Below are 115,343 nucleotides of genomic sequence, written 5' to 3' on the forward strand. Positions count from 1 at the left end.
AGGCTGGTGCCTGTCGACGCGGAGATGCGCACGGCGAAGGTCGACGGGTTCAGCTCATGATCGCTCAGGAGGACCAATGCCCGGCGCAGATCGTCGCAGCCTTGCGGTTCCTGCGCCCAGGCCCGGCCGAGACGCAGATGTATCGGACCGGTTGCATTCCGGCCAAGCAAAGCGTTCGTCACACCGGACATCAATCTGCCGCCCTCCCGCGCGATTTCTTCGGGCGTGAGCTGCTGCATCGGGGACGCTCCAGTGACCGTTTGCGCCAGAAACTCCAGGGCCCTGCCGATCGGGTCCGGCAGCGTACTTGCAATATCAATCGCGGGACATGCGACCGTTTCAGTGTTCCATAAAAGCGCGGCCATGTCCTCGAGCGTCAGCGTGTTCGCACAATCATCGACCGGCCTACCGCGTAGCCAGAGCATGCCCTCCCGCACCTCCGATATCGCGGTGACCAGCACAGGATCTCCCCAGCGGATCGCCTGCTCTGCGACCTCGGCGCGCGCTCTTGGACGATGGTTCTGTTGCAGCAGTGTCTCGACGTCCGCCCTTGCATAGAGGCTGCGCCGTGCATCCGCGGCATCCGCCTGGGCGCGCACGAGCTTGCGGCTGACATAGGCATAAAGCGTCTGTGGCTTGACCCCGAGCAGGGCGCAGGCAGTGCCAGTGTCGATCCAGTCCGATGAATTCATATTGATTATATTGATCAAGATTTACAGCCGGTCAATCGGGGGATTTCATGCGTGCATCGAGGTATGGAGGTCACAATGGCATACGATTTCGCCCATCAGATCGATGACGCCCTCGGCGGCGATCTGCCCGCTGATGTCACGGTGACGGAAACATCGGCGGGCGAGCTGCCATCGTGTTTCTTGGTTTCGGACCTGGCTGTCGCCGCGTTTCGCGCCGCAGCGGGCGAACTGGCTGCCCTTGAGGGTGCGCTCAATGTCACGATCGATCGTCGCTTGGCTTTGATGTGGTTCGGCATGACCCTGCGGCCATCGGGATGGGAGCTACCGTCGGCTTGGGACCCGATTGCCGGCGATTATCGGGCGGCAGATGGTTGGATCCGGTTGCATACCAATGCGCCGCGTCACCGCGAAGCCGCGATGTCGGTGCTGGACTGCCGGCCGGAGAGGGTTGCGGTCGCAGAAGCCGTTATCGGTTGGCGAAAGGCGGCGCTCGAAGACGCGATCGTGGCAGCCGGCGGTGCGGCGGCGGCGATGCACAGCCTGTCCGCATGGGCCGCCCATCCGCAAGGGCGGGCCGTGGCGGCGGAACCGCTGATCGCGTGGGAGGCGACCGGACAGGGGCGCGCGTCAATTGCCCTGCGCGGATTGCGGGTTCTCGACCTGACCCGGGTGCTGGCTGGGCCGGTCGCGACGCGCTTTCTGGCCGGTTTCGGCGCCGATGTTCTGCGGGTCGATCCGCCCTTGTGGAGCGAGCCCGGTGTCGAACCGGAAGTCACCCTCGGCAAGCGCCGTGCCGGACTCGATCTATGCAAAGCAGAGGATCGCAGGACCTTCGAGGACCTGCTGTCCCACGCCGATGTTCTCGTTCATGGCTACCGCCCCGGCGCACTGGAGGGGCTGGGCTACGGCCGGGAGCAACGGTTGCGGATCGCGCCCAATCTGATCGAAGTGAGCCTCGATGCCTATGGCTGGACCGGCCCCTGGTCCGGGCGGCGAGGGTTTGACAGTCTGGTGCAGATGAGCTGTGGCATTGCCGAGGAAGGTATGGCGCGCTCGGGTTCCGATCGCCCTGTCCCGCTTCCGGTGCAGGCGCTTGATCATGGAACCGGCTATTTGATGGCTGCCGCCGTTTTGCGCGCCGTGCGGCGGCGGCGAATGACGGGTGGCAGTTTTTCGGCCCGGCTGTCGCTCGCCCGTACGGCGGCGATGCTGACCGCGGCCGGTGCGCGCGACTTTCGGGGAGCGGCGCCGGAGGAAACCGAAGCGGACCTCGCACCGGAAATCGAGGCGACTGGCTGGGGGCCTGCGCGGCGGCTGACCTTTCCAGTTCGCATCGACGGTGCGGGTCCGCAATGGCCGTCTCCGGCGGGGGTGTTGCGTATCGATCCGCCACGCTGGAGGGCATCACCATGACTGGCTCAAAGTCACCGAGGCCCTGAGCGCCACCGGGAGCGTCGTGTCGGGATGCAGTTCCAGCATTGTGGCCATCGTCCGCGCGCCTTCTCGCATGGACCTCGGCGGGGGCGCCGGCGGCGATCAGCAGCGTGCTGCGATGAGGCCGGTGTGCACTTGAATTTGCGGACAGGTTGATGGGGCATGAGCCGGAGAACGGCGACACGAAGAAGAGCTTGCGTCGCGGCAGGCATGTCAGCGCGCGGTACGGCTCGCCTATTCTGTCCGCCAACGAGATGGCCTGGATCGACCGCCTGGAGTTCTGACGGCGTTGACCGGTTCGGCATGCCCGGATGACGTATTGCTCGAAGTCTGTCCGGTCAATTTGCCCGGAACCGATACCCTTCCCGGCGCGACTTTGTGGCTTGCCAGGATCTGTTCCACCCCCGGGAGGGCGCAAAAGCGTCGAGTAGCGGGGAATTCCGATGGGCGATCACGTGGTGGATGGTTTGGGTGTTGTGGTCACACGGGAAGAGACGACGGTCGCGCTCTACCGGAAAAGGCTGAAGACGTTGCAGAAGCGCGCTGCCCGGCAATTTGGGAGAACGCCGACCCTGTTCGATACCATCGAGTGCTTTGCGCTGTCCCACGAGGCGTTCGCGCCGGCGACCATCCGCCAGTATGCTGCGGCGCTGGCCTGGGCCATCGAGGAGGCGCTGGAAAGGGGAGGGCTGGATGACGCGGGGGCGGCTGCTTGCCGGGAGCGGCTGGCACAGCGCCCGGTACCCCGCTCGCGTCGTGCACCGCCGCGGACGTCGGCCAGGAAGCGCAAGGCGATTGGGCGGCCGGAGCTTCACACAGTCTGCACGGCTCTTCGGCAGCGCGGACGTCCCGGAGACGTGCTGCTGCTCAGGCTTCTGGTGAACGGTATTACGTTCGGCCTGAGGCCCTGCGAGTTCGGAGGACTTTTGGATCAGACTCTTAGCGGGCCCCCTTGCGGGTCAGCAGCGTCTGGATGGTCCGCAGCGTGATCTCGAGGTCGAGATCGAGCGAGATGTTCTTGAGGTAATAGAGGTCGTAGCCGAGCTTTTCGAGTTCTTCCTCGCTGGTGCCGGCATAGCCATAGGTCACTTGCGCCCAGCCCGTAATGCCGGGCAGGACGAGATACCGGTTTGTGTAGACCGCGGTCAGCCGCTCGCATTCGCGGGCGATTTCGAGTGAGACCGGGCGCGGGCCGATCCAGCTCATTTCGCCGCGCCAGATGTTGATCAATTGCGGCAATTCATCGATCCGGAACCGGCGCAGGAACCGGCACCCGGGCAGGATGCGGTTGTCTTCGCTGTTGGTTGCGCCGCCATGGGTGCCTTTGCGCATGGTGCGGAATTTGAGCATGCGGAAATTCCGTCCGCCATAGCCGCGCCGGGTCTGGACGAAAATGCTCGGGCCGCCATCGATCAGCCGGATATAGAGCCAGACCAGCGCGCCGAGGGGGGCGACGGCGGGCAGGGTCAAAACGATCAGCAACAGATCGAGCAGCCGCTTGGCCTTGGCGTAGTAGATCTGGCTTGGCGCATAGGCGAGATGGGTGAGATCGAAATGTTCGATATTGACGCGGCCCTGCTTTTCTTCAAGCGCGCTGATCCAGGGGCTGACCTCGGCGCCACGCATATAGGCGCGGGTCAGGAACGCCGTCCATTCGGCGCTGTGGTGGGTCGCCCCGTCGATGAGGATGCGGTCGAAATCGGTGATGTCGGCCGCCTTGTCCTTGATTACGCTCACCGTGCCGCCCAATAGCGCGCAAGCTTTTTCAACGCCGGGGAAATCGAGAATAGCAATGCGCTCATGGCGCGCGTGCCGAAGACGGGCGGCGGCGAGGACCATGCCGGTGATCGCGAACGGGGCAGCCAATAGAAGGCCTGTATAGCTCACCGGGATACGGAGTGCGGAAAGCGCGACGACACCGAAATTATAGACGACCAGCGTGATGAAAGCCGAAGCGGTGAACGGGAAATCCTTGCGCCGAAGCATTGCGAGGATGCCCGCAACCACGAACGGCATTGCAAAGAGCATGGCGCAGACGATGGCAAGGTTATGCCAGTCGCTCCGGTTCGCGCGCAGGATGACGCTCGCATAGACCGCGCACTGTACCGCGCCCGAGAGGGCGGCGGGGATCAGCAGGCGCTGAAGGTCGGCAACGAACCGGTGCCGGCGGACGCTCGCGCCGCGCTCGACGACATTGAGCAGGTCAAGCCGGTGGATTTCCGGCCCGTTCTTACGTCGCCCGGCGCTGGCGCGTGCAGGTTTTTGCCGATCGCGCATCGACTGAGCAGAAGGTGCCCCCAGGGGCTTGTGCTCCGGTGTGCTCAACGATCGGCTTCCTTCGCCAAGGTCAATTGTGTGCCGTTCCTGTTCGATAGGCCGGGGAGAATACGAGCGCAAGCTATTTTGCTGCTTCCCAAGCCTTAAGCACGTTTTGCAGTGCCCCTATTACCTTTCAAGGCTTTCGGCAGCTGTCGGTTCCCGCATCTTTGCCGCATGGGAACGTTTTGTGCTGGAGGGCCTTGGAAAGCGCGTCTATCGCAACCCTGGATTCACAATTCCGCGCTCGCCTGGGCTCGATCAGGTCGGCATGGCGTTTAAGCCGGATTTTCGGACGAAATCTGTCGCCGATTCATCCGACGGAAATCTCTATCGTGCCATTGTGTGCAGGTCGGCAATGACGCCGGCGACCAGGCCCGGCGTCCGCATAAGCGGTCGCCACCGGGACAGCCTTCCCGGCAGCGACCTGGCCAATCCAACCCCTGAAGCACCAGAGGTCAGTATGGTTATCTGTGTTCTGGACGCCCACCCGGGCGCCGTCAACGTGTCTCATCATCCCCGCGTGGTTCATGTGGCCGGTTGAGGAGAATATCCCGATGAAAATCCTGAGCTTGATCAAGGACGGCCATGGCCGTCTGCATGCAGAGCTTTGCGCGTCGCCAGACCTCAAGCGAAGAGCGATTGCCGCCGAGACGGGCAGCGCCGTGTTGATCTGGTGCGGCCTTGCCGCGCCGGGGCAGCGGTCTGCAGAGGTGATCTCGGAACTGCGCGCTATCCTCGACGCCAGTCCGCAAGGGGCGGAAGGTCTCGCTGCTGGTGCGCGGCTGGTGATACGCCGTGCGTACTGGTTGACCGTCATGCGTCCTCGCCTTTTTGCGGCGATGAGCAGGGTGCGCCGGTTGCTCCGACGGGCTTTCGGCACGCCTGCCCACAAGGCCAGTTCGGGTCTGCGATCGCAGCCCATGCCATAACGGACACTCGAGCAGGATGGCGTTTCGTTGAATCGCTGTCTTGCTCTATCCTTTGGTGTCGAGGGATTTTTTGCTTTGGCTGGATCTGTTCCAGCCCCCGGGAGGGCGCAAAAGCGTCGAGTAACGGGGAATTTTGACGGGCGAGCGAACGAATGCGTTGGCGATCTCGCCATCGACGACGGCGGTGCAGGGCTCTTGCGTAATGGCATGGCCTGGTCGCGATTATCCCAAAAGCGCATGGCTTGGCCGAAGCGCGAAAAATTCGATAGGCGGTGGCTTGGGCAAGTTTGATTAGGCCCTAAGGAAGTTGCCGTCACCTGATTTGCCTATAAGCGGCGCGTCGTGGTTGTCGTGCGCAACATGCGCCCTGGCATGAGGCTGACGGCGTTATCGGATTCGAATTTTTTGAGAGATAATTGCTTGCGGGTCGGCACCGGGTTCACGCGCGTACGGATTGAAGGAGCAAACAGACTCGCGCCTGTCGGTCTGGTTGTTGCCGCGCTCGGGCTTTGCCTGCTGTCGGCGGATGCGTGGGCGTATCCGGTTCCTGTCCTGGACGACGATTTCAACGTCGTGTTTTCTGACACGCAAGACGCCGTGCCAACGGAAGTGGGAAGGGGACCGGCGCCGCAGCCCCGGAGCGCTCCGGCTGCACCGTCTTGCATTGAGATCAACGCGATTGCCTTGACGGGCGCGGAGATATTTTCCCGCGAGCGGCTGCTGCCGGAGTTCGAGGCGGGCTGCTACGCGCTTGCGGACTTATTCGCATTCGTCGGTGCGATCACCAACGCCTATGTCGAAGCCGGCTACGTGACCTCGAGCGCGTTTCTGCCCGAGCAGGATCTGACGACCGGCACGCTTGAGATCGTCGTTGTCGAAGGCCGTGTCGAGGCGGTGGAGCTCATTGAGAACGGGCAGGTGCGATCGATCGGCCGGACGGTGATGCCCTATGCGATCGGGCATGTCCTCAATCTGCGGACCTTCGAGCAGGGGCTCGATCAGATCAACCGGTTAGCGTCCAAGGATGCGACCATCAGCTTCCGGCCCGGGTCCCGCCCAGGCTGGAGCGTCGTCGAGGTTGCCATCGCATCGAAGCCGGGCTGGACGGTCGGGTCGCACATCTCCAATGCCGGGACCGGGGCGAGCGGCCAGTGGCACAATACGACAACGGTCACATTCGAAGACAGCTTGGGGCTTTTCGAGACGCTCTCATTTGCTCACAAGCGCAACCTCGAGACCGATGGCGGCCGCCAGCGGGCGTTCGAATATGTCGGCGAACTGACCCTGCCGCTGGGGGACTGGACGTTCGGCTGGTCGAGCAAGGCGACGCAGTATCTCTCGTTTCTCGATGCGAACGGGCAGATCCTCACAACCAACGGCGATACGCTGACCCACACGGCCTACCTCGACTGGCTCGTTCATCGCAACCAGACCGCCAAGACCAATATCCGCGCGAGGTTCTCCTCGGAGACAACGGCAAATTACCTCGAGGATGTCCTGATCGGCGTATCGAGCCACACGGTTTCGGTGGGCACGCTGGAGATTTCCCATTCCGACAGCCTGTTTGGAGGCCACGCGTTCGCCAGGGCGGGCGTGCACCGGGGGCTGCCATGGTTCGGGGCCGAAGACAATGGCGGGCCATTCGCCCTTTTCACCAAGCTCGACGGCGAGGTGCAGCATACGCTCCCGCTTACGGAGGGACTGACGTTCAGCACCAGCCTCTCGGGGCAATGGAGCCACGATCAGCTCTATGCCTCTGAGCAATTCAGCATCTCCGACATTCCCGGCTTTTCGACCTTCAACCATGCGGGTCTGAGCGGGGAAAACGGCGCCAGGGTCCGCGGCGAGCTCGCCTATACGCTGCCCTCGGCGGGCGCGGGTGTGGACACGGCTCTGGGCCGGCTGACCGCTTTCGCCGCGTTGGAAAGCGGCTGGACCTTTCCCGGCCCCTCCAACGGCGATTTGACCACCAATATCGGCGGCGCGGCCGTCGGGCTGCGCGTGAGCGGGGGCGCTTTGTCCGGTTCGATGAGCTGGCAGGTTCCTCTGTGGGGTCCGGACGGGTTCGACCGGTCGGGCGATTTCCGGCTCGAGGCCGGCATAACCCTTTCATATTTCTAGCATTTCAAGACGATTTGGATATCGAGATGACAATGACACCATCGCTGATCCCGTCCCGGAGCCATATTGGCAGGCTGTCCCGTGCAACGATTGCGGTGGTGACCTCTGCGAGCTTCGTGTTCCAGTCGGTGGCTCCCGCCTTCGCGCAGGCGCTGACGGTCGCGCCGGGATCGGGCAATGGCACCGAAGTGTCCCAGGCGGCGAATGGCGTCCCGGTCGTCAACATCGCCGGGCCGAACGCCGGCGGCCTGTCGCAGAACGTCTTTTCCGATTTCAACGTCGGATCCTCAGGCCTCGTCCTCAACAACAGCACCGAACTCGGCCAGTCCGTGCTCGGCGGCGTGGTTCTGGGCAATGGCAATTTGGGTGGCACACCCGCGAAAATCATCCTCAACGAGGTGACGAGCACCAATCCCTCGACGCTCGGGGGCGCGATGGAGGTGTTCGGGTCGAGCGCCGCGGTCGTCGTTGCCAATCCCAATGGCATCACCTGCGATGGATGCGGGTTCATCAACACGCCGCGCGCGACGCTGACCACCGGCACGCCGGTCCTTGAGGGGGACCAATTGACGGGCTTTGAAGTCACCGGCGGCACGGTGACCATCGGTGCGGGTGGCGCCGACGCGCGGTCGACCGACTATTTCGATATCGTCAGCCGCGCGGCCGTCCTCAACGGGGCCGTTCATGGCCAGGACGTTGGCGTTTTCGCCGGGCAGAACGATTTCGACTACGCCGCGCGCCAGATCACCGCCGTGCGGCCCTCCGATGGCAGCCCGGCGCCCGCGGTCGCGATCGATTCCTCCGCGTTGGGCGGCATGTATGCCAACCGGATCAGGCTCGAGAGCACCGAAGCGGGCGTCGGCGTCAATGCGCCGGCCGGCCTCGTTGCCGGCATGGGCGGCATGCGCATCAGCGCCGACGGAAGGCTCGTTGTCGGCTCGGCGTCTTCGCAGGGCACCATTAACGCTACATCGCATTCCGATGCGGTGCGCATGACAGGCGTGGTCCATGCGGGCGGCGATCTCGGCGTGCTCGCCGGAGGCGGCATCGACCTCGACGGAAGCGTGCTCGGCGCGTTCGGCGACATCGCGCTGGGCGGGAGCGCCATATCGCTCTCGGACGCGTCCGTCATCTCAGGCGTCGACAGCAGCGGCAAGAGGCATGACGGGGTCGGTCGGATTACCCTCACTGCGGACAGGGCGTTTGCAGCGGACGCCGACAGCACGATCCTGGCGGGAGACGCCGTCACCGTCAACGCCAGCACAATCACACATGACGGGCGAACGGTTGCCGGCGGCGACGTCGCCATGAACGCGCGCTCGGGGTTCACTGGCGGCGATGGCCAGGTCCTGTCCGCCGGTGGCAACGCCGCGCTCAACGCGGGCGGGGCGATGGCCCTCAATGGAACGGTCCGGGCGGACGCCAGGCTCGCCATAGAAGGCGACACAATCGAGAATGACGCCAATCTTTCGGCCAACACCCTGACGCTGTCTTCGGAAGGGCTGATGACCCTGGGCGGCATCAGCCTTGCCGGTTCGACCCTTTCGATGGAAAGCGGAGACGCCCTCACGCTCGCGGGAACGGCGCGCGCCGGGGAGACGGCGACGCTCGCCGCGCAATCGGTGCGCCTCGCGCAGGACGCGCGGCTGAGCGCAGGCGGCGCGGTGACGCTCGAGGCCCAAGGCGCGCTCGACATCGGCACCGGCGCGCTTGCCGCCGCGGGCGTCGCATCGGACGGCACCGTGGGCACCGAGGGCGCGTTGCGGCTCGCCGGAGCGACCATCGCGGCCCGCGACGCCAGACTGATCGCGGCCGGAGACCTGACACTTTCCGCCGCCGACGCGCTCACGCTCCAAGGCGGCGCGGCCACGGCCGGGGGGCGCCTCGACATTGCTGCGGGCGCCCTGACGAACAGTGCCGCGCTCGCGAGCGCGGGCGACCTCGCCATCGCGGCGGACAGCATGGCCAATTCCGGCGCGATCGAGGTGGCGGGCAACCTGTCCGTGTCGAGCCGCGCCGCGCTCGATCAATCCGGTACCCTGCGGGCCAATGGCGATGTCACCCTCGACGCCGGAAGTACGCTCGGCCAGTCCGGCACGATCGAGGCGCTGGGCGATATGTCTCTGACGAGCGGTGCGGCCCTCGCTCACTCCGGCACACTGCGCGGCAATGGCGATATCGCAATCGATGCGGATGGCGCGCTCGGCCAATCCGGTACGATCGAAGCGGCGGGCAATCTTTCCCTGTCGGGCAGCACCGCCGTCACACATTCCGGCACGACGCGTGCCGACGGCAATGTCGCCATAAACGCGGGAGACATGCTCGACACGTCCGGCGCCATCGAAGCGGCGGGGAATCTTTCGCTGTCGAGCCTTGAGGCCATCGCCCAGTCCGGCACGGTGCGGGCCAATGGCAGTGTCACTCTCGATGCCGGCAGCACGCTCGGCCAGTCCGGCACGATCGAGGCGCTGGGCAATGTCGCGCTTTCGAGCGGCGCGGCCCTCGCTCACTCGGGCACGCTGCGCGGCAATGGCGATGTCACGCTCGACACAGACGGCGCGCTCGGCCAATCCGGCACGATCGTGGCGGCGGGCGGCCTTTCCCTGTCCAGCGATGCCGCCATCACCCACTCCGGCACGGCGCGCGCCAACGGCGATGTCGCCATACACGCGGGAGACGCGCTCGACACGTCCGGCGCCATCGAAGCGGCGGGGAACCTGTCCGCGTCGAGCCTTGGAGCCATCACCCAGTCCGGCACAATGCGGGCCAATGGCAATCTCACCCTCGACGCCGGCAGCACGCTCCACCAGTCCGGCGCAGTGGAAGCTTTGGGCAACATCGCCCTTGCGAGCGCCACGCTTACCGACCACTCCGGGACGCTGCGCGGCAATGGCGATGTCGCCATCGATGCGGGCGGCGCGCTCGCTCAATCCGGCGATATCGCGGCAGCCGGAGACCTGTCCTTGTCGAGCAGTGCTGCCATCACGCACTCTGGCACCACGCGCGCTAACGGCAATGTCGCCCTCGACGCCGGCGGCGCGCTCGACCAGTCCGGCGAGATCGCAGCGGCAGGCAATCTTGCCGTGTCGAGCATCGAGGCCATCACTCAGTCCGGCGCGATGCGCGCCAATGGTAATGTCGCCCTCGACGCCGGAGATGCGTTAGACCAGTCTGGTACGATCGAAGCCCTGGGGAATATCTCTCTTTCGAGCGACGCAGCCCTCGATCACTCCGGGACGCTGCGCGGTAATAGCAATGTCGCCATCGATGCCGGTGGCGCGTTTGGCCAATCCGGTACGATCGCGGCGGCCGGAGACCTGTCCTTGTCGAGCAGTGCTGCCATCACGCACTCTGGTACCGCGCGCGCCAACGGCAATGTCGCCCTCGACGCCGGCGGTGCGCTCGACCAGTCCGGCGAGATCGCAGCAGCGGGCAGTCTTTCCGTCTCAAGTGTCGAAACCATCGCCCAGTCCGGCACGATGCGCGCCAATGGTACGGTCGCCGTTGACGCTGAAGGCAGGCTCGACCAGTCCGGCACGATCGAAGCCTTGGGGGATATTTCTCTTTCGAGCGGCGCGGTTCTCGCTCACACCGGCACGACGCGCGGCAATGGGACCATTACCCTCGATGCGGACGGCGCGCTCAGCCAATCCGGCGATATCGAAGCTCTCGGCGACCTGTCCCTCTCGAGCGGTGCCACCATCACCCAATCGGGCGCGATGCATGCCAATGGCGCGGCTACCGTCGCGGCTACCGGTGCGCTCATTCAATCCGGAACGATGGAAGCCCTGGGCGGTCTTTCGCTGTCGAGCGGTGCTGCACTCACCCAGTCCGGCACGCTGCGCGCCAATGGCAATATTGCGCTTGATACCGGTGCCGCGCTCGGCCAATCCGGCACGATCGAAGGCGGAGGGGGCGTCGCGATTACCGCGCTCGGGGGCATGACGAATGCTGCCGGCGCGCGCGTCGTATCGGGCGCCGACCTCACGGTCTCGGCCCAAAGCCTTCAGAACGACGGTGCTTTCGGTGCAGGCCGGGACCTCGGGCTCTCGATTTCCGGGAATATCGGCAATACCGATCTCCTCGTCGCCAAGCGCCATATGGGCATCGCGCTCGATGGCACGCTCAACAATACCGGCACGATCTTCGCCGCGCACGACCTTTCCATTGCGGGTCTTGCCCATGCCCGAGCGGCGGCGGTGATCAATGAGAACGCGCTCATCGAGGCCAATCAGGGCAACCTCTCGATTGCGACGAATTCGCTGGTCAACCGCACGACGGGAATCACGTTCGAGACCAACTACGAGAGTGCGGTCGAGGAAGACAGGGTCAAAGGTACGTGTGGGCGTACGTCCGGTTTCGGTCCTTTGCTGTGTGACGAAACCACCACTACGACCCAAACCGAAACCTGGACCGATGGTACGAGCGGAACGGTCAACGCCGCCAGAATTCTGTCCGGCGGCAACATGGTCCTTTCGGGCGGCGCGATCGAGAACACCTATTCGCTGATTGCCGCCAACGGCAATCTGGCGCTCTCGGGCACAAGCCTCACCAATACCGCGCACGATCTCGTCGAAAAAACGAGGGTCACCACGGACGTTACCGACCTGCGGTGGGTATGCACCAGTTGGTTCTTTGTTTGCACGCACAAGTCGCCAATCGTCACCCATTCCCCCACCGAGGTCACCACCGCAACGGCGACCATCGGCAGTGTGCACGCAACCATCCAGGCTGGAGGCACGCTTTCGGGCAATTTCACCGGGCGGATCGACAACACCACCATCCGCGAGGGCGGGCAGGTTGGGCTTTCCTCGGGCGTAGGCGTCGCCGGGCCGAATGCGGCATCCGGAAGCGGCACCGGTGCAACGGCGGCAACCGGGGTCGGTTCTGCAGCGACGGCGGTAACAGGGACCGGCGCCAGTGCGACGGCGGTAGCCGGGACTGGCTCCAGCGCAACGGCAGTGGAGGGGGCCGGCGCTGGCGCAACGGCGGCAACCGTGAACTTCGGCTCCGGAGTGGGTGGCACGGTTTCTGTGCCCGGCGCGCCGAGTATCGATCTCACCAATGTTCTGGGCGGATCGAGCCTCACCCAGACGACGCCCGACCCCCAGTCGCCCTACCTCGTCGAGACGCGCCCGGAGTTCATCGACGTCTCGAATTTCTACAATTCGGACTATTTCTTCTCTTCGATGCCGGATTACCGGCCCGACCAGTTCCTCAAGCGGCTGGGCGATGCCTATGTCGAAACCCGGCTGATCCAGGACCAGATCTTCGCGCTCACCGGGCGTCGGCTGCTCGACGGGTACGGAGCGGATACCGCCCAGATCGCCGCGCTCTACGATAATGCGCTGGGGGTGGCCACAGAGCTCAACCTTTCGACCGGCGTGACGCTGTCGGCCGAGCAGGTCGCCGCACTCACCGATGACATCGTCTGGCCTGAATGGCGGGAAGTCGATGGGGTGAGGGTGCTCGTCCCGCGCGTCTATCTCGCCTCGGGCAGCCGCAACGCGCGCGGCGGCGCGGCGATCGTGGGCGGCAATGTGCTCCTCGCCAGCTCCAGCCTTGCCAATAGCGGCGTCATCGCAAGCGAGGGGCTGACCGGGCTTGTCGTGGCGGACGGCCTCGACAATATCGGCGGGCTGATCGGCGGCACTGTGGTCGATCTTAACGTCGGCGGCACGCTGGCCAATCTCTCGGGCGAGATCGCCGGCACCAATGTGACCATCGACGCGGGCGCGCTCGTCAACCAGACCTTGGTCACCCGCGATGAATTTGCCGGCGGCTTTGTCGACCGGGCGAACGCGCAAGCGGCGATCACGGCGCTCGGCAATCTCGATATCGGGGTTGCAGGCGACGTGGCCGTGCTCGGGGGCACCCTGAAGGCGGGCGGGGACCTGTCGCTCGATGCGGGCGGCGATGTGACGGTTGCGGCCAACCAGCTGGAAAGCTCATCCGCGACGCGTTTTGCGGGCGGCTCGGCGTCCTCCTATACGCTGACCAACCAGCTTGCCGGCATAAGCGCCGGTGGCGATCTCGCGGTGTCCTCCGGCGGTGACATGGCGTTCGAAGGCGCCGAACTCACCGCGGGCGGGGACGCGGCCCTCACCGCAACGGGCGATCTCACCATTGCCTCGGTGCAGGATGTCGCGCAGAGCCAGATGGAGGCCTCGTTCGGTTCGGCGGGCCTCTTCAACACACGTATCGAGATGAGCGAAAGTGCCCGGACTGAAACCAGTGTCGGCTCAAACCTCGATGCCTTTGGCGACCTGTCCGTCACCGCCGGTGGCGATATGGCGGTCACCGGCTCTACGCTGGCCGCCGGCGACACCCTGGCCGTCACGACCGGCGGCGATCTGACGGTTGCAGGCCAGCTCGACAGCGACGAGTCCAGCCAATCGAGCGGGAGCAGCGGGTTCCTTTATTCAGAGTCCAGCGCTCAAAGCACACTCGATCAGACCTATAACGGATCGCTGCTGATCGCCGGTCGCGATGCCCGCCTCGATATCGGCGGCGACGCGGCGATCAACGGTTCCACCGTCACGACCGGCAATGATCTCGACATTACTGCCACCAACGTCACATTGGGCACGGGCCAGACTTTCGATAGCCAAAGCGCATCGAGTGCGTCGAGCGGCCTGTTCTTCGAACTGGGCAATGGCGGCTTCGGCTTTGGCTTCCGGGACAACGAGGATACCGTCAACCAGTCGGCAACGACGAGCATTGCGTCGGCGCTGAGCGCCGGTGGCGATCTCTCGGTTGCCGCCGATGAGAACGTGACCTCCGAGGGCGCCTATCTTGGGGCTCGCGACGATCTGCGGCTCTTAGCGGGAGAGGACATCTCTCTTGAGGCGATCACCGATACCTGGCAAAGCGACGAGAGCCACCGGCAGACCGAATTCGGGATCCGCATCGGCGCGTCCGAAACGGTCTCGGGGAACATCACCACCCTCGCCCAGCTTCCGCAAAACCTCAATGCCGGGCAGGGTAGCGGGCTCAACAAGGCCGTGACTGCCGCGTCCGCGGCGCTCGAAGCCATCGATGCGGCCAATGCGTTGCAGAACGGCAATCTGGCGTCGGTCGAGGCCAGCATCGGCTTCAGCCATGAGGCATCCAGTTCCAGCCAGTCCATCAGCGTCGCCAATGGCGGCACGCTCTCGGCGGGCGGCAATATCACGCTCGATGCCGGGCATGACATCACCACCGAGGGCACCCGGATCGAGGCGGGAGAGGATATCAACCTCCATGCCGGCAACGACATCACGCTGGGCGCGGCGCAGAACACGGCCAGTTCCAGCACCAGCACCAGCTCTGCCGGGTTCGGGCTCTCCGCTTCGGTGGGCATGGGTCTTCATGGCCCGTCGGCCAGCATCGGCGTCAACGCCTCCGCGCAAGGCAGCAACGGCGCCGACCAGAGCCTGAGCCACACCAATACCCAGATTGTGGCCGGGGGCGGGGTGAGCATCGTTTCGGGCAACGACACCACGCTCTCCGGAGCGCAGGTCGCAGGCGAGACCGTCACCGCCGATATTGGCGGCGACCTCACCATCGAAAGCCTGCAGGACACCTCCAGCAGCAATTCGAGCGCGTCGGGCGGGTCCATCGGCCTCACGCTCGACCCGCTCTCGGGCGGCGTCGGCGGTTCGCTCTCGCTCAATGGCAGCACCGGCAACGGCACATCGGCCTGGGTTGCCGAGCAATCGGGCATCTTTGCCGGGGATGCCGTCGATATCACCGTGGGCGGCAATACCGATCTCGTTGGCGGTGCCATCGTGTCGGAAAGCGACGCCCTCACACTCGACACCGGCACGCTGACGGTCTCGGACCTGTCCGATCACGATACGGCGGAAAGCGTCGAGGGTGGGCTCAGTCTCAGCGGGGGGCTCAACCAGCCCGGCACGCCGGGATGGAGCGTTGAGGGTTCGGCGTCGGGCCACGACAAGGAGCAGGAAACCCGCGCCACCATCGGCGAAGGCGAGATCGTCATCCGCGATACGGACGCCCAGGAGGCGCTGGAGGACGCGGGTGTCACGGAAACCGTCGCCAACATCAACCGCGATCCCGACCTTGCCCAGGAGATCACAAAGGACGAGGAGAGCTATATCGGCCTCTATGCCAGCGATACCAGCGTGGCGGCGGCGGTCGAGGCGGGTGGCGCGGTTGTCGAGGCCATCGAACAGCACTTCGCGCAATACGCAGCCGACAACCAGCTCTCGCCGGACGAGCAGACGGCAATGCTGGCGCTGGCGGAATATTACGACGATCCGTCGGTTCTCAATCAGCTTGGCGCGTGCGTTGCGGGCCAGCAGGCGCATTCCGGGTTCGATCCGTTCGCCCTGATCGTGCCTCGGGCCTATGCGGCCAGCGTGTGTACCGTATCCCTGCCCTCGGGCGATGTGATCGCCTTGAGTTCGGAGCTTGTGGTTACCTGCCAGCAGACGTTCGACGATGTAGGGGTGTTCGTAAAGGGCACGCTCTCCAGGGCGGCGGGCCCTCTTGCCGGGGTCGTGGCGTACTTCGCCTCGACTGAGCCGCTCGGCGGGGCCGGGCAGGATACGACCTACCAACTTCCCGACGGGACGACGCTCCATGTGAGCGGCTACGCCAACGATCTTTCGCTCGGGGTGACCATCACCGACCCGGACGGCGTTGCGGTTCGGGTGCACATGATGGAGAGTGGGGATGGCTATGTGCTCACCGGCGCCTCGATCCAGGGCCAGCCGGTCTCCACGGCTTTCCTGCCGGCGTTCTCGGCCGATCTTGGCAGGCTGACGGGGAAACCCGTGGTCGTAAGCCAGAATGCCAATGGCAATAACAACCTGCCGACCCACCCGCAACAAGATCAGGATCAGAACCGACAGGGGGGAAACGATCCCGAAGGTGGTGGGCCGGATCCGTGGCGCGCGCTGGAACTACTTGAGCTGTTGAACGGTCAGGGAGGGCAGTCAGATGGTCATGGTAACATCGGCGGCGGTAACGTATCCCCTGACCAGGCACTGGACGCAGCAGAGCGATGGCTTGGTGCTGACTATCGAGAAATTGCTCCGGGTGTGTATCGATCAGCCGATGGAACCCGACAGTTTAGAATGACATCGGGAGATTTGACTGATTTGCGACAAGGGGCGCATGTTCATTTTGAGTCGATAGGAGCCGATGGGCGGTTAATCGTGGAAAATTCACATGTGGGGATAATCAGTCCATGAGTTCGCGGAAGATTTTAGTTTCCAAAATTGATTCGGAATTGATTCCTGATGAATTTGGTTCACCAAATAGATCGGGCATCATCGGAGTGTGGGTCGAAGAGGAGGGTGGCGGATATCTATTGTATAGATTATCTATGGAAGGATTGGTGGCAGGAGATACTTGGCACGGAAGTTTGGATGAGGTTGAGGAACAAATTCAGTATGAACTTGGAATTTCACGCTTGAATTGGATCGAGGTGAATGAGGACCCCGTGACTTACTGCATGAATTACTTTCGGTAGTTTTACTTAGGGTCCAAACCCAATTAAGCTATTGAATAGGTGCTGCAAATCAGAGTCGCTGGCCTGATCTGAAGCTGCAGGACACCTCCAGCCAATCCTCGTCCTCTCTGGGCGGCTCGGTTGGGCTGAGTTTTGGTGCGGGCGGCGTCGGCGGTTCGCTTTCGCTCAATGGCAGCACCGGCAACGGCACATCGGCCTGGGTTGCCGAGCAATCGGGCATCTTTGCCGGGGATGCCGTCGATATCACCGTGGGCGGCAATACCGATCTCGTTGGCGGTGCCATCGTGTCGGAAAGCGACGACCTCACACTCGACACCGGCACGCTGACGGTCTCGGACCTGTCCGATCACGATACGGCGGAAAGCGTCGAGGGTGGGCTCAGTCTCAGCGGGGGGCTCAACCAGCCCGGCACGCCGGGATGGAGCGTTGAGGGTTCGGCGTCGGGCCACGACAAGGAGCAGGAAACCCGCGCCACCATCGGCGAAGGCGAGATCGTCATCCGCGATACGGACGCCCAGGAGGCGCTCGAGGACGCGGGTGTTACCGAAACCGTCGCCAACATCAACCGCGATCCCGACCTCGCCCAGGAGATCACAAAGGACGAGGAGAGCTATATCGGCCTCTATGCCAGCGATACCAGCGTGGCGGCGGCGGTCGAGGCGGGTGGCGCGGTTGTCGAGGCCATCGAACAGCACTTCGCGCAATACGCCGCCGACAACCAGCTCTCGCCGGACGAGCAGACGGCAATGCTGGCGCTGGCGGAATATTACGACGATCCGTCGGTTCTCAATCAGCTTGGCGCGTGCGTTGCGGGCCAGCAGGCGCATTCCGGGTTCGATCCGTTCGCCCTGATCGTGCCGCGGGCCTATGCGGCAAGCGTTTGCACTGTCTCCCTGCCTTCGGGGGATGTGATCGCCCTGAGTTCGGAGCTTGTGGTCACCTGCCAGCAGACGTTCGACGTTGTTGGGGCGTTCGTGAAGGGCACGCTCTCCAAGGCGGCGGGCCCTCTTGCCGGGATCGTGAGCTATTTCGCCGAGACCCAGCCGGCTGGCGGGATCGGGCACGATACGACCTATCAATTACCCGACGGGACGACGCTCCATGTGAGCGGCTATTCCGACGATCTTTCGCTCGGGGTCACCATCACCGATCCGGACGGCGTTGCGGTTCGGGTGCACATGATGGAGAGTGGGGATGGCTATGTGCTCACCGGCGCTTCGATCCAGGGCCAGCCGGTCTCCACGGCTTTCCTGCCGGCGTTCTCGGCTGATCTCGAACAGCTGACGGGGAAACCCGTGGTCGTGAGCCAGAATGCGCATGATGATGGTGGGGCGGATGACGGGCACAACGCCGAATCTGAGAGCGCACGGCCGTCCAACGATGGCCCGCCAGTACCCGACGCAACACCTGGACGTGAAACTAGGCTCAGGACTCGTTAATCAGAGCCAGAAGATGACGGTTGCGGCGATGCAGATGGCTGAAAAGAAGGTGTGAGCGCATCGATCGTAGCGGGTAGCGATGCGCCGCCAGTCCTTGAGCTTGCCGAACATGTTCTCAATTCTATGGCGCTGGCGATAGAGCGCTTTGTCGTAGTCGATCGGCTGCTTGCGGCTTTTGGTCGGCGGAATGCATGGCTCGATGCCCCTGTCAGCGAGAGCTTGGCGGAACCAATTGCTGTCGTAACCCTTGTCGCCAAGCAGGCTGTCGGCGGACGGCAGCACGTCGAGCAAGAGCCTGGCGCCCTTGTGGTCGCTCATCTGGCCTTCGCTCAAAAGCAGTATCAGCGGCCGGCCCTCGGCGTCGCAAACGGCGTGCAGCTTGGAGTTCAGCCCGCCTTTCGTCCGCCCGATACGACGGGGAACATCCCCTTTTTAAGAAGGCTCGCCGCGGTGCGGTGGGCCTTCAGATGCGTGGCGTCGATCATGATGCGCTCGGGTTGCGGCCCTTCGCCGGCCAGCGCTGCAAAGATCCTGTCGAACACGCCCAGCCGGCTCCAGCGAATGAAGCGATTGTAGAGCGTCTTGTGCGGGCCATACCCGCTTGGTGCGTCCTTCCACTGCAGGCCGTTCCTGATCACGTAGATGATGCCGCTAACCACCCGCCGGTCGTCAACCCGCGGAATGCCGTGGGAAAGCGGGAAATACGGTGATATCCGCGCCATCTGGCGCTCGCTCAACAGAAACAAATCACTCATCAGGACCTCCTTCATCGGAGACCCTGAATCACATCTCACATCAAATTAATAGGTCCTGAGCCTAAGGGCCGAACTGCGCAATGGGAGAAGCCTGGGGGGATGAACGAAGCTAACGAAGATTTCGATAACTTGAACCCCGAGAACGTTCGTATTCTTCCTAATGGTGGACGAGTTGGAACACTACCTGACGGTCGCACGGTCGTTGTTCGACCAAATAGCACAGATGGCCGACCAACGGTAGAAATTCAGAATGGAAGAAACAAAATAAAGATAAGATACGGATAAATGAAAAAATACATACCTACGCTACAGAATCATACGAAGGGAGGCGTGTTTTCCCTGGAGTGCATTATTGACAGAATTGTAATGCTTGATATACATCTGATTGATTCTTTTAAAAATAAAAAGTGTATTTCATTCGATTCATATATATCATACAGGAAAATTGATGAAGGGGATGCAATGATGATTTTGGATGAAATATCAAAAACATCACGAATTGGTTGTTCTTTTTATATTGTTGATAACTCAGATTATATCGATTGGATAGTAAATCAGAGTTATGGTGTTCGGGATCCTGCGTCTATGGTGCACTATTTGATATCAACTTATGATGATATAATTGAAGTTGTTACAGTGAATCCGCCATTAATTTCCGGATGATAGAATAATTTATATTTAAACTACAATTCTGGGCGAATGAAGAAATTCGTTTATCACTCTCCCGGCAAGAGGTCACGGTTCTGTACGTTCGGAGCTTGCGGTCGCTGCCGACAGGCCTTCGACGATATCTGGGCACTCGTGAAGGGCATGTTCTCCAAGGCGACGGGTCCTCTTGCAGCAGCAGTGGCCTATTTCGCCGAGACTCAGCCTGCCGCGGGCACGATACGACCTATAATTTGCCCGATGGAACGACGATCCATGCAGCGGCTATGCCGCTGGGAGATTATGAGCGTGATGTTCTGATTCATTGGGCTGCCGAAAAAGGGGGCTTGGTATACCAGTTGATCGATGCACCTACTAACCCGGAGGCGGTCACCGAGCTTAGGCGTCGCATCCGTGAGGGGCGCTCAAGCAGTTGATGTGAAGGTATCGCGGACTGCATGCGTCCGCCTCCTTCTTTGTCTCTCCTGATCAAGGCCAGCGTGGTTTTTTCCGGCGCGGGTGTTTTTGAATCCGCATGGCAGTGCCGGCATCAGCCCGCTCTCGGGCGGCGTCGGCGGTTCGCTTTCGGTCAATGGCAGCACCGGCAACGGCACATCGGCCTGGGTTGCCGAGCAGTCGGGCATCTTTGCCGGGGATGCCGTCGATATCACCGTGGGCGGCAATACCGATCTCGATGGCGGTGCCATCGTGTCGGAAAGCGACGACCTCACACTCGACACCGGCACGCTGACCTTCTCGGACCTGTCCGATCACGATACGGCGGAAAGCGTCGAGGGTGGGCTCAGTCTCAGCGGGGGGCTCAACCAGCCCGGCACACCGGGCTGGAGCGTCGACGGTTCGGCGTCGGGCCACGACAAGGAGCAGGAAACCCGCGCCACCATCGGCGAAGGCGAGATCGTCATCCGCGATACGGACGCCCAGGAGGCGCTCGAGGACGCGGGTGTCACGGAAGCCGTCGCCAACATCAACCGCGATCCCGACCTTGCCCAGGAGATCACAAAGGACGAGGAGAGCTATATCGGCCTCTATGCCAGCGATACCAGCGTGGCGGCGGCGGTCGAGGCGGGTGGCGCGGTTGTCGAGGCCATCGAACAGCACTTCGCGCAATACGCCGCCGACAACCAGCTCTCGCCGGACGAGCAGACGGCAATGCTGGCGCTGGCGGAATATTACGACGATCCGTCGGTTCTCGATCAGCTTGAAGCGTGTTCCGGGGGCCAGCAGGCGCATTCCGGGTTCGATCTGTTTTCGCTGATTGTGCCTCGGGCCTATGCGGCAAGCGTTTGCACTGTCTCCCTGCCTTCGGGGGATGTGATCGCCCTGAGTTCGGAGCTTGTGGTCACCTGCCAGCAGACGTTCGACGTTGTTGGGGCGTTCGTAAAGGGCACGCTCTCCAAGGCGGCGGGCCCTCTTGCCGGGGTCGTGGCGTACTTCGCCTCGACTGAGCCGCTCGGCGGGGCCGGGCAGGATACGACCTACCAACTTCCCGACGGGACGACGCTCCATGTCAGCGGCTATTCCGACGATCTTTCGCTCGGGGTGACCATCACCGACCCGGACGGCGTTGCGGTTCGGGTGCACATGATGGAGAGTGGGGATGGCTATGTGCTCACCGGCGCTTCGATCCAAGGGCAACCGGTCTCCACGGCTTTCCTGCCTTCGTTCTCGGCTGATCTTGGCAGGCTGACGGGGAAACCCGTGGTCGTAAGCCAGAATGCCAACGCGGTTCTGAACGAAAGTGGGGAGGATTCAGAGGCTGACGGCGCATCCGGTGGGGTGCAGATTGCAGATACCGCAGGAACGCCGGATGGACCGGATTGGGAGCCGGATGAGCCAGTTGGACAAAACGATGCTACTTTCGGACGCAATCCGAACCAAGAGCACCACACATGGCGTCATGTTGACGAGCTTGGTTTGGACCGGGCTAGCGTAAGAAATGCTATCACAAATGATCTTCCGAACGACCTTCCTGCAGGTAATAACATTCGTTTTGTGACGGTAAACGGAGTTCGGTTGCAGTATAATGTATTCAGATTCTCTGATGGATCGCTTAACGTTGGAAGAATTAATGCGATACGATGAAATTAGACGACTAAATGAAACTGAAATAATGATATTATCATCATTTAATAAAGTTCCAATGTGCAATTTTTCATATGATACAGATCAACTTATTTCTTTAATAAACAGTGATATGGGGTCGATACGTTCATTGCATTTGCGTGATGATGATTTAGTGTATGCGTTCGCGCAGTGCCAGTTTCATGACGAAGACCGTATGGCGGTCGTGGTGACGTTGCTTTTGGATAAGAATGGGCGGTTCGGGGAATTGGATTTCTGGAGGGTGGATGATAATCCCGTGCGAAAGTTTCCCTCCTCGCCAACGGATCTGGCGGATTTCAAGTTGATATCCAACAACCAATAATACACGCTATGCAACGCTGATGCGGGCGATTCAGGACGCTATGGTGAGCCTCAAAAGGCTGGGCACAAGTAAAAGAGGGGTACAGGAGCACGGATTCGAGGCCCGGGCTATGCAGCCTTCCAACGTGCGGCTCAGAACACGGCCAGTTCCAGCACCAGCACCAGCTCTGCCGGGTTCGGGCTCTCCGCTTCGGTGGGCATGGGTCTTCATGGCCCGTCGGCCAGCATCGGCGTCAACGCCTCCGCGCAAGGCAGCAGCGGCGCCGACCAGAGCCTGAGCCACACCAATACCCAGATTGTGGCCGGGGGCGGGGTGAGCATCGTCTCGGGCAACGACACCACGCTCTCCGGAGCGCAGGTCGCAGGCGAGACCGTCACCGCCGATATTGGCGGCGACCTCACCATCGAAAGCCTGCAGGACACCTCCAGCAGCAATTCGAGCTCATCGGGCGGGTCCATCGGCCTCACGCTCGACCCGCTCTCGGGCGGCGTCGGCGGTTCGCTCTCGCTCAATGGCAGCACCGGCAACGGCACATCGGCCTGGGTTGCCGAGCAATCGGGCATCTTTGCCGGGGATGCCGTCGATATCACCGTGGGCGGCAATACCGATCTCGTTGGCGGTGCCATCGTGTCGGAAAGCGACGCCCTCACACTCGACACCGGCACGCTGACGGTCTCGGACCTGTCCGATCACGATACGGCGGAAAGCGTCGAGGGTGGGCTCAGTCTCAGCGGGGGGCTCAACCAGCCCGGCACGCCGGGATGGAGCGTTGAGGGTTCGGCGTCGGGCCACGACAAGGAGCAGGAAACCCGCGCCACCATCGGCGAAGGCGAGATCGTCATCCGCGATACGGACGCCCAGGAGGCGCTCGAGGACGCGGGTGTTACGGAAACCGTCGCCAACATCAACCGCGATCCCGACCTCGCCCAGGAGATCACAAAGGACGAGGAGAGCTATATCGGCCTCTATGCCAGCGATACCAGCGTGGCGGCGGCCGGCGAAATTGCCAATGCGGCAATCACATATATTGACGAACTTGTTGCGGCTGGCGGGCTTGCCGATGAACAAGGCGCGCGGGTCAACGCGGTTCTGTCTCGCCTTGAGGAGATCGACCCGGATTCCCTGGCGCTTTGCAGCACCTCGGTTGCACAGGGCTTCAACCTCTTTCATCTGTTCATCGCGCCCGCCTACGCTCTTGACGGCTGCGAAGTGCGCTTCAGAGACAGCCTGAGCGCTGACCTCAGCGTTGAGGAATATGCGGCAGCGCGGGCAGCCATCGTTGCAGGCGCCAAAGAGGCTATCGAGACCACTTTACCCCGCATCCAACATCTTGCGGATCTCGAAGCGTCCGGGGACTTGACCTACGCCCAGGAAATAGAGCTCGCCGAAAAGCGCGGATATCTCCAGCAGCAGATGGCGTATTTTGAGCTGTGCAACGATGCGCCTGGTGCCTTGCGGGCATCGGGACTGGTTCCGGATACGCAGGAGTTTGCAAGTTACATTGCGGCTGCCGAGGCCTATCGGCAGGGCGGAGATGCGCTTGCCGCTCACTTCGAAATGTTCGGACCGGATCAACAGCAGGCCATGGATGCGGTTCGCAGGGACAACCCCGAACTGTTCTATGCACTCTATCACATGCAGTTCGGTGCGCCGGAAACCCTCGACGCCATGTTCATGCTCAACGGTGTTGGGCAGGCCGATAATCTGAGTCAGGCCGAGCGAGATCATGCGCTCACGACAGCGGCAACCCTGCTTTCAGAAGAACTGTTTCAGACCGGCCTTGCAGGGCTCAACGGCGTTGGCGGGGGCAAGGCCGGGCAGATTCTCGCGGCCTTCAACCTCGCGAGCAAAGACCTTTCCGACGCGGATCGGCTCGTCATCGCGGGCGAGATGGCGGCTTACGCCAACGCGCATGCTGACAACGTCGAGGCTTCGGTTTCGACGGCGCGTATTGTCGTCGGTGCCATCTTTGGCGCGGCAGTCGCGGCGGAGGCGGCGCCTGCCGTTCTGGCCTGCTTTGCCGATCTGGTGTGCGCTAACGAAGCGGCCATCACCATCGGTGAAATCGCGGCAGGCGATGCGCTCGGGACGACGACGCTGGCAATTGTACCCGCAGCGGGAACGCTCACTCTCCGTAAGGGCGACGAGATCATCGGGTTTATGGATCAGTTTACGGGGCAGGCAAAAAGCCTCAACGAGGTTATCCTTGAGCTTCCGAAGGGGCAACGTCCCGATCCTGCGAGTTACATGACGCAGGCGCAGATTGACGAGCATCTGGCGTTGTTCGAGGATGGGGCGGTAAGGTTTTTCATACCACGTCCGGACGGGACGATTGGACCGGAAGATGCGTTTGTGTTTCCCAAATCTTATTTGGACAAGCTGTACAAGGAAACAGGGGGCAATATGCGCACGGTAGAAGAAAACCTTGGGCTACCGATCGGCTATCTGGATGGTGCTCAATCCGCGATCATTGATAATCCATTTGTTCAAATGCCTTCTGGAAGAGAGCCCGGAGCAAGTGAATTGTGGATTCCTGGAGGGTATACATCAGGGGGCGTTCCAGAAGCTGTGCTTCCGGGAAGATTTGTGGAAACAGATGTTGCCGTGATGACGCCGGGGGAGATGTTTGATGAACTATGATTTGCCGGAAGGATTTTTCTTAGAAAAAAAAGTAAACCGTCATTTTCATGTTAGGTATTGGGTTCACCAGCATTTTGATGCCGAATTTAAGATAATATTGCCTGGGAACTTGATGGGCAGATTTTGCAGAGATGTCGAGTTTAGACAAAAAACTATAAAAAAATATGGCATAGCGGTCAATTTCGGGTGGCCGGAAAAAAACACGCCTGCTCCTGGCGTCGATATATCGAAAGCAATCGTTCCTGATAATTGGGAGTGATGCGGGCTTGCAATCGTTCCCGCAGCGGGAACGCTCACTCTCCGTAAGGGCGACGAGATCATCGGGTTTATGGATCAGTTTACGGGGCAGGCAAAAAGCCTCAACGAGGTTATCCTTGAGCTTCCGAAGGGGCAACGCCCCGATCCTGCGAGTTACATGACGCAGGCGCAGATTGACGAGCATCTGGCGTTGTTCGAGGATGGTGTAACAAAAATCAAAGGTAGTGCACCCACAGGCACAGAGGGGCCACCGGGCGGAACGTTTGTAATGCCAAAAGCCGAAGCTGACAGAATCATTCGAGAGTCTGGAGGAGATGTTCACAGGCTTGAAGATCTTCTGGGTTTGGAGCACGGAACTTTAGGGGCGGGCCCTGTCCGCGTTGATATTGCAAATCCGTCAGGTCTACGAGTGCCGTCCGGGAACGAGCTGGGAGCAAATTCTCAGTGGATTCCTGGAGGGCGTACATCGGGTGGAATACCGGAGGCTGCGATTAGTCCTGTCCCACCGGGGCAATATCAAGTGGTCCCGATCTACGACTGAGGTGTTTCAAATGATAAAGAAGGTATTCGAAGGGTATGGTTGCGAGATCGTTCAGAGGGGTAGTTCACTGTTTATCCGCTATGATTCAGGCGAAAGCGCAGGCAGTAGAATAGTCGAGCACGAAATCGATTCTGATGAAGCAACCAAAGCAATGAAAAGCGAGCAAGATGCCTATGACGTGATACTGTCTGCGCAAAACAGAGCACGGCATCGTCCAAAATAATTCCTTGCACTCGTTCATGAATTAAACCGACAAGCATAAACGTAAGCGACGCGGATCGACTCGTTATCGCGGGCGAGATGGCGGCTTACGCCAACGCGCATGCTGACAACGTCGAGGCTTCGGTTTCGACGGCGCGTATTGTCGTCGGTGCCATCTTTGGCGCGGCAGTCGCGGCGGAGGCGGCGCCTGCCGTTCTGGCCTGCTTTGCCGATCTGGTGTGCGCTAACGAAGCGGCCATCACCATCGGTGAAATCGCGGCAGGCGATGCGCTCGGGACGACGACGCTGGCAATTGTACCCGCAGCGGGAACGCTCACTCTCCGTAAGGGCGACGAGATCATCGGGTTTATGGATCAGTTTACGGGGCAGGCAAAAAGCCGAGGATGGGGCAGTAAGGTTCACTTCTCGGAGTGTGGTCGACACGCATGGAACAGCTGGGAATTCGGAAGCCTTCGTTATGCCGAAGTCGGAGTTTGATCGCATAGTAGCAGAGGCGGACGGCAATCTTCGGGTTGTTGAGCAACGTTTGGGGCTTGATGCCGGTTATCTCAGCAGTGGCGATACGATGGCTGTACATATTCAGCGTCAGCATATGCCGGACCTTCATGTGCCATCAGGTAATGAAGGGGGAGCGAATAGCCAGTGGTTACCTGGAGGTCACACATCTGGTGGTGTTCCTGAGGCCGTTGTTGATCTTACCAAAGCTCCGTTCACTGAAATCCAGTATTGAGGGTTCGCATGACTAAAAAACCATACTCAAAAGTCGGGGACACGTATTATCCTAATTATCACGAGCAGTACGTTTCCGGCAAAGAAGTAAAGGGGCGAGCATGGGCGGAAAATAAAAAATTCTACTATGAGTACGACGCGGGGCATTTTGCCACAAAAATTAGAACCGTGGAAATTTCGAGAGAGGATTTTGAGGCACTTAAGGAGGGTAGGTTGTCGGATAAAGACCTAACGTTGAAATACGGGTGAGCAATTAGGGATGTCGCGGCAGGCGATGCGTCGGGACGACGACGCCGGCAATTGTACCCGCAGCGGGAACGCTCACTCTTCGCAAGGGCGACCAGATCATTGGATTTATGGATCAGACCGAATTCGGGATCCGCATCGGCGCGTCCGAAACGGTCTCGGGGAACATCACCACCCTCGCCCAGCTTCCGCAAAACCTCAATGCCGGGCAGGGTAGCGGGCTCAACAAGGCCGTGACTGCCGCGTCCGCGGCGCTCGAAGCCATCGATGCGGCCAATGCGTTGCAGAACGGCAATCTGGCGTCGGTCGAGGCCAGCATCGGCTTCAGCCATGAGGCATCCAGTTCCAGCCAGTCCATCAGCGTCGCCAATGGCGGCACGCTCTCGGCGGGCGGCAATATCACGCTCGATGCCGGGCATGACATCACCACCGAGGGCACCCGGATCGAGGCGGGAGAGGATATCAACCTCCATGCCGGCAACGACATCACGCTGGGCGCGGCGCAGAACACGGCCAGTTCCAGCACCAGCACCAGCTCTGCCGGGTTCGGGCTCTCCGCTTCGGTGGGCATGGGTCTTCATGGCCCGTCGGCCAGCATCGGCGTCAACGCCTCCGCGCAAGGCAGCAACGGCGCCGACCAGAGCCTGAGCCACACCAATACCCAGATTGTGGCCGGGGGCGGGGTGAGCATCGTTTCGTGCCTCGCCGCAGGACTGGAGGTGTTGGCATTGCCCGACATCGCCCGGCGGGATCTCCGGTCACCGAGGCGGTGGAGCGGATGCGCAATCTTATCAGAAACCGTCCGGACGCGTTTGCGTAAACCAGCCCGCATTTCGTTGGCGCGGCCCTTCGGGTCTCACACGCCTTGCGCCCTGCGTTGGTTTTGTGGCTTGCCAGGATCTGTTCCAGAACCCCCGGGGAGGACGCAAAAGCGTCGAGTAGCGGGGAATTCCGATGGGCGATCACGTGGTGGATGGTTTGGGTGTTGTGGTCACACGGGAAGAGACGACGGTCGCGCTCTACCGGAAAAGGCTGAAGACGTTGCAGAAGCGCGCTGCCCGGCAATTTGGGAGAACGCCGACCCTGTTCGATACCATCGAGTGCTTTGCGCTGTCCCACGAGGCGTTCGCGCCGGCGACCATCCGCCAGTATGCTGCCGCACTGGCCTGGGCCATCGAGGAGGCGCTGGAAAGGGGAGGGCTGGATGACGAGGGGGCGGCTGCTTGCCGGGAGCGGCTGGCACAGCGCCCGGCACCCCGCTCGCGTCGTGCGCCGCCGCGGACGTCGGCCAGGAAGCGCAAGGCGATTGGGCGGCCGGAGCTTCACACAGTCTGCACGGCTCTTCGGCAGCGCGGACGTCCCGGAGACGTGCTGCTGCTCAGGCTTCTGGTGAACGGTATTACGTTCGGCCTGAGGCCCTGTGAGTTCGGGAAGTCCGACATTCAGAGCCAGTTGCTGATTGTCTGGAATGCCAAAGCCACCAACGGCCGTGCGTTATCGGAAACGCGCGAGTTCGACCTCGAGGGTCTGGCCGATGGCCAGGTCGATAGCTTGCGCACGTTGATCGCCGACCTGGAAGTTGCCGCCCGAGGCGATATTCCCCGGCTCATCGACCGTCTCGGCGCTCGCCTGAGGCGCATCTGCAAGCGCCTCGGGGTTGCGCCGTTTTCGCTTTACGCCGTCCGGCATCAAGCCATCGCGAATGCCAAAGCCAGTGGCTCGGCGGAGGAGGTCGCCGCGTTCGCCGGGCACGCATCGGTCCACACGGCCCGGAAATTTTACGCCCCCAAAGGAAAGGCCTGGGCCATATCCAAGACGGCTAAGCCAACGCCGGACATGGTGGCGCGGGTGCGTGTACCTTGCGCTGCGGGCGAAGTCCCTCGGCTCAAGATCTGATGGTTGTGGCCTGCCCGTGGTCGTCTCGATTTATACAGATCCAGAGCCTGTGTTTCCTCTGTAGCTACCTCTTTTGTCCTGCTCATGGCGGCGGGCAACGACGGATCGGGCAAAAGCGTCTTGACCATCAATCTCGCCTTGACGGTGCACATGATGCGATGCCGCACGGCCACTTTCGACACCGACAGGCACGCAATCGGGCGTTAGCGGGCCCCCTTGCGGGTCAGAAGCGTCTGGATGGTCCGCAGCGTAATCTCGAGGTCGAGATCGAGCGAGATGTTCTTGAGGTAGTAGAGGTCGTAGCCGAGCTTTTCGAGTTCTTCCTCGCTGGTGCCGGCATACCCATAAGTCACTTGCGCCCAGCCCGTGATGCCAGGCAGGACGAGGTAGCGGTTTGTGTAGACCGCGGTCAAGGTTATGCCAGTCGCTCCGGTTCGCGCGCAGGATGACGCTCGCATAGACCGCGCACTGAACCGCGCCCGAAAGGGCGGCTGGGATCAGCAGGCGCTGAAGGTCGGTGAGGAACCGGTGCCGGCGGATGCTGGCGCCGCGTTCGACGACATTGAGAAGGTCAAGCCGGTGGATTTCCGGCCCGTTCTTGCGTCGCCCGGCGCTGGCGCGTGCAGGTTTTTGCCGATCGGGCATCGACTGAGCAGAAGGCACCCCAGGGGCTCGCGCTCCGGTGTGCTCAACGATCGGCTTCCTTCGCCAAGGTCAATTGTGTGCCGTTCCTGTTCGAAAGGCCGGGGAGGACGAGGGCGCAAGCTATTTTGCTGCTTCCCGGGCCTTTGGCACGTTTTGCAGTGCCCCTGTTACCTTTCAAGGCTTTCGGCAGCTGTCGGGTCCCGTATCTTTGCCACATGGGAACGTTTTGTGCTGGAGGACCTTGGAAAGCGCGTCTATGGCAACCCTGGATTCACAGTTCCGCGCTTACCTGGACAAGATCAGGGCGGTATGCCGGTTGGCGGCGTATTTCAGCCGGGTTCTCGGACGAAATCTGTCGCCGATTCATCCGACGGAAATCTCTGCTGTGCCATTGTGTGCAGGTCGGCAATGACGCCGGCGACCAGGCCCGGCGTCCGCAGAAGCGGTCGCCACCGGGACAGCCTTCCCGGCAGCGACCTGGCCAATCCAACCCCTGAAGCACCAGAGGTCAGAATGGTTATCTGTGTTCTGGACGCCCACCCGGGCGCCGTCAACGTGTCTCGTCATCACCGCGTCGTTCATGTGGCAGGTTGAGGAGAATATCCCAATGAAAATCCTGAGCTTGATCAAGGACGGCCATGGCCGTCTGCATGCAGAGCATTGCGCGTCGCCAGACCTCAAGCGAAGAGCGATTGCCGCCGAGACGGGCAGCGCCGTGTTGATCTGGTGCGGCCTTGCCGCGCCGGGGCAGCGGTCTGCAGAGGTGATCTCGGAACTGCGCGCTATCCTCGACGCCAGTCCGCAAGGGGCGGAAGGTCTCGCTGCTGGTGCGCGGCTGGTGATACGCCGTGCGTACTGGTTGACCGTCATGCGTCCTCGCCTTTTTGCGGCGATGAGCAGGGTGCGCCGGTTGCTCCGACGGGCTTTCGGCACGCCTGCCCACAAGGCCAGTTCGGGTCTGCGATCGCAGCCCATGCCATAACGGACACTCGAGCAGGATGGCGTTTCGTTGAATCGCTGTCTTGCTCTATCCTTTGGTGTCGAGGGATTTTTTGCTTTGGCTGGATCTGTTCCAGCTCCCAGGAGGGCGCAAAAGCGTCGAGTAACGGGGCAATCTGACGAGTGCGCGCGGATGCGTTGGATGTAGTGGTCACACGGGAAGAGACAAAGGTCACACTGTACCGGAACCGGCAGACGACGCCATATGCGCGGGCACGGCAGCCGGTCCATCATCTTTGAGGTCCGGTGGTCCCTCACATGCGCGGTTATCATGCCGCCACGACACATGGAAATCTCCGTTACCCGGGCGCTGCACTATAGGATGCGCCTTTGCGTCGCCGCGGGAATATGGCAAACGCAAAGCTGGAAATACGCTTCTCTAACCGGGGCGCGGAAATGAGCAGTTGGCTGTGAGGTTCAAACCGGTGAAGATCCTGCACGTTTACAAGACCTATGTGCCCGAGGACTTCACCGGCGTTCCCCGCGTTATTCATGCAATCGCCGAAGGTTTGGCGGACCATGGCGTTGAGAGCCGCGTTCTGGCCCTTTACGGTGAACGCCCGTCGGACGGGCCGTTCCAGGTTGGCCGGCACAGTGTCTACCCGGTGCGTCGTGATTTTGAAATTGCGTCATCGGGGTTTTCAATCAGTGCATTCGGCGAATTCCGGCGACTATCGTCCGATGCTGATATCGTGCACTACCATTTTCCATGGCCTATGGGGGACATGCTCTATTTGACCCTCGGGCGGCATCGCCCGGCGCTCATAACGTATCACTCCGACATCGTGAAACAGCGGCGGTTGTTGAGGATCTACGAACCGATGATGCATAGATTCCTCGGGGGAGCGGATGCGATTGTGGCGACGTCTCCCAACTATCTTTCATCAAGTGCGGTGCTGGATCGGTACAAGGACAAAGTTCATGTCATTCCGATCGGGTTGCCCAAGCGGGCTCGTCTCGACGAGGATTTGGTTAAGCATTGGCGCCAGCGAGTTGGAGAAGGCTTCTATCTCTTCGTTGGCGCGCTTCGATACTACAAAGGCATTGGCACACTGATCGAGGCGGCTCGCCAGTCCGGGCTTCCTGTCGTTGTTGCAGGCAGCAACGACAGGGAGGAGCTTGACATCGGGCAACTGCCAAAGAATGTCGCCTATGTCGGGGAAGTGTCGGAGGCCGATAAAGAGGCTTTGCTGGACCTCTGCGCCGCGTTCGTATTTCCTTCGCACCTGCGATCTGAGGCGTTTGGCGTTGCTTTGCTTGAGGCCGCGCGAGCGGGAAAGCCTATGATATCGTGCGAATTGGGAACCGGCACGAGCTTTGTGAACGCGTCAGGTGAAACCGGTATTGTCATCGCGCCAGCGGATTCGGGGCAGCTGTCGCACGCGATGGTTCAACTCGATGCCGATAAGGACCTGAGGGATGCTATGGGCAGAGAGGCGAGGCTGCGGTTTGAACGGTTGTTTCGCGCCGACACCATGAGCCAAGGATATCTCAAGCTATATCATGCACTGGCATCGCTTCCTCGATGACCGCTTTCATGCCTGCAATGAAGCGGTCCCGCGAAAAGAGTTGGGCACGTTCTTCGCATGCCATACGCATGGAAGCAGCCTTTTCCGGAGTCATGTCCTTGATGGCTTTGACAAGGTCAGCCGTGGTGAATGCCGGATCCAGAAGCACGCCTGTTTGGTCAGGGATGATCGTTTCAAGCAATCCACCTTCCGCAACACCGATCACCGGCTTGCCGGCTGCCATGGATTCAACGGGCGACATGCCGAAGTCTTCGTCGCGCGGTAGATACACGGTGGCGATAGCATTGCCGACAAGGTTGAGAAGCTCCTTGTCGGTGACCCAACCAAGGAAGGTGATGTTGGGCGCATCGGCGGCCATCTTTTGCAGTTTTCCGAGGTCCTCTCCGCCCGAGGCGATTATGAGGCGTTTGTCGGGCATCTCTTTGAACGATTCGACAATGCGCTCGACGCGCTTTAAGGGCGTGAGGCGGGCCGTTGAAAGGTAGTAGTCACCTTGCCCGCGCCATGTGAAGTGGTCGGTATCGACCGGTGGCGGCACAACGATACTGTCCCTCCCCAGATAATGGCGGATGCGCGTCCGTGTATTCTCTGAATTGGTGAGGATAAGATCCATGCGCGAGATAGCCTCGAGATATTGCGGTTCGAACCACAGCATCAGCGCGCGCGCGGCCACACGTTTTGGCCAGCCGTGCCGGCCCAGAAAATGTTCGCGCTGATCGTAAAGAAAACGCGGGGGCGTGTGGCAATAGAAGATGTTGACGCCCTCCCCCTTTGGGGCCGCAAGCGGTGCGGCGACACCGGAAAAGATACGAGTGGCAAAACGTCTAGCAAATCGTCGATTGCGTTGAAAAAGTAGAGACAACGCTGGAAGACGCAGCCCAAAACCGCGAAGCACGGATGCGAGATCGAGCGAAACGGTCTTTGGGGGGAAAGCTTCGAAGGCGTATGAATCAGCGGACCGGTAGCCGAGAACAAGCGTCGATCCATCAAGAGCCTCGGCGAGCGTTAAAATAAGGCGCTCGCCACCACCGCGAATTGCGAAATAATCGTGGTAAAGCACAACGTTGCTAAACAATTTTCGATCCCGGAAAGCTCTTCAGAACAGAAAGGCGAAACAGTTCCCAAATTTCAACCATGCAGCGGCGCACTACCAATAAGGTCATTTACGCGCGTTGCCGGTACCCGGTTTGAGAGCCCACTAGAATGCTTGCGCATCAGGGCAGTCAGCATTCCCTCCAACCTGTGCCCAAGGCGAGAGTAGCGGTGCTGGGCGCGCCAATTCTCCGCCTGCTGAATGATTTCCCGATAGGATGTGGAATCGCTTGAAATCTGCTGTTTCAGGTTTTCCAGCCCGTTGGCAATATCCTCGGCAGAGCACCCCGGAAGATGGAATACAGCCGGTGATACATCGTCAAAAATGGGTAGTGGCGTTACAGCAATTGGTTTACCGGTGGCGAGGCCGTAGCGAACCGCACCGCTAGCGGATTCCCCTGTCGTTTGATAGGGAAAAACGATGACGTCTGATTCAGCCAAACGGGCCAAGCTTTCTTCGTCCTTGAGGAAAGACGTTTCCAGTTCAACTATGTCCTGCAGCCGTTTCCGGGCGACCAGCGCCTTTGCCTGATCGATTAGATGACGTGATGCAGGATCAGGATACTCCGCATTGACCAGCTTTAGTTTTACATGGTGCTGCCGATCACGGAGAAGCGATACAGCTTCAATTAGCTCGATGAGACCTTTATTGGGCAAGAAAAAGCCGTAGGATCCAATTATGAATTCTCTTTCATTGCTTGTTTTGTCCGACGTCTCGACCAGCTCATGATCCAGAATGCCATGCGGGAAGAGGGTGACGTTTTCAACCAACCCTAATGCTTTGAGCCGATTCAAATCAGGAATGGTATGAACGAGAATACGCGCGCAGCGCGACAATGGTTCGCGTAGCAGTTCAAGCCGCCTTCTTCTGTTCCAATCAGAGTCGCCTACGGGATCAGCTGTAGCATGTAAGGTGACAACAACGATACGCCCCTCACGGGTCAGCGTGTCCAGAAGATCCCCAAGTTGCACAAAATCAAAAAAACTATAGTTTACCTGTATGACCGTAACGTCCGAGCCGAGACGCTGTATCTCTGAACGTAGGTGCCCCAATTCATTTTCACCGCCAACTGACCAGCAGCGATTTACATTATCCCGATCGACGCCAGTTACCTCCTGGTTATCAGGCGCCAAGATGTCGACGACCAAAGATGTGTTGCTTATCAGATGTTCCGAATAGGTAGCAATTCCGCAACGCGTGTTCCAGGTTGTGACCCAGCCCACTTTCGGTGGTACGGCTGTCGGCTCGGTGGCGCAATCGCGAGCGAAAGCAACGCTACGTTCGGCTACGTCCCGCCAACGGAATTGTTCCAGAAGACTTTGGCGACCAGCACGGGACCGCTTCTTACGCTCGGACACTCCGACTTCAAAGACTTCTCGCATCTTGGCTGCAAGATCCTCAACGCGCGGGCGCGCCCATGCCGAGGAAAAGACGCCGAAATGAGATTCCGCGCGTTCAAAATCGTAGTCCACCAGCCATGCAGTCTGCTGGTTGCAGAAATCCAGTTGCCCACTCCAGTTGGTCGTAACAACGGCCAGCCCAGAAAGCATGGCTTCGGCCAAAGGCAAGCCGAAGCCTTCCGCCTTGCTTGGTGCAACCAAAGCTTGGCTTTGCAGATAAAGCGCTTTCAATTGTGCATCAGAAAGGTCGTCTTCGATGATGACGACTTCGGGATAGTCCTCTCTGTCCGCCCTAGCCGCAGTCAGCCATTTCTGGACCTCGTTATGGGGATTGGGAAATGTCTTGATCACCAGTGCCACATCGTCATTAGCGGTGAAGGCACGGCCATAAGCCTCAAGCATTTCCTGTACGCCTTTTCTTGGGAAACAAGAAGAGACGTGTAGGAATCGAAAGACACCATTCGTCGATAGTTGGAATGCCGGGTCGGGGCTTACGCTTTCCCAATGATCGACGCCAAGAGATGCAACACCGAGGCGGCAAGTCACGCCATGGTCGATCATGACCTTTTCGACATGGCGGGACATGCAGGTCATACCGTCCAGATAGGCGCTGAAACTGTCTGCCCAGTCCTGAGGGAAACCCGATTCCTCCCATCCGTAGCTGTGAAGCAGCGCAGTGGTGCCTGCAATATCGGCAACGCGGGGTGGATAGAGGTTCCGACTGACCACATGCGCCATATCGGGCGCTATCGAGTTGGAAGCGTCGTGAAGCCTTGCCAGATCCGGATTGGCGTCAAGAAAAGCAGGATTGGGCGGAAAATCTCCCGGCCCTTCCGTGGAATGAAGCGCAACATTGTGTCCAAGGCCGTCGAGCGCACGGGCAAATTCCCTGTTCAGCAGCGCCAGGCTGTAGCTGCTGTCGAAAGGCCCCTCGATCCGCCACTTGAGCGTGGACGGCAGAGCATTGGTGCGCGGCCGACGGCGCACTTCTGCTTCGTTCGCGGCGATTGCATCCGCTAGCGCCAGAACGTCCTTCTCTGAAGGCCCTGACTTGTCACGCGGCAAAGCCGCAACTTCGTCAATGAGCGCTGCCGTCAGGGCTTGGGGTCTGGGAGGCGGGGCAGATACCGCTTCCGCATGGAGACGCTCCATCGCCCGAAGGGCAATTTCCGCACTCATTTCCCAGGTGAAGCCGCGAGCGCGCTTCGGACCCCATTGTGCCAGATCAGCACGAAGCGCTTCGTCCGTGAGGACGGCCTCCATCTTCTCCATGATCGCGTTTACGTTATAAGGATCGAACAGGATATCCTGCCGTTCTATGACCTCTCGGAGGCTGGTTTCTCCAGAGGAGATCACGGGTGCGCCGCAGGCCATAGCCTCAAGTGGTGGAAATCCGAAACCTTCGAACCAGGACGGGAAAACGAACGCCGAGCATGAGGTATAGAGCCCGATTAGTTCCCGGTCGGTCATGTGACCGAGGGGCACAACTGATCCACGCGGCAAGCCGTTCTCTGAACGCCATTTATCGCCAACAGCCCATATATGATGATCATCCAAGCACCCGAGAACGGCAACCTGATAGGTCTCTCGCATTGGCGACGGCAACCTGGAGAAAGCCTCGATTAGACGCTCCACATTCTTCCGGGGCTCCGCACCGCCGGCGGTCAGGATAAACGGCCGGACAAGTCCGAACTTGGCGCGGAGTGCCGCTTCCGCTTCGGAGCCAATCGCATGGGGACGGAACTTGGGGTCTATACCAGCAAGTATGGATACAACCCGCTTCTCATTAAACTGTAGCCGCTCGATCCCGTCTTTCCGGGTATGCTCAGAAATAGCGAGTAACAAATCGGCTCTTTGGAGGCGCTCAACGCTCGTTCTATACCATTCTTCAGCAAGGACGTTCGACAGGTATTGCTTCGGAAAAGCAAGTGGGATCAAATCATATAATATCGCAGCTGTTGGAGGCGAGTACTGCGAAGTTTTTAGGTTGATAGCCACGTCCTCGCTAAACCCCTCGATGGCACTCGGCACCAGCAAGACATCAGGATTTAGTCCAGCCAGAAAGGTTTCCCGCACCGCCTCGCTTGCAGATCGCCTCCACCGGTTAGCCGAATTCTCCCACGCGGTGGGGCCTATCCCGCGCCACACGACAACATCGTCAGAAGGAACATGGCTTGTAAGCTCCTGGCGCAGGGAATCGATTGTGTGGGCTTGGAGATTGCTGACGGCGAGGATTATCTCATGTTGGCCCTTTTTTGCCAAAAACCCCTTGAGGAGTCCCATCGTATACCGGCCAATTCCACGCTTGGCGCTGCCCGTTTGTGCAGCTTGCATATCAATGACGATGCGCATCAGTGGGTCTGTCCTCCTTTCGCCAACGCTCCTTTTAGGTTTGCATGGATCTGTCGAGCGCGTGGCGAAAGGCTTGGCAATACTTGTTCCCCTTCTTGCTGGTTGACGGTTGTGGGGATAGGCGGGAAAACTATGCGACGCAGCCGCATCTCAACAGGTGCCGGTAAGCGGCGTACTAGCCACTTGGCTCCTGCCTTGAGTGATGGATGAGCCCAGACGAAACGTCCACATTTCGATATGCATGCTTTCGCAATCCTACGCGGCCGCGACCCTGGTTTCAGCGTTATCCAAGCCCACGCGCCGCGGATAGCCCAATGTGGCCAGTCCAGGGCGCGAGAGGCGATGCGCAGTGGGGCGGTAAGGCGCCAAGACTTGCTGGCTCTGAGCGCTGCAATTTCCGCCGCGCGAGCCTCTGCCAGCTGCCAGTGGTGATGGTTGGACTGATGAACTTCATGCAGTTCTCTGCGGGAAGCCTCCAAAGCGGCTTCAGCCGTAATTCTGGCGCGTCGTTCGCGGGCAAGCTGAGTCTCGCTCGCAGCCCTCCGGTCGTGCTCCTTGGTGAGACGTGCATCCAAAGCAGCACGTTCCTCTTCGATATGGTTGCTCATTTCGTTGATGCGTCGATTGAGCGTATTAATGGTATAGGCTTCTTGTCTTTCCACCCGCAGCACAAGATCGCCTCGCCGCTGTATCTCATCCAGCAGGCGCTTATTGTACTTGCTGCGTTTGGGCCGATCGGGTTCGGCGGCCCAGCGGCGCTCAAGAACGCGCTCTACTGCATCAGGATCGCAACCGCCCGCCTTCAACCATTCGATGACTTGTTCTTCAAGCGGAGTAAAAAAATCCCTGTCCGTATCGCCGAAAGGCGCCTGCGGCGATGCACAATCGGAAACATCGATCCCATTGATCCCTTGTGCCTCAAGATTTTCGACCGTCTGCCTCGCGTATGAGGGGTCCGTCGACAGTTGATCGATATTGATCTCGATATCGGCTGCCGTCTCGGCCTCGATCATGGCGAGCATGAACAGCATGAAATCGATGAGGTAGCTGTGCTCGGGTTGGAGCCGGCGCGCTTTGTAGAACTCAAACTGCGCGCTAAGATCGCTCTCAGGACAGGGAATAAAGCCAATATGCGCCTTGAGAAATTCAACCGGTTCCGGCGGGAGCACAGCATTTAGTATCATTTGCTGCGCAGTTGCAAAATATTCGGTCACCTTCAGTGACCACCACTGATCCCACGGATTGCGCCAAAGGTGGATATGCACGCCTCCAAGGCGCCCCTTCAGAGCGGCAATCCGTAACGGCGTGCGGCATTCCTGAATGACCGTTCGCCGGGACGTCGCTTCGATCAAGGCCTGAAGATAGGCGGCAGTCTTGTCAATTGCGCTTCTACCAAAATAATCTGCATAAACTACGTCAGATTCAAGTATATCTTTCCATACGTTATGAATATCATATAATTCTTTAAAATAGCCACAACCTATTTCTGGGTGCCTATTCACCTTCATTGAATCATTAGAGACTAGTAAAAAATCGTTCAGCGACTCGGGATTATCCTTCGCCGAGAAAGCGATTTCATGGATTGGCTCCTGAAAGCATGTGTAGGGCGCTTCGCCATTGATCCTTGCGCGACGAAAAACATGAAAGAGGTAGGTGCTGCCGCTCCTATGCAGCGAATGAATAAAAATTGGCTCTGGTCTCGTCATGAGACCACCTCAAGGTCAAAAGCAGCATCGAGATGCGTCGTGCCGATGAACTGCGGGTAATCTGCATTGATGACATCGAAAACGATTTTATTGTCGGCTTTGTGATAGCAACCAGCCAGATGCGTGTCGTCGCGATGTACGCCGTAGGAAATCGCATAGGAGCCGTCGCCAAGTGAGCAGGTGAAACGCAGTCGCGATACAATGACCTGTCCCTTGCTTGCGTGCTCTATGACCTGACCAGTGCGCCAAAGATTGCTCCCCCAGATGATATGTCCCGTTCGATCAGTAATTCGGTGACCAAGTACGAGCTGTTCGAGATTGTCCAAAGCGCGGATGACAGTGCGGATTTCGACCACTTCTCCGGTTTTTACCATCTGAATCGGCGTTTCCTCGCCGGGTCGATAGAGATCGATTGACTCCACTCTGGCTCGAAAATCTCCGAACTCGGTGTAGCTCCAACCGTTTTTTTGGCGCCGTTGTTCTATGGAAAGCTTTGCGTTCTCCTTTTCGGCGATCAGCGCGTTGTAATAGTCCACGACTTCGTCGGGGGGGCCGTCGCGCAGAACCTTTCCTTGGTCGAGGAGGATGACCCGTTCGCACAGGGCGCGCACGTCTCCCATGCTGTGGGTGACGAAGAGGATCGCCGTGCCCTCCTCCTTGAACTGGCGGATGCGGTCGAAGCTCTTATGCTGGAAATAACTGTCGCCGACGGACAGAACCTCGTCGACGATGAGCACCTCCGGCCGCACGGCGGTCGCCAGCGAGAAGGCGAGGCGAGCCTGCATGCCGGAGGAATAGACGCGCAGGGGCTCGTCGAAATATTCGTCAAGCTCGGCGAAGTCCTCGATCTCGGGCATGAGGCGGGTGAGTTCCTCCTGGGAGAACCCCATCAGGCCGCCCGCCTGGTAGACGTTTTGCCGGCCAGTGAATTCGGGGTTGAAGCCGAGCCCCAGCTCCAGGATGGCGCTGATGCGCCCGGCGACCGAGATGCGGCCGGTCGTCGGGCGCACCGTGCCGGTGATCAGCTTGAGCAGCGTGCTCTTGCCAGCGCCGTTCTGCCCGATGAGCGCCAGCGCCTCGCCGCGGTTCAGGGTGAAACCGATGTCGCGCACGGCCCATGCTTCGCTGACCGGACGCACTTTGGCGCCGAACCAGGAGGCAAAGCGGGCCATATTGGACGAATAGGCCGCATAGCACTTGCCGACACCCTCAACATGAAGCACGATCGGTTTCATAGCGCATCCACTAGTTCCGGGCTCGCCCGCTTGAAAACCATGAAGGACAGGACAAGCAGCACGGCCGACAGGGCCACTGGGACGACCAGAGGCGCAAGATCCGGCCAGCGATCAAACACCATCGCCTCGTGATAGATCTCCACCAGTGGAATCATGGGATTGAGGCTGAGCACCCAGCGCAGATGATCCGGCACAACCGAGACTGGATAGACGATCGGCGTAAGCCAGAACCAAAGTTGTAGGACGACACCCACCGCCTGGCCGATGTCGCGTACGAAAACATTGAAGATTCCTAGCAGCATGCCGAGGCCGAAGGCGAAGACGGAGACCAACAGGATGCCGAGCGGTAGCGCGAACCAAGCCATACCCGGCACCTTGCCCAGAAACAGGAAGACCACGGCGATCGCCACGAGTAGCAGCGCATGGTTGAGCAGAGCGCTTCCCCACACGATCACCGGAAGACAAATTCTCGGGAAGGCGATCTTCTTGAGCGTCGCGGAATATTCGATGAAGACCGTCATGCTGCGGCTCACGATCTCGCTGAACAGCGTCCAGGCGGCCATTCCCGCCAAGAGGTACATCGGATAAGCCGCCTTGTCGTCGATACCGCCGAGCTTGGCCCCCAGAACTTCTGCCAGGATCAGGGCAAAGATTGCGGCCTGGGCGAGGGGATGCAGGATCGACCAGAACAGACCAAGCTTAGATCGCGCATAGCGACCGCGAAGCTCTCCAACAATCGAAGCAAGTATGAAATGTCGAAAGCGCCAAAGCGCACTAAGCATGGCAGTCAAACTCCGGTCAGTGTTTTTTCACGCGTTCCCGGCAGTCTGCCAGGAGATCAGCCAGCGTTTGTTCGAACTCGTACTGAGGTGACCATCCCAGCAAATTTTGTGCCTTTTGTGCGTTACCAACCAAGCGTGGTACATCACTCGGTCGCAAGCGCGCAGGATCTTGGGCTACCTGAATTTCGGTCGAGCTGATAGACAGGAGTATATCAAGTACCTCGGAAATTCGGCGAGCCTTTCCTGAAGCAACATTTAGAATCGTACCCGGAGGAATGATGTCTGAATGCAACACCGCTAGTGCGTAGGCAGAGGCAACATCACGGACGTCTAGAAAGTCACGCTCGGCATTGAGATCGCCAACATTTAAGGTGGGGTCCACAAGGCCTGCCTCTATCCTTGCAATTTGCGCCGCAAAGGCTGGCGCGACGAAATCTTCCGATTGTTCCGGACCAACGTGGTTGAATGGGCGCATGCGAATGCATTTGAGACCGCGATGTGTTAGTGCGCCAAGTGCGATGTCTGCAGCGGCTTTGGTTGCACCGTAGGCGTCCATAGGAGCCAGGACGCAGTTTTCATCAAGTGCTTGGCCCGTTTTAGCGCTCTCGCCATAGACGAGACCAGACCCCGCGTTGACGAGGCAGCAATCGGGAGCAATGGCAAGAATCGCATGAGCGACGTTGAGCGTGCCTTGCAGATTAACTATCCAAGCTATTTCCGGATCACTGGCGGCGATCGACGGTGCCGCGATGCCTGCAAGGTGCAAAACGTGGGTCGGGCGATGGCGCCTTATAATGCGATCAACTTGATTGCGGTTGGTGACGTCAAGTGTCACGTCGGACGCCGTGCCCGCTTTTGACGTAAGAACAAGTTCGATGCCGGGCCCGTGCACAAGTCGCATAGCCTTCGCCACATGTGAACCCACAAGTCCCTTTGCGCCCGTTACAAGCACTCGCATTTGCTTTACCACGCCTACAGGTGCGTAAGGTGTTTTAATCGTTGCAGGTCGGCTTCCACCATTTCGGCAACCATCTCCTCGAGCGAGGTTTCCGGAGCCCAGTCAAGCTCTTGGCGCGCCTTTTCGGGATTTCCCAAAAGAACGTCGACCTCAGCTGGACGCATGTATCGCTCGTCTACGGCAACATAATCTTCAAAATTCAGCCCAACATGGCCAAACGCAATCGCGCAGAAATCCCGGACGGAAGTTGTTCGCCCCGTCGCGATAACAAAATCGTCGGGAGTGTCCTGCTGTAACATTAGCCACATGGCTTTAACGTAGTCGCGAGCATGTCCCCAATCCCGCTTGGCGTCGAGATTGCCGAGAGCAAGTTTGTTCTGCATCCCGAGCTTAATTCTGGCAACGCCGTCCGTGATCTTACGGGTAACGAATTCGATGCCTCGTAAAGGCGATTCGTGATTGAACAAGATGCCGCTAGACGCGTGCATGCCGAAGCTCTCGCGATAGTTTACAGTCATCCAATGAGCATAGAGCTTGGCCGCGGCATAAGGCGAACGCGGATAGAAAGGCGTTTTTTCCGACTGAATGGGCTCCTGAATCAGCCCGAACATTTCGGATGAGGAAGCTTGGTAGAAGCGGGCTTCTGGGCATACCAGACGCACCGTTTCCAGCATGTTGGCCGCGCCAAGCCCTGTGACTGACCCGGTGAGCAAAGGCTGCTGCCACGAGGACCTGACGAAAGACTGGGCGGCAAGGTTGTAGACCTCATCCGGCTCGACTTCTCTCACGATTCGAATGAGGCCTGACAGGTCTGTAAGGTTGCCGTCGTGCAGACTAATTTTGCCGTCGATATCAAGCCACTTCAGACGGGCGTCGACAACATCGGCAGAGGCGCTGCGGCGCAACAGGCCATGCACCTCATAGCCCTTATTCAGCAGCAACTGCGATAGATAGGCCCCGTCCTGTCCCGTCACACCGGTGATCAGGGCAACCTTTTTCGTCATGCGAATTGTCCTATAGCTATTTATGCTCGTCCGTAGACATCGTCGAAACGGACGATATCGTCTTCACCCAGATACTCGCCGCTCTGCACCTCGATGAGCACGAGTGGTAGGATACCCGGGTTTTCCATACGGTGTTTATGTCCGCAAGGTATATATGTGGATTGATTTACCGACAGCAGGATCTCTTCGCTACCATTCACGACCTTTGCTGTTCCGGAAACGACGACCCAGTGCTCCGCCCGGTGGTGATGCGCCTGAAGAGATAAGCGCGCACCTGGTTTGACCTCGATGCGCTTGATCTTGAAGCGGTCACCTTCTTCGAGCACCGTGTATGTGCCCCATGGGCGATGTGCTGTCCGATGGAGCTTTGCTGCTTCATGGCCCTCCGATTTGAGGCGGTTGTAGACAGCCTTGACCTGCTGTGCCTGGTTTCGATGAGTGACCAGCAATGCGTCCGGCGTGTCGACGACGAGGAGATCGTCCACCCCTACCAAGGCAACCATGCGATCCTCTGCATGCACGAAACAGTCGCGTACACCCTCAAGAATTACTTCTCCCGTAGCACGGTTCCCCGATTCGTCGGCACTGACCAGATCCGCCACGGCCGCCCAAGAGCCAATATCCGACCAACCGCATGAAAGAGGCACAAATGCGACGCTTTCGGCCTTCTCCATCACTGCATAGTCGATGGACGTGGCAGGCGTCTGCGCAAAAATGTTGCGGTCGACCTCCAAAGTTTCGCTCTCACCATTCGTGCCCCGCTTTGCGGCGCCGAGTGCGCCGCGCGCGCCTTCGACGATTTCGGGGCAGTGTTTTTCCATCGCCTTGATCATGGCGCCGGCGGAAAATACGAACATGCCCGAGTTCCAGAAATGTCTGCCGCTCGCGAGATAGGACTCGGCGACTGCCCGATCCGGCTTCTCGACGAACCGCTGCACTTTGTTGCCTTCCGCCTCGATGTAGCCGAAGCCCGTCTCCGGACGGTCGGGCGCAATGCCGAAAGTGACGATATCTTCCGCTCCGGCCAGTTCGCGCGCTTTTAAAACGGCATCTGTGAAAGCCGCTTCGTCCGCGATCAGATGGTCAGCCGGCAGGATGAGGAGGATCGCCTTCTCTCCATGAACGTCCGCAACATGAAGAGCGGCCAATGCCACGGCCGCAGCCGTATCGCGTCCTTCCGGTTCCAACAGAAATGTACTTCGGCACGCAGGTGCGCTGGCCTCTTCATAAGCGTCGCGTGTTAAAAACAGGAACTCGCGGTTGGTGACGGTAACGATGTCTTTGACATCGTCCAGGTTGGCTGCGCGTGCATAAGTCTTGCCGATCAGCGTGCCGCCACTGGGCAACTCCAGGAATGGCTTGGGATGGGCTTCACGCGACAGCGGCCATAGCCGCGAACCTGCCCCGCCGCTGATAATTACTGGAACGAATGTCATACCCTCTCCGTCTTTCCCGTCTCGTGTACGGCCAGGTTCATGCCCCAAGTGAGTAGGTCGCCGGCACGCGCCTCGGTTTCCGCTTCGACATAGCAGCGCAATTCCGGCGCGTTTCCCGAAGCGCGATAGTGGACAACATCGCCTGTCCTTAAGTGAACGCGTACACCATCGGTCGAATCAACGCTGCTAACGTCGCCGATTTCAGCGAAGGCTGCGCGGAGTGCACTGTCTCCGTCAAGCAAACGCTTGAGAAAGAGACCGCTTCGTTCGCCTGGCACATTCTGCAACCGGTCCGCTAGAGCGATGCGGAAGCGGAAGTCCGCAGCAATAGCGGAAAGGGGCCTACCTTTGGTCGCGATTTCGCAAAGGCATGCCAGAATGGGCAGAAAACTGTCGCGCGTCGGCAAAGCGCTGAGATGGCGGCCATCGCGTTCAAAATCAGTGCCCAGCATCACGCCACCATTGGCCTCGAAGCCGACGACCCGCCGGGCACTCTTGCGGCGCATGTCCTCCATCCCCCCTATGACGTGAGGAGAACCCACTTTTGTGCGTAAGACGTTTTGGAAGTGTCCACACGTTTCCAACGCAGAATTGGCCGTTACCGGAGCGACGATTGTGTCGGCGCCCAACCAAGCCGCAGCGATTGCACCGACAAGATCGCCACGTACAAACCGTCCGCGCTCGTCTGCAACAAGTGGACGGTCGGCGTCGCCATCAGTCGAGACTATGGCGTCAAATCTTTCCTCGGAGCTCCATTGCTTGAGGAGCGCGATGTCTTCTTCCCGTAGTGCCTCGGTGTCGACGGGTATAAAGCTTTCGGAACGTCCCAGAGCCACAGCTTCTGCCCCCAGCGCCTCCAGCACCTCGACGATGAGGTCGCGCGCCACCGACGAGTGCTGATATACGCCGACTCTCAGCCCCGAAAGGACGTTCGGCGGCAGAAAGCCGAGATAGCGCTCCTTAAACGCCGTCGATACAGTCAAGTCCGGTTCGCTCAAACTGATGGTTTCGGGCGCAGATAACCTGCGAGATAGGTCGGCATGCGCCGCTACAATCGCGGCTTCGTCCCGTTTGTCGATTTCACCGTCGGCCCGATAGAACTTGAGGCCGTTCCGGTCATCGGGAATATGGCTTCCTGTCACCATAATCGCCGGCGCGTTTTGTGCCATCGCAAATGCGGCAAGCGCAGGGGTTGGCAAGGCGCCACAATCGACCGGCTTCAATCCGCTATCGGCAATTGCCGCATAGCAGAGCGCTGCGATATCCGGGCTTGATCGTCTCAGATCCTGGCCAATGAGTACCGGCTTACCCGTTTCGATGTCGCCCCTGGTCGCCAGCACATCAAGGAATGCTCGTGACCAGGCGTATGCCGGCAAGCCATTCAGTTCCTCGGCCAGCCCTCGCAGGCCGCTGGTCCCAAATTTTAACGATGAGCTTGCCATGAGACCTTGTCGTTTTCGAATATCGCAATTTGGAGCGTTTTGTCCGGATAAAGCATGCGGCTGACAATGCCAAGACAAAGATCATGGCGTGTGGAACATTGGACATGGTTTCTGACCGTCGCTGGCAAGAAGCCGGTTCGGTCAATCGTGAAATGGCCAGGGCCCGGTGAATGTGACTATCGGCATCTATAGCGGGAACGCCTGAATGCAGCCAGGGGCGGTAGGTGGCAATGATTGCGAGACGATCGTCAATGACTGCAAGAGAGGTTTCGAGGACGGCGAAGCCATTCGCTGACAGCGCGCCGCGGTGGGCACCTTCGAGCAGGGTATCGAGGCCAATTACAAAATCGACGCTTTTGAGCACGGCTTGGGGGTTTCCGAATATATGCCCGGCGCAATCGGCGACCGCGAAATGCGTCGACTGCTGGCTGCCGTTTTGGCAGAAACCAGGAGGCAGAGAGGGGTGTGATGAGCAAGCCATCAAACCAATATGGAGAGGGCGCGCAGTCCGGAGAAAGGCCTGCGCGATGGAATGTGCGAGAGACGCGCCTCCGGCTCCCGCGGGCGGTTGTTCAGGAGCTTAAGCGCGTTGCCGACGCCAGGGACATGACGATGAATGCCCTGGTTGCGACTTACATTGACGCGGGGTTGAAGGCGGATGGCCGCCGCGGCGTCCACGAGTTGGCGGACTGGTTTGCCGACTATCTCCGTCGCAAGGGCGGTTCCGGTGGCGCGTCCCATTCAGTTGGGTCCGACGAAGACTTTACTTGACCGAGGAGCCTCGGCGTTTGGCGATTTAGGCTTCCGTTGCGACGAGACGAAGCTCCTTGATCAAGATCGTGTCCGGCATTTACGTCAGACTACCCGTCGTTGCCCTGATCCCCCTTCGGCGTTTTGTTGGCGCTGGTGCGTTTGCGGGTGCGCGTTTTGCCGGTCCTGCGCTGCACGGTGTCGATGAGGGTCCGGACATGGCTGGCGAGAGTGTTGGAGAGGCGGGTGTTGCCCGGGCCGTGGGCCTGGGTGGCGTTTCCGCGCCACAGGAGCGCGGTCGCCAGCGAGGCGCCGGTCGCGTCGCGGAGGGAATAGAGCCCGTCATATTCGCCGCGGGTGCGGTATCCGGGGACGTGGTCGTAGTGCCCGTCCGCGAGGCAATTGTGCATGGCGGCGCCCTCGGCGCGGATGGCGGCGACGGTGTCGAGGCGGTGCCAGGTGAGGGGGCCGATGGTGCAGATGACGGTGGTGCCGTCAGAGCCCGCCAGGACGGGATGGCGGCGCTGGACGCGTTCGTGCCAGCGGCGCGCGTGGTCGACGGCCTGGGGCCAGGGGATCCGGTCGAGTTTGCGCAGCAGACGCGGGTCGTCCTCGGGGAGGGCGGCGAGCCAGCGGTGGATGGCGTGCGCGGCCCGCTCGTCGGCGAACCAGACGGCCTCATGGAGAGGCAGATTGCGCCGCCGCGCCATGGCGACGGCGTTGCGGGACGCGGCAATTTGCGGGGCGTAGAGTGCGTCCCAGATCTCCTCGGTGCCGGCGGGCGGCGCGATGTCCTCGGCGATCGCGCGCGCGATCCGGCCGGGGTCGGTGATGCGGATAGAGGTGAAGAGCGCATAGGCGCCGATGGCGCGCTTGGCCCACCAGGCGCGGGTGCGCGGATCGGTGAGCCCGACGCCGTCGGCGGCGATGGCGCGGAACAGAAAAGCGCGGTTGATGTAGATCATCTTTTTTTGGGACTCGGCATGGCTGCGCCGGTGCCGTTCCCCGGAATGGCCGGGGCGCGGCATGGCGGGGGATCGACAGGGGTGGAGCGGACAGGAACCGCAAGCGGTCCCTTCCGCGTGTGTCAGTGGCGGGTCGGAGCGGTCCGGTCCGGCGGGGTGGACACGGTCACGCCGCGGCGTTCGGCTGTGGCGATGATCTCAACGACGACCTGCCGATGGAGCACCTTGCGCTCCGCGAGCTGCGCCGCCAGCGCCGCGATGACATGACGATCCGCGATCACCATGGCCCGGACCGCGTCCATGAGCCGCCCAAGCTGCGCTTCGACCCAGGCGTAGAGGGGAAGCGCACCGTCGTGCGGCAGCATGGCGGCCGCTTGCGGCGTCACGGCAAGCTGATCGTAGAGCCCCCATTGGGTCCGCGCCTTGACGAGGAGTTCGGTCGCCGTAGCCAGGTCGCTGGCCGCGCCGGCGGTCGGGCCGTCGCCGAGCAGGGCGTCGGTGGCGCGGCCGGCAAGCGCGATTTTGACCATGGTCTCGACGGTCTCGACCGCCAGGCCGCCTTCGGGCAGTTCGGTCTGGGTGGTGCCGGCGCTCATGCCCTCGGCGATCACCGAGACCGCGGTCACGGGCGTTCCCAGCCGATGCGCGATGACGGCGTGGCCGGCCTCGTGCAGGGCGACGGTCCTGAGGCTGGGGGTGCCTTGGGCCGGGCCCGGCGCCAGCGCGGCGGCGAGATCGCCGGCCGCGAGGGCGCGTCCGGCCTTGCGGGCCCGGGCCTCTGCCGAGCGCACCGCGGCCTCGATCGCGGCGGGCGATTGGCCGATGGCCAATGCCGCGATGGCGGTGATCGCGTCCCCGGAGAGGCGGGCGCCGAGATAATAGCGCAGCACCGCAATTGCCTCTTCTGTGGTCGCAGGGGGCAGGACGGAGATACGGGTTTCCAGCCGGCCGGGGCGGACGAGGGCGGCGTCGAGCAGAGAAAAATGGTTGCATGCGCCCAGCAGCAGAATGCGTTTGCCCGAACGCCTGACGCGGTCGATCTGCATCAGCACGCCGTCGACCACGGGGATCCACCATTCGCGGGCCCGCTGGGAGAGGGTGGCGCGGTCGGGCAGCGACTGCAGCTCGTCGATGAAGCCGATGGCGCAGTCCTCGGCCAGAAGGCCGTCGAAGAACTGCACGCAGGCCTGGGTGACATCGCCGAGATGGCCCTCGCGGCTGGCAAGCCAGTCGGCCATGGAGGTGCGGACAAGACGCCAGCCTGTGGTTCTGGCGAGCGAGGAGGCGAGCAGGGTTTTCCCGGTCCCCGGCGGGCCTTCGAGGACGGCGAAGCGCAGGGCGGAGGCGGCAATCGTACCGGCATCGCAGCGGGCGATCTCGGCGGCAAGATCGTCGGCCCATGCCCGCACCGGGCCGGTCAGGGGCAGGGTATCGAGGGGCGGGATATCTGCGAGGTCCACTGGAACGGCCTGCCGGTTCTCCTGCAGGCGGCGGATGCGCATTACGCAATCTGGGCCCGACGATTTTTTGCGGATGGCGGCCATGACCTCAGGTAGGCCGAGACCCACGAGATGGGTCTGCGCCAGCCCGCGCGCGCGATCCCCGGTGACCGCGGCGATGGTGTTGCGCACCAGCTTGACGTCCAGTTCCTCAATGGTGACGCGATGATCGACCGCCGCGCGAAACCCGTCCCCCACCAGCGCGTCCGGATCGGCGGAAATGGCGATGGCCGTTTGCCCTTTGGCAAGACCATCGAGCAGGCTGGCGCTCTTGTCCCGGATCTTGCGGGTGGAGCCGCTTTCGGGTGCAAAGCTCTCAATCGCCACATGCCGGAAGTCCTGTTCGAGCGCCTGCTCGAGGATTGCGCACCATGCGGGGGCGGGAACGTGGATGAGCACGGCAATGGCCGGGGTGGCGGGATCGGACAGCTGTGCCATCACATCCTTGCCGAGCGCGGTCTTGACGATGAGCTTGGGCAGCACGGCGGCGGCGTGCGGACGCTCGGCATCGGGATCGGCGGGGGGAACCAGAAGTTCGGACATAGAGAATCTCCTCGCTGCCCCGGTGCAGGGCAGCGCTTGAACTGACGAAAAGGAAAATGAACCGGGTGCCGGGGCACCCGGGGGCTTCAGCGCAGGGGCAGACGGGCCGGCGGGCTCGAGGCGGCCTCGAGGTCGTCGCACACCAGGCGGTCGAGCCAGGCGAGCACCATGGCGCAGGCGGGCTCGCCGGCATCGGCGTGGCGGCGCAACCCATCGCGGACGGGCGCCGGAACGCCCTCGCGGCGGACGCGGCCCATGACCCCGAAGCGGATCGCGAGCGCGATCAGCGGCGCGGGGTCGGCAAGAAGTGCATCCTCGGGATACTGGGCGGGATTGTCGGCCTGCGCGGGGCGGGAAACCCCGGCATGGATGGCAAAAGGCGTCGTGCTGATGTCCATTGTCATCGCCTCCCGCCTATGCCCGCGCCGCGCGCTGCGCGGTCTTGCGCGCGAACCGGATCGCCACCGGCGTCTCCGCAAGGGACGGGGTCTCCGGATACGCGTCCGGCTCCGCCGCGATCGCGTCCGGCCCGCACGGCTTCCGTTCGTCTTGTCCGCCGGGCCTGTGACCGGCCTCGACCAGATCGGCGAAGGCGGCCTGCACGTGTGCGGAAAAGCGGTGCCGCAGATACGCCATGCCCTGCGCGGCGCCCGCGCAGCCGAGCAGGCCGTCGATCTCGCCAAGGCCGATGACGAGATCGCGGGTGTCGGAGCCGTCGCAATCGACGAGCGCGACATTGACCGCCCGGACCAGCACTTGCCGGCGGTCGGCATGCAGCACATCGCGCAGGACCAGGCCGGCAGCGACGAGCTTGTCCTCGACCCGGCCCAGCAGCGCCTTGCCGTAGCTCAGGGTCGTGCGCTTGAGTTCGAGCACATGGGCGGTTCCGGAGTCGTGCACCGCGATAATATCCGGCTTGTAGTGCTCGGGCGCATAGGCGCGCGGGTCGATGCGGATGGCGGAGAGGCGGTCGCGGTTGTTGCTGCGCGCGGCGGCAAGCGCCGCCTCGACCAGCGGCAGGCGGAAGTCCGCCGGCATCAGCGTGAAGGCGCCGTCGGCTTCGAGCACGGCGCGCAGGCCCGCTTCGAGCAGCGCGCCTTCGACCGTGACCGCGGCGCGGGCGAACCCGGCGAGCGCGCCGAAGCGCCCGAAGGTGGGGTCGATCCGGGCGGGATCCACCGTGATCCCGGCAACGGCCTCACGGGCGAGGGTATCGAGCGTGCCGCCGAGACCGGCAAAGCGCTCGGGCAGGGACGGACATGAAGACATAGTCAAAACGTTGGACATGCGGAATGCCTTTCAAAAAAGCGGCATGCCAGGGAAGGGCGCGACGATCCGGAACGGACGTGACCGATCCGGCCCAGTGGCGCCGGAGCGCTACGGCGGGAGAAAGACCGCAAAGCCGCGGGCCGTCACCGCCGGTGGGACCGGACGATACGGCAGAGTCGTCCCGTGTGACCGTTCGCTTTCCCTGGCGAGCCTAAAGGAAAAAGACGGTCAGAAGCGGTGCGATGCCACCGGAACGGCGCGTACGAAACCGCCGCCCGTCACGGCGTGACGGTTGGGGATAGGCAGGGCGCATGTCGTAAAGGGGGATTCCCGCAAGGCGCGGGGCTTGGTAAGGCTGTTCATAGCCGTAGTCCTCTCGCACAGGAGTACGGTCAGGTCCTCGTCGGTGTTCCACCACCTTCGGGGACCGCCCCAAAAACATCTCGGGACGGCTTTGACCGGCCCGCGGGTGATTCCGCGGTGCCGACTGGAGGTAGGGCCGGACCCCGCCGCCGGCAAGGGCGGGGATAGTGCAAACGCTGCAAATGGTTAATGGGGTGCTGTGGCGGTGCCGGCTTGCCAGCCGCCTGACGTGTAGCCCACCGAAAGGGGCTGGGCTGACCGGGCGGAGGAAGCACCGGTTTCCCCATGCGCAGCAGACGAAGCCCCACTTGACATCTTCAGATGCGGAGCCTCCCCATCCGTGGACCCGTGGACCCGTGGACCCGTGGACCCGTGGACCCGTGGACCCGTGGACTACGCTGAGGTTTCCGCCGTTTGATCCTTCAAAAGGCGCCACGCCGGGACGCCGAGGGCCTTGGCCAATCGCGAGATGTTGTCGATCGAGACGTTCCGCACCCCGCGCTCGATATCGCTCACATAGGTCCGGTTGAGCCCGGATTCGAAGGCGAGGGTTTCCTGGCTCATGGAGTTCTGTGCCCGCAACAGCCGGATGTTGCGGGCCAGGATGTCTCTCAATGCGTCGGGATGATTGCGCTTCACGCGGCGCATTGAGCCGCAATGTCGCATTTAAGACGACCGGATTTAAGTTACATTAATCCGACGACTTTAAGTTACCTCGCGCGACGGGGGCGGCGATCGGGCTGACCTCGTCGGGACGCAAACCAAGCGAGGAAAGACAGACCCCATGACCACGGATCTCCAGACCCAAACCGATCCCCTGGCCGCCATCGTGGCCGACCGGAGATCGCTGCTGCGTCTACCGGGCGTTGTTGCGGGCGCCGCCGGCGCGGTGTTGCCGATCTTGAGCGCGACCGCCTTCGGCATGACGGAAAGCTCCACCCTGATGCAGGCCGCCGTGCTGCCGGTCGTGGCGGGGCTGGCGCTTCTGGCGCCCGGTATCGGGCCTTTGCGTCCCTATGCGCGTCTGATCGACGTTCTGGCCGTCGTCACGGGCGTGTTGCTCATGGTCTATGTCGGATATCTCTACGCCGACGCGCACAGCCAGATCGCCAATATGCCGGGGGCGGGCGCTTTGGGGCAGACGATTGCGATCACGCCCGCGTCCGGTATCGCGGCCCTTGCGATCGCGACGGTCCTGATGGCGGCCGCCGCCTTCGCCGGGCGGAAGCGCTGACCATGGCGACGATATCGGGAGGGTTTGCGATGCGGTGTTTGTCCGTAGCCTTTGCCGCCGCCGCCATGCTGTGCGGTGTGTCCGGTCCCGCCACCGCCGGTGATCTGTTCGTCCCGGCGGTGAGCTTTCCCGCGTCCAGGACCAGTGTTCCGGACCGGGCCATCGATGTCCTCGGGTTGGTGCCGGGCCTGTCGGTCGAAGAGGCGCGGGCCGCGCTTGCGGCGATCCATGACCCCGGCGCCATCACCGAACACACCACGGCCTTCACCATCGGTGCCCGCGGTGTCTCGGTGCAGACCGAAGAGTTCCTCGGCACCATGGAAGCCGGCAGGTCAGACGACCGGATCGAAATCTTCTTTGCCGGCCCCGCCGCCGAAAACCAGAGTTTTGCCGTCGAACGCGTGGTCCGCTATCCCCAGGTGCTGACCGCGCCGACCGTCGCGGCCATCGCCGAGGCGCTTATCGCCAAATACGGCACCCCGTCCTACAACTCCCGCGACTTCCGCGAGACGGTCTCTCCGGAGATGGTCTGGAGCTTTGCCGGCGAGGCGCAGATATCGTGCATGGGCTTTGGCGGATATGGCAGCGGCCAAGGTTGCCCCGTCGCCTGGACCCTGCTCGAATACGCGCCGCACCGGCTCGACGCGATCGCCAGGGAGCCGCTCGGCTTCGATCTCGTGATCGTCGCAAAGCTCGAAACCCATCGGGAGGACCGGACCAAGGTCGCCGGCTTCACGGTCACGGTCTCCGATCTCTTGCGACGCAAGCGGGCCGCCGCGGCCGACACCGCGGCGATGGTCGCCGAGCTCGAGCGTGTGCACGCAGAGGCCTCCAACCCGGTGTCGGCGCCCGCGCTGTAGCAGATCGGCGTGTTTTGCGGGTAGGCTCGGCGCCGCGCGCACCATGGCCTGCGATCCGGCGGCATCGATACGGTCGGGCGACCGCGCGGATATGATCGGGGCGGGATGAAAGGACAGATGCGGAGGTGTTGAACGGTGCCGAGGCCATGTCTTCCGCTTTGATGCGGGCGCTGAACCGGGTGCCCGCGTTTATGGCGCCTGCCGAAGAGGACTGGTGGATATTCGGAAGCGCAGCGGCGGCGCTCCATGGCGTGGTGATCGGTCCCGTCCGCGATATCGATATCCTGGTGTCGGAGGCCGATGCCGTGCGGATGATGGAACGGCATGCGCTCGTCAACCTGGCCGACGGCGGCACCATGCGCTTCAGCTCCGACATCATCCTGCGTCCCGGCTTTGGCGATATGCCGGTGGAGGTTCTTTCCGGATTCAGCGTGAAAGGGTCACCCGTGTGCTGGACGCCGGTCCAACCGGCGATCCGTGTGGACATCGGTCTCGACACCGGTTCGGTGTTCGTGCCGTCCCGCGCAGAGCTTGCGCAGATCGCAAGGCTCTGTGGACGGCCAAGAGATCTCCAGAGGGCGGAAGTGCTGGAGAGATAGCACAGCCTTGCTGATCCGCCATAAAGCGACGGGACGCGTTGAGGGGCGCATGCCGTTTCCTGCGGTAGGCGTGCTCGTTGCCGAATCTCAGGCTAAGAGCGATTGCCGCCGAGACGGGCAGTTCCGGTTGATCTGGTGCGGCCTTGGCGCAACGGGGCGGCGGCGTGCCGGTGTGATCGCGGAGTTGCGTGATATCCTCGACGCCAGCCTGTAACGGGCGAAAGGCTCCGCCCTTGGTCGGCGTGCAGTCCCACGCCGTGATTACTGGCTGACCGTCATGCATACTCGCCTTGTGGCGGCGACAGCGTACGTCTTGCAGGGTGATCAGGTGAGTTAATGCGTGACATTTCGTGTGAATGCTAAATCTGGGCGTTCCCAATTGATTCGATTGTAAGGTTGTGATGACGTCAGCGCGTGCGGCAGCAATTCTTTAGATCGTTGTTTTTCTTGATTATTTTACGGATTTGGGCGATCCGCTCCAACAAGCCAAGGTGATCTATCCGCTGGAAGAGATACTGCTTTTGTCCCTGCTTGCGGTGGTGGCCGGGGCCAAGACCTTCACCGGTATCGCCGAGTTCGGCAAAACAAGCTCGATCTGTTGCGGCGCCTGCGACCCTTCAAACACGGAACGCCCGGTCATGACCGGTTGGGCGAGCTGTTCGCCGCAACGACTGGGATCCCAGCCGATGTGATCGCCATCGACGGCAAGACCATGTACTCGAGTTCCGATGAATGAATGCCAGCGATGCTCTACTTGCCGACGTGCCGGTGACGCGATACTGTCACAGCTGACTGTCACAGTGCGCATCGAAGCGACAATAATGATAGATGGGTCAATGGTTTATCGGGAAAACGGGTTCGAATCCCTCCTCCCGGCCCGTGCACGGCGAGGTCCATGCCCCATTTGGGCAGGTCGCTGGCATGCGCCTTGGTCTCCGCCTGAGATGTCCGGGGTTTCCTTTGCGGCATGGGCATGCGAGTCTGGCGCATGCGCACGGGAATATCGTTCATCGTTTCGCTGATCGATCGGTCCCGCCTGACGGCGCTGATCAGGGATCGCAACACCCCGTAAAAGCATGTCTGATGCGCCGAGTTTTGCTTCTGTCCGCCGACGGCATGGGCGCCGTCGAGATCATGCGCCGAACCGGCAAGTCGAAGACCTGCGTGTGGTGCTGGCAGGTGCGCTTCGCTGCGGAGGGCTGTGACAGGTTGCTGCGCGACAAGACGCGGACCTCGCGCATTGCGCCGCTCGGACCCGAAGTCGCCGAGCGCGTGCTGGCGCTCACCCTTGCCGATCTGCCGGGCGAGACGATGCACTGGACGGCCGACGGGATGGCCGCGTCGCCGGCGTCAGCGCGGTGCGGTGCGTCTGGAAGTCGCATGGCCTCGCTCCCCGCCGCTGGCGGCAGTTCAAACTCTCCAGCGATCCGAAATTCGCCGGCAAACTGCGCGACGCCGTCGGCCTATACGTTGATCCACCGGCCCACGCCATCGTGCTGTCGCTCGACGAGAAGAGCCAGATCCAGGCGCTCGACCGCACCCGGCCCGGCCTGCCGATGAAGAAGGGCAGGCTCGGCACCGCGACGCACGGATTACAAGCGCCACGGCACCACTACCCTGTTTGCAGCCCCAAACATCCTCGATGGCACCGCCATCGGCCGAAACATGCTGCGCTATCGCCATCAGGAGTTCATCCGCTTTCTCGATGCCATCAACGCCGAGGTTCCCGCCGGCAAGGCCGTCCACGTCATCCTCAACAAGTATGCCGGCCACCCGTGCCGGGTCGCCCCGTCCAGGTCGGCGCGGGTTCTCAGTCTTTGTACACGCAGGATTGCGAACGCCTATCCGGCTAACGTCATTCTCCCAATGTCTGGAGCCAGAGTGGCAAGCACCGATGCAAGCGACAAGCGGTTCTTTGCCCTCATGCAATAAGCGAAAACCCACTTCCGGAATTTTAAAAGCGGGAGTTGACCTCCTTCCCGATTTTCCCGAGCGGCGCCGGTGCAGCGCCTTTTGGATGAGGCAAGATACGTAGCGGAAGCGATTTTGCTTTTCCGGACGTTTGGCACCAATGTCGGTTCCAGAGCGACCATTGTGGGCACCCGAACCGATCTCGCGCGAATAGGACGGGCCCAGCGTAGTGGGTTAGCTCAAGGTAACATCGGCGCCAAGATCGGGGGCCAGCGTGTCGCGGCGATCGGCGTGCCGGTAGCGGAGAAAACGTCGCCACCCGACGCGAAGGTCATCGTGCCCTCGGGGTACGTCGCCGAACGTATGCCGCCAGCCGATATCGCTGCGGAGCGGAAAAAGGTTCACAGGGAACGCACCAGCGATCGTCATGACATGTTTCAATAAATGGAAGTGAAACTACGTATTCGCAAAATTGCCTTATTCGATCTGGAAAATATGTATTTCTGTGTCGCATAATTAGGGACTTTTTTATTAAAAGGTAAAGCAGATGCGTGTTTACATAACCGATGCCGTTTCGGGTCGAACGGATACTGTGGATACGGCAGGCAATTGGATTGTCGATGTCAGTGCTGCCTCGCGCATTACCATGCATTCACCGGCTGACGATGTGGTGCGCTACGAGCGCGTGGGCGACGACCTCAGGCTTGTTCTCGAGAACGGCGAGGTGATCCTTCTTAAGAATTATTTCCGCGATGACGCCGATGGCTGGCCAGCGCTTGAGTTTGAAGAAGGCAGCATGGCTGGCCATTTCCTCGATCAGGTCGCATTCGAAAATGCCGGGGAGGGCGCTTCAGGGCCGGCTGTTGCAGGCGGCCTCGGACTCTTGGCGTTGGGTGGCGTGGCCATGACGCGGTCGAGCGCTGGAACGATAGCGGGCAGCGCGTCGGGCGCAGGCTCGGTCGGCGGTACTCCCGTGCCACAGCCGGAGACGGTGTCCCCTGAAACGCCAAAACCGGAGACGACGCCCCCGGACGAGCCGATGCCTGAGACCGCGCTGCCTGATGCGCCCAGGAACGCTGCACTCAGTCCGGCCTCGGATTCCGGGGTGAGCAATGCCGATGCCGTAACCAACGTGACCACCCCGAGGATTATCGGTCCGGCCGGCTCCGTGGCGCCCGGCGCAACAGTAACGCTTTATGATGCGGACGGGACGGTACTCGGGGTTGCCGAGGCGGCGCCCGACGGCAGTTGGTCGATTGTTACGTCCGCGTTGGCTGACGGTGTTCATGACCTGACGGTGACGGCAACCATTGATGGGCGGGTATCCATGCCGTCCCCGTCGTTGAGCGTGACCATCGATACGACGGCGCCAGATGCGCCCTCGATGGCTGACGGCGGGCTTGCAGGAAACGCCGAAGCCGGATCGACGGTGCAGATCCTTGCCATAAACCCCGATGGGACAAGCGGCTCTCTCATTGCGACCGCGCTGGCGAATGGTACGGGAAATGCCGAAGGCGAAAGCGCGTGGAGCGCCACCGCGAAAATGCCCCTGCCTTTCGGCACCCAGATACGGATAATTGCGACGGATGCCGCCGGTAATGAATCGGCGCCGACGGACAGTTTCGTGGCCTTTGAAGACAACGCCACGGCGCTCAGCATGACCCTCGAGCCCAATGGCGAAGCGCATATCTATGGAGAAAACTATCGCACATCGCTTTCACCTGCATCGTTCCGCGACGTGCCGACTGGGATTTTTGTCGAGAAAGGCGATGTCTTAAAAATATACCTATCGGAAGGGCAGGACGTTAAGGCTATAATTGGTTCTGTATCCGCATATAAAAATAATGCGAATATAAATACGTCGGTTACCAGTCTTGGTCCGGGTTTAAATGAAATTCTCGTTCAGGATGATGGGCTTTTATACTTAAGTAACGACTCGATGGACAAGGAGGCGCATGTAACCATTTCGGTGCCAAATAATACCGAGCGCGCCATCGCATTCACTCTTGGTACGGACACCTACGCCGACTGGGTCGAGATGCTCGCGGCACATCCGGATGCGCGCGCCGTCGAACTCAGGAGCGAGCACGCGCTGATGACCGTGACGTACGAGCAGGCAAAGCTCCACATCGACAATCCGGTCAAGACACTTCAGACGATCGACCGAATCATTGAACTGGAAAATTCGCTTGCCGGGATTTCCGATACGGGAAGCGGTATCACCGACGGTTCCGGGGTTGTCCATCAATTTGTCGAATCCCAGCATGGTGACTGGATGTATGCTACGAATGGCTATACCGGCTATGTCACGAACGCGATTAAAGCGCTTTTGAACGATCAAAAGCTGGCGCATGAAGGGTGGGGGCCGTGGCATGAACTGGGACATCAGCATCAGCAGTCCGCATGGATGACGAGCAACGCCGTCGAGGTTACCGTCAATATTTACAGCACGTATGTTGAGTATATGATGGGGAATAAAGCAAGGCTGGGGAAAACGGCGACAGATGTTTACGGAAATTCTGATGATACAAATAAAACATGGGATGATATAGGGGTTTTTGATAAAGTAGAACTTTATAATCAGCTTCACTGGGCGTTTGGAACGGATTTTTACCGCCTGCTGCATCACGAATACCGTTTACTCTCGGCCGACCAAGCTCCATCTACGGATTCAGAGAAGAAATCTCTCTTTATTTTGACTGCGAGCAAGATATCGGGATACGATCTTATCCCGTTTTTCGAAGCTTGGCGCTTCATGGAAATAGACGATGGTTTGCGCCAAGACATCAGCGCCCTCGGCCTGAAAACGGTCCCGTTCGATCTTTCGGAGTTTCGATACGTCGACGGCGATCAGGTTTTCAAGGCAATGGGAAACCTTGCGGGTCTTGAGGGAACCTATGCGCCCCCGCAGGCCACTGCGCATCACGGCTTCATTGTCCGTCAGGATGAACCCGTCGATGTGCGGAAACTGGTCTCCTTCGACGAAAACGTCATAAAATCCGCAACGCTCCTCGACAATAGCGCCGATGGTGAACCCGGTGAAACCACGATCAAGGTCCTAATAGAAGATTTGCACGGCAACAAGAATATCATTCCGGTATACGGTGTTGTCGTTCCGTCCGACTATGAATCGGCGGCCCCGGAAAGCATCGTCGCCAGGGCGCAAGACTATATGAGTGGCACGGAGCGTGACATCGATACGCTTTCACTTCACATGAAATTGCTTGGCGCCATTCTCGACGACGATCACGATTTCGCCGGGATGGCGGCGTTCCGTGCGATTCAAGACGGCTATATCAGCATTATCGACAACATCGACGACGGGCTCGACGCGCTCGGAACCGGCGATATGGCGGCGAGCGACGGGCGGGTTTCCTTATCGATCGACCGCGATTTATTCGATGAAGCCGTTGATTCTGGGTCGTTTCTGGTCAAAACTTACATTAATAATAAATATCAAGGGGAAGTTCTGGTTCGGCAGGGCGGGGATGATGTCATCCAATACTATGATGGCCGGATTGATCAAGGCTCAGATTCTGCCATTTTCTATGTAGAGCGCAATACATCGCCTGCAGACAATGTGAAATTCGTGGTTGTCAGGACAATAGATGGAGACAACCGAACATTTGAAATTTCCGGTTCGGTCGCGGAGTTCGGGTCGGATACCGCACTTTCCCTTCATGCGGACACATATACGACCGATGATGTCGCCAGCAGCTACGGCGCGATAGAGGGCTTGTTTAGCAATGCGTCACAGGAACCGCCAAAGGGTGGTGACGAGCCCCCTTTGGATGCTTTCGCCCTCGAATATGCTTATGCGCTTCCAGAGAGCATGAAATGGGGGCTCGATATGGGTGTGGACGCGATGCGCGCGGCGATCGATTAAAGTCTGTTCCGGCTGTTTTTGGGTCAGGCGTTTGGGATTGAAGAGGCACGCCGGGTGCGTTGTCGCACGTCATGGATTGCTTCTTCACAGGCGATCGCATGAAAGAGCGCCATGCTTTCGGTATGGCGCTCTTTCATGTCGTTTGACTGTCAATCGGTGATCGGCAATCGTCTGAATCGGGAGGAAATTACATCGCTCCCCAGATCTTGGCGTATGCTTCGCGGTAACCGCTGTCAGGATCGAAATTGTTGCTCTCGCCCATGGCTTCCAGGCCCTCGCGTGTCACAACGGCGGGCGCTGTAATGTAGCCCGAACAGGCTTCCCCCGAGATTGCACGGTTTAGTTCATCGACCAACTGCCAGCCTTGAAGGTTTAGAGGCTCGGCGACCGTAATCGATTGGTACTGGCCGGTGCGGATGCGCTGGAAAGCCGATTCCGAACCATCTCCGGCAGCGACTGCTTTCGGCGATCCGTCGCCGGGCACACCGGCCGCGGCAAGCGCGGGCCCCATGAAGTCGAAATAGATGTCATTGATCGCCAAGCTGTGGGTCCACGCATCGCCGTATTTCTGGAGCAGTGTTGTGGTCAGCGGCCCCATACGGTTAGACGTATCCGCGATCGGGGTGTCGACATATTCGAGAACCGTGCCGCCCATGGCCTCGATGGTTTCCTTGATGCGGTCGGCCTTGTCGATTGCGATCTGGTAGGTGGAATCGGTGAAGATCACCACGCCGGGCGTCCCATTTGCATCGGCGACAGCCCACTTGGCCGCCTCTTCGGACACAGCCATTGGATCTGTCGAGACGTTGGCGAAAATACCGCCGGGCGCATCGCAGCCGATCTTGGGACCCGAATGCCACGATACCATCGGGATTTCGGCACTCACCACGGCCTCGAGAGCCGCCTGCTGCTCGACCGCGTCGAAACCATTGATGACGATGCCATCGGGGTTGAGTGCCACGGCTTGGCCGAGAGCGGCTGTGCGCCCTTGAATTGAACCGGCGCCGTCAAGAACGCGAACGGTCCATCCAATCGTGTCCGCAGCTTCCTCGACGCCATTGGTGACACCGAGAATGCCGCCGTTTTTGAGATCGCCGGCGACAACGACAATGGTTTTGCCTTCCGCCGCCGCTGGCCCGGTCGTCGGACCATCCCAAGCTGTTTGCGCCCCGGCCGGTAGTCCCAATCCCGCGAGCATGGTTCCCGCAAGCAAGGTTTTCATAAACGTACGCTTCAGCATGGTTTCCTCCCTAAGTGCTGATGTTTTCTTATCTTTTCGCTGAGCCTTTGCGACGCTGCGCATAGCCTGCAATGCCGATGGCGATGAGCAGCGTTACGCCATTGAACATCGGCTCGACCCAGAACGAGCCGCCGAATTGCTGGATTCCGGATATGCCGACAGCAAGGATCGTCACGCCGACGATCGTGCCCCATACATTGACGCGGCCCGGCTTGATCGTGGTTGAACCAAGGAAGGCGCCAACCAGTGCCGGCAGGAGAAATTCGAGGCCTACGCTTGCCTGGCCGATCCGCAGCTTGGAGGCGAGCAGAACGCCGGCCAGCGCCGTCAGCAGACCTGAGGAGACGAAGGCGCCGACAACGAACTTGCGGGTCGGAATACCATTCAGGGCTGCTGCCGTCTGGTTGGCGCCGATGGCGTAGAGGTAGCGCCCAATCGGCGTGTATTCGAGGATGAGCCAAAGCGCGATGGTAATGCCGAGCAGATAGAACCCGGTAATCGGCAATCCGAAAAGGAACGTGCCGTTGAGCGCGTAGAAGCCGTCCGGCAGAACGCCCACCACCTGGCGTCCGCCCGTATGCCAGAGCGCCAGCGCATAGAGCACCGTTCCGGTGCCCAGGGTCGCGATAAAGGCGTCGATCTTGGCGATTTCGACCAGGATTCCATTGAGAAACCCAACGAACCCGCCGAGGACAAGGACGATGAGCACCGCCACGGGCCACGGCAGCCCGTACCAGACCTGCAACGATATCGCGAGGATATGCCAAAGCACGATCCCGTATCCCACCGTGAGATCGATCCGGCCGGCGACCATGGGGATCATCGCAGCCAGCGACAGAAGCGCGATAATGGACTTGTCCGAAATGACGGCGCGCAAATTCAGGGCCGTGGGAAAGGTTGTCGGCAGCAGGACCGAAAACAGGGCGATCAATGCGAACATCAGGATCAGAAGTCCGTAAACCGGCGCCAGACGGATCAGTCGTGCGCCCAATCCCAGATTGGCGAGTTCGTCCTTGGTGGGTTCAAGCGCGTTGGAATCGACCGAATTCATGAGATGTATCCTCGATTATGCAGCTTCACCGGCCGAAGCGGCCTGGATCAGGGATTCTGTTGACAGCATGACGCCGGAAAGTTCAGCCACCACCTGGCCCCGGCTGAAGACGATCGCCCGGTGGCAAATGTTGGCGATTTCCTCGAAGTCGGTCGATACGACCAGCACGCCCATGCCAGAGGCCATGGCCTCATAGAGCAGATGATAAATCTCGGCCTTGGCACCGACATCGACACCGGCGGTCGGGTCTTCGGCGATCAAAAACGCACGGTTGGTATCCAGCCAGCGGCCGACGACCACTTTTTGCTGATTGCCGCCAGAAAGGGCCTCGACGGGCAATGTCGGATCGTTCGGTGAGAGGCCGACACGTTTGCCCAGTGCGCGCGCGCGTTTGTCCTCCGAAGCGGCGGACGTGAACGAGAGCAGACTGCGGCCGGTCACTTCCGGATTGATGAATGCGTTTTCCCGGATACTGAGGGAGGGGGCTATCGATTCTACAACGCGATCGCCGGCGATGAAGCCGATGCCCGATTGCATTGCGCCGCGCGGCGAACCGAGATCGGGTTGCCTTCCGTTCAGCGATACCTCGCCCTCGGAGGACGTCAGGCCATAAAGGCTGCGGCCGATCTCTTCGTGACCCGCGCCGCGCAAGCCCACGAGCCCGACCATTTCGCCGCGCTGAACGGCGAAATCGACCGGTCCGGCGGTTTCGGTGCGGAGCCCGCGAACGGACAAAACCTCGGGGCCTTCATGCGCGTCGGGACGCTCGATCGCGCGGGTCTTGCGCCCCACAATCAGGCTGACCAGATCCTCCGAGCTGGTATGGCCGATATCGCGCATACCCACCATCTTCCCATCGCGCAGCACCGCGACCCTGTCGGCGATGCGGAAAATTTCGTCGAGACGGTGCGAGACATAGATCATGCCGACGCCCTTTTCGCGCAGCGGGCGCAGGGCGGCGAACAGTCGTTCGACCTCGTCAGCGGGAAGACTGGCCGTCGGTTCGTCAAGAACGAGAAAGTCGCATTCGACGATCAGGGCCCGTGCGATTGCTACCAATGACTTTTCGGTGCGCGACAGATGGGAAACACGGGTCGTGGGCGCGAAATCGGCATCAACCAGCGCCAAGGCCCGGCGCGCAACGTCTTCGCATGCGCGCCAGTCGATGCGGCTGCCCTTACGGGCGTATCCAACCGCCAGTGCGATATTCTCGGCAACGCTCATCCATTCGATCAGACCGAGATCCTGGTGAATGAACGCGACGGCCTGCTTCTCGTTCACATTGCCGGGCACATGCCGGTAGGGAACGCCATCCACGGTGACCTGGCCGCTATCGGGAGTATGGATACCACCCAGCACCTTGATCAGTGTCGACTTGCCGGCGCCGTTTTCGCCAAGCAGGGCGACGATCTCGCCGCGTCCGACTTTCAGCGAAACGCCGGACAGGGCATGCGTGCCGCCAAAGCCTTTGACGATGCTGTCGAAGAATAGCCCTTCGGCTGGTTTCATGCCGTTTCCTCCCGATGTTGCCGGATGCATGAGTTACCGGTAACGTTTGGATAATCAATCGGGACCAGTTTTGAGTCAAGAAAAAAGTTATCGATAACATTTTGGGTTATCGGCGGAAGCGTAACCTCATGGAAGTGCGGGACAATGGGCCGATCGACGAAGACAGGACTTGAGGATATCGCCCGGGCCGTGGGCGTTTCCAAAATGACGGTCAGCCGCGTGCTACGCGGATCATCCGGCTTCTCGGAAGAAACGCGTGAGCGCGTTCTCTCCGAGGTCGAGAAACGGGGCTATCTTCCAAACCGGATTGCGGCGGCGTTCGGGGCTGGCGCGACATCGACGCTTGTGGGGGTCTGCGTGCCGCGCTTTGCCTCGTCGCTATTCGGCTCCACGCTGGAATCGATCAATGCGACCCTGACGCGGCTCGGCTACCAGACAATGATCGGCAGTCACGATCAGATGCCCGAGGAGGAGGAAGTGTGGCTGAAAGGGCTGGCGTCGTGGCGCCCTGCGGGCGTTATTCTTGTCGGGCGCCGGCATACCTCGGACACATTGTCCCTGCTGCGCGACCTGACGGTACCGATTGTCGAAATGTGGGATTTGAATACGCAGCCCATCGATGTCTCGATAGGCTTCTCCCATTTCGATGACGGGTACAGGATGGGGAAGTACCTCTTATCGAGGGGCCGCGAGAAATTCGGCTATGTGGGCGCGATGGCCAACCGGACGACCATGGGGCGCAATCGGTGTGAGGGATTCGAAGCGGCCCTGCAGGATGCCGGCACGGCTCTTGCGGCAAGGGAAATCCTGGAAGATCACCCTGGGTTCTACGCCGGCTATTACGGCACGGAGACGCTGTTAAGCCGCGAGCAGAAGCTTGACTCCATTTATTACCATGACGATGAGATGGCCATCGGTGGCATGGCCTGGCTCGCCTCACAAGGCGTGCGCGTGCCCGACGATATCGGCGTTGCCGGATGGGGAGGCATGGAGGCGGCTTCGATCCAGCCGCGCCGCCTGACCACCATAACGGTGCCGACGACCCTGATCGGAAAGACCGCAGCTGAATTGCTCGTCGGGCGGATGCGCGGCGAGCCGGTTCGCGATGTCACGGTGATCCCCACACATCTGGTTCCAGGCGAAACCGGATAGTCGCTAGCCCGCATTTCTCACACTCCTTGTGCCCTGCGCCGCTTCAAAATGGCGAGAGGGCAGGAAGAAAGCGCAGTGCGATGCGGGACATCGTGCAAGCTTTCTGACGCACCCTGTCGCCATTTTCAAGCGGCCCTCCGGGTCGGATTTTGGCGGCCACCTCCGGGCACGGCACGGAAAACCGTATGGACATACGCTTTCCCGCTCCGCGCCCGTATCCGACTCGCCAAAACCCGACGCAGGGCGCAAGGAGTGTGAGAAATGCGGGCTAATTCACGGAGCCTGCACGCCCCTCCGGTTCAAGGTGATCATATAAACGCTTGTCGTTGCCGTGATAAACAGCTGGTGTTTGGCTCGGCCGCCAAAGCAGACATTGGAGACCAGCTCCGGCACAAGAATCCTGCCCAGCCTTTCGCCCTCTGGCGAAATGCAATGAACGCCATCGGCCGCGGAGGACCAGAGGTTGCCGTCGCTATCCATGCGGAACCCATCCGAGCAGCCTTTGTCGATCTTGTGGAAGGCGCGCCCATTGGAAAGCTTTCCCCCGGCGTCGCAATCGTAGACCCGGATATACTGTTCGTCGCTCGAAAACATACGCCCGGTGTCGGCGACGTAGAGCCTGGACTCATCCGGGGAGAACGCAAGCCCGTTGGGGCAGTTCATATCGTCGATCACCATGTCAATGGCGCCGGTTTCCGGCGTCACACGATAGACGGCGCACGGATTTTCCTGGCTTGCGCGATAGCCCTCATAGTCGGTCACGATCCCGTAATGCGGATCGCTGAACCAGATGGTCCCGTCGGATTTCACCACGACGTCGTTGGGTGAATTCAGCGGCTTTCCGCCATAGCTGTCGGCGAGAACCGTGATCGAGCCGTCATACTCTGTCCGCGTTACGCGCCGCGTGCCGTGCTCGCAGCTGATCAGCCGGCCTTGACGGTCCCGCGTGTGGCCATTGGCGTAGTTCGAGGGCTGCCGAAAGACCGAAACGCCCTCGCCCGGTATCCAGCGCATGATCCGGTTGTTCGGGATGTCTGAGAATAGCAGGCAATTCGCATCTCCGAACCAGACCGGTCCCTCGACCCAGTCGAACCCGGTCGCAATCTGCTTAACCGGAGCGTTTCCGAGAACGAATTGGTTGAATGCCGGGTCAGTAGCCTCAAACCAGGACATTGCTTCTCCCTTTTCCAAAGGCATCGAATATGTTATCGATACCATTAATTGTGATCAACGGACCGGTCAATAGAACAGGCGTGTAACTATGCACTACAAGATCGAAACAGCCGAGCTCACTCATGCCGGCGCGATGGCGATGCTAAACGCAGCCATTGAAATGGCAACTCGGCTTGGTCAACCACAATGCATTGTTATCGTCGACGCCAGCGGAGAGGTGCGGGCGGAATTGCGGATGACCGGCGCGAAATTCCTGTCGCGCAAATCGGCCCGGGCCAAGGCGATGACGGCTGCCTCAAACGGCCTGCCGTCAGCGGATGTCCCCGAGCAGGTCGGCGTTGCGATCGGACTGGCGACGTCCGGGGACGTTACAGGTCTTCCCGGTGGACTTCCCATCTGGGTCGACGGTCAGCTGCTTGGCGGCATCGGTGTCGGGTCGGGGACCGGCGAACAGGATATTGCGGTTGCGAAAGCGGCGCTTGCGGTCATTGGAGCTGACCGTTGAAAATCACCCTGCTCGGCACCGGCCTCATGGGCGCGCCAATGGCGCGGCGTCTGGCGTCCGCCGGTCACGAACTGACCGTCTGGAACCGCAACCAACAGCGCGCAGAGGCTCTTGCCGATATCGCAACGGTTGCCAGCACACCCGTGGCAGCCGCGAACGGGGCCGAAATCGTCATCGCGATGCTCATCGATGGACCTGTAACAAAGGATATATTGCTGAAATCCGGCGTGATTGAAACAACATCGCCCGGAGCATTGGTTATCGATATGGGGTCGGTGGACCCCGATTGCGATCGGGAAATCGCGGCGCATGTTCGCGCGGCGGGGCGAGGTTTTCTCGACGCTCCGGTCTCCGGTGGCGTGACGGGCGCGGAGAAGGGTACGCTGGCGATCCTCGTCGGGGGGAATACGGAGGATTTCGAGACCGCACAGCCCGTATTCGCCGCCTTGGGGCGTGCCACGCTTCTCGGGCCCGTCGGGACAGGGCAGGTCGCAAAGCTTGCCAACCAGCTGATTGTGGCGACCACGATTGGTGCTGTGGCCGAAGCCTTCCGGCTCGCCCAGGCTGCCGGGTGCGATTTGGTCAACCTGCGCGATGCATTGCGGGGCGGTTTTGCCGATAGCCGCATCCTCGAGTTGCATGGCCTGCGCATGGTTGAGGGCAATTTTACGCCCGGAGGACGGAGCGTCGCCCAGCTGAAGGATTTGCGTAACGTATTGAGCGTTGCAGAGCAGCTCAGCCAAGATTTGCCCCTCGCACGCTGCGCTACCGAAGGCTTTGCCGACCTTGTAGACAATTACGACGGAGGAGAATTGGATCACGCCGCATATTTTCTCTGGCTGCAAATGCGACAAGAGCAATAAGAGCCCGTCTTGAAAGTCGGTCGGGTCGGTCCGGCGGGTCTCGTTTGTTCAGGAAAGGTAGAAAATCGGAGCCAATATGGCTGATATTGTCCCCGATTTTCTACCTTTCCTGAACAAAAATCCCTCGCCGGCCCTCAGCCGCCGACTTTCAAGACGGGCTCTAAGCGCGTATCCCTTCGATCCTCAAGTAAAAGCGATCTGCACCTTCATCGCCTGCGTACGGTCGTTGGCGAGTTCGAACCCGCCAACCGCATCGCCAAGTCCGACGGTCCGGGTGATCAGCGGTTTGGCGTCGATCAGGCCCTTTTGCATCAGGCTGACCCCGGTTGCGAACTCCGCATGAAAGCGGAACGAGCCCCTGAGCGTCAGTTCCTTGGCAGTGATGGCCATCATCGGCAGGCTCATATCGCCGCCTAATCCCAACTGGACGATTGTTCCGCCAGGCCGCATGGCGGCAATCCCGGCGGTGAGCGCAGGAGCCGCGCCCGAACATTCATAAAGAATGTCGAACGTGCCCTTGTCGGAGGCGAAAAGGTTCAAGCCGTCGGCGCTCTTGCTCATATTCACGGTTTCGTCGGCACCCGCTGCCCGGGCAAACTCCAATGTGAAATCGCTCAAATCGGTTGCGACAATCCTGTCCGCGCCAGCCCGCCGCGCCGCAAGGATCGACAATACGCCGATCGGGCCGCAACCCGTAACCAGAACCGATTTGCCGAGCAGGGATCCCGCCTGCCGGGTGGCATGGAGCGTAACCGCCAGCGGTTCCGCCATTGCGGCCTCACACGGTGTGAGACCGTCGGCTGGAACGCATTGGTCCGCACCGGCAACCAGCACCTGGCGGAACGCGCCCTGAATATGCGGGAACGGCATGGCGGAACCGTAAAAGCGCATGTTCAGACACTGGTTGTGCATGCCCTCACGGCAGAAGCGGCAATTATGGCAGGGCCGCGAAGGCGATACGGCCACCAACTGGCCTTCGCGCAAATGGGTGACTCCCTCACCGAGCTTGGTGATATGCCCTGCGACTTCGTGACCGAGGATCATGGGTTCGCGCAGGCGCACCGTGCCGAAGCCACCATGGTTGTAATAATGCAGGTCGGACCCGCAAATGCCACCGGTGGCAAGGGCGATCTGCACTTCATTTCGGCCGGGTTCGCTTACATCGCGCTCTTCGATCCGCAGATCCTTTTGCGCGTGAATAACGATCGCCTTCATCCTAAGCCTCACAGAACAGGGGTAAGAAGCGGTTTGCCGGCGAAATGCGCTGTCAGGTTATCGCGCACCAACTGACCCATCGCCTTGCGCGTCTCGAATGTCCCCGAGGCATGGTGTGGCTGCAAGAGGACATTGTCCAGTTCCAGGAAACGGGGGTTTAACGCGGGCTCGCCCTCGAACACGTCGAGCGCGGCCGATCCCAGCGCGCGACTTTCCAGTGCATCGAGCAGCGCATTTTCGTCGATGTTCGAGGCGCGCGATATATTGACGATCATGCCGCCGGGGCCGACCGCTTCGATCACCTCGCGCGAGACGATGTGCCGCGTGGCAGCCGATGCGGCAAGCGTGACGAAGAAGAAATCGGCATGGCGCGCCAGGTCCACGGGATCGGCGATATAGGTCCATCCGTCCGCTGCGTAGTCCTTGGGGGCGATGTCGGAATAAGCGATCTCGAGATCAAAACCCGAAAGCCGCTTGGCCACCTCGAAGCCGATCCTGCCGAGTCCCAGAACGCCAGCCTTCTTGCCCCAGACGCGGCTCCGCAGCGGATAGAGCCCCTTGTTCGCCCACGAGCCGTCCCGCACCCAGGATTCGGCGCCGATCATGCCGCGCGACTGCGCCAACATCATCGCAACCCCGAGATCGGCCACGTCATTGGTGAGAACGTCGGGCGTGTTGGTGACGCGGATGCCGCGTTCGCGGCAGGCGTCGAGATCGACCGCATCGAAGCCCACGCCATAAACGGAGATCACCTCGAGATTGGGGCACGCTTCGATCATCGCGCGGTTGGCTCCGAGTTCCCCGCGCGTAGCGATGCCCCGAACCCGCGCGCCGACACCGGCCAGAAAGGCCGGCTTGTCTGCCGCTTCGAAATAGCGGTGTACGCTGAATGCGGCATCAAGGGGAATCTGGTCCCATTCGGGGTAGGGGCCGATCTGGAGAATATCGGGTTTCTGCATTTCGAGGCGTGCCTATTGACAATAATTGTTATCGATAACATAAACACACTCAAGTGCGGATGTCGAGACGGAAAAGGGCGGGATTATGAGTACGAAACTGTTCGATCTGACCGGTAAGCGGGCGCTGATCACCGGATCCTCGCAAGGGATCGGTTTCGCGTTGGCGCGCGGCCTGGCGGCGGCGGGAGCCAAGATCGTCATCAATGGTCGTGACGCCACGAAGATGGAAGCCGCCGCCAAAGTGCTGCGCGGGGAGAACGGCGTGGTTCACACTCTTGGTTTCGATGTCACCGATCACGATGCGGTCCGTTCCGCGATCGACGGGTTCGAGGTGGAAAACGGCGCGATCGATATCCTCGTCAACAATGCCGGCATGCAGCACCGGGCGCCGCTCGAGGATTTTCCCGCCGATGCCTTCGAACGCCTTTTGCAGACCAACATCGCCAGCGTGTTCCATGTCGGGCAGGCCGTGGCGCGGCACATGATCGGGCGGGGCGCCGGCAAGATCGTTAATATCTGCTCTGTGCAGACGGCGCTCGCGCGGCCAGGCATTGCGCCTTATACGGCAACCAAGGGCGCGGTCGCCAACCTGACCAAGGGAATGGCGACCGACTGGGCCAAACATGGCCTCCAATGCAACGGCCTCGCGCCGGGCTATTTCGACACGCCGCTCAATGCGGCGCTCGTCAACGATCCCGAATTCAGCGCCTGGCTTTCGAAAAGGACGCCAGCGGGACGTTGGGGCAAGGTCGAGGAACTCGTCGGCGCCTGTATCTTTCTGTCCTCGGAAGCCTCGTCCTTTATCAACGGGACGACGATTTTCGTGGATGGCGGCATTACGGCGTCGCTCTAGCGGGATTCGAAAAAGTGGACACCGGTTTTTCGATAAAATCCCGCGAAAACAAAAGACCAGCAGCGCGCTATGTCGTCATGGGTGTTTCGGGCTGCGGCAAGACCTCGATTGGCACCGCCTTTGCCGGCGAAATAGGCGCCCCATTCATTGATGGCGACGACCTGCATCCGGCGGCAAACGTGGCGAAGATGGCGCGCGGCGAAGCGCTCGACGATAGCGACCGTTATCCCTGGCTCGCCCGGGTCGCGGACACATTGCGGGCCGCCGAGGGGCCGGTCGTGATCGGTTGCTCGGCGCTGAAACGCCGGTATCGCGACTGGATCAGGGAGGGCGCGGGCGCGCCGGTCACATTTCTGCACTTGACCGGCTCGCGCGAGGTCATTGCCGAACGCATGGCGGCGCGGCAGGGTCACTTCATGCCGGTAACGCTTCTTGACAGCCAGTTCTCGGACCTGGAGCCTCCTGGCCCGGACGAGGCAGCGGTGACGGTGGACATCGAGCAGCCGTTCGAACGAATCGTGGCGGAACTGCTGACGAGAGCGTGTCCAAAAAAAGTGGATACCACTTTTTCGGTTCGGATACGCGACAAAACAAAGATTTGAGGGTGTCGGGCTGAATAGCATTCAGCCCGACACCCTCAAGGACAGGAAAGGACAGGACGTGAGCGAACGGGTGGCGCTGATTGGCGCGGGAGCGATGGGCGGTGCCATCGGAACCCGCCTGGTCGAAACGGGAAATATTCTGAGTGTCTTCGACCTGGACAGCGAGAAGGTTGCCGCGCTGGTAGCCAAGGGCGCGCTTGCTGCCGAATCCGCCGCTGCGGCGGCCGCAGCCTCGGACTTCGTGATCACCAGTCTGAACGCGCCGAAAATCGTCGAGATTGCGGTCTTTGGGGACCACGGAGCGGCGGAAGGTGCGAAGCCGGGAACGCTCATCATCGATATGTCCTCCATCGATCCCGATGCAACCAGGGCTCTTGCCGCAAAGGCCGCCGCAAAGGGGTTGCGTTGGGTCGACAGCCCCCTCTCCGGCGGGGCGCCGAAGGCCCTCGTCGGCGAACTCACGCTGATGGCGGGCGGCACGCCCGAAGCCGTCGCCGATGCGCACAAGGTGCTCAGGCATGTCGCATCCAATTACACACATATGGGGCCGTCCGGGGCGGGGCAGACGACGAAGCTGATCAACCAGGTCCTCTGCGGACTTGGCTTTCTCGCGGTCGCTGAAGCGACGCAGCTTGCATTGGATGCGGGCGTCGATGTGGAGAAGGTTCCGCAGGCGCTGCGGGGCGGACGCGCGGACAGCGCAATCTTGCAAGAATATATGCCGCGCTTTGCGGCAAAGGATTATCGCCGCACCGGCCGTATCGACAACATGGTCAAGGATCTGAACGGCGCGCAGGATCTGGCTCGGCGGACCAATACCGCCATGCCGCTGACTGCCGTATGCGCCGAAGTCCACAGAATGCTGACCGCCGCCGGTCTGGGTGGCGAAGACCAAGCCGCCTTGATGGAATTTTTCAAGGGACCAGGGGCCTGTTAACACTTATGGATAGGGGTTTGATTTTGCATAAATCGTTCAATGTCAAGGGTTTCCCCGCAGCCAAGGGGCGCCCCTTCGCAAGGGGAAACGCGCCGGCAGTGGACGATTTATGCAAAACCCTGCGGGCGGGTCATAGTCCGGCCCCTTGTCGCGAAAAATCCCGCTCGTGGACATTTGTCCACCACGCGCAATTTTCCACGAAAGGTGCTCGGACTATGGCCCGTCAAACCCCTATCCATAAGTGTTAACAGGTCCCAGGGAGCCCCTCAAATGATCACCCGATTTGCCCTCTTTGAAGGACGCGTTCGCGACGGCCGCACGGACGCTTTTCGCGCCGCGGTGCTGGAGCGGCTTGTACCGCTATGGACCGGGTTCCCGGGCAACACCGATGTCGCTGTGACCTTCAGCGATGAGTGCGACGACGGGGCGCCGGAATTCCCCCTGATCCTGGCGATTTCCTACCCCGACAGAGCAACGATGGACGCCGCGCTTATGAGCCCGGTTCGGGCCAAGTCAAAAGCGGAAACCGAGGCAATCTGCGCCGAATTGTTCGATGGGCGTATTCACCATCACGTCACCCAGGCGAACCGTTATCCCGCATAGGAAACGGTTCCAACGGTTTCCTATGACTGATGTTCACTGTGAAACTCCGTGATTGCATTTGCGACCAGATTTGCCAATATTGACTGATATCGATAACACACGAGCTTCAGGATATGGTGCGCACCCCGAGAATGAAAGACGTGGCCGAAGCGGCGGGGGTTTCTCCCATGACGGTTTCACGCGCCTTCAAAAGGGATGCGAGCGTCAGCGCCGAAACCAGAGAAAAGATCCTTAAGGCCGCGGATGAGCTTGGCTATGTCTTCGATGCGACGGCTTCGAACCTGCGTTCGCAACGCACCGGTTTTGTCGCCGCCATCATCCCGTCGATCAACAATGCCAATTTCGCCGATACCGTAAGGGCGTTGTCCGCTTGCCTTTCGGAACATGATCTCCAGATCTTGCTGGGCTATACGGACTATCAGATCGAAGAAGAGGAGCGCCTGATCAGCCAGATGCTCCGCCGGCGCCCCGAGGCCATCGTCCTGACAGGCGGGAAGCACACCGAAAGGGCGCGCGATCTGCTGAGTAATGCCGGTATCCCGGTCATTGAGACCTGGGATCTGCCCGAGCGGCCCATCGGGCATGTGGTGGGCTTTTCCAACGCCGCCGCGATGAAGGATATGGTCGACCGGCTGGTTGCCGATGGCTATCGCCGCATCGGCTTTATCGGCGGGGACGATAAAGGAGATACACGCGGGGCGGATCGCCGGCGCGGCGTGGTCAGCGCGCTTGGTGCGCACGGGCTCGATACCACGCGGCTGATCGCTGCCGGCGCCCCTCCTATTTCCATGCGCGAAGGCGCACGGGCGATGGCCAGAATGCTGGAACATTATCCCGACACAGAAGTCGTGATCTGTGTTTCGGACCTGTCGGCCTATGGCGCCTTGACCGAATGTCAGCGGCGCGGCCTCCGGGTGCCCGATGACATCGCCATAGTGGGCTTCGGGAACTATGAGATTTCCGATGTGTCGGTGCCAACAATCTCTACCATTGATGCATGTTCAGCCGAAATTGGTCGCGTGACGGCGGAACTGATCGCCGAGCTCGTGGACGGAGCCAAGCCTGCAGGGAAGGCTCGCGTCATCCCGGTCCACCCGAAACTGCTGCTTCGGGAGTCGAGCGCAAGGCGGTAATGGGTGATCAGCGCCGATGCATAATACCGCGTGTTTCCCTTGCCGGTTTGTCGCACGGAACACGTCTGTATTGCTCTTCACACGCAGGTGCCCGTGCCGCTAAAAGGTGGTAACCCGGGCACAGAGGACAGACGATGTACAAAGCACCCGACGATCTTTTTCAAATGCTTGCCGATTTGAACATCGAGGTGGAAACGACCTCCCATCCGCCGCTTTTTACCGTCGAAGAGTCCCAGAAGCTCCGAGGGCAGATCGCCGGGGGGCATACCAAGAACCTCTTCGTCAAGGACAAGAAAGATCGCTATTTCCTTCTCACGCTCGAGGAAACGGCGACTGTCGATCTTAAGCAGGTCCATCATGTCATTGGCGCGGCCTCGCGTGTTTCTTTCGGCAAGCCGGAAAAGCTTCTCGAATATCTTGGCGTTACGCCGGGCGCGGTGACGGTGTTTGGGGCGATCAACGATACCGAGGGCAAAGTGAGTGTGGTTGTGGACAAGGCGCTGCTTGAGCACGATGTCATCAACGCTCATCCGCTGACGAACGCGGCGACGACGTCCATCCGGCGGGACGACCTTTTGACGTTCCTCGACGCCGTGGGTCATTCGCCGGCTATTCTCGACCTGTCCTCGCAAGCTGCAGAGTGACACTGGCCGAGGACCCAGTTTCAACGGGCAAGGCAGGGCTCTGAGGCGATATCAAATTGCCGCTACATGTTCATATAGACCGGGCCCTCGCCGCCTTGGGGCGGCACCCAGTTTATGTTCTGGTTCGGGTCCTTGATGTCGCAGGTCTTGCAGTGGACGCAGTTCTGGGCGTTGATCACGTAGCGCGGCTCGCCTTCCTCTTCGACCCATTCGTAAACGCCGGCCGGGCAATACCGGGCCGAGGGGCCGTCATAGACGTCGTGCTCGGAGGATTGCTGCAGCGCAGGATCGGACACGTGCAGATGAACCGGCTGATCCTCGTCGTGATTGGTATTCGATAGATAGACGGACGACAGCCTGTCGAAGGTCAGAACGCCGTCCGGCTTGGGGTATTCGATCTTGCTGTGCCCGGATGCCGGTTCGAGGGCAGCCGCGTCGGTTTTGCCGTGTTTGAGCGTGCCGAAAAGCGAAACGCCGAAAAGCTGGTTTGTCCACATGTCGAGCCCGCCCAGGCCGACCCCCAGTATGGTACCGAATCGACTCCAGAGCGGCTTAACGTTGCGGACCTTCCTTAAGTCCGCCCCGATCGGGCCGTCGCGCCAGCCCTCTTCGATCGTGGCCGGTTCGTCGTTTGCCCGGCCATCGGCGATGGCTTCGGCGATCTTTTCGGCCGCCAGCATGCCAGAGAGGATGGCGTTATGACTGCCCTTGATGCGTGGCACGTTGACCAAGCCCGCCGAACAGCCGATCAGCGCGCCGCCGGGGAAAGAGAGCTTGGGCACCGACTGGTAGCCGCCTTCGCTGATGGCGCGCGCGCCATAGGAGAGGCGCTTTCCGCCCTCGAAGGTCTTCCGGATGGCCGGGTGCGTCTTGAACCGCTGGAATTCTTCGAATGGGAAGAGGTAGGGGTTTTTGTAATTGAGATGGACGACGAAGCCCACGGCGACGGTGTTGTCGTCCAGATGATAGAGGAACGAGCCGCCGCCGGTCTTCATGTCAAGCGGCCAGCCGAAGGAGTGCTGCACGAGACCGGGTTTGTGGTGCTCGGGTTGCACCTCCCAGATTTCCTTGAACCCGATTCCGAACTTTTGCGGTTCGCGATCCTTGTCGAGACCGAAACGGGCGATGAGCTGCTTGGCGAGCGAACCGCGCACGCCTTCCCCGATAAGCACATATTTGCCTAAGAGCGCCATGCCGCGGGTATAGCCCGGCCCGGGCTGCCCGTCCTTGCCGACACCCATGTCTCCGGTTGCGACCCCGATCACCGCGCCGGCGTCGTTATAAAGCACTTCGCTTGCTGCGAAGCCGGGATAAATCTCGACGCCGAGTTCTTCGGCCTTTGTGGCCAGCCAGCGGCAGACATTGCCGAGCGAGACGATGTAGTTGCCCGCGTTGTTCATAAGCGGCGGCATCAGAAAATGCGGAACCCGGAAGGATGCCGACTTGCCGAGAACAAGGAACTGATCGTCGGTGACCGGCACTTTGAAGGGGTGATCGTCCTCGTCCCGCCATCCGGGCAGGAGCCGGTCGATCCCGACCGGATCCATGACGGCGCCCGAGACGATATGCGCACCGACTTCCGCGCCTTTTTCAAGAACGACGACCGAGAGCCCGGGATCGACCTGTTTGAGCCGGATCGCCGCAGACAAGCCCGCCGGCCCGGCCCCGACGATCACAACGTCGAACTCCATGCTTTCGCGTTCGGGCAGATCCATTTCGTCTCCATCGTGAGTGCGTAGTTAAGGGGTTAGACCTTAGAGAATTTCTGCTTTTGCCGAAAATACTCTAGCGAGGCGCTTCACGTTAATCGACAGCTCATCATGAGAAACGCCCCACTCGTTTTTGGCCGTGGCCCCTTTACCTTCGTCCAAATCGCCAGGCTGACGCCTGTCAATCTGGACGAAGCGGGGCACTAGGGCCTGACCCTAGGCTTCGACCTCGACTTTGCCCAACGGCGTCGAACAACAGGCAAGGATGTATCCATCCTCAATTTCCTCATCGAGAATCCCCCCGTTGTGGTTCATCTCGACCTCACCCGACAGCTTGAGCGTCTTGCAGGTGCCGCATAGGCCGGACTCGCAGGCTGCCGGAATGCGCACACCTGCCGCGCGGGCCGCTTGCAATACTGTCTGCCCGGCCAGACACTCGCCCTCGACTTCCGAGAGTGCGAAGGTGATCGGATATGTCTCGCCTTCGGTCTTCTCGCTTTCCTCCACGATCGCGAGCCGCGCCTCTTCGGCGTCCGAGGGCACTTCGTCCGGTACCTTGCCGAAACTCTCCTGATGGTAATAGGTCATGTCGAAGCCGGCGTCGCGCAGCAGGTCGCGCACAAGCTTCATGAACGGCTCCGGGCCGCAGCAGAACACTTCGCGTTCGTGCACGTCCGGAACCAGAAGATTGAGGCGCGCCGCATCGATACGGCCCATATGGCCGGACCAGTTCCTGTTCCGCGACCGCTCCTGCACGATGAAGTTCAGTTGCAGGCCCGGCATGTAGTAGCTGAGCAGTTCGAGTTCCTGACGGAAGATCAGGTCCTCGGGGGTCCGGGCGCAGTTGATGAAGGCGATGTCGGTATTGGGCGCGCAGTCGCAGAACCAGCGCGTCATGGACATCATCGGCGTGATGCCGGACCCTGCCGAAATGAAGAGGTATTTGGAGGCGGGGTGCTCGTAGTGGGTAAAGTTCCCCGCCGGCCCGTACGCCCTGATCAGGCTGCCGGGCTCGAGGTTTTCGAACATCCAGCGCGTGCCGATGCTGTCCGGCTGCGCTTTCACCGTCACGGACATCAGGAACGGGCGCGAGGGGGAGGACGATATGGTATAGGTGCGAAGGAGCGGTTCATCCTCGCAGGGAAGTTCCAGCGTAATGAACTGGCCCGGCTTGTACCGGAACCAGGTTTGCGCGTCGGACCGGAACGTAAAAGTCTTTACCTCCGGCGCCTCGTCGGAAATTCTGACCACCTCCAGAACCTGAAGGCGATCGCTCCACGGCTCCATCTCATCGAGATGCCGGTACAGACCTGTATCGGTCGTTGTATTCAAACCGTCCACTTTAAGCGATTTCCTTCAGATGTACGCTTGAGCTTTTGCCCGACAGACGCGGCTCCATGAATGCCGCGTACCATTCGACGAACTGCATGACGCCGCCCTCATGAACCTCCGAATAGGGTCCGGGCTCGTATGCCGGCGAAAGAATGCCCCGGGCGTTCTCTTCGACGATCTGGCGGTCCTGATCGTTGGTGTGGTTCCAGACGTGGGTCAGGTTTTCGACGTCGTAATCGACCCCTTCGACAGCGTTCTTGTGCACCAGCCACTTGGTCGTGACCGCGGTCTCGGTGGCGCTGATCGGGGTCACCCGGAAGGTCACCGCATGATCCTTGAGGACATGGTTCCAGGTCGAGGGGTAGTTGAAGAGCATCAAGGCGCCGATGCGGTCGGTATCGATGTCGGTGAGGTTGCGCCGGACGGCAGGCTGCCCGTTCATCGTATAGCTTACCGCGTTGTGCAGGAGCGGTGCCCGGATTGCCCGGAACTGTCCGCTCTCGTGCATATGGAAACGGGCGGGTAGCCCGGCAGCCTCGCACTTCTCCCAATGCGCGGTCATTTCCGGATCATCGGCCCCGCCGCTCACGCCGGTGACGTTGGGCGCCTCGGGATAGGTCTTGCAGAGCTCGGGATGATTGGCGGCGCAATGATAGCATTCGCGGTTGTTCTCCCATACGAGCTTCCAGTTACCCTGCTCGATGATGGTCGCCTCATGGGCCACTTTGGCATCACTAAGATTGTGCGGAGCGAAATAGGGCTCCATCAGGTCCCGGAATGCCTGGAAGTCGGCGGGTTCGTTCGAAAGACAGATGAAGATGTATCCGGCGACATTCTCGCAAGCGACGGGCTTGAGCGAATGGGCGGCGGGATCGAAATCGTCGGCCATCTGGCGCGCAAACACCAGTTTTCCGTCCAGATCGTATGTCCATTGGTGGTATGGGCAGACCAGCTTGGCGGACGTGCCCTTGGCTTGCGTGCACACGCGGCTGCCACGGTGGCGGCAGGAATTGTGAAACGCCCTGATCTCACCGCTGCGGTCGCGGACGATGACGACAGGGTATGCTCCGATCTGCACGGTGAAATAGTTGCCGGGCCTCGGGATTTCACAATTATGGCCCACGAACAGCCATTCGCGGTACCACACCAGTTCCATATCGATCTTGAAGAAGTCAGGATCGGTATAGAACGGTTGCGGCAGAGAGTACCCGTACTTTCGTGTACGGATCAGATCGAGCATTTCGCTACGAGCATCCATGTTCTGTCCCCTCCGTGGACGTGCAAAAGAATGCGCCATCATCCATTTGTCGTGCCGCTCCCACGACATTTGTCATGGGTCGTCCGTGACCACAACCGATTAGGCTTTTATCCAAAGGCCGATCCTTCCCCGACACCGCCGCTTGACTCCATGGACACTCAAAACGCTTGTGTTCACAAAGACCTATCAGCTTCTGCAAACGCGCGCTTGCTCCGGGATGCGCGGAAATTCTTCCCTTTGAACACGGCAATATTAGCAGCACCGAAAGCGACACGATTACATTTTTGCGACATCAGCGTGGAGTAAAACGCCAATTGTTTTCGCCGCGCGAACGGACGGTCCCGGCGGGGCGAAAAACGTCAGGCCGGCACGGTCTCGCGACCGTCGTTGACCATCAGGTTCATAGGGCTACCGGCCAGCCTCACGACTGGTATGCGACCGCCGTTTCGCTCAGGCGGTAGAGGTCGCTGCCAAGCGCGATTTCCGCGTTTGGAAAAAGTGTACGGTTGACCTTGCGGACTTCGTGCGGGGAGCAGCCATAGGCGTCGCGATACGCCTTGGAGAAATGCGACGCCGAGGAAAATCCGCTCGCAAACGCGACCTCCACGATGGGCGTCGAGGTCTGCTGCAGAAGAAGGCGCGCGCGCTCGAGCCGCAATTTCATATAATAACGCGCCGGCGAGTTGCGCAGCGCATTGCGGAACAACCTTTCGACCTGCCGGCGCGTGAGCCCCAGATCGGCCATCAGTTCGTCAACCGAGACCGGTTCGGCGAGGGTTTCCTGCATCCGTTCGATCAGCTTGGTCAGAGCCGGGTGATGTTCCTCGACCCGCGGCGAGAACGGAAGCCGCTGGCGGTCGTCCGAATTGCGCATGCGGTCGACAATAGCCCGCTCGCAAACGCCGGTGACAACGTCCTCTCCGAAATCCCGGCGGATGATATGCAGCATCATGTCGAAAGCGGCGGCACCCCCCGCGCAGGTGTGGATATTGCCGTCGATGGCGAACAGCCCCGTCCGCACCGAAGTGCTTCCAAACCGCTCGACGAAGCTGGGGACGTTCTCCCAATGGATGACGCATTTCTTGTCGTTGAGAAGCCTGGCCTGCGCCAGCACATGCGCCCCGGTACACAGGCCGGCAATCGCAATTTTGTTCTGCCGGCATTCGCGCAGCCACGATTCAAGCGTCTTGCTGGAATGGTTCTGGATATTGAGCCCCCCGCAGACGACAACCATTGAGGGCCGGCCCTGGCGCGAGGCGGCTTGACGTTCGGCGGCGACAGAGCTTTCGGTCCGGATCGGAACGCCGGAGCTTGCGCAGACTTCGCCTCCATCGTGCGAGGCCAGCCGCCACCTATAGGCCTCAAAGCCGAGGACCATGTTCGCCAGACGGAGCGCTTCAATAGCGGAGGAAAACGCCAAAAGCGTAAATTCCGGCAGCAGGTAAAAAACAAACAATTGCTTTTTGGAGGCCACGGAGTCCATTTGAGCTACCACTTGTGAGGTTGCCGACAGCTACTGCAGTGCCCAGTCAATTGCTGGATCGTAAAGGCGTACTCCTGGGCAGTAGATGTCAAATAGGAGGAATGCGACATAGGGGCGGACTTTTCGAGACAGCGCCTTGCCGGGTCGCAGATATGTCTGGCCCCGCATTTCGTTGGCACGGCCCTTCGGGTCTCGCACTCCTCGCGCCCTGCGCCGCTTCAAAATGGCGATCAGGACACAGGGAGTGTGAGACCCGAAGGGCCGTGCCAACGAAATGCGTCTAGAGTAAGACGACGTTTCGTTCAATCGCCATCTTGCTCTAAGCTTTGTTGTCGCGGGATTAGGCCTCCGTCCCTGCTGGAACGGAGGCCCTGAAGGCCGTTTTATCGGAAATCAGCTTCTGGGCTTGAGGTTCTCGGGGTCGTAGAGCGGTTTATAGCCTACGCCCGCGACTTCGACCGGATAGGTCTCCCCGAAGTATTCGACAGTGAGTTTTCGCCCTTCCTGGCAATAGGACCAGGGAAGGTACGCCAAGGCGATGTTCTTGCCGATCGTTGGCCCGTAGACCACCGAAGTGGTGTAGGAGCGCCGGCCCAACTCATCGACAAGGGTTTCACCCGTCTCGGGATCGAGCACCGGCATGATGCCGACCGGATAGCGTGCGACACCGTTGCTATCGATGTTGTCGGTCATCACGAGCGTGCAGAGCATGGCAGGCTGATGGTCGCGCGCGCGATATTCGAGGTGCTTGGCCTTGCCCCGGAAGTCGGCCTCTTTGACCTTCGGGCGCGCCAGATCCGCTTCGAGCAGGTTGTAATGGGTGAGCAGATCGGCGTTCTGCAGCCTCAGGCTCTTTTCCAGACGGCGCGAGTTTGCATAGGTTTCGACGCCGACCGCGATCACGCCCGTCGAGCGCAATGCATCCCAGACGGCAAGGCCGTCTTCATAGGCCATGTGTAATTCCCAGCCCTGTTCGCCCACATAGGAAATGCGGAAGGCCGTGACGTCCTTGCCCGCAATCTTGACGGGCCGGATGGCCGCGAAGGGGAAGTTTTCGACCGACAGCATGTCGGGATCCTCGACGACCTTTTGCAGGTTGATCCGCGCGTTCGGCCCCCAGATGCCGATGGTGACGTATTTCTCGGCAACGTCGGTGATGGTGACGTCGAAGCCCTTGTCCTGGGCGACGCGGCGCATGTAGTTGAGGTCGCGCGGGCCGGCATCCGCCCCGTTGACGAGGCGGCAGCGATCGGCCATGCGGATCACGGTAAAGTCGGCCCGCACATTGCCCTCATCGTCGAGGAAGTGGGTGTAAATCCCCTTGCCGATATTGGCGTCCCCACCAATTTTCGCGGCGCAGAGCCATTCAAGCAGCGCCACGTGATCGGGGCCTTCGATATCGGTAATGTGGAAGTGCGAGAGATTGATGATGCCGCAATTCTCGCTCAGTTCCAGGTGCTCGGCGTTGGAGACGCGCCAGAAATGGCGGTTGTCCCATTCGTTCTCCCGCACCGGTATGCGGTCGCCGAACTTTTCAAGAAGGTGCTCGTTGGCGGCATAGCCATGGGCGCGCTCCCAGCCGCCCAGCTCCATGAAATAGCCGCCAAGCTCTTTCTCGCGTTCATAGAAAGGCGACTTGCGGATGCCCCGGCCGCCGGCGAAAGGCTCGCGCGGGTGGACCGGCGGATTGTAGATCTTGGACGCCGTTTCGATGCAGCGCTCCTCGATATAATTTGCCTCGAGCTGGAACGGATTGAACCGGGCGTAGTCGATGCTGGCGTGGTCGATTGCGGTGCGGCCGTCCGTCATCCAATCGGCCACGAGCTTGCCCATGCCCGGGCCGTCCTTGACCCAGATGCCTACGGCGTACCACAAGCCTCGCACCTTCTGGCTTTCGCCGATGGAGGGGCCGCCGTCGGTGGTCGTCTGCAAGAGGCCATTGAAGGAATGGCCTTCGTTGTAGCCCAACTCGCCCAGGATCGGGGTCAATTCGATGGCCCGCTCCAGGGGGTCGAGGACCTGTTCCATTTCAAGATCGCGCTGGGAGGGGGAAAGGCGGGCCTGTTCCTTCTCGAGCAGGTCGCGCGGGTGCACGAGGCGCGGGTTGTGCTCCTCGTAATAGCCCCATTCGATCTGACCGCCTTCGGTGGTCTTGGGGTCGCCGGTGTCGCGCATATAGGCGGAGTTGCCCTGGTCGCGCAGCAGCGGCCAGCCGATGTCCTTGCCGGTGCCCTCGAATTCGTTGTACGGCCCGAAGAAGGTCAGCGGATGATCGACCGGGAAGACAGGAAGGTCCTCGCCCGCCATTTCGGCGATGAGGCGCCCCCAGAGGCCGGTGCAGACAACGACATAGTCGGCCATAATTGTGCCGCGGGAGGTCTCAACGCCCGCAATGCGCCCGTCCTCGATAATCAGCTTTGTCGCGGAGGTGTTGGCGAAGACCTGCAGCTTGCCATCGGCGACGCCCTGATCGACGAGCTTGCCGGCCACGGTCTGCGAACGCGGAATGACGAGGCCGGCATCGGGGTCCCAAAGCCCGCCCTGAACCAGACTTTCCTCGATCAGCGGGAATTTTTCCTTGATCTCGGCCGGGTCCATCAGCCGCGCCCGGCTGCCGAAGGCCTTGCCCGAAGCGACCTTGCGTTTGAGTTCGTCCATGCGCGCGTCGTCATCCACCCGCGCGACCTCGATACCGCCGATGCGCGAGTAGTGGCCCATCTTTTCGAAGAAATCGATGGAATAGAGCGTGGTCCACGTCGTCAGGTAGTCGTGGCTGGTCGCATAGCAGAAATCCGAGGCGTGCGCCGTCGATCCGATGTCGGTCGGAATGCCGGACTTGTCGATGCCGACGATATTGTCCCAGCCGCGCGCGATCAGGTGGTGGGCGACGGACGCCCCCACGATACCGCCGAGCCCGACGATGACGACCCTCGCCTTATCCGGAAACGCAGACATTGTTATTCCTCCTGGTGTCAGTGGCGAGATCATAGTGGAAGGCATCCGCGGCACGCTTGCATGCCTGCGACATGCGGGTCGCAAAGATGTCCGAATGCGGCGCGCGGCGCGGCGCCGCATTTGCCGCAACGCAGGCGCCGGAAGGCGAGGTCCAAAGCAGGGAGGCGCTCATAGCCGCCCCTACCACAGCGCCGGCGCAGGGAACCCCTTGCGCTGGTACGCCGCGACCAGTGCATTGTGCATCAGGCTCATGATGGTCATGGGCCCCACGCCACCGGGCACGGGTGTTATCGCTCCGGCCTGTTTCGCGGCGCGGTCGAATTCGACGTCGCCCACAAGCGTCTTCTTGCCGTCGCGCAGCAATCGGCTTGTGCCGACATCGATAACGGTCGCGCCGGGTTTGACCCAGTCGCCCTTGATCATCTCGGCCTGCCCGACGGCGGCCACGACAATGTCGGCCTGCCGGACCCTGGAGGCGAGGTCGCGCGTGCGCGAATGGGCAATCGTCACGGTGGCGTTTTCGGCGAGCAGCAATTGCGCCATGGGTTTGCCCACAAGAATGGAGCGGCCGACGACGATGGCTTCGGCGCCGGAAAGCGTTTCACGCGCCGATTTGATGAGCATGAGGCATCCCAGCGGCGTGCAGGATACCAGCCCTGGCAATCCGGAGGCCAGGAGGCCCGCATTTATGGGGTGCAACCCATCCACATCCTTGGCGGGTTCGATCGCCGAGATGACCGAAGACGCGTCCAGATGCCCCGGAAGAGGAAGTTGCACGAGGATGCCGTCCACCGCTTCATCCGCATTGAGATCGGCAATGAGCCCAAGAAGCTCCTCCTGGGTTGCCGTTTCCGGGAGCACGTGCTCGAAGCTCTCCATGCCCAGCTGTTTGGCCATTTTTGCCTTGGAGCGTACATAAACCTCGCTCGCCGGGTCGGCGCCGACCAGAACGACGGCAAGGCCGGGCCGCCGTCCCGTTTTCTCGACGAAAGGTGCTAGAGCGCCGGTGATCCGCTCACCCAGGCTTGCCGCATAGGCCTTGCCGTCGATGATCCTTGCACTCATCGGTCTGTCTCCTGAACGCGCGACGTTTCTGTCACGTGGGGATTTTGGGGCAGGGATGATCCGCGGAGCTAGGGCGTGAACACCACGGTGCGGTGCTTGTTAAGCATGACGCGGCCTTCGAGGTGATACTTCACGGCCCGGGCCAGCACGCGCGACTCGATATCCCGGCCGCTCGCCACGAAATCCTCCGAGGTGTAGGCGTGGCTGACGCGCTCGGTTTCCTGCTCGATGATCGGCCCCTCATCGAGGTCGGGCGTGACGTAGTGCGCCGTCGCCCCGATCAGCTTCACCCCGCGTTCATGCGCTTGATGATAGGGCTTGGCGCCCTTGAAGCTCGGCAGGAACGAATGGTGGATGTTGATCACCATGCCGAAGAGGCGGCTGGACAAGTCGTTGGAAAGCACTTGCATGTAACGGGCCAGGACGACCAGTTCCGCGCCGGTGTCACGGACCAGATCGAGCAGCCTCGCTTCCTGCTCGGGCTTGTTCTCCTTGGTGACTTTCCAGTGGTAGTATGGAATGGCTTCATGATCGGCGATGGAGCGGGCGTCTTCGTGGTTCGAGACGATCGCGACGACCTCCGCGTTCAGCCAGCCGGCTTTGATCTGGTAGAGAAGATGCAGCATGGCATGGTCGAACTTCGAGACCATGATGATGATCTTGGGCCGCCGGGACAAGTCCTCGACCTTGACCTTCATATCGAAGCGGTCGACGGACGGCTTGAGGGCGAGCTCCAGCGTGTCCCGGCTCACCTCGCTTGGCGTGCTGAACGAGATGCGCAAAAAGAACTGGTTGGTCTGGCGGTCCCAGAACTGGTTCGATTCCACGATGTTCGCCCCCCGCGAGGCCAGTGCCGTGGTGACCGCCGCGACGATACCCGGCTGGTCGTCGCAGGCCAGTTTCAGGATGTAAGAATTCTCGCTCATAGGTCGCCCCCATTCCCTCTCGTGACGTGTGCCGATCAAAGCTGGCGTTCCAACTCGGGGAGCAGCTCGAAGATGTCTCCGACCAGTCCGTAATCGGCGAGCTGGAAGATCGGCGCTTCGGCATCCTTGTTGATCGCGACGATCACCTTGGCATCCTTCATGCCAGCCACATGCTGGATGGCGCCGGAAATGCCGCAGGCGATGTAGAGATCGGGTGCAACGATCTTGCCGGTCTGTCCGACCTGCCAATCGTTGGGCGCATAGCCCGCATCGACCGCCGCGCGGGATGCGCCAACGGCGGCGCCCAATTTGTCGGCGAGGGGCAGGATGATTTCGCGGAATTTTTCTTCCGACCCCAGCGCCCGGCCGCCGGAGATGACGATGCGTGCCGAACTCAATTCGGGGCGTTCACTGACCGAGAACCTGTTTTCGACAAAGCGTGACAGTCCGGAATCTGCGGCTTGAGCGACCTCCTCGATCGCGGCGCCGGCATCCTGGCTGGCCGCAGGAGCGAAGCCGGCGGTCCGTACCGTAATCACCTTCGTCGTATCCGTCGTTTGGACGGTCTGGACGGCATTGCCCGCGTAAATGGGCCGCTTGAAGGTATCGGGGGCGACGACCTCGATGATCTCGGAGATCTGCATCACGTCGAGCAAGGCAGCGACGCGCGGCAGGACGTTCTTTCCGGTGGTGGTCGCCGGTGCGATGATGGTGTCGTAGTTTCCGGCGAGCGACACCAACAGGTCGGCCGTGGGTTCGGCGAGCCGGTGCGTAAGCGCTTCGCTTTCAGCGAGCAGCACCTTGCGCACGCCGGCAAGCCGGGCAGCCGCTTCTGCCACACCCTTGGCAGCGTTACCCGCGACGAGGATATCGATCTCCGCGCCGATCTTGGCCGCAGCGGTCAGGGTGCGAGCGGTCTGATCGGAGAGTGCAGTGTTGTCGTGTTCAGCGAAAAGAAGAATGGCCATGACTTGGATCTCCAACCAATATTAAAGGACGCCCGCCTCGTTTCGGAGCTTGTCGACGAGTTCGCCGACGCTGCCCACCGTGATGCCGCCTTTGCGGGCGGCGGGTTCCTCGGTGCCGAGCACCTTGAGCCTTGGCGCCACCTCGACGCCGTAATCGCTGGGGCTCTTTTCCTCGAGCGGCTTTTTCTTGGCTTTCATGATGTTGGGAAGGGAAGCGAAGCGCGGCGTGTTGAGGCGCAGATCGACGGTGACCACCGTGGGCAATCTCACCTCGACGACCTCAAGCCCGCCATCGACCTCGCGGGTAACTTTTGCGCTGCCGTTCTCGATTTCGACGTTGGAGGCGAATGTCGCCTGTGACCAGCCCAAGAGCGCCGAAAGCATCTGGCCGGTCTGGTTACAATCGTCATCGATCGCCTGCTTGCCCAGAAAGACCAGTTGCGGCGCCTCGGCTTCGACCACGCCTTTAAGGAGCTTTGCGACCGCCAACGGCTCAACGGCGCCATCAACCGCGATCAGGATGGCGCGGTCGGCGCCCATTGCGAGAGCGGTTCGCAGTACGTCTTGCGCCTGCGCCGGCCCAATGGTGACGACGACGATTTCCTCAGCCTTGCCGGCTTCCTTGAGGCGGATCGCCTCTTCCACGGCGATTTCGTCGAAGGGGTTCATCGACATCTTGACGTTTGCAAGATCGACGCCCGATCCGTCTGGTTTGACACGGATTTTGACGTTGAAATCGACAACGCGTTTTACTGGCACCAAGACTTTCATCTTCCACTCCTTTTCAGCATCGACCGGTGTCGCAACCGGTCGATGTGCCGGACTCCCAAGACCATCAGAAGTACGATGCAACGCCGCAGCCTCGCCCCCGACGCGCTCCCTAACCCCAGTAAGAAAACTGGGTCTCCCGCGGATGACCGGAAATATTGCGACAGTTTAGCGGGGTGAAAAGAACGATTGCGTCAAACGCAGATTATCGCTACGACATTTTCATAAGAGAAGTCGTCATCGGGAGAAGGGCGATGGAAATCTCTCGGGGTGATGCGTCTTCACGTTCGCAAGCGAACCTGGCAGGCGGATCGAAATCGCGGTCGCAAGAACCGCGGCTTTCGGTCGGGTTTATACTGGCCAAGCGCTTTACCTTGTGCGCCTTCGCCAATTTTGTCGACGTGCTGCGGCTGGCCGCGGACGAGGGCGATAGAAGCCGACAGATCATGTGCCGCTGGACGGTTCTCTCGGACACCATGAACGCCGTGCCGTCGAGTTGCGGGGTCACCGTGCAGCCGAACGAAAGGCTGGGCGATCCCACCAAGTTCGACTACATCGTCGTCATCGGTGGCCTCGTCGACGAAATCGACAATTTCAGCCCGGCATATACGCAGTATCTTCGCAATGCCGCTGCTGCAGGTGTGCCACTGGTCGGGGTTTGTACCGGCGTCTTCAATCTGCACACAGCCGGTCTGCTCGATGGATACAAATGCTGCGTGAGCTGGTTCCATCACCATGATTTTCTGGAACAGTTCGACGGTCTCGATCCGGTTTCCGATCAGATATTCGTTGTAGATCGGAACCGCCTCACCTGCTCGGGGGGCGCGAGTTCGGCCCACCTTGCGGCCTATCTGGTCGAAAAGCACGTCGGGCGCTCGCAGGCGAGCAAGAGCCTGCACATCATGATCATCGACGACGCCCTGCGCGCCGAAAAGCCGCAGCCTGGCGTGCCGATCGATCTCAGGACCAAGGACCCCATGGTACAACGGGCGCTGCTCATCATGCAGCAGAACATCGATACCCCGCTATCGGTGGCTGCCATTGCAAGCAGGATGGGCAAGAGCAAGCGCCAGCTGGAGCGGCATTTCCGGTCGGCGCTCAACACCTCCCCACAGGCCGCTTTTCTCGACGTCAGGCTGACGCTAGCGCGGCATCTGGTCGAGGCCAGCGAGAAATCCATAGCCACCATCGCGGTGGATTGCGGCTTTTGCGACTCGTCTCACCTGAGCCGCATGTTCCGGCGCCGGTTCGGCTGCACGCCGCATGAGATCCGGGTCGCCGCCGGCAAAAAGCTCGACGCCCTCGAGGTACTTCCCGGTTCCATTCACGTTCTTCCGACGCCGGAATTGCGGTACGCCTGACACAGCATTCGAGCGAATATTCCCGCTCCGGCCTCTCCTGCGCACCTGAACGCATCCCGCGATTCCCGTCCGGATGGCGGTGTCGTTCCGCTGCGACGCCTTTGACGCAAATATCCTGTCCAGTGAGCGGCATCGTCGCGATGATGCCGGCAATCCATAAGATAAGGGGGGAAAGCGATGTCTCGCTTCTCTTTTGCGTCGCTGCTCGCCAATTCACTCACCGGGCACAAGAACTGGAAGCCGCAATGGCCGGATGCCGAGCCGAAGGCGGAGTACGACGCGATCATCGTCGGCGCCGGCGCTCACGGCCTGGGCGCGGCGTATTACCTGGCGAAGGAACACGGCATCCGCAACGTCGCGGTGATCGAGAAGGGCTGGCTGGGCGGCGGTAATACTGGCCGTAACACGACGATCATCCGGTCCAACTATCTCTATGACGAGAGCGCCAGGCTCTACGACCACGCTGTCAAGCTCTGGGAGGAGATGTCCCAGGAGCTCAACTACAACGTCATGTTCTCCCAGCGTGGCGTGATGATGCTGGCGCATAACGTTCATGACGTGCAGAGCTTCAAGCGCCACATCCACGCCAACCGCCTCAACGGCGTCGACAACGAATGGCTGACGCCCGAAGAGGCCAAGGAAATCTGCCCGCCGCTCAATATTGCGCCCGATGCGCGCTATCCGGTGATGGGCGCGGCCCTGCAGCGGCGCGGCGGCACGGCCCGGCACGACGCGGTGGCCTGGGGGTACGCCCGTGCCGCGGCGGCGCTTGGCGTGGATATCATCCAGAACTGCCCCGTCATCGCAATCCGCCGCGACACTTCGGGTAAGGTCATCGGGGTCGATACCGGCAAGGGCTTCATCAAGGCAAAGAAAGTTGCGGTTTCGGCTGCGGGCAGCACGTCGGTGGTGATGGATACGGCGGGCGTGCGCCTGCCGCTCGAGAGCTATCCGCTGCAGGCACTGGTCTCCGAGCCGGTCAAGCCGATCTTCCCTTGCGTTGTTATGTCGAACACGGTGCACGCCTACATTTCGCAGTCGGACAAGGGCGAACTCGTCATCGGCTCGGGCACCGACCAGTACGTCTCCTACAGCCAGCGTGGCGGGTTGCCGCTCATCGAGCACACGGTTGCGGCGATCTGCGAAGTGTTCCCGATCTTCACGCGCATGCGCATGCTGCGCAAATGGGGTGGCATCGTCGATGTAACGCCCGACCGCTCGGCGATCATCGGCAAGACGCCGGTGCCCGGGCTTTATGTCAACTGCGGCTGGGGCACGGGCGGCTTCAAGGCCACGCCAGGGGCGGCGCATGTCTTTGCCTACACCATCGCGCGCGACGAACCGCATCCGATCAACGCTCCGTTCACGCTCGAACGGTTCAAGACCGGCCGGCTGATCGACGAAGCGGCGGCCGCCGCCGTCGCGCATTAGGGAGGATTACACGCCATGCTTTTGATCCATTGCCCCCATTGCGGCGGCGAATATCCCGAGGTCGAGTTCATGTATGCCGGCGAGGCGCACATTGCGCGTCCGGAGGATCCCTCGCAGCTCACCGACGACGAGTGGCGCGATTACCTCTACATCCGTTCGAACCCGCGCGGCCTGCATTTCGAGCGCTGGCGGCACATCCACGGCTGCGCGCGCTTTTTCAACGCCGCGCGCGATACCGTCACCGACAAATTCAAAATGACCTACAAGATCGGGCAACCGCGCCCGAGTGAGGCAGAACTCGAGGACGCCCGGTCATGAGCACGTATCGTCTATCCGGGAAGGGCCGCGTCGATTACGACAAGCCCGTCCGCTTCACCTTCAACGGCACCAGCTACACGGGCTATGAGGGCGACACGCTGGCCTCGGCGCTTCTGGCCAACGGCGTTCACCTCGTTGGCCGGTCGTTCAAATACCACCGGCCGCGCGGCTTCCTGTCGGCTGGCTCGGAAGAGCCGAATGCGCTGGTGGGGGTCGAGCACGGCCCTGCCCGCTGCGAACCCAACACGCGCGCCACGGTTCTCGAGATCTATGACGGGCTCAAAACGACCAGCCAGAACCACTGGCCATCGCTCGAGCGCGATATCGGCGCGATCAACGACGCGCTCTACATGGCGTTCCCGGCAGGGTTCTACTACAAGACTTTCATGTGGCCGAAGTCCTTCTGGAACAAGGTCTACGAGCCATTTATCCGTGGGGCCGCAGGCCTGGGCGTGTCGCCTAAGGAACCGGATCCGGACACCTATGCCAGCCGTTTCGCCCATTGCGACGTCCTGATCGTTGGCGCCGGTCCGACCGGTTTGGCGGCGGCGTTGGCAGCCGGCCGCAGTGGGGCAAAGGTCATCATCGTCGATGAGCATTGCGAGCTTGGCGGTTCGCTGCTTTCGGAAACCGATGCCGGCATAGACGGTCAGTCCGGATGGAACTGGCTTGAAGCGACCGTTGAGGCGTTGCAGGCACTCGATAACGTGACGTTGCTGCCGCGCACGACCGCTATCGGTTACTATCACCAGAATTTCGTCGGCCTTTGCCAGCGGCTGACCGACCACCTTGCCGACGTCCCCGAAGGCGCGCCGCGCGAGCGGATGTGGAAGGTGCGGGCGAAACAGGTTGTTCTCGCCCAGGGCGCCATCGAAAAGCCGCTGGTCTTCGACGGCAACGACCGTCCGGGCGTGATGCTTGCCGGCGCGGCGCGAACCTATCTCAACCGCTATGGCGTCAAGGTCGGCGACCGTCCGGTGGTCGTTACCTCTCACGACAGCGCCTGGCTGACGGCTTTCGACCTCGCGCAGGCGGGCGTCAAGGTGGCGGCGATCATCGATATTCGACACAGCGTGTCCGAGCACTTGCTCTCGCAGGCGCAGTCGTTGGGCATCGAGACCCTCACTGGCTGGTCCGTGGCCGGCACCAAGGGTCGCCTCCGCGTCAATTCCGTCCGGGCTATACCGATCGGCGGTAGCAGCGGGTCTGCCCGCGAGATTGCGTGCGATGCCCTATTGATGTGTGGCGGCTGGAATCCGAGCGTTCATCTGTTTTCCCACACAAAGGGTAAGCTCGAGTGGAACGAGAGTGAGCAGACGTTTCTTCCGGGCGAGCACACTGAAAACGCCCGCTGCGCGGGTGCGGGCAATGGGGCCTTTGGGCTCGGCAATGCGCTTGCGCAAGGGGCGCAGGCGGGCGCCGAGGCTGCGGGAGATGCCGGTTTCGAGGCGGTTGCAGAGAGCTACGAGGTTACGGGCGAGTTCGATTTGACTGGCATTAGCAGCCGCGAGTTGCCCACCGACAGGAACCCTGGAAAAGCCAAGGCTTTCGTCGATTTCCAGAACGACGTGACCGCCAAGGATATCCGCCTCGCCGTCCGCGAGGGCTTCAAGTCGATCGAGCACGTCAAGCGCTATACGACCACAGGCATGGCGACCGATCAGGGCAAGACCTCCAACATCAACGGGCTTGCCATCGCAGCGGATGCAGTCAAGCGTCCGGCTCCGGCTGTCGGCCTCACCACGTTCCGTCCGCCTTATACGCCGACGACGTTCGGCACGTTCGCCGGTTACAGCCGGGGGCGGTTGTTCGAAGTGACGCGCAAGACTTCGATCGATAGCTGGGCCGAGGAGCAGGGCGCGGCCTTCGAGCCGGTGTCGCTCTGGCGCCGGGCGTGGTATTTCCCGAAGGCTGGCGAGGATATGCACGCCGCTGTCGCACGCGAATGCGCGGCGGTGCGCAAGTCGCTCGGCATCTTCGATGCGTCGACGCTGGGCAAGATTGAAATCGTCGGCCCGGACGCCGCCGAGTTCATGAACCGCATGTACACCAATCCCTGGACCAAGCTGGCGCCGGGCCGCTGCCGCTATGGCTTGCTGCTCGGGGAAGACGGGTTCATCCGCGACGATGGTGTCATCGGACGGCTCTCGCAGGACCGCTTCCACGTCACCACGACGACCGGTGGCGCGGCGCGTGTGCTCCAGATGATGGAGGACTATCTCCAGACCGAATGGCCCGACCTCAAGGTCTGGCTGACGTCGACGACGGAGCAGTGGGCTGTGATCGCGCTCAACGGTCCCAACGCCCGCAGGCTGATCGAACCTCTCGTGGAGGGGATCGACCTGTCCGAGGAGGCCTTCCCGCATATGTCGGTGGCCGAGGGACGCATTTGCGGTGTGCCGACACGGCTCTTCCGGATGAGTTTTACCGGGGAGCGCGGCTACGAAATCAACGTGCCGGCACGCTATGGCCGGGCGGTTTGGGAAAAGCTCTTTGCGGACGGTCAGGCCTACGACATCACGCCGTATGGCACCGAGACGATGCACGTTTTGCGCGCCGAGAAGGGCTACATCATTGTCGGGCAGGATACCGACGGCACGCTGACGCCTCAGGATGCGGGGCTGAGCTGGGCCATTGGCAAGAAGAAGCCCGATTTCGTGGGCAAACGCTCGCTCACGCGTCCCGATATGCTCAAGACGGACCGCAAGCAGCTCGTCGGGCTCCTGACCGAAGATCCCAAAGTGGTTCTCGAGGAAGGGGCGCAGATCGTCTTCGATCCCAACCAAAGCCTGCCGATGACGATGGTCGGGCATGTCACGTCCTCGTACTGGAGCGCAAGCCTTGGCCGGTCGATCGCTCTCGCCGTTGTCGAGGGTGGGCAGGCGCGCATGGGCGAGACCGTCCATATCCCGATGCCGGACAGTACGCTGCGGGCGACGATCACCGGAACGGTGTTCTACGACCCCGAGAACGCGCGCCTGAGCGCATAGGAGAAGCGATCATGCATTACCACCACCCTCTGGAGGGGCAGGAGCTTACGGTCCTGAAGGCGTCTCCATTCACGATCCGCCCTGTGCCCGATTGCGCGCGGTTCAGCCTGCGGATCGACCCGGATCGGCGCGATGCGGCCTCGGCGGTGTTCGGATTGGAACTGCCAGGCGCCATTGGCGGGCTGACCTCTTCGGGCGAAAAGACGGCAATCTGCCTGGGGCCTGACGAATGGTATCTCCTGGCGCCGGCGGCCGAAAAGGAGGTCGTCGAGAAGAGTTTCGGCGATCTCTATGGGCGTGAGATTCATAGCCTCACCGACATCAGTCACCGCGAGGTCGGCATTGCGGTCGAGGGTCGCGAGGCGGCGCTTGCCTTGCAATCGGCGATCGCGTTCGACGTGGAAGCCATGCCGGTTGGCAGCGGCCGGCGGACGCTTTTCGACAAGGCCCAGATCGTCCTGCTGCGCGAGGCGGAGGACCGCTTCCGTATCGAGGTCTGGCACTCGTTTTCCGAGCACGTCTGGCACCTGTTGCAAGCCGCCGGCCGCGAGATCGAACTGGGCATCTGACTCGAGCGGTTTCAGGAAAAGCGGGCACCACTTTTCCGGTTCGAAAGCGCGACAAACAAATGAGTTTTGGGAGGAGACCATCGTGACATTGAGCCAGTCCCATATGGCATTGACGGATTCGGTCATAGCCGCGGCAATCGCGCGCGAGCTTGGCCGTCAAAAGGACCAGATCGAACTGATCGCTTCGGAAAACATCGTTTCCGAAGACGTGCTGCGGGCGCAAGGGTCGGTGCTGACCAACAAATACGCCGAGGGGTATCCGGGACGGCGGTATTACGGCGGTTGCGAATTCGTCGATGAGGTCGAAACCGTCGCCATCGCGCGCGCCAAGGAACTCTTCGGTGCTGCCTATGCCAATGTGCAGCCCCATTCGGGAGCGCAAGCCAACCAGGCCGTCTTCTTCAGCCTGCTCCAGCCCGGCGACCGTATCATGGGCATGTCGCTGGCCCATGGCGGCCATCTCACGCACGGTTCGCCCGTCACCATGTCGGGCAAGTGGTTCGAGGTGGTGAGCTATAGCGTTCGTGAAAGCGATCAGCTGATCGACTACGACGCGCTGCGTGCGCAAGCGCTGGAAACGCGGCCCAAGCTCATTATCGCCGGTGCCTCGGCCTATCCGCGCGAGATCGACTTTGCAGCCTTCCGCAAGGTCGCCGACGAGGTGGGGGCCTATCTCATGGTCGATATGGCCCATTATGCCGGGCTGATCGCGGCGGGTGTCTATCCCGATCCGATTCCGCACGCGCATGTCGTCACCACGACGACGCACAAGACGTTGCGCGGGCCGCGCGGCGGCATGATCCTCACCAATGACGAGGCGCTGGCCAAGAAGATCAACTCGGCCGTGTTCCCGGGCAATCAGGGCGGCCCCCTGATGCACGTGATCGCCGCCAAGGCCGTCGCCTTCGGCGAAGCGCTCCGGCCCGACTTCAAGACCTACGCCCGGAACGTTCTCGCCAATGCGCGTGCGCTCAGCGACACGCTGATTGCGGGGGGTTTGGACATCGTATCGGGCGGAACGGACAGCCATATGGTGCTCGTCGACCTGCGGCCGAAAGGGGTCACGGGGCGCGATGCAGAGCACGCTTTGGAACGCGCGGGGCTGACCTGCAACAAGAACGCCATTCCCTTCGACCCGGAAAAACCCGCCGTAACCTCCGGCGTGCGCCTCGGGACCTCCGCAGGAACCACGCGCGGCTTTGGCGAAGCCGAATTCCGCCGCGTCGGGGAATTGATCCTGCGGGTCATCGATGCGCTGGCGGACAGCGGAGGGGAGGGCAATCCGGTTGTCGAGAGCGAAGTGCTCGCCGAAGTTCAGAAACTTTGTCGCACATTTCCGATCTATAGTTGATCGGGTCCTAAGCAGGCATTCATGGGTTACCCCACGAATGCCTGCTTGGTTTTTCTTTAGTTTGTCGCAGGTTCTTGTCGCAAAACCGCTACGCACTTTTGCGGAACCTGCTTAGGGCGCAGGCGCACATGGGGTGCGCCCACCGGTTAGGCTTCCGCGACGGGGCATGCCATGTTCCTCAGTGTATTCGACGTTTTCAAGATCGGCATCGGACCGTCCTCGTCCCACACCATGGGGCCGATGACGGCGGCAACGCTCTTTCTCGATGTGCTGCGCCAATCGCCGGCCAGCCAGAATGCCGTTCGCCTGCGTGCGACGCTCTACGGCTCCCTCGCGTTCACTGGCAAGGGGCATGGAACCGACCGCGCGGTGGCGCTCGGGTTGCTCGGCTGGCAGCCTGCGGAACTCGACATGGATGTGGCCGAACGTCAGCTCGAGCAATTGCACGAAACCCATACGTTGCATCCCGACGGTTTGCCGCAGCTCGCCTTCGACCCTGCCGAAGATATTGTTTTCGACTACGGCCCGCCTCTCCCCGGGCATGCGAACGGGCTGGTCTATGCGGCTCTGGATGCGCTTGGCGCGGTGCTGGTCTCGGAAACCTATTATTCGATTGGCGGCGGTTTCGTCGTGACCGCCCAGGAGCGCGAACAGCTCAAGGCCGCCGCCGCGCCGGACGTCACCGAATGGCCGTACCCGTTCAATAATGCCGCGGAAATGCTGCGTATGGCGCGCGAGAGCGGCCTCACCATTGCCGCGATGAAGCGCGCGAACGAAGCGATGTTGCGCGCGCCGGAAGAGGTGGAAGCCGGTGTCGCGCGGCTCTGGTCCGTCATGGATGGCTGTATCGAGCGCGGCCTCGCACAGGAAGGCGAGCTCCCTGGTGGCCTTCACGTCCGGCGGCGGGCGAAAAGCATTCACAATGCGCTGGTGGCCGAACGGCACACCAATTCGAGCCAGCCGCACGCCGCTTCGGACTGGCTGAGCGTTTACGCCATGGCGGTTAACGAGGAAAACGCGGCCGGGGGCAAGGTCGTAACCTCGCCCACCAACGGCGCCGCCGGCGTGGTCCCCGCCGTGCTGCGCTATTATCTCGATCACTGCCATGGCGCCGACCCCGAGAAAGTCTCCGACTTCCTTTTGACCGCTGCGGCGATTGGCGGGTTGATCAAACACAACGCCTCGATTTCCGGCGCGGAAGCGGGATGTCAGGGTGAGGTCGGGTCTGCCGCGGCTATGGCGGCTGCCGGGCTCTGCGCGGTCCTCGGCGGGACGCCCGCGCAAATCGAGAACGCTGCCGAAATCGCTCTTGAGCACCATCTGGGAATGACCTGCGATCCGGTCGCGGGGCTGGTGCAGGTGCCGTGCATCGAACGGAACGGTATCGGCGCCACCAAGGCGGTTGCCGCGGCGTCTTTGTCGCTGCGCGGCGACGGCTCGCACTTCATGCCGCTGGACAATTGCATCGAGGCGATGCGGCAGACCGGGGAAGACATGAACACCAAATTCAAGGAAACGAGCCAGGGCGGGCTGGCCGTCAATCTGCCCGAATGCTGAATGGCATTTTTGCGACGCACAAATTCGCGCACATGTTGGCGCCTCTAACCTCGGTTGTGCTTTGCTCGAACTATTGACTGCTAGACTGGAACAGGTGTGTCCCGGGCAATTGGCGGCAAAACAGGAGGAGAAGCGATGAGCAAGAACCGTGGTGTTGTCTATCTTGGGCCGGGCAAGGTCGAAGTTCAGGACATTGACGATCCCAAATTCGAAGCGCCCGATGGCCGGCGCATCGAGCACGCAGTCATTCTCAAGGTCATTTCGACCAATATCTGCGGATCGGACCAGCACATGGTGCGGGGCCGCACCACCGCGCCGGAAGGGCTTGTGCTTGGCCACGAGATCACTGGCGAAGTGGTCGAAAAGGGTGCCGATGTCGAGATGCTCGATATCGGTGATGTGGTTTCCGTCCCCTTCAACGTCGCGTGCGGGCGCTGCCGTACCTGCCGCGAGCAAGACACGGGCGTATGCTTGACGGTCAATCCCTCCCGCGCCGGCGGCGCGTACGGATATGTGGACATGGGTGGCTGGATCGGTGGGCAGGCGCGCTACGTCACGGTGCCCTACGCCGACTTCAACCTCTTGAAATTCCCCGATCGCGACAGGGCGCTCTCCAAGATTCGCGACCTGACTATGCTTTCGGACATCCTGCCCACCGGCTTTCACGGTGCGGTCAAGGCGGGGGTCGGGGTCGGATCGGTCGTCTATGTGGCCGGAGCCGGTCCCGTCGGGCTCGCCGCCGCGGCCTCCGCGCGCATCCTTGGCGCTGCCGTGGTCATGATTGGCGATTTCAACAAGGACAGGCTGGCGCATGCCGCCAAGGTCGGGTTCGAGCCCATCGATCTGTCCAGGAGCGATAGGCTCGGCGACCTGATCGCCGATGTCGTGGGCACGAACGAGGTCGACAGCGCCATCGACGCGGTGGGTTTCGAGGCTGTGGGCCATTCCGGCGGCGAGCAGCCGGCGGTCGTGCTCAACCAGATGATGGAGATCACGCGCGCGGCAGGTTCGGTTGGCATTCCGGGTCTCTATGTGACCGAGGATCCCGGCGCGGTCGACAACGCCGCCAAGCAAGGCAGCCTGTCGCTGCGTTTCGGGTTGGGGTGGGCGAAGGCCCAGTCGTTCCATACGGGACAGACGCCGGTGTTGAAATACAACCGGCAGCTGATGCAGGCCATTCTGCACGACCGGCTACCCATCGCGGACATCGTCAACGCCCGGATCATCTCGCTCGAAGACGCCGTGCAAGGCTATGAGACCTTCGATCAGGGCGCTGCGGTCAAGTTCGTCCTCGACCCTCACGGTGATCTCGCCGCATAAGGGTCTCGTGAACTGATGTAAGGACACTCGCCACAATAACTGCGTCGCCTCGCTTGGTCTTTTTGTCCCTGGCGGCGTCGCGACCGAGCCGGAAATGTCTCGATATTCCCGGCTCATCGCTCCTGGCCAGGACCAAAAATCCCGGCGCGATCCGACGCACTTATTGTTGCTCGTGCCCTAACGCGGTTCACCCAGTTTCGGACAGGGGGTTGGCTCATCGAGCCAGCCCCCTTTTTGCGTGCGAAGCCGCGCGGCGTCGGTCCCGGTCGAAACTGAAATAAATTTCAAGTTACGGAATAAATATCATTTTTGTTGACTCCGCTTTTGGCGTCGGTTAGGTGTGTGAATGCAATAAATACTGAATGCTGAAATTTCTTGCATAATGGGCCGATTGGAGTGAGGATCGGCCCCAAGGGCAAGGCCCAAAAGGAGGAGTATTATGAAAAGGTTCGTGTTACCCGGGGTCGCGGCCTCGGTGGTTGTCGCCGTGTCATTGGGCACGGCAGGGAGCGCCTCGGCGCAGAGCGCATTTCAGTGCGAGCCGGGCGAGACCTACATCATGAACGTGATGGTGTCCGGGCATCCCTACTGGGTGCCGGTCTATCAAGGCTTCAAGCAAGCTGCGGAGGCTATGGGCTGCGAGACGGTGTTCTCCGGGACGCCCGACTATGACATCACCAAGCAGATCGCGTCGTTCGAGCAGGATCTGGTGAAGGCGCCGGCGGGTATTCTGCTGCACCCCATGCAGTCCGATCCGTTCATCGAGCCGATCAACCGCGCCATCGAAAACGGCGTCGAGATCGTGACTTTCGCTGCCGACTCTCCGAAGTCGAACCGTACGGCCTATATCACTTCGGACAATGTGGCTGAGGCCACATTCGCCGCCGAGGAGATCGTTGCCCAGGTGGGGGAAAGCGGGCAGTACGCCGTGCTCGAAAATCCCGGCCAGAGCAATCACGATCTGCGCGTCACGGCCCTGATCGATTACATGGAAGCGAACTATCCGGATATGGAGCTGGTCGGCCGTCAGGCAACCAACCAGGACAGTAATGCCGCCTATCGGGCAACGGCCTCCATCCTTCAGGCCAATCCCGAGCTCGACGCCTTGTGGATTCCCGAGGCCGGTTCGGCCGAAGGCGCCGTCGCCGCCGTTCTTGAAGCGGATGCGGATGTCCTGATCATGCATGCGGACGTTACGCCCACCACGCTCGAGCATATCAAGGCGGGCAATATCCATATGGCGCTCAACCCCAATCAGGGCATGCAGGGCTTTATGGGCTTCATGACGGCTTTCCTCGCCGCGCATCCGGACATGATCGATCCGTTCAACGACTATCAGATCTCCGGCTACAACCCGATGCAGATCCCGTTCATCGACAACGGCTTTGCGGTCATTACGCAGGAAAACGCCGACGCCTTCGATCTGAACGCGTACATGGAAGGCCGCGACCCGAGCTAAGGGCCGCACTTTCAAACAACGCTGTCCGCGCGCTCCAGTCTTTGTGCGCGGGCAGTTCTCCCCCAAACCGAAGGCAAGGCAGCGGGCACGGCCATGGAAACCGACCTGATCCTGAAAATTTCCAAGCTCAGCAAGTCCTTCGGGCCCATCCGGGCGCTCGACGCAGTCGATTTCGAGCTGCGCAAGGGGGAGATCCACGCCATCGCTGGCGAGAACGGTGCTGGCAAGTCCACGCTGATGAACATCATCGACGGCATCCTGCAGCCCGACAGCGGCGAGATCCATTTCGACGGGCAGAAGGTCTCCATCGCTTCCCCTGCCACGGCACAGCGGCTGGGCATAGGCTTCGTGCATCAGGAGATCGCCCTGTGCCCGGATGTCTCGGTGGCCGAAAACATCTTCATGGCCGCAACCAATCTGAGCAAAACCCTATTGATGGACTACGGAGATCTCGAGGCGCGCGCCGGAACCGTGCTGCGTACCCTCGGCGATATCCCGCCCACCCGTCTCGTGCGCGATCTTTCGATCTCCCAGCAACAGCTCGTCGAGATCGCCAAGGCGCTCACGCTCGATTGCCGCGTCCTGATCCTTGATGAGCCCACCGCGGCGCTGACCGAGAAGGAAGCGCAAATTCTCTTCGGCATCATGCGCGATCTGGCCGATAAGGGCATTTCCATCATCTACATCTCCCACCGTATGGTGGAGATCTTCGACAATTGCGACCGCGTGTCGGTCTTTCGCGACGGCCGCTACATCACCACGCGTGACGTTATGGACATCACGCCCGAAGACGTGGTCGCGGCCATGGTCGGGCGCGTTATCGAAAACCTCTATCCCGAAAAGCAGCAGGCCCACGAGAAATCCGACGCGGTCATCCTCGAGGTCGAAAACCTCACCGAGGCCACGCGCTTCCGCAACGTCTCGTTCGCGCTCAGGCGTGGCGAGATTCTCGGTCTCGCTGGGCTCATCGGGGCGGGCCGAAGCGAGATCGTCAAGGGGATCTGCCGGCTGGAAGGCCAGGTGACCGGCGAGGTCCGGCTCAACGGGCAGGCGCTTGAGCTCAGGCATTATCAGGACAGCATCGACAATGGCATCGTCTACCTCTCCGAGGACCGTAAAGGCGAGGGCGTGTTTCTCGACATGTCGATTGCGGCAAATGTCTCGGCGCTCGATGTGAGCCAGGTTGCCTCGCGGCTGGGGGTGATCAATGAACATCGCGAGGCCGAACAGGCCATGAGGCTGGGGCGTGAGCTCAATCTCAAATGCGGCCATGTCGGGCAACCGGCTTCGGCGCTGTCGGGAGGCAATCAGCAGAAGGTCGCGCTCGCAAAGATGCTTTCGGTCGCGCCCAAGGTGATCTTCCTCGACGAACCCACCCGCGGCGTCGATGTGGGCGCCAAGGCGGAGATCCATCGCATCCTGCGCAATCTCGCCCGAGAGGGTGTCGGCATTCTGGTGATCTCTTCGGAACTGCCCGAACTCATCGGGGTATGCGACCGCGTGCTCGTGGTGCGCGAAGGCGAAATCGCCGGCGAAGTCAGCGGCGCCGATATGACGGAGGAGAACATCATGTATCTGGCGTCCATCGAACAAGAACAAGCCAAGACGGCATGAGGGTCGAAATGGGAGCAGAAAACGCACTTAGCCCGGCAGGCGCACAGCCCGAGCCCGGAAACATCGGACGATTGATCAGAAAGGTCCTCAAGATGCGGGAGACCGGGCTGATCGCGATCATCCTGGCCTTGTTCATCGTGATGTCCTTCGCGTCGCCCTATTTTCTGACCTGGGTGAACATTCGCGCCATGACTATGGCGTTCGCCGTGGAGGGGATCGTGGTGGTCGGCATGACCATCCTGCTGATTTCGGGTGGCATCGACCTTTCAGTGGGCTCGGTAACCGCGCTCGCCATGGTGATCGCGGGCCTGTTGTTCCTTTCGGGCATGGACCCCTGGAGCGCGTCGGCCATTTCCATCCTGGCGTGCACTGGTATCGGCGCGGCGATGGGGTTTTTCGTCACCAAGGTGGGCCTGCATCACTTCATCGTCTCGCTGGCGGTCATGGTGATTGCGCGCGGGGCCTGCCTCCTGGGCACGGGCGGGCGTCCGCTCGGGCTCTTCACGCTGCCCCCGGAATTCAAGTTCATCGGCCAGGGGGCCATTGGCGTGATCCCTGTGGTCATCGTCATCTTCTTTGTGGTGGTTATCGCCTTCGACTTCATGCTTCGGCGCACCACGCTCTTTCGCAAGGTGTTCTATACCGGCAGCAACGAGAAGGCCGCGGCCTATTCGGGCATCCGGACCAAGAAGGTTGTCTTCCTCACCACCACGCTATGCTCGGCACTGTGCGGCGTCGCCGGTGTCATCTATATGGCCCGGTTCGGTTCGGCCCAGCCGACTTTCGGCATCGGTATGGAACTCAACGTCATCGCCGCGGCGGTGATCGGTGGCGCCAGCCTTTCGGGCGGTTCGGGCACCATTTTCGGTGCTATTCTGGGCGCGGTCCTGCTGTCTGTCGTATCCTCCTCGCTCGCCCTTCTGGACGTGTCGGTCTATTGGCAAGATATCATTCGCGGCTCCATTCTGCTCGCGGCGGTTTCCATAGACCATTACATCAACAAGCGGCGCGGCTGAGCATTTCCTCTGAACACTGGTGAAACGAAGATGGCTGTACGAAGAGACGATTTCGAGCTGATCCGGCAAATCCACACGGTTCTGGTCCTGCATTTCATCGAAGGCAGGAAGCAATCGGAGATCGCCGAAACGCTCAATCTCTCCACCTCGAAGGTGAACCGCCTGATTACCCAGGGGCGCAGTCTCGGGATGGTCAAAATCGCCATCGAAAGCCCGTATCAGGGACTGGTCGATCTCGAGAACGCGCTGATTCAATCCAGCGGGCTCGGCAGCGCCATTGTCGCCCCCACGGTTTCGGGCAATCCGGACACAACCCTTCAGCAGGTCGGCCGCGCTGCGGCCAATCATCTCCTCGAAACCATCCGGGATGGGGACGTGATCGCGATCACGGGCGGCAAGGCCGTCAGCGCGGTTGCCGAGCATCTTGAGCCGGAGCGCGGGTTCGACGTAACCGTCGTGCCTCTGACCGGCGGCGTTCAGGGCAAGTTCTATACAGACGTCAACCATCTCGCCACGCGCATCGCCGAGCGCCTTGGTGGCAAGGCCATGCTTTTGCATGCGCCGCTATTTGCCGAGAGCCGCGAGCAGCGCGACATGCTCATGCAGATGGGATCGATCAAAGAGGTGTTCGATCTGGCGCGCAGCGCGGCGGTCGCGCTGGTGGGTGTGGGGTCCATCACCGCGCCCGGTTCGAGCTATTACGACCTGCATCCCGCGCCCAATCCCGGACGCGAGCACTTGGTGAAAAGCGGCGTAGCTGCGGAATTCCTGGCCCACCTCGTCAAGCGGGACGGGACGCTGGCCGACTACCCGCTCAATTCCCGCCTTGTTGCGCTCGATCCGTCCGAACTCTGCACCTGCCCCCGCGTCATCGGTGTCGCCGCGGGCGCAGAGAAGGTGGAGCCCATCGAGGCCGTACTCAACGGCCGCAGGCTCAATTCGCTCATCGTCGACGAACAGACCGCCACGGCGGTTCTTAAAAAGATTGGAAGCTCTCAACATGTTGCATGAAATGCTCACCCGTCCCATTGGCGCCTCCGGTATCACCGCTTCCGCCGTCGGCCTGGGGACATGGGCTATCGGCGGCTGGATGTGGGGCGGCACCGACGAGGCGCAGTCCATCGACGCGATCAAGGCTTCGCTCGACGAGGGCGTCTCGCTCATCGACACCGCGCCTGCCTACGGCCAGGGTGTTGCCGAGGAGATCGTGGGCAAAGCGATAAAAGGACAGCGCGACCGGGTGGTGCTCGCCACCAAATGCGGGCTCGTCTGGCATACGCAGAAGGGCAATCATTTCTTCGATGTGGGCGACATGCCGGTGCATCGTTACCTCGGCAAGGATGCGATCATTTATGAGGTCGAACAGAGCCTTAAACGGCTGGGGACGGACTATATCGATCTCTACATCACGCACTGGCAGGACCCCACCACCCCGATCGCCGAAACGATGGAGACGCTTGAGCGGTTGAAGGCGGATGGGAAAATCCGCGCCATCGGCGCCAGCAATATCTCGCGCGACGATCTCGATGCGTATCTGGCTGCCGGTCAGCTGGATGCGATCCAGGAGGAGTATTCGATGGTCGTCCGTGGTCTCGAGGAGACGCTTCTGCCCCAATGCATGGCGCATGAGGTCTCGGTCCTCAGCTACTCGTCTTTGGCCCTGGGACTGCTGTCGGGCAAGATCGGTCCGGACCGCGTGTTCACCGGCGACGATCTGCGCAAGGACAATCCCCGCTTCTCCATCGCCAACCGCGAGAAGGTCGCGTGCCTGATGCAGGCGATCGATCCTGTGGCCGAGGCCCACGGTGCCACGCGGGCGCAAATCGTGATCGCCTGGACCCTGCAGCAGCCGGGCATCACGTTCTCGCTTTGCGGCGCACGAAACGCCACGCAGGCCAAGGAAAATGCCGGGGCGGGACGCATCCGCCTCACCGAACCGGAAATCAACGCCATCAGCGAGGCCGCCAAGACGCATCTGACCGATCTCGACGCCTGAGCCCAATCGAAAACGAACCTGAGGACCACGGACGCCGCACACATTGGCGGTGAACGGTAGAGCTATGCCTGAATCTAGGGACGACATTGTAGAGAGTGCCCGCCGGACCGGCGACTTCGACGTGATCGTCGTCGGCGGCGGGATTAACGGTATAGGGGTCTTCCGTGATCTCGCGCTGCAGGGGCTTCGCGTCCTTCTGGTCGAGCGGAACGATTTCTGCTCGGGCTGCAGCGCCGCGCCGTCCCGCATGATCCACGGCGGCTTGCGCTATCTCGAAAATGGCGAGTTCGGGCTGGTCCGGGAGTCCCTGCGCGAGCGCGATGCGCTCTTGCTCAACGCGCCTCATATGGTGCGGCCGCTGCCCACCACGATTCCGATTGCGTCGCGATTCTCCGGATTGCTCAATGCCGCGGTCAGCTTTTTCGGCGGCAAGAGCCGTCCCGCGCAGCGCGGCGCGCTGCCCGTCAAGATCGGTCTGGCGCTTTATGATTGGGTCACACGCAAACGCAGGCTCATGCCAACGCACGAATTTCGCGGTGCGGAGGCAACCTTTGCCAGATGGCCGGGTCTCACACCGCATTTACGCTTTTCGGCAACCTACTACGATGCCTGGATCAGTCATCCGGAGCGGCTAGGCCTTGAACTTGTTCTCGACGCCGCGCGCGAGAACCGTTCGGCGGTTGCGCTCAATTACGCCGAGATTGCCCGCGTGGGCGACGGGTTCGAGATCACCGATACGATCTCCGGCGAGCGCTTTGCGGCCACGGCGCGGATCGTCGTCAACGCCACGGGGGCCTGGATCGACGATACCGGCCGCGCGCTCTCCGGCGCGGAGCTGCCCGAACGGTTGGTTTCGGGGACCAAAGGCTCGCACCTTATCCTCGACAATCCCGTGCTCCATGATGCGCTGGGCGGTCATATGATCTTTTTCGAGAATGCGGATGGCCGCGTCTGCATCGTCTTTCCCTATCTGGGAAAGGTGTTGGCCGGCTCGACCGATATCCGGGTCGATGCGCCGACGCGGGTCCGGTGCGAGGACGACGAATGCGACTATATCCTGACCTCGCTCGGGCGGATCTTCCCCGGTATTCCGCTCGATCCGGGGCAGGTGGTCTTCAGCTATAGCGGCATCCGCCCGCTACCCATGAGCGATCACGACTTCACTGGCCGTATCTCACGGGGGCACTCCACCGTGCGGGTCGAAGGCACGCCGCCGCAGCTTTGCATGGTGGGCGGAAAGTGGACGACCTTCCGGGCGTTTGCCGAGCAAACCGCCGACGCGGTGCTTGCCGAACTGGGCGTGGCGCGAGTGCACGACACGCTGGCGCTGCCAATCGGCGGTGGAGGGGGCATGCCGGAGGATCCGGGGGTTCTGGAACGCGACCTTGCCGGGACGTTCGGCATTTCGGCGGTGCGGGCCGCCCATCTCGTCAATGCCTACGGGACCCGCGCGCGCGCCGTGCTGGCCTTTTGCATACCGCGCCCGGACGACGTTTCTCTCGACGGGGCGACCGAGATCACGGCGGCGGAGATCGCTTTTTTGGTCCAGCACGAGCGCGCGTTGCGGCTCGGCGACCTGGTGCTGCGCCGCACGGATCTCGCGATCACCGGCGTCCTCAACGCCAATCACATTACGCGGATTGGCGAGGTTGCGGCAGCCGAACTCGGCTGGACTGGCGACCGCCTGGCGCGCGAGGTGGCCGATCTCACAGCCGAGCTCGAAACCTATTACGGCGTCAGCCCGGCAATGCTCGAAGACCGAACCCATTCAAGGAGTACCGAATGCGCATAAGCACCAAGGCCCGTATGAACCGGATGTTCAACAATGGCGGCTGCCTCGATGTCGCCATCGACCATGGCGTCTGCAACGAACCGAGCTTTCTTGTCGGGCTCGAAGACATGGCGGGCGTCGTGGATACACTGATCGGGGCGCGACCGGATGCCATCCAGATGGCCTACGGTCAGGCTGACCTTCTGCAAAGCCGCCCGGAGCGGGACAAGCCGGCGCTGGTCATGCGGATCGATATGGGCAATCCCTATAACGACCGCCGCCACCGGGTGATGTGGTCCTTACTCCAGAATGCCGATGAACCGATCATCGGGGCGCTGGAAATGGATGCCGCATGTGTGGTGGTCAACCTTTTCATGCTGCCCGACGAGCCGGACCTGTTCCGGCAGTGTGTCGCGAACATCAGCCGCGTGCGCGCCGCCTGCCATAAATACGGCATGCCGCTGATGATCGAGCCGCTCGTCATGCTCCCCAACGAGGTGCGCGGTGGCTATCAGGTCGATGGCGACGCCGACAAGATCGTGACGCTCGTGCGGCTCGCGAGCGAAATGGGCGCCGACATCATCAAGGCCGACCCCACCGACGATCCCGACGACTTCCATCGCGTGATCGAGGCGGCGCGGGTACCCGTTCTGGTACGCGGCGGCGGCAAGGAGGATCTCAAGGTGGTCCTGGCAAAATCCGCCAAACTCATGGGACAGGGCGCAAAAGGCATGGTCTATGGCCGCAATATCTATCAGCATGACAACCCCAAAGCCGTGGTCAACGCATTGATGGCGATCATCCATCAGGGCGCCGGCGGCGAAGAAGCCTGGGACGTATACAATCGTGGCTGACAACAAGACCTATCTATTGGGGCTCGATGCGGGCAATACCGTCATCAAGGCGGTGCTGTTCGACCTCGAAGGACGGCAATGCGCCATGCATGCGCTCGACGGGCAGTCCTCGACGCCCGAGCCGGGTCATGTGGAGCGCGATCTGGGGGAGCTGTGGGCGAACGCCCGACAGGCGATCCGCGGTTGCATCGAAAGCGCGGGAATCGACGCGCGCCAGATCGCCGGGATCGGCTGTGCCGGTCATGGCAACGGGCTTTATCTCGTCGACAGGTCGGGTGACCCGCTGCTTGGCATCCAATCCCTCGACAGCCGGGCCGCGGCGCTGGCGGCGCAGATGAAGCGCGAGAACGGCCAGCGTTTCCACGCCATCTGCCGGCAAATGCCGTGGCTATCGCAGACGCCGACGCTTCTGGCATGGGTCAAGCGTTATGCGCCCGAACTCTATGCGCAGACCGGCACCGTATTGCTGTGCAAGGATTTCATCACCTTCAAGCTTACCGGCGAACGGGTCAGCGACATTTCGGACATGTCGGGGTGCGGCCTGTTGCAGTTGCCTGAAGCCCGATACGACGAGGAATTGCTCGCCCTTTATGGTCTTGAGGACGCGCGGGCGCTTCTGCCGCGTCTTGTCGACCCCAGCGAGATCGTCGGCGCGGTCACGCCCGAAGCCGCCGAAGCCACCGGCCTGGCCGTGGGCACGCCGGTGATCGGGGGATATTTCGACGTGATCGCCAGCGCGATGGGGTCCGGTGTCGTGGCCGCTGGAGACGCATCGATCATCGCGGGCACGTGGTCGATCAACCAGGTCTTCTCCGGGGTGCCGGTCAACGATCCGGATGTGTTTATGGTTTCTGCATTCGGGCCGGGCCGCTTTGTCAATATCGAATCGAGTGCCACGTCAGCGGCCAATCTCGAATGGTATGTCCGCGAATTCGTCGAACGCGGCGGGCATACGGACGATCCGTTCGGGTTCTGCAACGACCGCATCGCGGCGATATCGCCGCGTGCGGACGATCCGCTCTTTCACCCCTATCTTTACGGTTCGGGCGAGGGGGCGGAATACCGCGCGGGCTTTTATGGTCTTGCCGGCTGGCATGGCGAAGGCCACGTGCTGCGCGCCCTGTTCGAAGGCGTGATGTTCGAACACCGGCGCCATCTCGAGGTTTTGGCCGGTGCCGGATTGCCGGTGACGAAAGCGGTCATGTCGGGTGGAGGCGCGCGCAGCGCGCACTGGCCGCAAATCTTTGCGGACGGGCTGGGCCTTCCGGTCGCGACCGCCCAGGCGCGCGAAACCGGCGCGCTGGGGGCAGCCATCGGCGCGGGCGTCGGTACAGGACAGTTCGGCGACTACGAAACCGCGATAGCGGCAATGACACGTCCGCGCGACCATTTCGATCCCGATCCGGCCATGCGTGCCCATTACGACCGACGCTATGGGCTTTACCGCAAGCTCTGCGAGCGGATGGGGGACATCTGGTCCGAACTTTCCGCAAACGCCTGAGAGGGACTGTATGGAACAGGCTCACCATCTCGAAGGGGATTACGATTACATCATAGTCGGCGCCGGAACGGCCGGTTGCGTGCTCGCCAACCGGTTGACCGAGGACCCACAGAAGCGCGTGTTGCTGCTTGAGGCGGGTGGCAGCGACAACTACCACTGGGTTCATATCCCGGTGGGGTATCTCTATTGCATCGGCAATCCGCGCACCGACTGGATGATGAAGACGGCGAGCGAACCCGGTCTCAATGGCCGGTCGCTCGTTTATCCGCGTGGCAAGGTTCTGGGCGGCTGCACTTCGGTCAACGGCATGATCTACATGCGCGGACAAGCCGCCGACTACGATCATTGGCGCCAGCTCGGCAACGCCGGCTGGGGTTGGGACGACGTTCTGCCCTATTTCCTCAAATCCGAAGACCATCACGCAGGCGAGGGTGCCTGGCATCGCAAGGGCGGCGAATGGAAGGTGCAACGGCAGCGCCTCTCCTGGGATATTCTCAAGGCGGTCCAGCAGGGCGCCATGGAATTCGGCGTCATGCCGCGCGACGATTTCAACGACGGCAATAATGAGGGGTCCGGCTTTTTCGAGGTCAACCAGAACGGTGGTGTGCGTTGGAACACGGCGAAGGCGTTTCTGCGTCCTGCCATGCGGCGCCCTAATCTGCGTGTCATCACCCATGCTCTGACCGATCGGCTTACGTTCGATGGCAAACGCGTTACCGGGGTCCGTTTCCGGCACAAAGGGCAGGTGGTCGAGGCGCGGGCGAGGGGCGACGTCCTGCTCGCCGCAGGAGCGATCAATTCGCCGAAGATTCTCGAGCTCTCCGGCGTTGGCCGGCCTGAAGTTCTCGCCGGTCTCGGCGTTCCCGTCGTCCACGAGAGCCCCGGTGTAGGGGAAAATCTGCAGGACCATCTGCAGATCCGGACAGTCTACAAGGTGGGTAACGCCAAAACGCTCAACACGGCGGCCAACTCGCTGTTCGGCAAGGCGAGGATGGCGGTCGAATATGGGCTATTTCGGAGTGGGCCGCTATCGATGGCGCCGAGCCAGTTCGGCATGTTCACCAAATCCGACCCGTCGCTGGAAACGCCCGATCTCGAATATCACGTGCAGCCGCTTTCGACCGATCGGCTCGGCGATCCGCTGCATCCTTTCCCGGCCATCACCGTGTCGGTCTGTAACCTCCGTCCGCAGAGCGTTGGCAGTAGCCATGCCCTGACGCCCGATCCCGAGCAGCAGCCGGACATCCGGCTCAACTACCTCTCGGCGGAAGCCGACCGGCAGGTCGCGGTACGGGCGGTTGAACAGGCCCGCCGCATCATGACCGCCAAGACGCTGGCGCCCCATGCCCCCGAGGAAATCCTGCCCGGGCCTGCGGTGGCCTCGGAAGCCGATCTCCTGCGGGAAATCGGCAATATCGCCACGACGATCTTTCATCCGGTCGGGACCTGCAAGATGGGACAGGACGCCAACGCCGTTGTCGGGAGCGATTTACGCGTGCACGGACTTGACGGGCTGCGTGTGATCGATGCCTCGATCATGCCGCGGATCGTTTCGGGAAATACCGCTTCTCCGGTCGTCATGATCGCGGAAAAGGCCGCCGACATGATCAAGTCCGCCTGAAAGCACTCTGGCCCGCATTTCGCGTGCGCTGCCTCTCGTGTCAGCTCAAGAGCATCCTGCGCACCATCTGGCGGTTGAGGGCGGGTATGGCGTTGAAAATGCGCAGAGCGGCGAGGGTGGTGGTGCGCTTGAGGCGGTTTGCGGTCAGCACGCCTTTACGGCTCGATTCACTGAAATCAATGATTTTCCGGCCAGCGGCATGGCGAGAGGCGTGGTAGCCGTCCAAGGTACCGTCCGCAAGACGTTGGGCCCATTCGGCAGCGTCGGAGATGCCCAGGTTCATGCCCCGGCCACCGACGGGTGAGTGTGTGTGCGCAGCATCGCCGGCGAGAAAGACACGGCCCCGGCTGTAGCGCTCGACCTGACGAATGCCGATGGTGAACTGCCCGCTGCGGTTGAGGCGGGAGACGTCGACCGTGCCGGGCATGGTGGCAAGCGCGTCGGGTGCGTTGGCGACAAGCCTGTAACGGTGAGCTTCCATGGGGATGACGAACACCGCCTCGCCGTTCTTGCGCAGATAGACGCTGAAAAAGCCGACCCGCGGCCAATCATCGACCTCGATGTCGGCGATCGACCAGGTTTCGGGGAGATCGAAACCCTCAAAGGTGAGGCCGAGTTGGGTCCGGGCCGTGCTGCGGGCGCCGTCGGCGGCCAGGACATAATCATATTCGGCGCTTTCGCCGTCGATCCGGACGCGGACGTGGGTTTCGTTCTGTTCGAGGCGCTCGAGCGACTTGCCATAGCGCACAGATACATTCCGGTTGGCGAGAGCGTCGCGCAGGATCGTCTCGGTTCGGTCCTGGGGTAGGCTCAGAAGCCTTACGTGCGGGTCCGGATCTGCATCCATATGCAGGGAAACTATCTTTTTGCGCTCGAAAAAGATTTCGACCTCGGCCACTTCGAGCGCCGCTTCGCGGATGACCTTATCGACGCCCGAGGCGGCGAAGATTGCCATGCTTGACGGGAGGATGCCGACCGCGCGCGAGAGTGGGGAGGGCGCATCGCGTTTTTCGATGATATCGGCGGCAATGCCCCGCCGCGCGAGCTCGAGTGCCGCAGTCATGCCCGTAGGGCCTGCGCCGACGATCAGGATTTTGGGTGTCATGGGTTCGGTCTATCCCCCTTGTTTCGTGCAGGGTAGGTCAGATATTGGTACTTGTCGGTACCATTATGCTATGAATTGGTACCAATGGGTACCAATGTCAAGAGGCACACATATGTCTGCGAGAAAGGGAAAATCGGAACGAGAGGCGGTTCTTCTCGATACCGCTGCGACGCTTTTCCTCGAAAACGGGTTCGACGCGACGACACTGGCGATGGTCATTTCGCGGACGGGCGGGTCGCGGCGGGATATCTATGCTTTGTTCGGGGACAAGGAGGCGATGTTCGTGCGGGCCATGCGGCGCCTTTTCGACCGCATGCTCGCTCCGCTCGGCTCGCTGGCCGACGTCGATGCTCCACCTGAAATTGTGCTCCCGGCCCTCGGCAAGCGGTTCGTCGCCATTATTACGGCGCCCGAAATGCTCTTGAGCTACCGGCTGATTCTCGCCGAGACCGGTCGCTTTCCCGAACTGGGCACGGCCTTTTACGAGCTCGGGCCGGGGCGCGCCTACCCATCGGTCGCCGCGTATCTGCGAAGGGAAACCGAGCGTGGCCGACTGCGGATGGACGATCCGGAACGGGCTGCAATCGCGTTCCTCGAAATGGTCAAGGGCAATTTGCAGCAGCGGATCATGTTTTTCCCCGGAGCCCGGCCCGACGCGGGGGAGATCGATGCGCATGTTGCGGTCGCGGTGCGCATTTTCCTCGAGGGGGTATCGCCCCGGTGAGGGCATCCTGCTTCTTCGGCCGGGCTCGAAGCGGTCATACACCTTGAGCGGCAAAGCTGTTATAGGTGGCGCCAATCAAAAGGACAGTTGCGGAGGATCCCAGTCATGCGCCCCACCGAGATCGAATCGCTGATCGACCAGATGACACTAAAAGAGCAGGTCAGCCTGCTTTCAGGAGAGGATTTCTGGTCAGTTGCGGCTATCGAGCGGCTGGGGATCGGCAAGTTACGAGTGACTGACGGGCCCAATGGCGCGCGCGGCGGCGGGTCGTTGATCGGCGGGGTGAAATCGGCGAGTTTCCCGGTGGGGATTGCGCTGGGGGCGACGTGGAACACCGATCTTGTGGAGCAGATCGGCGGCGCGCTCGCCGACGAGGTTAAGTCCAAGGGCGCGCATATGCTGCTTGCTCCCACGGTTAACATTCACCGCTCGGTGACCAACGGACGGAATTTCGAGTGCTATTCGGAAGATCCTATCCTCGCGGCGGAGCTGGCGGTGGCCTATATCCGCGGGCTGCAAGACAAGGGCATAGGCGCGACGATCAAGCATTTCGCAGGTAATGAATCCGAGATCGAGCGGACGACGATTTCTTCGCAGATCGACGAGCGGAGCCTGCGGGAGGTCTATCTCGTTCCGTTCGAGTGGGCGGTCAAGAAGGCCACGACCTGGGGCGTGATGACGGCTTACAACAAGCTCAACGGCACCTTTGCGTCCGAACATCCCTGGCTGCTCGAAGAGGTTTTACGCAAGCAGTGGGGTTATTCGGGTCTGGTGATGTCGGATTGGTTCGGGTCGCATTCGACAGCGGAAACGGTCAATGCCGGGCTCGACCTCGAAATGCCCGGACCTACGCGCGACCGGGGCGAAAAGCTCGTGGCTGCGGTCGAGGCCGGGGAGGTCTCGCGGGAGACGATCAGGGATCGCGTGCGCGCCATTCTCACCGTGATGGACCGGACGGGTGCGCTCAAGGATCAACGTCCGCACGAGGAAAAGGCAGACAACCGCCCCGAACATCGCGCGCTCATCCGCCGCGCTGGCGCTGAGGCAATGGTGCTCTTGAAGAACGACGGCGTGCTGCCGCTTCCGGGCAAAGGCAAGATTGCCGTCATCGGGCCGAATGCCAAGACCGCGCAAATCATGGGTGGGGGGAGCGCGCAGCTCAATCCACACTATGCGATCAGCCCGTGGGAAGGGCTCGTTGCCGCGGCCGGCGAGGGGCGGCTTGCCTATGCTGCCGGGTGCACCAACCATCGGTTCGAGCCGACCGCCAAGGGTGGCTTCACGGTCCAGTATTTCGCCAATCGGGACCTTTCGGGCGATCCGGTCTTCACCGAAACGGTTGAAGAAGCGCAGGCCTTCTGGATCGGGCGGGTTGCCGATGGCAAGGTCGATCCGCTGAGCTTTTCGGCACGGATTTCGGGAACGTTCACGCCGGAGCTTTCCGGCACATACCAGGTCGGCGTCTATAGTGCAGGTTTTGCCAAGGTCTATGTCGACGGCACACTGGTGGCAGATGCGTGGACCAATTGGCAGAAGGGCCGCACCTATTTCGAGGAAGGGTGTGACGAGGTTATCGGCGAAGCCACGCTGGAGGCGGGTAAGGCGCATGAGGTCGTGGTCGAATTTGCGACCAAGGATTTTGCCAGTCTCGGGCTTGCGGCGTTCCATCTGGGGATCGGGCTGCCGCTCGGCCAAGAAGCCATCGAAGAGGCCGCGCGCACGGCAAGCGATGCCGATGTAGCGCTCGTGTTCATCGGCCGTAACGGACAGTGGGATACGGAAGGCTCGGACCTTGAATCGATCACGCTGCCGGGGCGCCAGAACGATCTCGTTGCCGCCGTCGCAAAGGCCAATCCCAGAACCGTCGTCGTCCTCCAGACCGGCGGGCCGGTCGAGATGCCGTGGATCGACGATGTCGCGGGGGTCATCGAAGCCTGGTATCCGGGCCAGGAGGCGGGCAACGCGATTGCCGATGTGCTCTTTGGCCACACCGATCCGGGCGGACGGCTGCCGCAGAGCTTCCCGGTCAAGTGGAGCGACAACCCTGCCCACAGCCAGGACCCGAAAGTCTATCCCGGGCAGGACGGGGAAGTGCGCTACGACGAGGGCGTCTTCGTCGGTTACCGGCACTACGACAAGCACGGGATTGCGCCCTTGTTCCCGTTCGGGTTCGGGCTGAGCTACACCGATTTTTCGCTGACCGATTTCGGTGTCGAGGACGGACGATTCGAGGCCGAGGGTGTGGTGGATGTTTCGGTGCGGGTCACCAATACCGGGCATCGGGCTGGTTCGTGCGTCGTGCAGCTTTATGTGAGCGACCACGAGGCGACGCTGCCGCGGCCCGAGAAGGAATTGAAAGCGTTCGGCAAGACGGTGTTGGGCCCAGGCGCGAGCGACGTCCTGTCGCTGCGGCTCGATGCGCGCGCCTTCGCGTTTTTCGATCCCGATGGTGGCAACTGGGTCGTGGAGCCTGGGGTGTTCAGCTTGAAGCTCGGCACGTCGTCTGCGGACTTGCCGCTTGAAGCGAAGATCGAGCGGGCGACGGGGCTGACGCTCCCGGCTTAGGGCTCGCCTCGGCTAGTCGACTTTCACATATTGCCGCCAGTTGTGGACTTCCTTGAAGCCGAGAACTTCACGGATCTTGCGGTTGGAAATTGGCGCTTCAAAGGTGTCCATTGCGCGCGTTATGGGCGTATTGGGTGCCCATTTGGCAAGAAATTGCGTTGTGGGTTCGGTGGCGGTGATCTCGTCGTTGACCGCGTTGAAGACCTGGAAGCCGAGTCCGTCCTTGCCGATGCACAGATCGACGATCTGGCCGAGGTCGCGCGCGTCGATATAGCTCCAGGCGTTGCGCTTGCGCGAGGCGGGGTTGGCGATGAAGCCCGGGAAGCGTTCGTATTCGTGCGGCTCGATGACGTTGCCGATCCTGAGCGCGTAGATGTCGGCCTTGTAGCGCATGGCGAAGGCGCGGGCGGTCTTTTCGTTGCAGACTTTCGAGAGCCCGTAGGAATCCATCGGATCGACGTCGTAATCCTCGTCGAGCGGGAACTGGGCGAAGTCCTTGTCGCCTTCGGCAAAGCACACACCATAGGTGGTTTCGCTCGAGGCGATGACGACTTTTTTGACCCCGAGCTTGGTGGCCGCTTCGATGACGTTGTAGGTCGAGGTAACGTTTTCGGTGAAGGTTGCGTTATCGGGCTTGATCAGGATGCGCGGGATGGCCGCGAAATGGACGACCGCGTCGATGGGTGCCGGGCCGTTGCCGGTCGTCAATCCATCGAAATCGAAATGCATCGAGAGCGCGTTGAAGACCTGGCCGGAATCGGTCAAATCTACCTGGATCGTCGTGACGCCGGGATGATCGAGCGGGACGAGGTCGAGATTGAGCACCTCATAGCCCCGCTCTACAAGGTACGGTACCACATGCCGCCCCGCCTTGCCGCTGCCGCCGGTGAAGATGATGCGCTTTGGCATGAGTGTGTCCTCCCTTGATCTGACTAATATGTTTGTATCGGGCAATCGTTGGTGCGGGCAAGAGGCATTGCATGGCGGAAACGATGACGCCTCTTGGTCATTTTTAGCAGCATTTGACAATCGAAAGCGCTTTCGGTAGCGTTGATCGTATTCCGAAAGCGCTTTCGAAGACAAAAAGCGAGAAGTGTTTCGGGCTGGGAGGATGTTTATGAATACGACGGAGCGCGGCGCGGCGCGGCGCAATGAGCCTGTATCGCTGGCACGGCTTGCTGCGCATCTGGGGCTTTCCGAGGGCACGATTTCGCGCGCGCTCAACAACTACCCCGACATCGCCGTCAAGACACGTGAGCGGGTTATCGCTGCAGCCAAAGAGCTCGGTTACCGGCCTTCGTCCACGGCGCGGCGGCTTGCGCGCGGTGTGATCGAAACTGTCGGGTTCGTTCTGCCGGCACGCGAGGGGCACGTCACTGATCCGTTCCTGGCCGAAATGATCGACGGAATGGCGGGCGAACTTGCCGCGCATGACTGGGATTTGATCGTTGCGGCGGTGCCCGAGGGTCATAGCGAGGTCGATGTCGCCGAACGCCTGATCCGCGCAGGCAAGGTGGGTGGTTTCGTCGTCACCCGCACACGGCGGCACGATCCGCGGGTGGATTATTTCTTAGAGCAGGGCGTGCCTTTCGTCGTTCACGGGCGCACGGAGGATCCTTCGGGCTATGCCTGGCTCGATGTCGACAATGAAAAGGCGTTCGTCGACGCGGTGCACTATCTCTACAATTTGGGGCACCGGCATATCGCCTATCTTGGCGGGGACCTTGATTTCAACTTCGCGTCTCTGCGCCGCAAGGGTTACGAGCGGGCGATGAGCGAGGTCGGGCTCGAGATTCTGCCCGGTTACCGCGTCGACGGCGTCGCCGACGCGGTCATGGCAAAAACGGCCATGGCCCAGATGATGACGCTGCCCACCCCGCCGACGGCGGTGATATGCATTACCGACGCGGTTGCACTCGGGGCGATGCGGGCGGTCTGGCGCGCGGGCCTCAAGCCCGGGCACGACGTTTCGGTGATCGGTTATGACGGCCTGCCTATTGGCGAAGCCGCCGATCCTCCGCTCACCACGATGAGCCAATCGAGCCATGAAGCGGGCTGCGAAGT

General features: G+C 61.1%; 90 protein-coding genes and 2 pseudogenes (2 of these 92 cut by a window edge). 57 read left to right on the forward strand and 35 right to left on the reverse strand.

What is annotated here, in order from left to right; genetic code table 11:
• Positions 1-692 carry the 5' portion of a citrate synthase gene (locus LG281_RS12840; RefSeq protein ID WP_404401288.1) on the reverse strand. The gene continues 448 nt to the left of window position 1, outside the view, so only the first 692 of its 1,140 coding nucleotides appear in the window; it begins with the start codon at positions 690-692; the stop codon falls past the left edge of the window.
• Positions 693-767: 75 nt separating this feature from the next.
• On the opposite strand from LG281_RS12840, the gene LG281_RS12845 reads away from it, so the two are divergent.
• Complete coding sequence (locus LG281_RS12845; protein ID WP_404401290.1) at positions 768-2,105, forward strand: CoA transferase; 1,338 nt, start codon at positions 768-770, stop codon at positions 2,103-2,105.
• A 960-nt stretch (positions 2,106-3,065) separates the two neighbouring features.
• Here the strand turns inward: LG281_RS12845 and LG281_RS12850 are convergent.
• The gene (locus LG281_RS12850) at positions 3,066-4,451 is read right to left on the reverse strand and encodes a sugar transferase (protein WP_404401292.1); all 1,386 of its coding nucleotides are present in this window, start codon (positions 4,449-4,451) and stop codon (positions 3,066-3,068) included.
• Between the two features lie 548 nt (positions 4,452-4,999).
• On the opposite strand from LG281_RS12850, the gene LG281_RS12855 reads away from it, so the two are divergent.
• From LG281_RS12855 to LG281_RS12875, 5 genes are all read left to right on the forward strand, one after another.
• Entirely contained in the window at positions 5,000-5,374 is a 375-nt protein-coding gene (locus LG281_RS12855; protein WP_404401294.1) for a hypothetical protein, read from the forward strand.
• Positions 5,375-5,794: 420 nt separating this feature from the next.
• The gene (locus LG281_RS12860; RefSeq protein ID WP_404401296.1) at positions 5,795-7,495 is read left to right on the forward strand and encodes a ShlB/FhaC/HecB family hemolysin secretion/activation protein; all 1,701 of its coding nucleotides are present in this window, start codon (positions 5,795-5,797) and stop codon (positions 7,493-7,495) included.
• Positions 7,496-7,521: 26 nt separating this feature from the next.
• A complete protein-coding gene (locus LG281_RS12865) occupies positions 7,522-16,695 on the forward strand; it encodes a hemagglutinin repeat-containing protein (protein WP_404401298.1) in 9,174 nt (3,057 codons plus the stop codon).
• Positions 16,692-16,976, forward strand: a complete 285-nt coding sequence (locus tag LG281_RS12870) for a hypothetical protein (RefSeq protein ID WP_404401300.1) — start codon at positions 16,692-16,694, stop codon at positions 16,974-16,976. The genes LG281_RS12865 and LG281_RS12870 overlap by 4 nt, the downstream gene beginning before the upstream one ends.
• A gap of 74 nt (positions 16,977-17,050) precedes the next feature.
• Complete coding sequence (locus tag LG281_RS12875) at positions 17,051-18,415, forward strand: hemagglutinin repeat-containing protein (protein WP_404406738.1); 1,365 nt, start codon at positions 17,051-17,053, stop codon at positions 18,413-18,415.
• Here LG281_RS12875 and LG281_RS12880 read toward each other — a convergent pair.
• Positions 18,416-19,170 (reverse strand): IS5 family transposase gene (locus tag LG281_RS12880; protein ID WP_404400331.1). Its coding sequence is split into 2 segments (ribosomal slippage): positions 18,416-18,837 and positions 18,837-19,170, totalling 756 coding nucleotides; the frame shifts between segments, so codons are not numbered across the junction.
• A 285-nt stretch (positions 19,171-19,455) separates the two neighbouring features.
• Here LG281_RS12880 and LG281_RS12885 point away from each other — a divergent pair.
• The 11 genes and pseudogenes from LG281_RS12885 (at position 19,456) to LG281_RS12935 (ending at position 28,793) form a co-directional block, all read left to right on the forward strand.
• Complete coding sequence (locus LG281_RS12885) at positions 19,456-19,833, forward strand: hypothetical protein (RefSeq protein WP_404401302.1); 378 nt, start codon at positions 19,456-19,458, stop codon at positions 19,831-19,833.
• Between the two features lie 507 nt (positions 19,834-20,340).
• A complete protein-coding gene (locus LG281_RS12890; RefSeq protein ID WP_404401304.1) occupies positions 20,341-21,918 on the forward strand; it encodes a hypothetical protein in 1,578 nt (525 codons plus the stop codon).
• Complete coding sequence (locus LG281_RS12895) at positions 21,905-22,261, forward strand: DUF6984 family protein (RefSeq protein WP_404401306.1); 357 nt, start codon at positions 21,905-21,907, stop codon at positions 22,259-22,261. The genes LG281_RS12890 and LG281_RS12895 overlap by 14 nt, the downstream gene beginning before the upstream one ends.
• 93 nt (positions 22,262-22,354) lie before the next feature.
• Complete coding sequence (locus LG281_RS12900) at positions 22,355-24,901, forward strand: hemagglutinin repeat-containing protein (protein WP_404406740.1); 2,547 nt, start codon at positions 22,355-22,357, stop codon at positions 24,899-24,901.
• Positions 24,891-25,160, forward strand: a complete 270-nt coding sequence (locus LG281_RS12905; RefSeq protein ID WP_404401308.1) for a hypothetical protein — start codon at positions 24,891-24,893, stop codon at positions 25,158-25,160. Before LG281_RS12900 ends, LG281_RS12905 begins: the two co-directional genes overlap by 11 nt.
• A 69-nt stretch (positions 25,161-25,229) precedes the next feature.
• Positions 25,230-25,700, forward strand: coding sequence for a hypothetical protein (locus LG281_RS12910; RefSeq protein ID WP_404401310.1), 471 nt, complete (start codon positions 25,230-25,232; stop codon positions 25,698-25,700).
• Positions 25,701-26,000: 300 nt separating this feature from the next.
• Positions 26,001-26,399, forward strand: coding sequence for a hypothetical protein (locus tag LG281_RS12915; protein ID WP_404401312.1), 399 nt, complete (start codon positions 26,001-26,003; stop codon positions 26,397-26,399).
• Complete coding sequence (locus tag LG281_RS12920) at positions 26,380-26,652, forward strand: hypothetical protein (RefSeq protein WP_404401314.1); 273 nt, start codon at positions 26,380-26,382, stop codon at positions 26,650-26,652. Before LG281_RS12915 ends, LG281_RS12920 begins: the two co-directional genes overlap by 20 nt.
• Before the next feature lie 8 nt (positions 26,653-26,660).
• A complete protein-coding gene (locus tag LG281_RS12925) occupies positions 26,661-26,900 on the forward strand; it encodes a hypothetical protein (RefSeq protein ID WP_404401316.1) in 240 nt (79 codons plus the stop codon).
• A gap of 107 nt (positions 26,901-27,007) precedes the next feature.
• Positions 27,008-27,535: pseudogene (locus LG281_RS12930) on the forward strand (hemagglutinin repeat-containing protein); the annotation flags it as partial.
• A gap of 316 nt (positions 27,536-27,851) precedes the next feature.
• A complete protein-coding gene (locus LG281_RS12935; RefSeq protein ID WP_404406818.1) occupies positions 27,852-28,793 on the forward strand; it encodes a hypothetical protein in 942 nt (313 codons plus the stop codon).
• A gap of 203 nt (positions 28,794-28,996) precedes the next feature.
• On the opposite strand, the gene LG281_RS12940 is transcribed toward LG281_RS12935, so the two are convergent.
• The gene (locus LG281_RS12940; protein WP_404401318.1) at positions 28,997-29,206 is read right to left on the reverse strand and encodes a sugar transferase; all 210 of its coding nucleotides are present in this window, start codon (positions 29,204-29,206) and stop codon (positions 28,997-28,999) included.
• A gap of 839 nt (positions 29,207-30,045) precedes the next feature.
• On the opposite strand from LG281_RS12940, the gene LG281_RS12945 reads away from it, so the two are divergent.
• Both LG281_RS12945 and LG281_RS12950 read left to right on the forward strand, forming a co-directional pair.
• On the forward strand, positions 30,046-30,420 hold the full coding sequence (locus LG281_RS12945) for a hypothetical protein (RefSeq protein WP_404401320.1): 375 nt from the start codon (positions 30,046-30,048) through the stop codon (positions 30,418-30,420).
• Between the two features lie 442 nt (positions 30,421-30,862).
• The gene (locus LG281_RS12950) at positions 30,863-31,966 is read left to right on the forward strand and encodes a glycosyltransferase (protein ID WP_404401323.1); all 1,104 of its coding nucleotides are present in this window, start codon (positions 30,863-30,865) and stop codon (positions 31,964-31,966) included.
• On the opposite strand, the gene LG281_RS12955 is transcribed toward LG281_RS12950, so the two are convergent.
• From LG281_RS12955 to LG281_RS12995, 9 genes are all read right to left on the reverse strand, one after another.
• Positions 31,929-33,026: a glycosyltransferase gene (locus LG281_RS12955; protein ID WP_404401325.1), complete on the reverse strand. Its 1,098-nt coding sequence runs from the start codon at positions 33,024-33,026 to the stop codon at positions 31,929-31,931. The genes LG281_RS12950 and LG281_RS12955 overlap by 38 nt on opposite strands.
• Before the next feature lie 68 nt (positions 33,027-33,094).
• A complete protein-coding gene (locus tag LG281_RS12960; protein ID WP_404401327.1) occupies positions 33,095-36,811 on the reverse strand; it encodes a glycosyltransferase in 3,717 nt (1,238 codons plus the stop codon).
• Complete coding sequence (locus LG281_RS12965; RefSeq protein WP_404401329.1) at positions 36,811-38,517, reverse strand: hypothetical protein; 1,707 nt, start codon at positions 38,515-38,517, stop codon at positions 36,811-36,813. Before LG281_RS12965 ends, LG281_RS12960 begins: the two co-directional genes overlap by 1 nt.
• A complete protein-coding gene (locus LG281_RS12970; RefSeq protein ID WP_404401331.1) occupies positions 38,514-39,752 on the reverse strand; it encodes an ABC transporter ATP-binding protein in 1,239 nt (412 codons plus the stop codon). The genes LG281_RS12965 and LG281_RS12970 overlap by 4 nt, the downstream gene beginning before the upstream one ends.
• Positions 39,749-40,534, reverse strand: coding sequence for an ABC transporter permease (locus tag LG281_RS12975; RefSeq protein WP_404401333.1), 786 nt, complete (start codon positions 40,532-40,534; stop codon positions 39,749-39,751). The genes LG281_RS12970 and LG281_RS12975 overlap by 4 nt, the downstream gene beginning before the upstream one ends.
• 16 nt (positions 40,535-40,550) lie before the next feature.
• Complete coding sequence (locus LG281_RS12980) at positions 40,551-41,492, reverse strand: GDP-mannose 4,6-dehydratase (protein ID WP_404401335.1); 942 nt, start codon at positions 41,490-41,492, stop codon at positions 40,551-40,553.
• Positions 41,493-41,506: 14 nt separating this feature from the next.
• The gene (gene gmd / locus LG281_RS12985) at positions 41,507-42,496 is read right to left on the reverse strand and encodes a GDP-mannose 4,6-dehydratase (protein WP_404401337.1); all 990 of its coding nucleotides are present in this window, start codon (positions 42,494-42,496) and stop codon (positions 41,507-41,509) included.
• A gap of 20 nt (positions 42,497-42,516) precedes the next feature.
• Positions 42,517-43,932 (reverse strand): mannose-1-phosphate guanylyltransferase/mannose-6-phosphate isomerase, encoded by a 1,416-nt coding sequence (locus LG281_RS12990; RefSeq protein WP_404401339.1) that lies wholly within the window; start codon positions 43,930-43,932, stop codon positions 42,517-42,519.
• Positions 43,929-45,374 (reverse strand): phosphomannomutase, encoded by a 1,446-nt coding sequence (locus tag LG281_RS12995; protein WP_404406742.1) that lies wholly within the window; start codon positions 45,372-45,374, stop codon positions 43,929-43,931. The genes LG281_RS12990 and LG281_RS12995 overlap by 4 nt, the downstream gene beginning before the upstream one ends.
• A gap of 468 nt (positions 45,375-45,842) precedes the next feature.
• Here LG281_RS12995 and LG281_RS13000 point away from each other — a divergent pair, with 468 nt between their 5' ends.
• Positions 45,843-46,145, forward strand: coding sequence for a hypothetical protein (locus LG281_RS13000; protein ID WP_404401341.1), 303 nt, complete (start codon positions 45,843-45,845; stop codon positions 46,143-46,145).
• Between the two features lie 89 nt (positions 46,146-46,234).
• On the opposite strand, the gene LG281_RS13005 is transcribed toward LG281_RS13000, so the two are convergent.
• From LG281_RS13005 to LG281_RS13025, 5 genes are all read right to left on the reverse strand, one after another.
• Positions 46,235-47,089 (reverse strand): hypothetical protein, encoded by an 855-nt coding sequence (locus LG281_RS13005; protein WP_404401343.1) that lies wholly within the window; start codon positions 47,087-47,089, stop codon positions 46,235-46,237.
• 122 nt (positions 47,090-47,211) lie between these two features.
• A complete protein-coding gene (locus tag LG281_RS13010; protein ID WP_404401345.1) occupies positions 47,212-49,272 on the reverse strand; it encodes an AAA family ATPase in 2,061 nt (686 codons plus the stop codon).
• Positions 49,218-49,535 (reverse strand): hypothetical protein, encoded by a 318-nt coding sequence (locus LG281_RS13015; RefSeq protein ID WP_404401347.1) that lies wholly within the window; start codon positions 49,533-49,535, stop codon positions 49,218-49,220. Before LG281_RS13015 ends, LG281_RS13010 begins: the two co-directional genes overlap by 55 nt.
• 10 nt (positions 49,536-49,545) lie before the next feature.
• Positions 49,546-50,406, reverse strand: a complete 861-nt coding sequence (locus LG281_RS13020) for a hypothetical protein (protein ID WP_404401349.1) — start codon at positions 50,404-50,406, stop codon at positions 49,546-49,548.
• 750 nt (positions 50,407-51,156) lie between these two features.
• The gene (locus LG281_RS13025; protein WP_404401351.1) at positions 51,157-51,402 is read right to left on the reverse strand and encodes a helix-turn-helix domain-containing protein; all 246 of its coding nucleotides are present in this window, start codon (positions 51,400-51,402) and stop codon (positions 51,157-51,159) included.
• Between the two features lie 145 nt (positions 51,403-51,547).
• Between LG281_RS13025 and LG281_RS13030 the strand changes: the two genes are divergently transcribed.
• The 8 genes and pseudogenes from LG281_RS13030 to LG281_RS13065 all read left to right on the forward strand — a co-directional run bounded on the left by LG281_RS13030 (position 51,548) and on the right by LG281_RS13065 (position 59,253).
• Positions 51,548-51,997 (forward strand): hypothetical protein, encoded by a 450-nt coding sequence (locus LG281_RS13030; protein WP_404401353.1) that lies wholly within the window; start codon positions 51,548-51,550, stop codon positions 51,995-51,997.
• A 29-nt stretch (positions 51,998-52,026) separates the two neighbouring features.
• Complete coding sequence (locus tag LG281_RS13035; protein ID WP_404401355.1) at positions 52,027-52,857, forward strand: hypothetical protein; 831 nt, start codon at positions 52,027-52,029, stop codon at positions 52,855-52,857.
• A gap of 146 nt (positions 52,858-53,003) precedes the next feature.
• On the forward strand, positions 53,004-53,456 hold the full coding sequence (locus tag LG281_RS13040; protein WP_404401357.1) for a hypothetical protein: 453 nt from the start codon (positions 53,004-53,006) through the stop codon (positions 53,454-53,456).
• 49 nt (positions 53,457-53,505) lie between these two features.
• The gene (locus LG281_RS13045; RefSeq protein ID WP_404401359.1) at positions 53,506-53,670 is read left to right on the forward strand and encodes a hypothetical protein; all 165 of its coding nucleotides are present in this window, start codon (positions 53,506-53,508) and stop codon (positions 53,668-53,670) included.
• A 250-nt stretch (positions 53,671-53,920) separates the two neighbouring features.
• A complete protein-coding gene (locus tag LG281_RS13050; protein ID WP_404401361.1) occupies positions 53,921-54,148 on the forward strand; it encodes a transposase family protein in 228 nt (75 codons plus the stop codon).
• A 296-nt stretch (positions 54,149-54,444) separates the two neighbouring features.
• Positions 54,445-55,229: pseudogene (locus LG281_RS13055) on the forward strand (IS630 family transposase); the annotation flags it as partial.
• A gap of 228 nt (positions 55,230-55,457) precedes the next feature.
• The gene (locus LG281_RS13060; protein WP_404401363.1) at positions 55,458-55,811 is read left to right on the forward strand and encodes a hypothetical protein; all 354 of its coding nucleotides are present in this window, start codon (positions 55,458-55,460) and stop codon (positions 55,809-55,811) included.
• Positions 55,812-55,914: 103 nt separating this feature from the next.
• Positions 55,915-59,253: a M60 family metallopeptidase gene (locus LG281_RS13065; RefSeq protein WP_404401365.1), complete on the forward strand. Its 3,339-nt coding sequence runs from the start codon at positions 55,915-55,917 to the stop codon at positions 59,251-59,253.
• Between the two features lie 187 nt (positions 59,254-59,440).
• On the opposite strand, the gene LG281_RS13070 is transcribed toward LG281_RS13065, so the two are convergent.
• The 3 genes from LG281_RS13070 to LG281_RS13080 are packed head-to-tail and all read right to left on the reverse strand — an operon-like array spanning position 59,441 to position 63,053.
• The gene (locus LG281_RS13070; RefSeq protein ID WP_404401367.1) at positions 59,441-60,493 is read right to left on the reverse strand and encodes a substrate-binding domain-containing protein; all 1,053 of its coding nucleotides are present in this window, start codon (positions 60,491-60,493) and stop codon (positions 59,441-59,443) included.
• 28 nt (positions 60,494-60,521) lie between these two features.
• On the reverse strand, positions 60,522-61,544 hold the full coding sequence (locus tag LG281_RS13075) for an ABC transporter permease (protein ID WP_404401369.1): 1,023 nt from the start codon (positions 61,542-61,544) through the stop codon (positions 60,522-60,524).
• Between the two features lie 15 nt (positions 61,545-61,559).
• A complete protein-coding gene (locus tag LG281_RS13080; RefSeq protein ID WP_404401371.1) occupies positions 61,560-63,053 on the reverse strand; it encodes a sugar ABC transporter ATP-binding protein in 1,494 nt (497 codons plus the stop codon).
• Positions 63,054-63,197: 144 nt separating this feature from the next.
• Between LG281_RS13080 and LG281_RS13085 the strand changes: the two genes are divergently transcribed.
• On the forward strand, positions 63,198-64,205 hold the full coding sequence (locus LG281_RS13085) for a LacI family DNA-binding transcriptional regulator (RefSeq protein WP_404401373.1): 1,008 nt from the start codon (positions 63,198-63,200) through the stop codon (positions 64,203-64,205).
• A gap of 273 nt (positions 64,206-64,478) precedes the next feature.
• Here the strand turns inward: LG281_RS13085 and LG281_RS13090 are convergent, their stop codons facing one another.
• On the reverse strand, positions 64,479-65,378 hold the full coding sequence (locus tag LG281_RS13090; protein WP_404401375.1) for an SMP-30/gluconolactonase/LRE family protein: 900 nt from the start codon (positions 65,376-65,378) through the stop codon (positions 64,479-64,481).
• A gap of 88 nt (positions 65,379-65,466) precedes the next feature.
• Between LG281_RS13090 and LG281_RS13095 the strand changes: the two genes are divergently transcribed.
• Positions 65,467-65,883: a heme-binding protein gene (locus LG281_RS13095; protein WP_404401377.1), complete on the forward strand. Its 417-nt coding sequence runs from the start codon at positions 65,467-65,469 to the stop codon at positions 65,881-65,883.
• The gene (locus LG281_RS13100) at positions 65,880-66,746 is read left to right on the forward strand and encodes an NAD(P)-dependent oxidoreductase (protein ID WP_404401379.1); all 867 of its coding nucleotides are present in this window, start codon (positions 65,880-65,882) and stop codon (positions 66,744-66,746) included. Before LG281_RS13095 ends, LG281_RS13100 begins: the two co-directional genes overlap by 4 nt.
• A 183-nt stretch (positions 66,747-66,929) precedes the next feature.
• Here the strand turns inward: LG281_RS13100 and LG281_RS13105 are convergent, their stop codons facing one another.
• Entirely contained in the window at positions 66,930-67,961 is a 1,032-nt protein-coding gene (locus LG281_RS13105) for an L-idonate 5-dehydrogenase (protein WP_404401381.1), read from the reverse strand.
• Between the two features lie 8 nt (positions 67,962-67,969).
• On the reverse strand, positions 67,970-68,920 hold the full coding sequence (locus tag LG281_RS13110; RefSeq protein WP_404401383.1) for a 2-hydroxyacid dehydrogenase: 951 nt from the start codon (positions 68,918-68,920) through the stop codon (positions 67,970-67,972).
• Positions 68,921-69,005: 85 nt separating this feature from the next.
• On the opposite strand from LG281_RS13110, the gene LG281_RS13115 reads away from it, so the two are divergent.
• The 6 genes from LG281_RS13115 (at position 69,006) to LG281_RS13140 (ending at position 73,692) form a co-directional block, all read left to right on the forward strand.
• The gene (locus tag LG281_RS13115; RefSeq protein WP_404401385.1) at positions 69,006-69,773 is read left to right on the forward strand and encodes an SDR family oxidoreductase; all 768 of its coding nucleotides are present in this window, start codon (positions 69,006-69,008) and stop codon (positions 69,771-69,773) included.
• A 77-nt stretch (positions 69,774-69,850) separates the two neighbouring features.
• Positions 69,851-70,375, forward strand: a complete 525-nt coding sequence (locus LG281_RS13120; protein ID WP_404406744.1) for a gluconokinase — start codon at positions 69,851-69,853, stop codon at positions 70,373-70,375.
• A gap of 58 nt (positions 70,376-70,433) precedes the next feature.
• Complete coding sequence (locus tag LG281_RS13125) at positions 70,434-71,312, forward strand: NAD(P)-dependent oxidoreductase (RefSeq protein ID WP_404401388.1); 879 nt, start codon at positions 70,434-70,436, stop codon at positions 71,310-71,312.
• Between the two features lie 270 nt (positions 71,313-71,582).
• The gene (locus LG281_RS13130; protein WP_404401390.1) at positions 71,583-71,915 is read left to right on the forward strand and encodes a hypothetical protein; all 333 of its coding nucleotides are present in this window, start codon (positions 71,583-71,585) and stop codon (positions 71,913-71,915) included.
• Between the two features lie 131 nt (positions 71,916-72,046).
• On the forward strand, positions 72,047-73,048 hold the full coding sequence (locus LG281_RS13135; RefSeq protein ID WP_404406745.1) for a LacI family DNA-binding transcriptional regulator: 1,002 nt from the start codon (positions 72,047-72,049) through the stop codon (positions 73,046-73,048).
• A gap of 134 nt (positions 73,049-73,182) precedes the next feature.
• On the forward strand, positions 73,183-73,692 hold the full coding sequence (locus LG281_RS13140) for a prolyl-tRNA synthetase associated domain-containing protein (RefSeq protein ID WP_404401392.1): 510 nt from the start codon (positions 73,183-73,185) through the stop codon (positions 73,690-73,692).
• A 62-nt stretch (positions 73,693-73,754) separates the two neighbouring features.
• Here LG281_RS13140 and LG281_RS13145 read toward each other — a convergent pair whose 3' ends face one another.
• From LG281_RS13145 to LG281_RS13185, 9 genes are all read right to left on the reverse strand, one after another.
• Entirely contained in the window at positions 73,755-75,407 is a 1,653-nt protein-coding gene (locus LG281_RS13145; protein ID WP_404401394.1) for a 4Fe-4S dicluster domain-containing protein, read from the reverse strand.
• A 210-nt stretch (positions 75,408-75,617) separates the two neighbouring features.
• A complete protein-coding gene (locus tag LG281_RS13150; RefSeq protein WP_404406747.1) occupies positions 75,618-76,733 on the reverse strand; it encodes a 2Fe-2S iron-sulfur cluster-binding protein in 1,116 nt (371 codons plus the stop codon).
• 10 nt (positions 76,734-76,743) lie between these two features.
• Positions 76,744-77,991, reverse strand: coding sequence for an aromatic ring-hydroxylating dioxygenase subunit alpha (locus tag LG281_RS13155; protein ID WP_404401396.1), 1,248 nt, complete (start codon positions 77,989-77,991; stop codon positions 76,744-76,746).
• Positions 77,992-78,412: 421 nt separating this feature from the next.
• A complete protein-coding gene (locus LG281_RS13160; protein ID WP_404401398.1) occupies positions 78,413-79,474 on the reverse strand; it encodes a GlxA family transcriptional regulator in 1,062 nt (353 codons plus the stop codon).
• 393 nt (positions 79,475-79,867) lie between these two features.
• Entirely contained in the window at positions 79,868-82,429 is a 2,562-nt protein-coding gene (locus LG281_RS13165) for an FAD-dependent oxidoreductase (RefSeq protein ID WP_404401400.1), read from the reverse strand.
• Between the two features lie 180 nt (positions 82,430-82,609).
• Complete coding sequence (gene folD, locus LG281_RS13170) at positions 82,610-83,494, reverse strand: bifunctional methylenetetrahydrofolate dehydrogenase/methenyltetrahydrofolate cyclohydrolase FolD (RefSeq protein ID WP_404401402.1); 885 nt, start codon at positions 83,492-83,494, stop codon at positions 82,610-82,612.
• Between the two features lie 68 nt (positions 83,495-83,562).
• Positions 83,563-84,420 carry a formyltetrahydrofolate deformylase gene (gene purU / locus LG281_RS13175; RefSeq protein ID WP_404401404.1) on the reverse strand — a complete coding sequence of 286 codons (858 nt, stop codon included), beginning with the start codon at positions 84,418-84,420 and terminating at the stop codon, positions 83,563-83,565.
• Positions 84,421-84,455: 35 nt separating this feature from the next.
• Positions 84,456-85,388, reverse strand: a complete 933-nt coding sequence (locus LG281_RS13180) for an electron transfer flavoprotein subunit alpha/FixB family protein (RefSeq protein WP_404401406.1) — start codon at positions 85,386-85,388, stop codon at positions 84,456-84,458.
• Positions 85,389-85,409: 21 nt separating this feature from the next.
• A complete protein-coding gene (locus LG281_RS13185; protein WP_404401408.1) occupies positions 85,410-86,159 on the reverse strand; it encodes an electron transfer flavoprotein subunit beta/FixA family protein in 750 nt (249 codons plus the stop codon).
• A 251-nt stretch (positions 86,160-86,410) separates the two neighbouring features.
• Between LG281_RS13185 and LG281_RS13190 the strand changes: the two genes are divergently transcribed.
• From LG281_RS13190 to LG281_RS13270, 17 genes are all read left to right on the forward strand, one after another.
• The gene (locus LG281_RS13190) at positions 86,411-87,517 is read left to right on the forward strand and encodes a GlxA family transcriptional regulator (RefSeq protein WP_404401410.1); all 1,107 of its coding nucleotides are present in this window, start codon (positions 86,411-86,413) and stop codon (positions 87,515-87,517) included.
• Between the two features lie 177 nt (positions 87,518-87,694).
• Positions 87,695-88,948, forward strand: coding sequence for a sarcosine oxidase subunit beta family protein (locus LG281_RS13195; protein ID WP_404401412.1), 1,254 nt, complete (start codon positions 87,695-87,697; stop codon positions 88,946-88,948).
• 15 nt (positions 88,949-88,963) lie between these two features.
• Complete coding sequence (locus tag LG281_RS13200; protein ID WP_404401414.1) at positions 88,964-89,266, forward strand: sarcosine oxidase subunit delta; 303 nt, start codon at positions 88,964-88,966, stop codon at positions 89,264-89,266.
• A complete protein-coding gene (locus LG281_RS13205; RefSeq protein WP_404401416.1) occupies positions 89,263-92,256 on the forward strand; it encodes a sarcosine oxidase subunit alpha in 2,994 nt (997 codons plus the stop codon). The genes LG281_RS13200 and LG281_RS13205 overlap by 4 nt, the downstream gene beginning before the upstream one ends.
• A gap of 11 nt (positions 92,257-92,267) precedes the next feature.
• Positions 92,268-92,825, forward strand: coding sequence for a sarcosine oxidase subunit gamma (locus LG281_RS13210; protein ID WP_404401418.1), 558 nt, complete (start codon positions 92,268-92,270; stop codon positions 92,823-92,825).
• Between the two features lie 103 nt (positions 92,826-92,928).
• Positions 92,929-94,176 carry a serine hydroxymethyltransferase gene (gene glyA / locus LG281_RS13215; RefSeq protein WP_404406749.1) on the forward strand — a complete coding sequence of 416 codons (1,248 nt, stop codon included), beginning with the start codon at positions 92,929-92,931 and terminating at the stop codon, positions 94,174-94,176.
• A 171-nt stretch (positions 94,177-94,347) separates the two neighbouring features.
• The gene (locus tag LG281_RS13220; protein ID WP_404401420.1) at positions 94,348-95,733 is read left to right on the forward strand and encodes an L-serine ammonia-lyase; all 1,386 of its coding nucleotides are present in this window, start codon (positions 94,348-94,350) and stop codon (positions 95,731-95,733) included.
• Between the two features lie 135 nt (positions 95,734-95,868).
• Positions 95,869-97,053 carry a formaldehyde dehydrogenase, glutathione-independent gene (gene fdhA / locus LG281_RS13225; protein ID WP_404401422.1) on the forward strand — a complete coding sequence of 395 codons (1,185 nt, stop codon included), beginning with the start codon at positions 95,869-95,871 and terminating at the stop codon, positions 97,051-97,053.
• Between the two features lie 439 nt (positions 97,054-97,492).
• The gene (locus tag LG281_RS13230; protein WP_404401424.1) at positions 97,493-98,512 is read left to right on the forward strand and encodes a substrate-binding domain-containing protein; all 1,020 of its coding nucleotides are present in this window, start codon (positions 97,493-97,495) and stop codon (positions 98,510-98,512) included.
• A gap of 93 nt (positions 98,513-98,605) precedes the next feature.
• Positions 98,606-100,126 carry a sugar ABC transporter ATP-binding protein gene (locus LG281_RS13235; RefSeq protein ID WP_404401426.1) on the forward strand — a complete coding sequence of 507 codons (1,521 nt, stop codon included), beginning with the start codon at positions 98,606-98,608 and terminating at the stop codon, positions 100,124-100,126.
• A gap of 92 nt (positions 100,127-100,218) precedes the next feature.
• On the forward strand, positions 100,219-101,142 hold the full coding sequence (locus LG281_RS13240) for an ABC transporter permease (protein ID WP_404406751.1): 924 nt from the start codon (positions 100,219-100,221) through the stop codon (positions 101,140-101,142).
• 30 nt (positions 101,143-101,172) lie between these two features.
• A complete protein-coding gene (locus LG281_RS13245; RefSeq protein ID WP_404401428.1) occupies positions 101,173-102,153 on the forward strand; it encodes a sugar-binding transcriptional regulator in 981 nt (326 codons plus the stop codon).
• A complete protein-coding gene (locus LG281_RS13250; protein WP_404401430.1) occupies positions 102,143-103,138 on the forward strand; it encodes an aldo/keto reductase in 996 nt (331 codons plus the stop codon). Before LG281_RS13245 ends, LG281_RS13250 begins: the two co-directional genes overlap by 11 nt.
• Positions 103,139-103,202: 64 nt before the next feature.
• On the forward strand, positions 103,203-104,930 hold the full coding sequence (locus LG281_RS13255; RefSeq protein ID WP_404401432.1) for a glycerol-3-phosphate dehydrogenase/oxidase: 1,728 nt from the start codon (positions 103,203-103,205) through the stop codon (positions 104,928-104,930).
• Positions 104,921-105,763 carry a class I fructose-bisphosphate aldolase gene (locus tag LG281_RS13260; protein WP_404401434.1) on the forward strand — a complete coding sequence of 281 codons (843 nt, stop codon included), beginning with the start codon at positions 104,921-104,923 and terminating at the stop codon, positions 105,761-105,763. Before LG281_RS13255 ends, LG281_RS13260 begins: the two co-directional genes overlap by 10 nt.
• A complete protein-coding gene (locus tag LG281_RS13265) occupies positions 105,756-107,264 on the forward strand; it encodes an FGGY-family carbohydrate kinase (protein ID WP_404401436.1) in 1,509 nt (502 codons plus the stop codon). Before LG281_RS13260 ends, LG281_RS13265 begins: the two co-directional genes overlap by 8 nt.
• A gap of 10 nt (positions 107,265-107,274) precedes the next feature.
• Positions 107,275-108,885: a GMC family oxidoreductase gene (locus LG281_RS13270; protein ID WP_404401438.1), complete on the forward strand. Its 1,611-nt coding sequence runs from the start codon at positions 107,275-107,277 to the stop codon at positions 108,883-108,885.
• A gap of 40 nt (positions 108,886-108,925) precedes the next feature.
• Here LG281_RS13270 and LG281_RS13275 read toward each other — a convergent pair whose 3' ends face one another.
• Positions 108,926-109,990 (reverse strand): FAD-dependent oxidoreductase, encoded by a 1,065-nt coding sequence (locus LG281_RS13275; RefSeq protein WP_404401440.1) that lies wholly within the window; start codon positions 109,988-109,990, stop codon positions 108,926-108,928.
• 112 nt (positions 109,991-110,102) lie between these two features.
• Between LG281_RS13275 and LG281_RS13280 the strand changes: the two genes are divergently transcribed.
• On the forward strand, positions 110,103-110,714 hold the full coding sequence (locus LG281_RS13280) for a TetR/AcrR family transcriptional regulator (protein WP_404401442.1): 612 nt from the start codon (positions 110,103-110,105) through the stop codon (positions 110,712-110,714).
• A gap of 105 nt (positions 110,715-110,819) precedes the next feature.
• Positions 110,820-113,279, forward strand: coding sequence for a beta-glucosidase H (locus LG281_RS13285; RefSeq protein WP_404401444.1), 2,460 nt, complete (start codon positions 110,820-110,822; stop codon positions 113,277-113,279).
• A 12-nt stretch (positions 113,280-113,291) separates the two neighbouring features.
• Here LG281_RS13285 and LG281_RS13290 read toward each other — a convergent pair whose 3' ends face one another.
• The gene (locus LG281_RS13290) at positions 113,292-114,188 is read right to left on the reverse strand and encodes an NAD-dependent epimerase/dehydratase family protein (protein WP_404401446.1); all 897 of its coding nucleotides are present in this window, start codon (positions 114,186-114,188) and stop codon (positions 113,292-113,294) included.
• Positions 114,189-114,396: 208 nt separating this feature from the next.
• Here LG281_RS13290 and LG281_RS13295 point away from each other — a divergent pair, with 208 nt between their 5' ends.
• Positions 114,397-115,343 carry the 5' portion of a substrate-binding domain-containing protein gene (locus tag LG281_RS13295; protein WP_404401448.1) on the forward strand. Its footprint extends 142 nt past the window's final position, so only the first 947 of its 1,089 coding nucleotides appear in the window; it begins with the start codon at positions 114,397-114,399; its stop codon lies beyond the right edge, outside the window.

It is taken from the genome of Pelagibacterium halotolerans (genome assembly GCF_044811015.1).
GTDB classification, from domain to species: domain Bacteria; phylum Pseudomonadota; class Alphaproteobacteria; order Rhizobiales; family Devosiaceae; genus Pelagibacterium; species Pelagibacterium halotolerans_A.

Coding starts and splice junctions, on each gene's coding strand:
- LG281_RS12845 (WP_404401290.1), top strand. CDS start 768: ATGGCATACGATTTCGCCCATCAGATCGATGACGCCCTCGGCGGCGAT.
- LG281_RS12855 (WP_404401294.1), top strand. CDS start 5,000: ATGAAAATCCTGAGCTTGATCAAGGACGGCCATGGCCGTCTGCATGCA.
- LG281_RS12865 (WP_404401298.1), top strand. CDS start 7,522: ATGACAATGACACCATCGCTGATCCCGTCCCGGAGCCATATTGGCAGG.
- LG281_RS12870 (WP_404401300.1), top strand. CDS start 16,692: ATGAGTTCGCGGAAGATTTTAGTTTCCAAAATTGATTCGGAATTGATT.
- LG281_RS12885 (WP_404401302.1), top strand. CDS start 19,456: ATGAAAAAATACATACCTACGCTACAGAATCATACGAAGGGAGGCGTG.
- LG281_RS12895 (WP_404401306.1), top strand. CDS start 21,905: ATGCGATACGATGAAATTAGACGACTAAATGAAACTGAAATAATGATA.
- LG281_RS12905 (WP_404401308.1), top strand. CDS start 24,891: ATGAACTATGATTTGCCGGAAGGATTTTTCTTAGAAAAAAAAGTAAAC.
- LG281_RS12910 (WP_404401310.1), top strand. CDS start 25,230: ATGGATCAGTTTACGGGGCAGGCAAAAAGCCTCAACGAGGTTATCCTT.
- LG281_RS12915 (WP_404401312.1), top strand. CDS start 26,001: ATGGCGGCTTACGCCAACGCGCATGCTGACAACGTCGAGGCTTCGGTT.
- LG281_RS12920 (WP_404401314.1), top strand. CDS start 26,380: ATGCCGAAGTCGGAGTTTGATCGCATAGTAGCAGAGGCGGACGGCAAT.
- LG281_RS12925 (WP_404401316.1), top strand. CDS start 26,661: ATGACTAAAAAACCATACTCAAAAGTCGGGGACACGTATTATCCTAAT.
- LG281_RS12935 (WP_404406818.1), top strand. CDS start 27,852: ATGGGCGATCACGTGGTGGATGGTTTGGGTGTTGTGGTCACACGGGAA.
- LG281_RS12945 (WP_404401320.1), top strand. CDS start 30,046: ATGAAAATCCTGAGCTTGATCAAGGACGGCCATGGCCGTCTGCATGCA.
- LG281_RS12960 (WP_404401327.1), bottom strand. CDS start 36,811: ATGCGCATCGTCATTGATATGCAAGCTGCACAAACGGGCAGCGCCAAG.
- LG281_RS12965 (WP_404401329.1), bottom strand. CDS start 38,517: ATGACGAGACCAGAGCCAATTTTTATTCATTCGCTGCATAGGAGCGGC.
- LG281_RS12970 (WP_404401331.1), bottom strand. CDS start 39,752: ATGAAACCGATCGTGCTTCATGTTGAGGGTGTCGGCAAGTGCTATGCG.
- LG281_RS12975 (WP_404401333.1), bottom strand. CDS start 40,534: ATGCTTAGTGCGCTTTGGCGCTTTCGACATTTCATACTTGCTTCGATT.
- LG281_RS12980 (WP_404401335.1), bottom strand. CDS start 41,492: ATGCGAGTGCTTGTAACGGGCGCAAAGGGACTTGTGGGTTCACATGTG.
- gmd (WP_404401337.1), bottom strand. CDS start 42,496: ATGACGAAAAAGGTTGCCCTGATCACCGGTGTGACGGGACAGGACGGG.
- LG281_RS12990 (WP_404401339.1), bottom strand. CDS start 43,932: ATGACATTCGTTCCAGTAATTATCAGCGGCGGGGCAGGTTCGCGGCTA.
- LG281_RS12995 (WP_404406742.1), bottom strand. CDS start 45,374: ATGGCAAGCTCATCGTTAAAATTTGGGACCAGCGGCCTGCGAGGGCTG.
- LG281_RS13000 (WP_404401341.1), top strand. CDS start 45,843: ATGAGCAAGCCATCAAACCAATATGGAGAGGGCGCGCAGTCCGGAGAA.
- LG281_RS13005 (WP_404401343.1), bottom strand. CDS start 47,089: ATGATCTACATCAACCGCGCTTTTCTGTTCCGCGCCATCGCCGCCGAC.
- LG281_RS13015 (WP_404401347.1), bottom strand. CDS start 49,535: ATGACAATGGACATCAGCACGACGCCTTTTGCCATCCATGCCGGGGTT.
- LG281_RS13030 (WP_404401353.1), top strand. CDS start 51,548: ATGACCACGGATCTCCAGACCCAAACCGATCCCCTGGCCGCCATCGTG.
- LG281_RS13035 (WP_404401355.1), top strand. CDS start 52,027: ATGCGGTGTTTGTCCGTAGCCTTTGCCGCCGCCGCCATGCTGTGCGGT.
- LG281_RS13040 (WP_404401357.1), top strand. CDS start 53,004: ATGTCTTCCGCTTTGATGCGGGCGCTGAACCGGGTGCCCGCGTTTATG.
- LG281_RS13045 (WP_404401359.1), top strand. CDS start 53,506: ATGCCGTTTCCTGCGGTAGGCGTGCTCGTTGCCGAATCTCAGGCTAAG.
- LG281_RS13065 (WP_404401365.1), top strand. CDS start 55,915: ATGCGTGTTTACATAACCGATGCCGTTTCGGGTCGAACGGATACTGTG.
- LG281_RS13070 (WP_404401367.1), bottom strand. CDS start 60,493: ATGCTGAAGCGTACGTTTATGAAAACCTTGCTTGCGGGAACCATGCTC.
- LG281_RS13075 (WP_404401369.1), bottom strand. CDS start 61,544: ATGAATTCGGTCGATTCCAACGCGCTTGAACCCACCAAGGACGAACTC.
- LG281_RS13080 (WP_404401371.1), bottom strand. CDS start 63,053: ATGAAACCAGCCGAAGGGCTATTCTTCGACAGCATCGTCAAAGGCTTT.
- LG281_RS13085 (WP_404401373.1), top strand. CDS start 63,198: ATGGGCCGATCGACGAAGACAGGACTTGAGGATATCGCCCGGGCCGTG.
- LG281_RS13090 (WP_404401375.1), bottom strand. CDS start 65,378: ATGTCCTGGTTTGAGGCTACTGACCCGGCATTCAACCAATTCGTTCTC.
- LG281_RS13095 (WP_404401377.1), top strand. CDS start 65,467: ATGCACTACAAGATCGAAACAGCCGAGCTCACTCATGCCGGCGCGATG.
- LG281_RS13105 (WP_404401381.1), bottom strand. CDS start 67,961: ATGAAGGCGATCGTTATTCACGCGCAAAAGGATCTGCGGATCGAAGAG.
- LG281_RS13110 (WP_404401383.1), bottom strand. CDS start 68,920: ATGCAGAAACCCGATATTCTCCAGATCGGCCCCTACCCCGAATGGGAC.
- LG281_RS13115 (WP_404401385.1), top strand. CDS start 69,006: ATGAGTACGAAACTGTTCGATCTGACCGGTAAGCGGGCGCTGATCACC.
- LG281_RS13120 (WP_404406744.1), top strand. CDS start 69,851: ATGGGTGTTTCGGGCTGCGGCAAGACCTCGATTGGCACCGCCTTTGCC.
- LG281_RS13130 (WP_404401390.1), top strand. CDS start 71,583: ATGATCACCCGATTTGCCCTCTTTGAAGGACGCGTTCGCGACGGCCGC.
- LG281_RS13135 (WP_404406745.1), top strand. CDS start 72,047: ATGAAAGACGTGGCCGAAGCGGCGGGGGTTTCTCCCATGACGGTTTCA.
- LG281_RS13140 (WP_404401392.1), top strand. CDS start 73,183: ATGTACAAAGCACCCGACGATCTTTTTCAAATGCTTGCCGATTTGAAC.
- LG281_RS13145 (WP_404401394.1), bottom strand. CDS start 75,407: ATGGATCTGCCCGAACGCGAAAGCATGGAGTTCGACGTTGTGATCGTC.
- LG281_RS13155 (WP_404401396.1), bottom strand. CDS start 77,991: ATGGATGCTCGTAGCGAAATGCTCGATCTGATCCGTACACGAAAGTAC.
- LG281_RS13160 (WP_404401398.1), bottom strand. CDS start 79,474: ATGGACTCCGTGGCCTCCAAAAAGCAATTGTTTGTTTTTTACCTGCTG.
- LG281_RS13165 (WP_404401400.1), bottom strand. CDS start 82,429: ATGTCTGCGTTTCCGGATAAGGCGAGGGTCGTCATCGTCGGGCTCGGC.
- folD (WP_404401402.1), bottom strand. CDS start 83,494: ATGAGTGCAAGGATCATCGACGGCAAGGCCTATGCGGCAAGCCTGGGT.
- purU (WP_404401404.1), bottom strand. CDS start 84,420: ATGAGCGAGAATTCTTACATCCTGAAACTGGCCTGCGACGACCAGCCG.
- LG281_RS13180 (WP_404401406.1), bottom strand. CDS start 85,388: ATGGCCATTCTTCTTTTCGCTGAACACGACAACACTGCACTCTCCGAT.
- LG281_RS13185 (WP_404401408.1), bottom strand. CDS start 86,159: ATGAAAGTCTTGGTGCCAGTAAAACGCGTTGTCGATTTCAACGTCAAA.
- LG281_RS13190 (WP_404401410.1), top strand. CDS start 86,411: ATGGAAATCTCTCGGGGTGATGCGTCTTCACGTTCGCAAGCGAACCTG.
- LG281_RS13195 (WP_404401412.1), top strand. CDS start 87,695: ATGTCTCGCTTCTCTTTTGCGTCGCTGCTCGCCAATTCACTCACCGGG.
- LG281_RS13200 (WP_404401414.1), top strand. CDS start 88,964: ATGCTTTTGATCCATTGCCCCCATTGCGGCGGCGAATATCCCGAGGTC.
- LG281_RS13205 (WP_404401416.1), top strand. CDS start 89,263: ATGAGCACGTATCGTCTATCCGGGAAGGGCCGCGTCGATTACGACAAG.
- LG281_RS13210 (WP_404401418.1), top strand. CDS start 92,268: ATGCATTACCACCACCCTCTGGAGGGGCAGGAGCTTACGGTCCTGAAG.
- glyA (WP_404406749.1), top strand. CDS start 92,929: ATGGCATTGACGGATTCGGTCATAGCCGCGGCAATCGCGCGCGAGCTT.
- LG281_RS13220 (WP_404401420.1), top strand. CDS start 94,348: ATGTTCCTCAGTGTATTCGACGTTTTCAAGATCGGCATCGGACCGTCC.
- fdhA (WP_404401422.1), top strand. CDS start 95,869: ATGAGCAAGAACCGTGGTGTTGTCTATCTTGGGCCGGGCAAGGTCGAA.
- LG281_RS13230 (WP_404401424.1), top strand. CDS start 97,493: ATGAAAAGGTTCGTGTTACCCGGGGTCGCGGCCTCGGTGGTTGTCGCC.
- LG281_RS13235 (WP_404401426.1), top strand. CDS start 98,606: ATGGAAACCGACCTGATCCTGAAAATTTCCAAGCTCAGCAAGTCCTTC.
- LG281_RS13240 (WP_404406751.1), top strand. CDS start 100,219: ATGCGGGAGACCGGGCTGATCGCGATCATCCTGGCCTTGTTCATCGTG.
- LG281_RS13245 (WP_404401428.1), top strand. CDS start 101,173: ATGGCTGTACGAAGAGACGATTTCGAGCTGATCCGGCAAATCCACACG.
- LG281_RS13250 (WP_404401430.1), top strand. CDS start 102,143: ATGTTGCATGAAATGCTCACCCGTCCCATTGGCGCCTCCGGTATCACC.
- LG281_RS13255 (WP_404401432.1), top strand. CDS start 103,203: ATGCCTGAATCTAGGGACGACATTGTAGAGAGTGCCCGCCGGACCGGC.
- LG281_RS13260 (WP_404401434.1), top strand. CDS start 104,921: ATGCGCATAAGCACCAAGGCCCGTATGAACCGGATGTTCAACAATGGC.
- LG281_RS13270 (WP_404401438.1), top strand. CDS start 107,275: ATGGAACAGGCTCACCATCTCGAAGGGGATTACGATTACATCATAGTC.
- LG281_RS13275 (WP_404401440.1), bottom strand. CDS start 109,990: ATGACACCCAAAATCCTGATCGTCGGCGCAGGCCCTACGGGCATGACT.
- LG281_RS13280 (WP_404401442.1), top strand. CDS start 110,103: ATGTCTGCGAGAAAGGGAAAATCGGAACGAGAGGCGGTTCTTCTCGAT.
- LG281_RS13285 (WP_404401444.1), top strand. CDS start 110,820: ATGCGCCCCACCGAGATCGAATCGCTGATCGACCAGATGACACTAAAA.
- LG281_RS13290 (WP_404401446.1), bottom strand. CDS start 114,188: ATGCCAAAGCGCATCATCTTCACCGGCGGCAGCGGCAAGGCGGGGCGG.